The sequence below is a fragment of the Neomelitea salexigens DSM 19753 genome (assembly GCF_000422345.1).
In the GTDB taxonomy this organism is placed as follows: domain Bacteria; phylum Pseudomonadota; class Gammaproteobacteria; order Pseudomonadales; family Spongiibacteraceae; genus Spongiibacter; species Spongiibacter marinus_A.
In genome coordinates this window covers 460665-574229 of record NZ_AULP01000001.1, presented here as the reverse complement: position 1 = coordinate 574229, position 113565 = coordinate 460665, and the positions used below count along the sequence as shown (strand labels likewise).

Below are 113565 nucleotides of genomic sequence, written 5' to 3'. Positions count from 1 at the left end.
CGGTTGCGCGCCGCTGAGTCAGCCTTGAAAGAGGGGCAGTGGTTGTTTGGCTTCGGCTACGATGATTCGCTGTTGACCGAAGCGCGCCACCCCACCCGCGACGAATTAGATGCTGTGTCAACGCAGCGGCCGATCTATCTGATGCACAGCTCCGGTCACTTAGCGGTTACCAATAGCGCAGGGCTGGCATTGGCGGGGATTGGCCCTGACACACCCGACCCCGAGGGCGGCGAAATTCAACGCGATGAGAGTGGTCGCGCTACCGGCCTATTGCTAGAGCATGCAACGGATCTGGTTGCGCCGCTGGCGATGGATTTCACCTTGCTGGATTTTGTCGCCATGGCAGACGTGGCGACCCAACAATACCTGCAAGCGGGTGTCACCACGGTGCAGAGCGGCGGTGTGGATGGTCGAATGTTGCAGGGACTTTATGGTTTGTCGATGCTGAACCGCGTTCCCCAGCGTGTGATTGCCTGGCCGATGGGGCAGCAGGTGGGTGATCAGCTGTTGTCGGGTGAATTAAACCTACAGCGTTTTCAGTCAAATAAATTCGCGACACCGGCAGTTAAGTTAGTGGCGGATGGCTCTATTCAGGGCTACACCGCATATCTGGCAATGCCGTATCACCGTCATAGCGATGCCGATTTTGTTGGCTTCGCCCGTTATACCCAGCAGCAGCTCGACGACGATGTGGCTGCGTATCACTGCCGCGGTTATCAATTGGCCATCCACGGCAATGGCGATGCGGCTATCGATATGCTGTTGGACGCCTTCGAGCGTGCCCAGCAGAAATGCCCAAACGCCGACCCCAGAGCCATCGTGGTTCACGCGCAAACAGCGAGGCCCGACCAGTTAGACCGGATGAAGTCATTGGGAATGACGCCGAGTTTCTTTGTGGCGCATACCTTCTTCTGGGGCGACCGGCACCGTGATCAATTTCTTGGGCCAGCGCGCGCCGCCGCGATCAGCCCACTGAAAAACGCCTTGGATCGCGAGCTGCGATTCACCACCCACTTAGACTCCCCCGTAGTGCCAATGGATATTGGCCGCCTGTTGTGGTCAGCCGTTACACGGGAAACCCGCAGCGGCAAGGTGTTGGGTGACGATCAGCGAGTCTCCATTATGCAGGCTCTGCGCTCGGTAACGATCGATGCCGCATGGCAGAGCTTCCAAGAAGAACAACTGGGCTCATTGGAGCCCGGCAAACTGGCCGACATGGTGTTGCTTGATCGCGACCCTCTGCGAGGCCCTGAGCAATTACTCAATTTCAATGTGGACCAGTTGTGGATTGGTGGGCGCTGTTATTACCAGCGCGATCAGCAGCAGTGCCTGCGTTGAAATATCGATTTATTTAAGGAGAGAGACATGGCGGATAGACTGCACAACAAGGTGGCGATTATCACTGGCGGCGGGCAGGGCATTGGTGCCGCGACGGCGCTGCGCTTTGCCGAGGAAGGCGCGAAGGTGGTGATTTGCAGCCGCCGCCTGGAGCCGCTGGAAGTCGTTGCCCAGCAAATTCGTGAGGCCGGTGGTGAGTGCCTGCCCTTGTCGGTGGATGTGAGTGATGAAGAGGCTGTAAAGCGGTTGGTGGCAGATACACTCGCGCAGTTCGGCCGCATCGATATTGTGGTGAATAATGCGGTACTGATGGTGCCCGGTATGTTGGCAAATCACAGCACTAGGGCCTGGCATCAAAACTTTCAGGTTTCCCTGGATGGCGCGATGTTTCTGATGCGCGAGGCTTACAGCGAGCTCAAGAAACACCGCGGGGCCGTGGTCAATGTGTCGTCGGTATGCGGTTTGGCGGGCTCGGTGGCTACGGCTGGTTACAGCGCGGCCAAGGCGGGCGTTATTGCCCTGAGTAAGAGCGCATCGATTGAATGGGCGCCTGCGATCCGCGTCAACACGGTGGTACCGGGCGCGTTTCTCACACCGGCCTTGGAAACGGTGAACCCTGACGAAGAGACTCAGCGCGCCACGGGGAAAACAATTCCACTGGGCCGCATTGGCGACCCGCGTGAATGTGCCAACGCGATTTTATTTCTCGCCAGTGACGAGGCGTCCTACATAACCGGGGCCGTGTTGAATGTCGACGGCGGGCGCATGGCAGAACTGAATACCGGTAGCGCGCGCTGGGAGGACAAGGCGTGACACACTCTCTGGAACAACGTATTGACCGCCTTGAGTCGCTGGATGAGATTCGCCAGCTGGTGGCGAAGTATGCCCTATCGCTGGATATGCGCGACCTGGACGCCCATGTGAATCTATTTGCTGAGGATATTCGTGTGAGCCGCGAGCACAGCGGTCGCGCGCATTTGAAGGCGTGGGTTGATGATACCCTACGTTTGCAGTTTACCGGCACGTCTCACCATACCGGCAACCACATTATCGAGTTCAGTGACCCCGACCATGCCCACGGCGTGCTGTATTCCAAGAACGAGCACGAATGCGGCGGTGAGTGGGTAATTATGCAAATGCTCTACTGGGACGATTACGAGCGCAAAGACGGCCGCTGGTTTTTCCGTCGCCGCTTGCCGTGCTACTGGTATGCCACAGATCTGAATAAACCACCGATTGGGGATATGAAAATGCGTTGGCCCGGCCGCGAACCCTATGAAGGGGCGTTTCATGAGCTCTTTCCCAGCTGGAAGGAATTTTGGCTAAACCGCCCTGAGGGGCTGGCCGAAGTGGCCGAGCCTGCACCGGTAGATGAATTTTTAAATCGCATGCGGCGCGGCGCGCCTGCACCGAAAATTCGGGTGAGATGATGAAGTTATTAAGCGAGGTGCAACTGGGCGGCTTAACGCTCAGCAACCGTGTTGTGATGGCGCCCATGACGCGCTCGCGCGCCGATGAGAGTGGCGACATGCCCAATGACCTGATGCGCGAATACTACCGCCAACGCGCCACAGCGGGTTTGATAATCACCGAGGGTACCCACCCCAGCGCAGAGGGTAAGGGCTACTGCCGAACCCCAGGAATATACACTGACGCGCAGCAGGCCGCGTGGGCCGAGATTTGCGAGGCGGTGCACGGCGAGGGCGGTAAAATTGTTCTGCAATTAATGCACTGTGGTCGCGTGGCTCACCCGGACAATAAAGCACCGGGTGCGCGTACCATGGCGCCATCGGCCATTGCCGCAAAAGGGCAGATATATACCGAGCAAGGTATGCAAGATTTCCCCGTGCCCGAGGAGATGAGTCGCGCGGATATCCGCCGTACGATTAATGACTATGCATCGGCGACACGGCGCGCCTATGCGGCAGGTTTTGATGGTGTGGAGCTGCATTGCACCAGCGGTTATCTGCCAGCGCAGTTTCTCTCCACAGGCACCAATCAGCGTGAGGATGACTACGGTGGCACCTTGGCCAATCGTTTGCGGTTTGTATTGGAAGTACTTGAGGCGATGGCGGAGGTCGACGGGGCATCAAAGGTCGGCATGCGAATCTGTCCGGGCAACCCCTTTAACGACTTACACGACGACGATTATCAGCAGACGTTTGCGGCGCTGTTAAAAGCGGTGGACGCGATCGGTCTGGCCTACTTACATGTGATTCGGATGCCAAAGATTGGCGATCACATTGCGTTGGCCAAAGAGAATTTCTCCGGCCCATTGATCGTTAACGACAGCTATACCGCTGACGAAGCCGAGGGCGCATTGTGTGGCGATTCGCAGATCGCAGCGGTATCGTTTGGTCGGGCATTTATTGCCAACCCTGATTTACCGCGCTGTTTTGCGATGGGAGGAACGTTGGCTAATATCGACCCTAAAACGCTATACACGCCGGGGCCCGCAGGTTATATCGATTACCCAAACCGGTTAGCGGAATAAGGTTTTTGTAGGTATAAAAAAAGGGCTGCCCAAGAGCAGCCCTTTTTAGTAGCGCTAGTGCTTAGAAACGCACTGCAGCGCCGAACATAATGCCGTCGGCGTCAACGTCACCGCCTTGGTCAAAGTATGCTGCCATCAGCTCAACATTTGGCTGGGGGAAGTAGCTTACGTCGAGAGTCACTGTGTCAGTGTTGTAGTCGCCTACTTCTGTCAGATCGGCTGACAGGCCAACACCGAGGTCTTTGTTGAAGTAGTACGTCGCACCCAGCTCGATCATGTGACCGCTATCATCGTCAGTGTCGACGTAAGACAGTGCCGCGTCATAGGCCAGTGTTGCGCCCTGAGTCAGTGGGTTTACACCGTGAACGGCGACATTGAGCTGGTCGATATCTTCGCCGTCATCGTCAGTAGTTTGGTAGCTAACAACGATGTCGGTGTTGTCATTCAGGTAGGTACCCACGCCCACGCCAAAAGTGTCGGATTCGGCGTTGCCCGCTTCAGACTCTTCGTAGGCCGCTTCAATAATCAGGTTGGTATCAGTGACAACACGAACATCGAAGTCGAAGCTGTCTACGTCGTCGGCACCTGCGACATCAGGCTCCAGGCTGTTGTAGCCAAAACCAACCGATGAACTCTTGTCCAAGAAAGCCGCTTCTGCGTGAGGGCCTTTGCTAGTGTCGACAGACTCGAAGTTGTAGCGGCCCTGAACGCCCATTACATCGTAGTCAACGGCACCGCCTACTTCTCCTTGGCCATAGAAAGCACCCGCTTCCATTTGGTAGTCAGCGCTCGCAGCGGCAGCGGCAGTTGAGACGGCAATAGCCAGTAGCGTTTTTTTCATGTTTTTCCCCGTTTTGGATTTACTGTCGGCACCAAGTTGGTCCGTTACACTTCTTTTTGTGTTTATAACCATAAAACGTGAACGCCATATTACAGTGCGCATGGTGCACACTAATAGTGCGTCCGAGGCTGAGCTTACCACTGTTTTGTAGTAGTGCAACAGTCGATGCAAGGCCGGGAATAGGGCAGATTAAAAAAATAGGCGACGACTATTTCAGTCGCTGGCCATAATGAGAAAAAGCGTCCGTGACGTCGGTCATTTCTTGATCGCTCAACAACACCGGTTCACCGCTTTGCAGGCACAGCAAATAGCTTGCTGCTAAGGCCTCGACTTCTTTGGCGAGGGCAAGAGCGCGCGTGGCATCTTCAGCGATACAGATTTGGCCGTGGTTGGCCATCAGGCAGGCGTGGCGATGCTCCAGCGTTTGGCAAACCGCCGTTGATAATGCCTCGCTGCCAAACAAGGCGTAGTCACAACAAGGAATATCGTCGCCGCCAGCAACACTGACCATGTAGTGGAAGGCGGGAATCGGGCGGCGCATGCAGGCCAGCGCGGTAGCGTGTGTGGAGTGACAGTGCACGACGGCGTTGATATGTGGGTGGCTGCGATACAGGGCCTGGTGCATTTGCCATTCGCTGGACGGACGGGGTTGATCGTCCGGCCAGTCGGCAAGGCTGGTGGTTTGCCCGGGAACAAATACGAGGTCGTTGTCAGTGGCTTTACCGGCAACGGCGCCGCTGGCACTGATTATCATCCCATTGTCGATTCGCACAGAGATATTGCCCGATGCCCCTGGGCTCAGGCCAGCCGCGCCCATTTCATGGAGGGCATCTAACAAGGCGCGGCGGCCGGCAATCACTGCTAGCTACCGTTGCGAAGCGCTTCGATACGCTTCTCAAGCGGGGGGTGGGAGCTGAACAAGGCGGCAAAGTCTTTCTTAGTGCCCGTGCGTATGCCAAAAGCGGTAAGTTCATCGGGCATATCGTTGGGTAAGCCTTGTTGCGCCTGCAGGCGTTGCAGGGCCGCAATCATATCTTGCCTCCCCGCCAGGTGAGCGCCCGCCGCATCGGCGCGGAACTCGCGCCAGCGAGAGAACCACATGACAATGGTCGATGCCAGAATTCCCAACACCATTTCGGTAATGAAGGTGACCACGTAAAAGCCGATGCCGTGACCGCGCTCGGTTTTAAACACCACTCGGTCGACGGTGTGGCCAATAATCCGCGCAAAGAACATCACAAAGGTGTTTACGACCCCTTGGATCAGGCTCAGGGTGATCATGTCGCCGTTGGCAACGTGGCCGATTTCATGGGCTAGCACAGCGCGAACCTCATTGGGGCGCATTTGTCGTAGCAGGCCTTCAGAAACTGCCACCAGCGCGGCATTTTTATTCCAGCCGGTGGCGAACGCATTCGCAGCCGGAGAGGGGAATATGCCTACCTCTGGCATGTTGATGCCGGCTTTCTGGGAGAGTTCGGCAACGGTTTCCAGCAGCCAGCGCTCTTCACTATTGCGCGGTTGTGTTATTACCTGGGTGCGCGTTGAGCGCTTGGCCATCCACTTAGAGATGAGCAGTGATACCAGCGAGCCACTCATGCCGAATACCGCGCAGAAGATCAACAGTGCGCGAAGGTCGAGATCGACATTGTTCGACGCCATGTAGCTGTCGACACCGAGTAAACTCAGCGAAATACTCGCCACGGCCAAAATAGCGATGTTGGTGGCGAGAAAGAGAAAAATGCGCATCATGGTTGCGTGAACCCTCGAATTAAAAACTCTTGGTTTAGATGGGGGGGAGTGCTCTGGGTTTCAAGTATAAGGATGAATTTTCGTTTAGCTTTCACCCTCTACTATCGCGCTTTCTGGTGAGTCTACCTCTGTGTCATCGGGAATCGCTGGCCCTGGCTCAACATCCGGCTGGCGATGCTCATCAAGTGGGCATGCCAGGGCATTGGCGCGCAACCAGATATCTTTGCTGCTTAATTCAAAGACGGTGTTTATCGCCTCGTCGTGGTGCTCGGTTCGGTAAAGCAGTTTTCGGTCTCGGCCGTCCAGCCACTGCTGCTGTTTGCCCAGGTAGTGGCCGTGTTGATTTTGAATGACGAAAACGTTGGTCATGGCCTGTTCCACAGATACAAAGTCAGAGGGCCCCATTTTAGCGCGGCGGTGGGGTGACTCAAGTGCCTGTGGAGCCGCGCCCGCTCAGCCGGGTTTCATTCGTGCGTGAGTGTTTGTTTTGCCGCTACCTGCACAAACTAGCCCGCGCCGCACAATTTGGTAGCGTCTTCCTTAGCCAGTTCTTTTGTTTAGCAGGACGTCTTTTGCTGCATTCAGTTGGCTGGCGAGGTAATCATTTCCGCCTCTGTCGGGGTGCAATTTTTGCATTAGGCTGCGGTGGGCGGCGATGATGTCGTCGTCGCTAGCGCCTGCCTTCAGCCCCAAAATAGACAGGGCTTGGGACTCATCCATATCCATTTGTGGCGGCGTGGTGGCGTTTGGCTCTGCCTCACCCTGCGGTTTGTTGCTGATTTTATGGTAGATATGCTGCAGCACATACTGTCGTACGAAGGGCATGGCGCCACCAACCAGCCCGGCCAGCCAGTGGACGCGACCGGTTATGGAAAGCAATATCAAGCCGGCTGCGGCCATACTGACTAACAGGGTGATGTAGTAGGAGCGCCGTTGCTGCTGCGGTTTGCTCTGCACTAGCTTCACAAAGCGGTACAGGGCGTAGAGGATGGCGGCGGCGATGAGTAAACGAATGATCATTGTGGTTCCGTTCGCAGTGCTGGCCAGCGGGCGGGCCGTTTAAAAACAAGCTGTGGTAGAGTATAGGGCTTTCTCGGCCGCAACCCTACCGTCGCAGCTGTAAACACAATAATTATGGGATGCTATGGGCTCAGCCTCTTCCTCGGCGCAGCGTTTTATGCTGTTTCTGTCGCTGCACACAGCCAGCCAGTCAGGTGATAATAACTGGGACCAATTAATTGCCCTGCTTAGCAAGGGCGAGCAGGCTGCGCATCGCGCTCAGCTCGATGCCTTGGCGCAAAAGTTTGCCAGTGGTCAACAGGTGGTATTAGACGAGTTGCGCAGTGGCGGGCTATTCCTGGATTGGGAGCTGCGTTTTATGCAGCTGGGCTTGGCGGTCGGGAATTTGGCGAATGTATATCGACGCCTGGCCGAGCATTATCGATTGCTTACCGAGTTTCAGCAGCGCTTTCGTCGCGCGTCGCGCCTACCACTTCTATTGGTGGGAGGCTTTATTTTGCTGGTGCCCTTGCTGTTATTGGTATCGCGCCAACTGCAGCCGAGTGAGGCGCTGGCGGCAATAGTGCTTGGCTTAGTGCCGTTGGGGCTGCTGAGTGCTATCGCTGCAGGGCTTTGGCATCGCCGTGAGTCGCCGTGTGTACAGCGTTTCTGTTACCGACTGCCGGGCATCGGCCGGGCGTTAGCCGGCTATCAAAGTTATCATTATGTGAATCACTTGGGGGAATGTATTGCTGCCGGAATGCCACTGGCGCAGGCGCTTAAGCAAGCGGCGCGCCGTATGCCCGACAGCCCGGTGAGAGCGCGCTATGAGCGCATTGCCAGCGAAGTGGGTGCGGGAGAAAAACTTTCCGTCGCTCTAATGAGAAGTGGTGCCTTGGCGGGGGTGGCATTGCCCGCTGCTGGGGCAGCGGATGCTCGGCAAGTGCCGGCGCAATTAAGCTTGGCGATACATCAGAGCTGTGAAGAGCAGTTAAACTTTTGGGCGTCTAGTCTGCCCTTCCTACTATTGGGGTTGATCCCCTATTTAGTCGTTCTTAATGCCTGGTTTCTTTTGCGGTAAGGGTTTCCAGCTCATCAATATAGTGACGACGGCCGGACAACTCCTGCTCAATGGCAAATTTTTCGCTAGAATTTTGCCACTCGGCATTTTTAAGCAGCTCCCAAAGCTTGCGGCTGCATAAGTTTTTTACATCGATCTCAGAATTCTGGTTGTTCACGTCTGTTCTCCTGGCAGCGCTTATTTGCTGCATTTCTTTCCTTTCTTTGTCTTCCTGTTTCCAGCGTGACTAATCATGGCGGCTCTGCATTGCAGTGTTATGACAACCGCGCAACTTGTGTCACTTTGCGCTAGACTGCGCGTTTTTTCGCCACCTGCACTCTGGAGAGGCAATTTGCTATGTCTCAAGATTTGCTAGCGCCTGCAACTTGGCAGCGTATTCAGCGTTTTTCCTCCGATAAGCCAACGCCGTGCTTGATCTTTGACCTGCCTACCTTGCGGGAAAAGTACGCCGAACTAGAGGGCGCTTTTCCATTTGCTGATATCTACTACGCCGTCAAGGCTAACCCCGATGCTGACATTATTCGCTGCTTGGACTCGCTGGGTGCGAACTTTGACATCGCCTCTATCTATGAGTTGCAAAAACTCTGTGAGCTAAATATCGACAGTGCCCGAATCAGTTACGGCAACACCATTAAAAAAGCCGCGGATATTGCTTTTGCTTACCAGCAGGGCGTGCGCCTCTTTGCCAGCGACTGTGAATCGGACATTCGTAAGCTAGCAAAATTTGCGCCAGGCAGTCGAGTGTGTGTGCGGGTACTAACCGAGGGCTCGGAGACCGCTGATTGGCCCTTGTCGAGAAAATTTGGCTGCCAGCGTGATATGGCCATAGAACTGATCCTACTTGCGCGGGAGCTGGGCCTGGAGCCTTACGGCATTTCGTTTCATGTGGGCAGCCAGCAGCGAGATATTAGTAGCTGGGACGCAGCGATTGCAAAGGTGCATTTTATTTTCGATCAGCTACGCGAGGCGGGGATTGCGCTAAAAATGGTCAATATGGGCGGCGGTATGCCCGCGAATTACAAACAGCGCTCGCAGGACTTGCAGACCTATGGTCGAGCAATTGCGCGTTTCTTAGAGGAAGATTTTGGTGACTCGCCCCCTCAGGTGATCATTGAGCCCGGCCGTTCCTTGGTTGCAGAAGCAGGGGTGTTGGTGAGTGAAGTGGTGCAGGTGTCCTATAAATCACACGATTCACTCGACCGGTGGGTGTATCTGGATGTTGGCTTATTTGGTGGCCTTATTGAGGCCCTCGGTGAGGCGATACAGTATCCCGTGTTGTGGAAGGTGGACAGTGACGGCGAGGATGAAGTCATTCTTGCGGGGCCCACCTGCGACAGTATGGACATTCTTTACGAGGATCATCGCTATCAGCTACCCGTAAACCTTCAGGAAGGTGACCGGTTGTACTGGTTGTCTACCGGCGCTTACACCACCAGCTATAGTTCGGTGGAGTTTAACGGCATTCCGCCGCTGCGTAGCTATATTTTGGATGCGTCATAAAAAAACCACCGGCTGCTTGGCAGACGGTGGTTTTTAATAACGTTCACTACGCCCGGCGAACCGAGCGCTATCTCTATCTTAGAAGGTTAGACGAAGACGCCAGTAGAAGTCGGCTTCCAGTTCTTCGATAAAGTCATCGTTAACCACATCGTCGTAGATGGATTTGGCGGCAACCAGCTCAGAGTAAAGGAAGTCGCCGTATTCCAGCTTCAGACGCAGACCGGCATCGGCAAGCGCTTGCTCGTCACCAAAGTCGCTGCTGGTATTGTTGTACCAGCTGCCACCGTATTCGGCGAACAGCGAAGGCGTAAGTTTCAGGCCTTCAGCGGCTTTAATGGCCTTGTTCAGCGAGACCTTGAGGTGGTAACCCTCATCACCGATCAGTACGCCTGGCAGGTAAGCGCTCATGCTGTCCATGCCACCCAACACAAACTGCTGTTGCTGTGGCAGCTGCTCGTCGGCGAACTGGCCTCGGGCGGTGGTTTTCATGGTTACGCCGTCGGTAATGCGCTGTTCGTAGCTAAGCGAGGGCAGCAGGGCAATGAACTCTGCCGTGCGTGCAGGGGCTACGATGTCGGGCACGGGCTGCCCCGGATTTGCCTGCTGGTAGGCAGCGCGATATTCGTCGTAGCGGTCAAGGGTGCCGCCGTCACCAAAGCCGGCTCGCAGCTTCAACGACGCGTTCAGTCTGGCGGCGTTTTGCTCCTCGCTCTGGAAGCGATTGAGCGTGTAGCGACCACCCAGCTCGACAACTTGGTAATTTTCGTCGAGTAGCTTCTCGCTGCGACCTTCCTGATCGATGGTTGAGTCGATGAACTCAATGCGCTCAGTCAGGCTGAATTGCTGCCATGGCGTGCTGTAAAGCACCTGCTCGCCGCGCAGGCTGGCTTGCAGGATTTCTGCGTCCAGTTCGATACCCACCATTGAGCTTTGGGCGGGAGTACACCCCAGGTTGAGCAGCGGGATTAAGCACGAGCCTGCTGTGGTGACGCGCGCTTCTGGCTCACGCAGATAGTCGACATAGTTGATATCAATCCCGTAGAGGCCACTAGCAAAAGGGTGGTCAACGCTGATGCTGACTTGGTTCAGCTCTTCGCCGTCGCGCGATTCACCCAATTCGGTGAAGGCGGTTTGGTAAGAAACCGAAGCCTGGGTGCCCGACTCAAACTTGTGCTTAACGCCGGCCAAACCGAAGTAGCGGCCAAGGAAGCGGCTGCCTTTGTTGTTGGCTTCGACGATGATTTCGGTGGCATCGTGCTTTTCGATCGCTTTGCGGCTCAGTTGAATGTCGACGGCGTCGTCGCCCTGTTCAACATAGCTGATGTCATAGTCGTAACCAGCTCGGCGAGAGCGCAGGTCGGCAAGCACTTTAGCGCGATGGAACTCGGCAATGCTTAGGTCTGCATCGCCACTCAGGCCTGCGAAATACGGCTGCATTTCTTCGGCGCCGGTCACTTCATTGAGTTTTAGCTGCTTGACTATGATCGCCACGCTGTCGAGCATGCGTGCGTAGTCGACTTTCATCAACAGGTGGCCGTCTTGGTAGTAGCGCTTCGCAAGGCCAATAACGGCTTCTGCTGGGGTTTTTGCGCTGGCCAACAACTCGCGCAGATCGCTATCACTCAGGTACTCATTGCCGTAAACACGCACAGTGGTCCCGTTGACGTCAGCTTCTACTACGGTAGCCGACACGCTTTTTACCGCTTGCACTTGTGCAACGCTGGCATTGACCGGTGGCATTACGGGTGGCAGATCGATTGCCATGTGATTTTCTCCTAAACTGTATTCAGCAAATTATGGGTAGCGCGACAAACGCGCTATCAATTCAAAACCTTGAGTTCTACGCGGCGATTTTGTGCACGACCTTCTTCGCTGTCGTTGTCGCTGCTAGGTTGACTCTCACCGTAGCCTCGGGCCTGTAAGCGCTCGCTTTCAATACCGTGTTCAATGAAATACAGCTGCACAGCAGCGGCGCGGCGGTGTGACAAGTCCATGTTGTAGTCATCGCTGCCTTTACTGTCAGTGTGGCCAGCTACTTCCAGGCGCTCGGCACCTGAAGCCTGGATGACCTTGATCGCCGCATCGAGTGTTGCTACTGACTCTGGAGTCAGCACCGCCTTATCAAACTCGAAGAACACACCTTCCAGGCGCAGCGGTTGCAGGTCGTCGAGGTGGCAGCCATTTGGCAGAACAGCAGCGCCAGCTGGCGTATCGGCACATTTGTCGCGGCTGTCGCAGACACCGTCGGCATCGGCGTCAGCACACTGGCCGCCGTTCAGGCTGTCGGCACCGGCTAAACCAATTAGCGCGGGATTATTGTTGCCGTTGAGGTCGTTGCCATTGTCGATAGCGTCAACATCTCCGCCCAGGGTGTCGTTTAGCAACCCGTTGCCATCGGCGGTGTTGTCATCGTTGTTGGTCAGGGCGTCTTCCAGGCTACCACCGGTAACATCGCCAATCAGTCCGTCAACGGGGGCGGTAACAGGCTCCAGCAGGTCGGTAACCGGGTCAACTACCGGGCTCAGCGCGCCCAACAGCGGCTCGGCGACTTGGTTGTCGATAACATTGGTGAGTGGGTCGAGCAATGTGTCGACAGTTTCCAGCAACGGATCAAGGGCTTCACCCAAGCCAGCCGTGAGGGGTAGGGGTGAGGCTTCACCCGCTTCGGTGCCGCTGTTCGGATCTTCAGGGCCACCCAGCAGGTCGTTAACAACACCGTTGCCATCGCTGGTGTTGTCATCGTTGTTGGTAAGGGCGTCTTCCAGGCTGCCGCCGGTGACTTCTGCTAACAGGCCATCGACAGGGTCGGTCACCGGTGCCAGGGTATCAAGCAGCGGTTCTGTCACGGGGTTCAAGCCGTCTAGCAGCGGCTCTAACAAGGTGTCGTCGAGGGCGTCGGTCACTGGGTCGAGTGTTTTGTCCAGCGCATCAACCAGAGGCGTCAATGCTTTGCCGAGGGGGCCGGTTGCTAAGGGAAGCGGTGACGCCTCGCCTGCTTCGGTACCGCTGTTCGGATCTTGCGGGCCACCCAGCAGGTCGTTTACCACGCCATTGCCGTCGCCCGGGTTGTCGCCATTATTGGTTAACGCATCTTCGAGGCTGCCACCGGTGAGGTCGGAAACCAGGCCGTCAACGGGGCCGGTCACGGGCTCTAGTACATCCAGCAGCGGCTCTGTAACCGGGCTCAGGCCGTCCAGGACGGGTTCAAGCAACGTGTCATCCAGCGCGTCGGTGAGCGGGTCGAGAGTGCTGTCGAGTGCGTCGATCAGTGGAGTGAGCGCTTTACCCAGGGGGCCGGTGATTGCCGGTAGAGGGGAAAGTTCTCCCGCCTCAGTACCGCTATTGGGGTTCTCGTCGGCGCCGAGTAAGTCGTTGACAAGACCATCACCGTCGCCGGGGTTAAACATGTCGTCATTCGTGAGAGCGTCTCTCAGTGAACCGCCAGTGAGATCTTCAACAATACCGTCTACGGGTGCCACAATGGGGTCGAGTCCGGTGAGAAGAGGGCTGGTCAATGGGCTCAGTGCGCCCAGTAAGGGCTGTGCAAGTTGCTGGTCTATAGTGTCGGTGACAGGGTCTAGCGTTGTATCCAGCGCGTCTACTAAGGGGTTTAAGGACTCTCCGAGGGGTTCGGTAATGGGTCCGAGCAGCGCTGGCAAGTCGATAAGTACGGTTCCTTTACCGTCATTGCCAATACCGATGATGCCCAATAGCTGCGCGTTCGCTAACTGGCTGGCGCCAAGGCTGCAAACCGCGGTGGCGATCAGCAATTTGCGTAGCTTAAAACGTGATGGGGGGAACATATCCGTTGCCTCTCTGGTCATTCTGCAGCATGCGCTGCGCTTTAATGTAAAACGAAACCAATATCGACCCGCTCGCTGAGAATAAGGAGCGAGCAGTCAAAAATTTGTATTTAGCAATCGTTGCTGCCAACAAGTCTTCCTGACGGTGGTGGCACGTGGTGATTCTGGCCAGCGGCGCATTGGGGCAACTTTGTATAATAGCGCCGCGGCTTAGAGAAAGTGTTAAGTCCCTGCTTGTTTTATAAGTATTTTCCGCAGGAATTAAAAGCTTGCCTGTGAAAAATACCGACTTGCGTCGCAAATTGTGTGTCATACGCTACTGGGTATGACACATCGGCTAATGCATGGGTATTTGCGGGGATGTAATCGCGAAAAAAGCGGTAGCGCCCTGCATACGCTGTGAGTGCGATTATCGCTGCGTTTTGTGACGTAGTGAGGGCGCTGGAGGAGTAAGGGCTATCTAAGGTAATAAAGTGTGATCTTTATCACGTTTTGTCCTCGTTAATGACGACGTCGACGAAGTAATGATCTGCACCGTCAATGTTTTCTCGCACAAGCCCGTGACAATCTGTTTCAAAGCCGGGGAAGCGCGAGTTGAAGTCCCTGACAAACTGTAGGTAGCGAACAATGGTTCGGTTGAAGCGCTCGCCGGGAATCAGCAACGGAATGCCTGGTGGGTAGGGCGTTACCAGCATGGCTGTTGTGCGCCCTTCCAGTTCGTCAATGGCGACGCGCTCAATTTGGCGGTGTGCCATTTTTGCCCACGCATCAGCAGGTATCATCGCGGGTTCGATTTTAGAGGTATACATATCCGTTGTGATACGAGCCAGGTCGTACTCCTTGTATACGCTGTGAATATCGTTACATAAATCGCGTAAGCCGACCTTGTCGTATTGCGGATGTTTGCGAGCGAAAGCGGGCATCACACGCCACAGAGGAAGGTTGGCGTCGTAGTCATCCTTGAATTGCTGTAACTCTGTGACCATGGAGTTCCAGCGGCCTTTGGTAATGCCGATGGTGAACATGATGAAGAACGAGTACAGGCCGGTTTTTTCGATGATGATGCCGTGTTCCGCCAGGTACTTACTCACAATCGACGCTGGTATGCCGGTATCGTCGAAGTTGCCGTCAACATCCAATCCCGGGGTGATGATTGTCGCCTTGATCGGGTCGAGCATGTTGAAGCCCGAGTCGATATCACCGAAGCCGTGCCAGCGATCGCCGGAGTGAATCACCCAGTCGTCGCGCTCGCCGATCCCCTCTTCAGCCAGGTACTCCGGTCCCCAGACTTTAAACCACCAGTCGTCACCGTGATCGGCATCGACCTTGCGCATAGCGCGCCGAAAGTCGATGGCTTCCAGAATGGACTCCTCGACCAGCGCTTTGCCGCCGGGTGGTTCCATCATGGCGGCAGCAACATCGCAGGAGGCGATAATGGCGTACTGCGGGCTGGTGGATGAGTGCATCAAATAAGATTCATTAAAGCGGTGGGTGTCCAGCTTTCTGTGTTCGGCGTTTTGCACCAGAATTTGTGAAGCCTGCGACAAACCCGCCAATAGCTTGTGCGTTGACTGGGTGGCGAAGACCAGTGTGTCATCGGCGCGAGGGCGATCATTAGCGATGGCGTGCATGTTCTTGTAGAACGGATGGAAGGCCGCGTGAGGCAGCCAGGCCTCGTCGAAATGCAGGGTGTCGATGGTGGCGCCGAGGATGCCTTTAATTTCCTCTACGTTGTAGACAATGCCGTCATAGGTGCTCTGTGTGATGGTTAAAATGCGCGGCTTGCGGTCGGCAAAATCACGGGCGAAGGGGTGGTTTTCAATTTTTTTACGAATTTCATCCGGACAAAATTCGCTTTTTGGGATTGGCCCGATAATGCCGTAGTGGTTGCGCGTTGGCGTGAGGAATACTGGGATCGCACCCGTCATAATAATGCTGTGTAAAATCGATTTATGGCAGTTGCGGTCAACCACCACGATATCGCCAGGCGCGACTACTGAATGCCAAACGACCTTGTTCGACGTCGAGGTACCATTGGTGACAAAAAACAGATGATCGCAGCCGAATATTCGCGCGGCGTTGTGCTCACTGTCGCTCACCGGCCCGGTGTGGTCGAGTAACTGGCCGAGTTCTTCTACCGCGTTACACACATCGGCACGCAATAAATTTTCACCGAAAAACTGGTGAAACATTTGCCCAACAGGGTTCTTCAAAAAGGCAACGCCGCCCGAGTGGCCGGGGCAGTGCCAGCTGTAAGAGCTGTCGCTGGCATAATTCATCAGCGCATTGAAAAACGGTGGTGCCAGTGATTCCAGGTACTTGTTGGCCTCGCGAATGATATGCCGGGCAACAAACTCCGGCGTATCTTCAAACATATGGATGAAACCATGTAGCTCGCGCAGAATCTCATTGGGTAAATGGCGCGAGGTGCGTGTTTCGCCGTATAAAAATACCGGAATATCGGTGTTGCGATGACGAACGGCTTGCAGGAAATCTTGAATGGCGTTGAGAGCCTGACTGGCGGCCTCACCGCTAGCATCACAAAATTCTTCGTCGTCAATAGACAAAATAAAACACGAGGCTCGGCTGGCCTGCTGTGCAAAGGCGGTCAGGTCGCCGTAGCTGGTAAAGCCGACGACTTCCATGCCCTCGCGACCAATCGCATCGGCGAGGTCACGGATGCCCGAGCCGGAGATGTTCTCCGAGCGAAAATCTTCATCGATGACAACAACGGGAAAACGGAATTTCATATGCCGGTCGCTCTATATAGGTGTTAGTGCATTTCGACGCTCAGCGCTATGCCTAGACTAGTCGATTTGCGAGCAAAGTGAAGGTGAGAAGGGCGCGCGTGCTGCGCGCCGCCAAAGCGTGCTTCGGCTTATCCGTCGTGCAGTATGTCGAGAATATACTGCGGTAGTGCGAAACTGCCGTGGTGCAGGGCCGGCGTGTAGTAGCGGCTGGTGATGCCGCTGTCAGCGAAACGCTGTTGCAGCGTCTCTAGGTCAACATTGCGCAGCTGGGGGTTATCACTGGCCCAGGCGAAAGTCATTATGCCACCAACGTAGGTGGGCACAGCGGCGGCATAGAAGTGGCAGTCCGCGAATAATGGCGAGAGGCGCTGGTGGGTAGTGCGCACTTCCTCGGGTTGCATAAAGGCAACACCGTTTTGCGCAGCGAATACGCCACCGGGTTTTAAGCAGCGCTTAATCCCTTCATAAAATGGTGAGGTGAATAGCACCTCGCCAGGTCCGATGGGGTCGGTGCTGTCTGACAAAATGACATCGAACTGACGACCACAATTTTGCACGTAGTCGATGCCATCGCCAATGACGATTTCAGCGCGCGGGTTGTCGTAAGCACCATTTGAGTGGTGTGGCAGGTATTCGACGCACATATCAATGACTGCTTGGTCAATCTCAACCTGCACGGCGCGCTCGACACCAGGGTGGCGCAGCACTTCGCGAAGCAGGCCGCCGTCGCCACCGCCAATAATCAGCACGTCTTTGGCATGACCGTGGGCGAGTAGCGGCACGTGGGCGAGCATTTCATGGTAGACGAACTCGTCGCGCTCTGTGGTCTGAATAACGCCGTCCAAGGCCATCACGCGACCAAAGTCAGCCGACTCGAAAATGACCAAGTGTTGGTGCTCGGTCTTGCTTTCGAACAGTATTTCTTTAACGCGAAAGCCTTGGTGGTAGCCACTGTGCAGGGTTTCGTCGAACCATTCAGACATCGTCCATTCTCCCGCGCAGGTTTTCACCTACTTCAATACGAGATGGAGAAAAGGCTTTTTGCAAAATGCCGACTGCTAATTCAGGCTTCGCGTCGCCACACATGAAAACGTCAAAGGCGGCATAGTCGCGCTCCGGCCAGGTATGCACGCTGATGTGGGACTCCGCCAAGACGGCAACGCCCGAAACCCCGCCATTGGGGGTGAAATGGTGCATATGAATATGCAGCAGGGTTGCACCGCATTCTTTAACGCAGTCCAGGAAGGCTTTTTCCATACGGGGGATATCATCGAGGTGGGAGGCACCCCAGAGGTCGATGATCAGGTGTGTACCGGCGTAGGCTACGCCATCGCGCACGATGAAGTGATCGAGATTTTCATCCGATGCAGTGATCGGGTTAGTCGTGGCAGCGCCCGCCTCCAAAGAAGGCATAAGATCCAAGCTTTTCATCTAGCATAAATCCTCCGCAGGGTTAAAAGAGGCGGCGATTTAAACCGTTTTATTGGCAAATAGCAATAAAAAAACTGAGTGAATTTTGAGCGTTTATTTCAACGCCGGCCAATGTTGCCCGGCGCCAGGGGCGTAGCGGGTTTCAGGGCTAGTCAGGGGGGCTTGAATCAGGGCATAGTGGGGCGGACCCATCAGTGAGTAACAGGAGCATTTTCATGAGTATTTTCGACCGTTTGCGCAAACCGAGTGCGATTCCAGCGGCGAGCGACGCGTTGCCCGGTCGCAGTGATGAAATGCCTGTGCCAGAGCGGCACACCGTGTTGGGGACGTCTCTCAAGGGGCCTTTCCCCGACCATTTACAGTCAGTGGTTGTGGGACTGGGCTGTTTTTGGGGCGCGGAGCGAAAATTTTGGCAGCTACCCGGCGTGTACACCACCGCCGTGGGTTACAGCGGTGGACATACGCCGAACCCCACTTACGAAGAGGTGTGCTCGGGGATGACCGGCCACAACGAGGTGGTGTTGGTGGTATTTGATCCGGCGGTATTAAGCCTTGATGCCTTGCTGAGCTGCTTTTGGGAGAGTCATGACCCTACCCAGGGAATGCGTCAGGGCAATGATGTGGGCACGCAATACCGCTCGGGCATTTATACCTCCCATGACGCGCAGCGCGCTGCTGCCGAGCAAAGCCGGCAGACGTATCAGGAAAAGTTGACCGCAGCGGGCTATGGCGAGATCACGACCGAGATTGTGCCAGCGGGGTCGTTCTATTACGCGGAGGCGTATCACCAGCAATACCTGGATAAGAACCCCGGAGGGTATTGTGGCTTGGGCGGCACGGGCGTGTCGTGTTCGTAGTGCGCACTTTCACACTGAATCAATGCGCATAAAAAAAACGGGGCCTGAGCCCCGTTTTTTATGGTTTGTCGCTGTGGCTATTTTTTAACAATTACCGATGAGCCGTGGCCGAACAGACCTTGGTTAGCGGTGATGCCGACCTTGGCGCCTTCAACCTGGCGTTCTCCCGCCTCGCCGCGCAGCTGCCACGTCAGCTCACATACCTGTGCCAGCGCTTGAGCGGGCACAGCCTCGCCAAAGCACGCCAGGCCGCCCGAGGGGTTAACGGGCAGACGGCCGCCGAGCTTGGTGTCGCCATTGCGCACCAGTTGTGCGGCTTCACCGCGGGGGCACAGCTGCAAGTCTTCATACCAATCCATCTCCAGCGCAGAGGAGAGGTCGTAGACTTCAGCCACGTTGACGTCTTCCGGGCCGATTCCCGCCTGCTCATAGGCCTTTGCGGGTAGTGCAGCGCGGAAGCGGTGAGCTTCTACGCCCGCTGCGGCCGCTGAGTCGGTGGCGATATCGGGCATTTCCACCACTGCGCTGGCAAAGGTCGGGGTGACCGTTGATACGGCCGCCACGCGAACGGCGTCGGCTTTGCCAAGGCGCTTTGCGTAGTCCATGCTCGACACAATCATTGCCGCGCCGCCATCCGATGTGGCGCAAATTTGCAGCAAACGCAATGGGTCCGCCACCATGGCGGAGTTCATCACATCTTCCATGGTGAATTTTTTCTTGTAGCGGGCATTGGGGTTGGTAAAACCGTGTTCGCTGTTTTTAATTTTTACCCGGGCAAAGTCCTCTTCGGTATCGCCAAATAAATCTATGCGACGGCGGGCATACAGTGCAAAGTAGGTGGGGTTGGTAATTCCCAGGTAAAAACGCAGCCAATCAGGGTCTTCCGGGCGGTAGCCTTTGGCTGGCGCGAGGAAGCCCTTAGGGGTGGTGTCGGCGCCGACGACCAAGGCAACTTCGCATTCGCCGGCAAGAATTTTTGCTTGTGCGGCGGCAAGCGCCTGAGAGCCAGAGGCACAGGCGGCGTAAGACGTATTTACTTGCGCGCCCTGCCAGCCCAGTGCCTGGGCAAAGGTTGCCCCGGCAACATAACCGGGGTAGCCACAGCGCATGGTTGCTGCGCCCGAAACAAAGCCTACATCCTGCCAGGGAATGCCGGCATCTTTCAGTGCGGCGCGCGCGGCGTGCACGCCGTACTCGCTAAAGTTCTTGCCCCATTTGCCCCAGGGGTGCATGCCGACGCCCAAGATGGCGATATCGTTACTCATTGAATTCTCCCGTCATCGAGTCTGCGGCTCAGCCCAGTGGCTTCCACTTCCAAGTAATTTTTACTGACTCGTCGTCTTCGTGCAGTGGCTCTAATACCAATTCGACTTCCTGGCCGACTTTAAGGTCTTTGGGGCCGACGCCTTTGACCGTTTGCCCCAGAATGATCATCTGTTCTTTTTCCAGCTCCACTGCGGCAATGCCATAGGGAACGAAGGGCTCTTCAGCCACAAAGGGCTCGGGTGGCTTGTAGCACGCATCGGTATACGACCAAATTTTTCCGGTGCGACTGAGCTGCACCTCGCTAAATGTCTCGCCTTCGCAGTTGGGGTTGCGACAGAAGGACAAATTTTTGGGGAAGTAGTAGGTGCCACAGTCGTCGCACTTTGCGCCGATAAGGTGGGGCGTATCAGTATCGAGGGTATACCAACCTTCGATTGCCGCCTGTACAGGCTTGTCACTCATGCCGAATCTCCGCTTGAGGGTGCAACCTTGGCACCATTGAGTGAGGGGTAAACAGCCGCAAATGATCGCAAGTGTTGATGCCGCGAGCTATCGTCTGAATGGTTGAGTGGCAGCGTAAAGGCGTTATGAACGCATATGTCATGTGGGTGACGGCTTTTGCAATTGTCGCGGTGACCCGGCTGCCTATTATGGTGACAAGCGTCAACCAATACTGCCAACGACTGGCGGCGACACAGAGGAAGGCAATAATGAAAGTTGAGTTTAGCGCAGAGCAGAATGCGCTGCGCAAAGAATTACGCGCGTATTTCGAGGCATTGATGACGCCGGAGCTCAAGGCCGAGTGCGACGAGAGCATGGGAGAGGGCGGTGGCCCCCTGTGGCGCGAGGCGCTCAAGCAAATGGGGCGCGATGGTTGGATAGGTGTTGGCTGGCCAAAAGAACTCGGTGGTCGCGGCATGAGCCCCATCGAGCAGTTTATTTTCGTAGAAGAAGTCATGCGCGCGGGTTACCCCTTTCCGTTCCTGACAACCGAGTCTGTCGGGCCGCAGCTGGCCGAGCACGGCAATGAATGGCAGAAGCGAGAGATCGTACCCAAGATTCTCGCGGGTGAATGTTTGATCGCGATTGGTTACTCCGAGCCGGGCGCCGGCACTGATTTGGCGAGTTTGAAAACATCGGCGGTGCGCGACGGTGACGGCTGGCTCATCAACGGTCAAAAAATGTGGACTAGCCTGGCGCATTTTTGCGACTACGTTTGGCTCGCCTGCCGAACGGATCCCGACGCAGCGAAGCCGCACAAAGGCATTTCCATGTTCTTGGTGCCCACTAACGATCCAGGCTGGTCATGCAGTCCCGTGGTCACTTTGGGTGGCGTGCGCACCAACGCAACCTACTACGACAATATCCGCGTGAATGACGACGCGCTGGTGGGCGAAGAAAACGCGGGCTGGAAGCTGATTACTAGCCAGCTGAACCGCGAGCGTCTCAGTTTGGTGAATTTTGGGCCCACTGCAGAAATGTTCAACAACGTAGTGCGTTGGGCCCAGCAAACTGACCTGCCCGAAGGTGGGAAAATCATCGACCAAGCCTGGGTGCAGATCAACCTGGCGAAAGTCCGTGCCGGCGTCGAGGCACTGAAATTGGTGTGTTACAAGCAAGCGTGGGCGATGACCGAAGGTCAGCTGGATATGGCCGATGCCTCAGCGGCGAAAGTCTACGGGTCTGAGTTTTTCATTGAGGTGTATCGCCTGTTGGGCGAGGTCATTGGCCAGGCGTCACTGATTAATCGTCGCACGCCGGGTGCCGACCCCATCGCATCGCGAATTGAGCGCCTGTATCGCACGGCATCAATTATTACGTTTGGTGGCGGCACCAACGAAATTCAGCGTGACATCATTTCCGCCGCCGGTTTGTGGATGCCCAGAGCATCGCGCTAGATGCGTCGTGTTGACCCCGGCGAAGAGTGAACGAATAGAGAGAAAACAGTTATGGATTTCGGACTTTCAGAACAGCAGCGCGATGTGCAAAACCTTGCGCGTGAAATTCTCGGCGAACAGGTAACAGCGGAAAAGCTCGCCAAGTACGACAGCTACGCGGCGGAGCGTTTTGACCGCGAACTATGGCAGCAGGTTGCTCAGGCGGGGCTGCTGGGTGTTGCCATTGAAGAGCAATATGGCGGAATGGGTTTCGGTTTTTTTGAAGCGGCTCTGATTGCAGAAGAAGTCGGGCGAAATATTGCTCCGCTGCCATTTATTTCTCACTGTATTTCGGCGGCGATGCCAGTGCAGCAATTCGGCAGTGCCGAGCAAAAGCAGAGCTTACTGCCCGGAGTGGTGAGCGGTGAACAGTTGCTCACAGCCGCGTTGATGGAAGCGAATAATGAAGACCCCACTCAGCCGCGCCTGTGCAGTGCGCAGGCTGGTGGCGAGGCGGTGCTGGTCAGCGGTGAGAAGCTCTGCGTTCCCTTCGCTGAGCAAGCGGACTATCTGCTGCTGGCCGCGACCGACGGTGACGGCGCCGTCGTTGTGATGCTGCCTCGTAAAGCAGAGGGTGTTGTGCTTGAAGCGATGGAAGTGACGACTTACGAGCCACAATATCGGCTGACGCTCAGTAATGTGCGTGTGGGCGCAGAGAATATTCTGGCTCGTGGGGAGCAGGCGCAGCAGTTGCTCGCCTCGGTTGCCGAGCATACGGCGGCAGCATTGTGCGCGCATCAACTCGGAGCCAGTGATAAAGCGATGCGGATGACCGCGTCCTATACGGCTGAGCGTCAGCAGTTTGGCGTGCCGATCGCGACATTTCAGGCAGTAGGCCACCGCGCGGCCAATTGCTTTATCGACGTTGAGTGCCTGCGCTTAAATTGCTATCAGGCGATCAGTCGTCTCGATGATGGCGTCGATGCGAGCGTCGAAGTGGCCATTGCGAAAGTGTGGGCAGGGGATGTTGGCCATAGGGTTAGCTACGCCGCTCAGCACTTGCACGGTGGCACGGGCATCGACCGCGACTATCCGCTGTGGCGCTACTGTACTTGGTTACGTCACAACGAAATGATGCTGGGTAGCTCCGCGCGCAACCTTGCCGCGCTGGGCAGCAAAATAGCAGCGGGAGAGGCTTTTTGCGCCTAACGATAGCGGGGGAACGCAAATAGCTGGCTGTTATTCCCTTGGTCAGGTGTTAGCATTCATGCATTAACGGTATAAAAAGGAATGCGCCCATGTCTATGCGTCATAGCTTGTCTTGCGCCGGTTTATTGTTGCTGGGGGTGGCCGTTACCGCCTGCGCTCAGCCGCAGCCGTCGACACAAACGGTTTCACGACAAAGCGGTATTATTGAAAGCCAAGTGGGATTTATTGATACGGTCTCGGGTGCGCGCGTTGAGGCGGTGGAAAATGTCCCCGGCAAGACCGAGTATCGCGTATTGGTGTCGCTACCGGCCTCGGGTGATCAACCGCCAACCGAGATAGAAGAGGTGCTGGTTACTGCCCCTCGGGTTGACCCAGAAGCGCCAGCGATCAGCCCTCGCTATGAGTTCGTTCAGGACTATGCCAACGACCGCTACGGGTTTTACATCTATTTGGGCAAGCAGCGCAACGTGCCATTTCGTCTGTATTTTAAAGACCATTCGGCACAGAGCATTCAGAATACCCAACCGTAAACCCTCAGCCTTAAATAGCGGCCCAATGCGAGTCTGCCACGTGTGACAGGCTCGCCCTTTTTCTCCTGATTACGACTTTACTGACCTACGCCATTACTTCTCGAAAACGGTGGCGACTTGGCGGCTAAACATAATGGGTACACCGCTCGGTGACCAAATTGTAGCGTAGTTGCAGAAGTAACCATTACTGCCGGCTTGGCTTCGGTAATCCATAAACCACCAGTTGTCGGCTGCATCGCCCGCATTTACAGCATTGGGAAACTCCAAATACCAGCTCAACGAACTACCAACTCCAGGCGGTTTGATCATATTCAGCCCTGGCATTGGCGGTGCATCAGCCAAGGCAATCAGTGCGCTCTCGCTAAGCGCAGTGGTATCGCGAAAACGCAGCCACAGTGAGAAATCAGCGCTGTCTCCCCCGGACAATGGCAGGTGACCACTGGCAAGCGCCATATCGAAGTGTTGAGTAAACGCAGGTGTCAGGCCGTCAATGAAAGGCAGTAACATGCAGTCTTGCGGCGCGGGGATCGACTCCGGCATCACCGGTCCTTCGACAGCGACCGCAGATTGGCGATCCTTGCCATACGTCGCATTGATTGCGGTAGCCACTTCACCCTCACAGCGAAGCTCTCCTTGAATGTGGGTAACCGAGCCGCCGTCGCGTAAATGGCGAAGTACCACTTGGTGATTGCCAGCGGGGGCCGGGCCAACAAAGCTTACTGCCAGGGAGCGCAAGCGGCGGGCGGGCTCTATCTCACTGCGCATGGCTTGGGCGATCAGGGCACTGCTAAGCCCCCCAAAAGCGGTGCGGCCCTGCAGCCAGCTTTCCTCAACGTTTGCCGTGTAAACGCCGTCGCTGCCTCGCACCGCTGCCATGAGTTGGTCAAAAGCGCTCATTTGCCGATTCCCTGTGTTGAATACATAGTGCTTGCCAGTATAGGTAATGTGTTCACTGACAACAATGGCCGCGCATTGCCGCCTGCCGAGGCTCCTGTTTTTGGTATGAGCAAGGCTTGATCCCAGAGCGCTGCGCGCTTATCGTCAGCAAGCCACTTTTAAAAGTAGTGAGCGAAAACAATAATAATTTTTATGGAGTGACTATCGTGCAACACCCGCAATTTCACGCCCAGAAACAACCGCAAAAAGCCGCTTGTATCCTTGCCAATACGGGTGAGGTAATGACTTATGCTGAGTTGGATGCCCGGTCCAATCAGCTGGCCCAATTGTTTTACAACTGCGGTTTACGGGCCGGGGACCACATTGCCTATCAAATGGAAAATAGCCACTGCTTCCTTCAAATTGCGTGGGCGGCTCAGCGCAGCGGCCTAGTTTTCACGCCACTGCACAGTCATTTGCGGCCTGCCGAAGTGGCGTACATCTTGGAAAATTCAGGTGCCAAACTGTTTATCTGTTCGCCCCGTTACCTCGAAACGGCGCAGCAATTAGACAGGTCGACATTGCCGGCGGTACAGCACTGGTTTATCAGCGCGGGTGAGGCGCCCGATTTTGACTCCCTGCAAGCGGCGATGGCCGAGTGTCCGTCGGTACCGCTAGCGCAGCAATGTGCGGGGGTTCCGATGCTCTACTCTTCGGGAACGACCGGTCAGCCAAAAGGCATCAAGCCTAGCCTACCCGAGCAAACCTTTGACGAGGTGCCAGCCGTTATGCAGGGTATTGCCGCGTTCCTGGGGATTAATAGTGAGTCGACGTATCTGACGCCGGCGCCGCTGTACCACGCGGCCCCCATGCACAGCGTTATGGCGGCCATGGCCCTGGGCGGTACGGTGGTAATGATGGACGGTTTTGACCCAGAGCTGTCGCTTCAGGCGATCGAAAAATACCGTGTAGATTGCAGCCAGTGGGTACCCATTATGTTTATCCGCCTGCTGAAACTGCCTGAAGCGGTGCGCAGCAAATACGACCTCAGCTCCTTGAAGGCAGCGACGCATGCGGCGGCGCCGTGCCCGGCTGATGTGAAGCGCAAGATGATCGAATGGTGGGGGCCGATTATCAACGAATATTACGCCGCCAGTGAAGGCATTGGTATGACCGCCATTGATAGCGCCCAGTGGATTGCCCACCCTGGCTCAGTGGGCCAGTCACTGATGGGGGAGGTACACATTGTCGATGACGATGGCAATGAATTGCCCTGCGGAGAAACCGGGATGATTTACTTCTCTGGCTTTGGCGACTTTGAATACCACAATGAACCGGAGAAGACCGCAGGTGCTCACCACCGGGAGGGCTGGGCTACAGTCGGTGATATGGGCTATGTCGATGACGAGGGTTATCTCTATCTGGCCGATCGCCGCGATTTTATGATTATTTCAGGCGGGGTGAATATCTACCCTCAAGAAGTGGAGAATACTCTGATTGCTCACCCCGAGGTCGCCGATGTAGCAGTCTTTGGGCTTCCAGATGAGGAGTTTGGCGAACGAGTGGTGGCGGTGGTTCAGCCAGAGCAAGGGTGCACTGGCAACGCAGAACTGGCTGACCGGTTGCGAAGCTGGTGTCGCGAATCTGTTTCGGCATTAAAGTGCCCTAAGGAGTTTTTCTTTGAAGCGCAGTTGCCGAGGAAGGACAACGGGAAAATGTATAAGAAGCCCCTCCAAGAAAAATACCGTCAAGCCGCTGCCGTGGAGGCCTGAGTAGGTAGAAGCTGCAATGGTGCGGTTGGCGCTTTTGTCTTAGTTTGAGGAGCGGATGTAATAGTCATCCACTGAGCTAATAACAACAATGACGCGGACAATGGTTATGCGCCTTTCAATGCAAACGGGTATTGCGCTCGGCCTGGTTACATTCTCGTTGAGCGCCGCTTCGTCAACAATGCAGCTTGCGTCGTTGGAAACACTTGGCGAACTCAGTCTCGAAGACTTAATGGATATCGAAGTAGTATCCGCGTCCCGGCGGGCGGAGCCTTTGCAAGATACCGCCGCGGCAGTGTTTGTATTGGACGCAGAGGACATTCGCCGCAGCGGCGTGCGCACACTTGCCGAGGCCCTGCGGTTGGTGCCGGGGCTGCAAGTAGCAAGGGTCGATTCGCATAGCTGGGCAGTAACTGCTCGCGGCTTCAACAGCACACTTGCCGATAAGCTCGAAGTGTTAATGGATGGCCGCAGCTTATACACCCCGTTATTTTCTGGCGTGTTTTGGTATACCCAGGATACGGTGATGCGCGACATAGAGCGCATTGAGGTGATACGTGGCCCCGGCGCTGCGCTTTGGGGAGCGAACGCTGTCAATGGCGTGGTGAATATCGTTACGCGCTCAGCCAAGGACACGCTCGGTGGGTGGGTCGCCGCGGGCGGCGGCGGAAACTATCGGGGCTATGCCGAGGCGAGGTACGGCGATGAATTTGCCGGGGACGGTTTCTATCGTGTCTACGCCAAAAGTCAGTGGCACAGCGAACAGCAGGCTGCCAGTGGCGGGGATAGCGGTGATGAGTGGGTACACCGTCAAGCGGGATTTCGCAGTGATAATAAATTATCGGATGCGCTGCGCTTAACCGTTCAGGGTGATGCCTACCGCGGCCACCTCGCCGTGCCGACAGGGGGTAAGCAGGAATATCACCGTGGCGAAAACCTGATCATGCGTCTAAGTCAGCAGCACACCGACACGGCGAATTCAGAATACCAACTCGTCTATGATCGCAGCACTTTTAACAATCGATTGAATTTCTCTGAGGAGCGACGCCTGCTGGATTTTGAAGTGAAGCATAATCGCCAGATCGGGCAGCGGCAGGAGCTGGTTATCGGCGGTGGCTTTAGATTTAGTCGCGATCACATCGGCGATGTTAACCCCTTTCTCACCGACTTTAGCCCTCGCAAGCGCGATGACGAGACCTATGACTTGTTTATCCAAGATCAGATCAACTTTTTAAACAAGCGCTTGCGCCTCACTCTGGGCGCTAAACTCGAGCACAACGATTACAGTGGCGATGAGCTGCAGCCCAGCATTCGCCTGCGTTACAAAATTAATCCCGACAGCACGGTATGGGCAGCTTGGTCTCGGGCGGTTCGTATACCTAACCGCCTGGATCAAGATGTGTCGTTTTCCGGTGGCTTTTTCCTTGGTGATCGCAGTTTCCACTCCGAGGAATTGGCAGCGGTTGAGGCGGGGTATCGTCGGCAGTTGAGTGGCAGTTTGTCCGTAGACATCGCCGGCTTTTACAACGAGTACGAGGAGCTGCGGGGGCTCACTGATGACCTGACAAACCCTCAGACGCCGCCACCGATATTAATCGATAATGTTGGCAGCGCGCGCAGTCACGGTATTGAGCTGACGGCGCGGTGGCGAGCAAGAGCAAACATCGAGTTACTGACCAGCTATCGCTATTTCGACCTGGATGCTTCCACCCCCTCGGGCAGTTTGGATCAGTCTATTGCTGATGCCGATGCCAACGATCCAGGCCATCAGCTGAAAACGCGCCTGGATTGGGATATCAATGATCGCTGGTCGCTGTTCCTCGCGGCACGGTGGATTGGCCCTCTGGATGATCAAAATGTTGAAGCCTTCGCGGCGATTGATATGAATGTGATGTGGCGTATCAACGACCAGCTCGAAGCGTCTGTGCGCGTGAGTAACCTCAATGACGATGCCCATGCGGAGTTTGGTGGCGGCGTAGAAATACGGCGCAGTGTCCAAGCGCAATTGAGCTGGATGTTCTGATGATTTGGGGCATGCGGTTCTGCGTAATAGCCTTGGCGTTGAGCTTGGCAGGCAATGCACTTGGGCAAGGCCTGGAGCAACGTGTTAAGGCGGCATATTTGGTTAATTTTACGCGCTTCATCGATTGGCCCCCAGAGACTAAACGGGGCGGCGAGGAGGCCGTTGAAATATGCGTGGTCGGTAATCGCGATATTGCCATCGCGCTCTCCGCGTTAATAAAGTCGAAACCCAGCCGTGACGTCCGCATACGCAGTCGCTTGATACTTCTTCCTGAGCAGAGTGAAGGATGCGATGTGCTGTATCTCGCTGACGACAGCGGAGAGCTACAGCGCTACTGGCTGCAAAAATTACCCCAGGACCACATCTTAACAATCGCCGATAACGGCGACTTTATTGACGCGGGTGGCATGATCAGCTTTGTTATCGTGTCGGGTAAGCTGCGCTTTGATATCAATCAGGCCAATATCCACCGCTCTGGTATGTCGGTGAGTTCGCGGCTTTTGAGTTTGGCGAGAACGGTGCGCCGCTCTGCTGCGAAGGGCAGTTCCTGATGCTGAGGGATTTGCCGATACAGAGAAAAATACTGGTGTCGATCGTCGGCACGGTCACGATAGTGTTGGTGATCATCGAAACGGTTTTCGTGCTATATAACTGGTTTAGTGTACGAGAAACAGTCCATAAGAATTTACTGGCAGTTGCCGAGGTTTTTTCGCTCAATACAACGGCGGCAATGAGTTTTTCAGACTCCCAGGCCGCCGAGGAAATACTGTCATCGCTGCGTGGCATGCCGGAAATTCATCGCGCGTGTCTTTATCAAGGGGAAGCCAAACAAGCGCAGTTATTTGCCAGTTATGTGCGTGGCAGTGATGCCAAAGACTGCCCGCTAAGCCTGTTAGATGTGAAAGCCTCCAAGCTTCAGGTGCTTACAGTGAATCGCGATGTTTGGCTCGGCAGCGAGCGCTTGGGGCGCCTGGTGATTGAACGTCAGCTTTCCGACCTGTGGGCAAGCACTCGCCTTGATATTATGTTGCTGCTGCTTATGCTGCTGCTTAGTGTTGGTATTGCTTTTGTTATATCCAATGCCTTGCAGAAGCTAATTGCTGGGCCGATTCTTGCGTTGCTCGACACCACGCGAAAGGTGTCGCTGTCGGGTGACTACAGTTTGCGCGCGGACAAGCATGGCGACGATGAAGTCGGGGAATTAATCGATGGCTTTAATGTCATGCTTTCCCACATTGCCACGCGCGATACTGACTTGGCGAGAGCGAAGGAGGAACTGACACTCCGCATTCATCAGGCCGACGCGGCGAATACTGAACTTCGCAAGGCCGTTGAGGACTTGAACCGAACGCAGAAACAGTTGGTCGCCACTGAAAAAATGGCCTCACTGGGTGGCCTAGTGGCCGGTGTGGCGCATGAAGTGAATACCCCCGTTGGCGTGAGTGTCACGGCCGCGTCGACGCTGCGAGCCGAGAGTATAGAGGCAGAGCAGGCCTACAACGAGGGGAAATTGACCGGCAGCGGTCTGAAGCATTACTTCGAACACTGCATGCAATCCACCGAAATCATTCTCAATAATCTGCGCAGAGCGGCAGACTTAGTGCACAGCTTTAAACAGGTGGCGGTGGATCAAACCAGCTTTGAACGCAGGAAATTTAATCTAAAAAGCTATTTTGATGAAACGCTGCTGAGCCTGCGGCCAAACTTAAAAAATACGCAGGTAGCCGTAGAAATAGACTGCGATGCGTCACTGGAGGCCAACTCGGTACCTGGCGCGATCTCGCAGATATTTACGAATTTGTTGATGAATTCCCTCATGCATGCCTATCCAAGCGGCGAAGCCGGCCGCATACGCGTGGTGGTAGCCGAATGCGACGGCGATATTGAAATCTGCTACAGCGATGATGGCTGCGGTATGGAGGAAGAGGTCCGAGAAAAGATTTTTGAACCGTTTTTCACCACCAAGCGCGGCGCAGGGGGGAGTGGCCTAGGTATGCATATTGTTTTTAATCTTGTCAGCCAACAGTTGAAGGGGCAGGTTGAGGTTTTGTCTGCCTTAGGGGAAGGAACTGAAGTTCGCATTCGCTTCCCGTCAGGTCTTTAAACATCTACCTTGGCCTTAGAACCGATAACTCAGTGCGAGCATCGCGATGGGCAACAGGTTCAAGTCATCCAATTCATTTTCAACTTCGCGCTGTTCGGCGGCCACTTCCTCTCGACATTGCTGGTTGGTGTTGCAGCTTCCCGTCGAGCGGATCTTGACGTTGGCGTCCCCGAGATAGGCAACGCCCAAGTCGGCGCTGAAGTGAAAACCTTGCCCGGCAGCCCTGGACCAGCCAATACCTAGGTAGGGACTCACGGGTTCGAAGTCGATGTTGGTAATAACATCACCGAGTATCGCAGGCGAAAAGCGGCTGTTGCCGAACTCACAGTTTGTGGTGCCAGGTACCGGAGAGTTTTCTTCGCAGCGAGTAATGATCTTCGCGGAGCTGTTGTTAATCAATATGCCTGCACTGACCCGAAACCACTTGCCACTGGGGTGCCAGTCGGCCAGTAGATAGGCATTGCGCAGATCGACGTCGCTTTTGTAGCTGAGCTCATCGCCCTCAATACCGTTGTTGTCATCCCCTTCGAAGTCCAGTTTAAAACTGCCGTACAAGGCGCCGCCGCGAATGGCGAGTTGCGGCGAAAAGCTGTACCCAAGCTCCGCGCCACCGCCAATCGTTGAAGCCTGTAAGCGCAACGATGTGTCGGCTAGCGCAGGCGTGCTCACGGCCAGGCAGAGTAGTGCTGAGGTGGTATATCGACGTAGGTGCATGGATTCCTCGCTGTATATTTTTGCTTGGCGCCTCCACCCATTCGGGTGGTGCTGCTCGGGTCGAGCCTAGGTAGGCTTCAGGGACAAGTAATTCGAATAATTAAACAGGATAGTCAAAATGTTGCTTAGAGACAAAGTCGTCATTGTGTCGGGTATCGGTCCAGGCTTGGGGCAGGAACTGGCTCTAGAAGCCGCGCGTCAGGGGGCAAAAGTGGCGATGTGTGCCCGCACGGCCAGTAAACTGGATGACGCTGAAGCCCTGATTCGCAGTGAGGGCTTGGACAATGCGGTACTGAAGGTGGCTACCGACATTAGTGACCGCAAGCAATGTGCAGAGTTGGTTGCTAAGACAATTGCTGAATTTGGCCGCATCGACGTGTTGTTTAACAGCGCCTACAACCCCGGAAACTTTGGGCCTATCGCTGAGGCGGATTTGGACAGCTGGCGAGATGCTATGGATGTAAATTTCTTCGGCACCATGGGGCTGACGCTTGAAGTCGTGCCACAAATGAAGAAGCAGGGCGGCGGCGCGATCGTGATGATCAACACCATGGTAACCCGCAAACCCATGCCGACTCAGGGCGGCTACGGTGCCTCCAAGGCCGCGCTTGCCAGTGCAACCGCTCACCTGGCTTTAGAGCTGGGGCCCGACAATATTCGCGTTAATTCCGCCTATATGGGCTGGATGTGGGGTCCCTCGGTAGAAGGCTATTTTCAAATGAATGCCGAAGCGGGCGGCCCCAGTGTCGAAGAGCAAAAAGCCGCTGTTGCCGCCAATATTCCGCTGCGCCGTATACCTGATGACGGTGACTGCGCCAAAGCCGCTGTGTTTTTGGGCTCGGAGTACTCCCGCGCGCTGACTGGTGCTGCGCTCGATGTGAATGGTGGCGATTTCTTGCCACATTAAACCGCCGCGAGGATTTAATGCGCGATAGATGAATTCCCCGCGGTCAGCGCTTAGAATCGAGGCTATTGCATCACAATGGCCTCGATCTTCTATGTCTGAGATTTCTATCTCGCCACGTATGGATTCCCTGCTGCGTGCGCTCTACGGCGGCACCTTGGAAACGCCGCCCTGGCAGGCGTTTCTGGATCAGCTCAGGGACGCTTTGGGCGGTAACTATGCGACCTTGCTACTGCGACCGCCGAATGAGCACGACCCCGGCGTGATACTCAATGCGCTGGTGGTCTCGCCGGAAATCTATCGCGCCTACAACGAGACCTATTTTGCCTTAGACCCCTTTGTAAACCTCCCCGATGGCGATGTTGTTACCGTTGCTGAGTACATGTCGGCAGAGGAGTTCGAGGCGTCTGAGTACTATCAGAATTATATAGAGCCAGCCAATGTGCGGCATATCTTGGGTGCCGATTTATGGCACGGCGAGGAGCTGTTGGCACGGCTGCGCGTCACGCGGCCGGAGAGCCGCGAAGATTTTGGCGCGCGGGAGAAGGCCCTGTGCAAGCAACTGTTGCCGCATATTAAACAAGCGGTGCAAATCCACTCCCGGTTACGTGAAAGTGAGCGCGAGCGGGTGCTGTATGCCAATACCATCGACAGCTTGTCGGTGGGCGTGATTACTCTGGATGCCAACGGCGATAGCTTAAATAGCAACCCAGTCGCCGAGCGCCTGTTAGCACAAGGGCGCGGTGTCGCATTGCAAGGAGGACGCCTGAGTTTTGAAAATCGACGTGAGCAGCAAGACTTCAAAATGCTACTTGGCGAGGTAATACAGGCGCATCACCAGCGCGAGGCGGGCTGTGTTCGCGCCTTTCGTCTCGCAGATGCCAGCTCATTGAGTGGTTTAAGTCTGCTGATACGACCACTGCCGCACAGTGACCACGGTGGTGAGCGGCGTCCGGCCGTTGCGGTGTTCATTAGTGACCCGATGGCACCGCGTCAGGCACCCAGTGATGTGTTAATCGAACTATTCGGTCTAACACCCGCTGAGTCTAAGTTAGCGGTGCGACTGGTTAACGGGCAAAGCCTGGACGAGGCATCGCTCAGTTTAAATATTTCTCGGAATACGGCTAAGTCGCACCTGAGCTCGGTATTTTCTAAAACCGGCGTCGCGCGGCAAACGCAGTTAATTCAGTTGATTTTGAATAGTGTCGTCACGCTGGCCGGCGAGCCGGCCAGCGATCGTCACGACTAGCTGGTGGGCGCTTTTTTAGCGGCTGCCTTTTTGGCTGCGGCCTTTTTAGCTGGTGCTTTTTTTGCTGGGGCTTTTTTAGCAGCAGCTTTTTTGGCGGCCGCTTTCTTAGGCGGGTTTTTCTTATCGAAGTCGCGCGCAGCATCGCGGGCAGCCTTAGCCAGAGCCTTGGCACGCTGGTAGTCAGCCTTTAAATCCTGCATCTGTTCGCGGGCCATAATGACCAGCGCCTTGGCATCCACCTCAAGCTCGCGCGCAGAATCCACGGCCTTGTGAGCGCGCTCGACCTGACGCTGTATGCGAGCATCCATGTTTTCCTTGGCTTTCTTTTGCAGCTCGCGCAGCTTTTCCTGCTCCTGGCGAATTTTCGCTCGCGCTTTTTCAGTTTGCGCCTTGGCGCGCTCCAGTGCTTTATCCGCGTCGGATATTAAGCGGTCGCGTAGCTTTTCTACTTTATCTTCCAGAGATTCAATCTCCCGGTTGATCAGCGCTACAGGGTCTAGTTTTTGTTTAGCCATGCTTTCTGACTCCGTCATAAAGTGTGGGGGTACGTCGCGAGCAGGAAGTCTGTTCGTTGGCTTAACATAGCAAATTTCCTGATAATGAACAGAGTAATGCAGCGAATGAGTGAACAAATTATGAACAAGTCACAGAGCGATGCGATAGAAGCAGCGGTTTTTCGCCGCTTGCTCGAGCATTTAGACAGTCGAAAAGATGTGCAAAATATCGACTTAATGAACCTGGCGGGCTTTTGCCGTAACTGTTTGTCTAAGTGGTATGCAGCCGCAGCCGAGGAGCAGGGCATAGAGGTGGATTACGATGCGGCTCGCGAAAAAATCTATGGGATGCCGTATTCGCAATGGAAATCGAAATACCAAACTGAAGCCAGCCCCGAGGCGCTGGCAGCGTTTAATAAAGAGCAGAAGTGACAGCGCCTAGAGGCCCCCGTTGGGGATAAAGCGATTGCGGCTATTTGCGCGAATCCAGCGCAGGGTCTCAACAGATAGCTTTTCTCCGCGTTTGCGCAACACTTTGTTGATCCAAATGGCGGGGGATTCTGCGCCAGCTTCCCAGCCGCTAATCCGCTCTTCGGCAACAGTTAAGAAGCGAATGAGTGCCAGTAGCTCAGTGTTGTCGAAATCTGCCACAGCGAGTTGCCAGGGCTCAGCAGGGAGTCGCATGACGGCGCTATAGCGCTGCTGCTCCTCCTCAGTGAATGGCGCGGGTAGTTTTGCCAGGGACTCGTCGTCGCTCAGTGCTATGCAGCGCTCGAGAAAGTCTCGATCAATGGTAATAGAGGCTTTTTCAGAGTCCGGGGTCCAACTGCCAATACTCATTGCTACGGCATTCCTTTTTGATTAAACGTGGGTGGTTTGGCGCACAGTATACCTCACTACCATGAGTGACAAGCGCTAGCTGCTCACGTAAAGTCTGTATATTTGTACAGTATTTTGCTTAAGCGGGTTTTCTGCGCCATGGTGTCGGTGCTCAACACGAGAAAGATCATTCATTGCGACTGCGATTGTTTTTACGCTTCGGTAGAGATGCGTGATGATCCGCGTTTGCGCGGTAGACCGATTGCCATTGGTGGCAAGGCCAGCCGGCGCGGCGTGATCGCTACCTGCAACTATGAGGCGCGCGCCTATGGTGTGCACTCGGCAATGCCGACCGCAACCGCATTGCAGCGCTGCCCGCAGCTGATTTTGGTCGCGCCGAATATGGATAAGTACCGCCATGTTGCTGCGCAGATTCGTGAAATATTTAGTCGCTACAGCGAGCTGATCGAGCCGCTGTCTCTGGATGAAGCCTACCTTGATGTCAGCGACTCGCCGCACTTTCAGGGCAGTGCCAGCCGTATTGCCGAAGCGATTCGCCAAGCGGTAGCCCGCGAAGTGGGAATCACCATTTCCGCGGGCGTCGCACCGAATAAATTTTTGGCGAAGATTGCCAGCGACTGGCAAAAACCTGACGGGCTTACGGTGATACGGCCCGATCAGGTCGATGACTTTGTTCGTGCGCTGCCAGTAACCAAGATTCACGGCGTTGGCAAAGTGATGGCGACGAAGTTGGCGGCATTGGGCATTGAAAACTGCGAGCATCTGCAAGGGTGGAGTGAGCTGGCCTTAGTGGAGCGTTTTGGTCGCTTTGGACGGCAGTTATATGGCTATGCGCGCGGCGAAGATTCGCGGCCAGTAAAGGCCGAAAGGCAGCGCAAATCGCTGAGTGTTGAGCGCACGTTTGCTGAGGATCTGTCTCCCGGGGAGGCCGCGGATGCAGCGCTTGCTCAGCTCATTGACGAATTGCAGCGGCGTTTGCGGCCACATGCTGAACAGGCTATCGCGGGCGCTTTTGTTAAGTTGAAGAGCAGGGAATTTAAGGTAACTACCATCGAATTGCGCCAGGAAGGCAAGCTAGACCCCGCCTGCCTGCCACCGCTGATGATACAGGCCTGGGAGCGATTGCATTCCCCGGTTCGCTTGATTGGTGTGGGTGTTCGTTTCGCCGCGCCAGTAGAGCAACAGCAGCTCAGCCTTTTCTAGCGACGGCTGGCGCCGGCGCGGTGCTGATAAGATTGCGTTGTTCGTATTCAGGCTTCGCCAAGGCGTCTGCTGTAGGCTGAAGCGCCTGTTTGGCCATCGGCGCCATAGGTGCGCAGGGCGGGGCTGCCAAGCCCTAAAATTTGCATGGCCTGCTCGTTGTAGTCTTGCTGTCGGCTAAGCAGGCTGCCAATACGCTCATTCAGGTCGCGACAGCGGCGCAGGCTCTGAGTCACCTCCGCAGTCATTTCTCTGTCCGGCTGCTGCTGTTGGCGCAGGCGCTCGAGAGTCTCCAGTTGTTGGCAGCAATCCATTTTTTGTTCCGCAAGCTCGCGCAGGCGGTCGGCGTCGCTGTGGTCGCGCAGCACTGTAAGCTCTTCGTTTAGTAGAGATTCAAAGCGCTGGCTATGGGCCAGTAACTGTTGCTCGGTATCGGTCATCATGCGCTGGGGTCTGTAAGCCGTTCTAGGTCGACAAAGGCTTTTGCCACCTGTTCGCTGTCGACAGTGAACTCACCGTTGCGAATTGCGGTTTTAATCGCTTCCACTTTTTGGCGGTCGATGCCGTCGCTGCCGGCAATTGCGGTGCGGGCACGATCAACCAGGCTGCTATCAGCGGCTGACGCGGTTGCCGATTCTAGCGGCGAGTTGGCGCCGGTATCCGCGGCGTTGGTCGCATTAGCAGACGGATTACTGTCGAGCCTTTTGGGCTGGCCGAGTGGGCCGCCATTAATTCGATCGACCATGATAATTCCTCATTACATTGGCGTTGATGGTATGCCTTATTCCGGTTAACGGCAGCTATCGATAAAACTTTAGCCTTTTTTATTCGATTCGTACCGTATTACCGCTAATGACAATACCCTCTAACTGCTTGCCTGAACTGATATTTTCCACCCGTATTCGAGCACCCTTGGCTGCGTCCTGCAGGGCGCGGCCCTTCATGCTGACCTTAATGGCAGCACTGCGGCTAATGAGCTTGAGCTCTTGTCCTTTCTTTATCATCGCTGGGGCCTCAAGCATATTCGCGGTGATAACCGCGCCCTGGGGAATGCTGCGTCGGCTGAGCATTCCCTGCCCACCAAGGCCCTTTTGGTATCCGTATGACAGGCTGGACACATCGCGCTCTGTCCAAGTGATATCCGCTTCAGTCACTCGCTGGCCGGCAGCGATAGGGTGCTTACTTACCATGACCTTAGTGAAGGCCGCGATCGTTACCGGCAGGTACACCTTCCAGGCCTTAACACCTTCGCAGCGCACGCCTACCGTCGTGCGCCGCCGTATGCTCGCTCCGGGCGGCAAAAAGGCCTGCAGTCGCTGACTACATTTTGCCAGGCGGGTGCGGGGGTCGAGTTCGCCCACAGTGATGCGAGTGTTTTCATTTTGCCAGGGATGGCGTTTGGCAATGAACTGGCGGGCGGTGGCACTAATACGTTGCGCTGACTCCACCCCAGCGTTCGCCAGAGCGCTCGGGCAGACACTGCTCAGGAGGGCGATGGTGATTGCTACGCGCCAGATCATGACAACTTATTTCCTCACTACTAGTTTGCGGCGCCAAGTTTTTGTCAGCGCGGCGGCTTTATGACGTAAGCAGCAATTGCTATGCCAGTTTTGCAAATTAGGGAGAGTGTTAGAGAGCGCGACAAAGACTTGCCGCTTGTCAGTCAAACAGGCGGCAAGGGCTTGCCGAAAAACCGACGGTTTGTTGGCGCTGACTTCATAAGGTGTTGAAAAATATAGAAATAAAAAAGTGGCACGCGCTTTGCGTCGGACATGTCGAACGCCAAAGGCTTTGCGCCCTTATCCAGTGTATCGGCAGCGCAGCCCATAACTTTAGCGAGACAGATTTATGGCGATTAATTTTGATAAGGCACTCGGTATACACCAGCAGGCACTGCTGCTTCGCCAGCAGCGCACCGAACTGCTGGCCGCCAATATAGCCAATGCTGACACGCCCGGCTACAAGGCGCGCGATATCGACTTTAAACAGGCACTGGGCCAGGCAGCGCAGGGCCAACAGTTGACGCTCAGTCGCAGCAATGCGGCGCATATTACCGAAGCGGTTGCTCCGGCGGCGGGGCAGGCGCCGGTGATGTACCGCATGCCTCAGCAGCCTTCGGTCGACGGAAATACAGTGGAGAGCCATGTGGAGCAAGCGGCATTTGCCGATAACAGCATGCGCTATCAGGCCACTATGAGTTTTCTGAGTAGTAAGTTCTCTGGAATTAAATCGATTCTTCAGGGAGGTCAATAAACGATGGCGAACCCCCTTGATATTGCCGCTGCGGCGATGAACGCACAAATGCTGCGTTTGAATACCACCGCCAGCAATATGGCAAACGCGGATACGGTGGCCAGCAGTGAACAGGCTGCCTACCGGGCAAAGCAGCCGGTTTTTGCCACCGTGCTAGACGGCCAGCAGGGCGTCGCCGGCGTCGAGGTTGTGGGTATTAGCGAGAGTAACGCCCCTGTCCCCAAGCGCTACGAGCCGGGCCATCCGATGGCGGATGAGCAAGGTTATGTCTACGGCTCCAATGTGAACACCGTTGATGAAATGGCCAATATGCTGTCCGCCTCCCGTTCATACCAGAACAACGCGGAAGTGTTTTCCACGGTGAAGACCCTGACCTTGCGGGCATTGCAGCTCGGTAAACAGTAGGAACTGAATAATGGAATTGCGAACGCTAGAACAATTGCAGCAGCAGAGTGCGGCGAGTACGGCAAAAAAAGAAGCTTCTTCGCTGGGGCAAGACGACTTCATGAAACTGATGCTGCAGCAACTTAAGAATCAAGACCCGTTTAAACCCACCGACAACACAGAGTTTATCAGTCAGATGGCGCAGCTAACGTCGGTGAGCGGCATCAGCGAAATGAATGAAAACCTGACTGCACTGACGAGTTCGCTGTACGGCGGTCAACTGCTGGATGCGTCCTCGCTGATCGGCAAAGAGGTTCTGGTCGGCAGTGATGTTGTCGCCCTGCCATCAGAAGGTGCAGTAAACGGTCAGGTAACACTGCCGGTGAGCACGCAAGCGGTCGATGTCGAGATTTTGGCGCCATCTGGTGAGGTGTTAGGCAAGGTGGCGTTAGGGCCACAGGCCGCCGGAGCGGTGTCGTTTCGTTGGGATGGTAGCGGCCTGGACGGCGAGCGTTTGCCCGCAGGCAATTATGTAATTCGCGCGCAATACCTGAACGGCAACAGTGTAGAGGCCTTGCAGACGGATATTCGCAGCCCCGTACGCAGCGTGAGTTTGCCCAGTGGCGGCGGTAGCCCCACGGTGCAAATTGATGGTGTCGGTGCGGTCCCGATGTCGCAAATAAAGGAAATTAGCTAGGCGCTTCGGCGCATTCATTGATCAATTCGCGAGTGATCGCAGCAGGAGTATAACTATGAGCTTTCGTATTGCATTGAGTGGACTGAACGCAGCGTCATCGCACCTGGACGTCACCGCTCACAATATTGCCAACGTTAACACCACCGGCTTTAAAAGTTCCCGAACATCCTTTGCCGATGTGTATGCAACATCCAACAACGATGTGACCAAAACCACGCCCGGCGCAGGTGTTCGTTTGAATACCATTGTCCAGCAGTTCTCGCAGGGCAACATCGACTTCACCGACAACAACCTGGACCTGGCTATCAGTGGCGAAGGCTTCTTCACCATGAAGGGCTCAAGTGGCGTGACCTATACGCGCGCCGGCGCTTTCAGTGTCGACCGAGAAGGCTTTGTGGTGAACAACAATAACGACCGCTTGCAGGTCTACCCAGCAACCTCGAACGGCGATTTTGCCACCGGCTCGCTCTCAGATTTGCAGCTGCAGGTTACAGAGAATGCGCCGCAGGCCTCTAGCCGCGCTGATATAGGCGTGAACCTGCCCGGTGATGCGCCGATTCCCACTTCGACCCCATTCGACCCGACCGTGGCGTCCAGCTATAACCACGCCACGTCAATGACGGTGTATGACTCGCTGGGCACATTGCACACAGCAACGCTGTACTTTGTGAAAGACCCCGCAGCGAATACCTGGCAGCAAAATGTCTATATCGACGACAACCCGGTGAGCCTGGGCAATACCCTGTCATTTGATAATACCGGTACCTTGCAAAGCCCCGCTTCGGGCATTGTGACCGTGCCTTCCTACGACCCTAACAACGGCGCGGCAGCGATTGACCTGTCGCTGGATTTCACCTCATCAACGCAGTACGGCAATGAGTTTGGCGTGAACAGCTTGCAGCAGGACGGCTTCACCACAGGGCGATTGACCGGTATTGAAGTGGCGAGCAACGGCGTCGTGTCGGCGCGCTTTACCAACGGTCAGTCATCACAGCTGGGTAAGGTCGCACTGGCGGGCTTCTCTAACCCCAATGGCTTGCAACAGCAGGGTGACACGGCCTGGGCAGAGACGTTTTCTTCCGGTAGCCCGCGTGTTGGCGAGCCGGGTAGCTCTAACTTTGGTCTGCTGCAGGCGGGTGCATTGGAAAGCTCCAATGTCGATCTTACCGAGCAATTGGTAGAGATGATCACCGCGCAGCGTAACTTCCAGGCGAACACCCAGATGATCCAGACATCTGACGCCGTTACTCAGGCGATTATTAATATCCGCTAAGGCGGGTATTCATCGCTTTAGGAGGCAGGTATGGACCGGCTACTTTATCTAGGCATGACCGCGGCCAAACACACGGAAATGGCGCAGGCCAGCAATGCCAATAACCTGGCAAATGCCAGCACGGCGGGTTTCCGGGCGGACTTCCATGCGCTGATGTCAAAGCCGGTAGAGGGAGCGGGCCATCAAACACGCGTCAACTCGGTGGTTGAGTCGCGGCTGAGCGACTTCAGTGAAGGCACCTTGATGACCACCGGTCGCGATCTGGATGTGGCGATTCGAGGGCAGGGCTGGTTCGTTGTTCAGGACGCCCAGGGTGAGGAGGCACTGAGCCGCCGTGGAGACCTTCACCTGACGGCCGACGGCATGCTGATCAATGGCGCCGGACAACCCGTGATGGGCGATGGCGGACCGTTGGCGGTGCCTGAACACGACAGTTTGACGATCGGCAGCGACGGCACAGTGTCGATAGTGCCACTGGGTCTTGGCCCTGAGTCGTTAGTGACCGTCGACCGCATTCGTTTGGTCAGCGCCGAACCTGAACAGTTGCGCAAGGGCGAAGACGGTTTGATTCGAACGCTCGATGGCACCACGCCAGCCGCCGATGCCAGTGTTCGTGTTTCGCCGGGCACACTGGAAGGCTCGAACGTGAATACCGTTGAGGCAATGGTCAATATGATCGAACTGGCCCGGCGTTTTGAAATGCAGGTGAAGGTGATGAATACCGCAAATACGGTATCCGAAGCCGGTGCGCGCCTGATGAGAATGGAATAAGAGGATAAGTTTATGAATTCATCATTGTGGGTAGCCAAAACCGGTCTCGATGCGCAGAACACGCGCATGCAGGTGGTCAGTAACAACCTGGCGAACGCCAATACCACTGGGTTCAAGCGCGACCGCGCGTCTTTTGAAGACCTGCTCTATCAAAACTACCGTCAGGTGGGTGGGCAATCTTCCCAGCAAACTCGTCTGCCCAGCGGTATGCAGGTCGGTACGGGGGTTCGGGTGGTGTCGACTGAGAAAATTTTTAACCAAGGCACCATGACGCAAACCAATAACAACCTGGATTTAGCGGTCAATGGCAACGGCTTTTTCCAGGTGCGGATGCCAGATGGCAGCCTGTCTTACACCCGCGATGGTTCATTCCAATTGGACGATCAAGGGCAGATCGTTACCAACAGCGGCTACATCGTTGAGCCGGGTATCACGGTACCTGCCAATACGCGCAGCATTACCGTCGGCACCGATGGGGTTGTCAGCGCGATGATCGCCGGTGATTCCGCGCCGGTGCAATTGGGCAGCATACAGTTGGCCGACTTTATCAATCCGGCTGGCTTAGAAGCGCGCGGTGAAAACCTGTATCTGGAATCGGCCTCCAGCGGCGCGCCGCAAACTGGCACGCCCGGCCTGAGCGGTTTGGGCACGCTGGCGCAAGGGGCGCTGGAAGGCTCCAATGTGAATGTGGTGGAAGAGCTGGTGAATATGATCGAGACCCAGCGCGCTTATGAGATGAACTCCAAAGCGATTTCCACCAGCGACCAAATGATGCAGTACGTGAATAACAACCTGTAAGTGGGCAATGCCATGAACCTATCACGCTACTTCCGCCTCTTTCTGATCGCCGCTGTGGCTTTGCTCACGGCCTGCGCCCAAGCACCAGAGCGCGACGAACAGGTGTGGGAGTCACAGTTGCCGGAGCAGCAATACAGCAACAGCGAAAATCCCGGTTCGATCTACCAAGCAGGCTATGGCATGAGCCTGTTTTTGGATCGCCGCGCCAGGCAGGTAGGGGATGTCATCACCGTCATTTTGTCCGAGAAGACGGATGCCAGTAAGCAGTCCAACACGGCGACGGCTAAAGAGAGCAATATCTCGGTACCCACTGTGACGCTACTCGGCAGAGGGGTGACTCATAACGGCACGCCAGTGCTGTCCACCGGCGTGTCCAGTGACCAGGATTTTGCCGGGCAGGGCAGCAGCAGCCAGAGCAACAGCCTGACCGGCAGTATCACCGTTACCGTGTCACAGGTGTTGCGCAATGGCAGTCTGCGGGTGCGCGGTGAGAAGTGGGTAACCATCAATCAAGGCGATGAGTTTATCCGCATTCAGGGCATTGTTCGCCCCGAAGACATTGCCGCCGACAATTCGGTGCCTTCGTTCAAAGTTGCCGACGCACGCATTACCTACAGCGGCAAAGGAGCGCTGGCCGATGCGAATTCCATGGGCTGGCTGGGGCGTTTGTTCCAGTCAGTGCTGTCACCATTTTGAGGGTGAGAACGATGAATAACCACCGCCCGTCTCTATTTCCACGCCTGATAGCAGTCGTGCTTTTCATGCTGGCGATACCCGCATCAGCTGACCGCGTGAAAGACTTGGTCAATGTGGCCGGTGTGCGTGAAAACCAACTTGTAGGCTACGGCTTGGTAGTGGGCTTAAGCGGCACCGGAGACCAGACCAGTCAGGCGCCGTTTACCATACAAAGCATTCGCAATATGTTGACCGGCTTTGGCGTGCGCGTTCCAGACAATGTGAACCCGCAGCTGAAAAATGTCGCGGCGGTAACCATTCACGCCAATCTTCCTGCCTTTGCCAAGCCGGGGCAGACCATCGATGTGACGGTGTCGTCGATCGGCAACGCCGCCAGCCTGCGCGGGGGCAGTTTGCTGATGGCGCCGATGATGGGCGCCGACGGCCAGGTGTATGCCGTCGCCCAAGGCAGCTTGTTGGTCAGTGGGCTAGGGGTTGAAGGCAATGACGGCTCCCGCGTGACAGTGAACATCCCCAGTGCTGGGCGCATCCCTAACGGCGCGATTGTCGAACGTCCTGCGCCAAGCCAAATGGCCAGCAATGGTGAGGTCATGCTGAATTTAAAAACGCCGGACTTCACCACTGCGCGTCGTCTGTCGGAAAAAATTAATGAGTTTTTTGGCGCCGGTACGGCCAGTGCAATGGATTCGGCGACGGTCAAAGTACTCGGCCCCTCCAGTGCTGACCGCCGCGTAACATTTATCTCCATGCTTGAAGAGCTTGAGGTCGACCCCGCCGAAGCCCGCGCCCGCGTAGTGGTGAATTCCCGCACCGGTACCATCGTTATTGGTGGCAATGTACGGGTGATGCCCACGGCAGTGACGCATGGCTCGCTCACCGTGTCGGTGACCGAGCGGGTCGATATCAGTCAGCCCAATGCCTTTGCCGATGGTCAAACCGTTGCGGCCGGGCGCTCCAGTATCGATGTCGCAGAAAGTGGCTCGCGAATGTTCTTGCTCGATGCCGGCGTCACACTGGAAGAAATTGTTAAGGCGATCAATCAGGTCGGCGCGGCTCCCGGAGACTTGGTGGCGATTCTCGAAGCACTGAATCAGGCTGGCGCGCTGCGCGCCGAGTTGCTGGTGATTTAAATGGATATTTCAAAGGCGGGTAATTACCACGACTTCTCGGGCCTGGCCGCGCTGCGCAGCGAGGCGCAAGCCGACAGTGAACAGGCAATTGCGCCAGTAGCTCGCCAGTTTGAAGCCCTGTTTTTGCAAATGATGCTAAAAAGCATGCGCGACGCCGTACCCGAGGGTGGGCTCTTCGACAGTAATGGCGGTGAGCTCTACCAGGAAATGCACGACAAACAGCTTTCCGTCACGCTCTCAGAGCAGGGCGGCATTGGTTTGGCCGATGCCATTGCTCAGCAGCTTAGTGGCAGTGGTGTCGCACCTGCCGCAGCGTTAACGGAGCAGGGCGCGCAACTTCGTCAGCAGGTGTTAACGAAAGCCGCTCAAGTGTCGCCGCTAACGGTCGATAACTTGGCAGTGAAACGAGGAATTTAACATGGCAGATATGTTGGGTAATGCGCTATCTGCCCTGGTGTCATATCAGCGGGCGCTGGCGACCACGAGCCACAATATTGCCAATGCCGACACAGAGGGCTACAGCCGCCAGCGGGTAGATTTTGCGACGCGAATCCCCCAGCAATCGGGTGACCTGTCTATTGGCTCCGGTGTGAAGGTGAGCGATGTACGCCGCGTGTACGATGAGTTTGCCAACGTGCAAATGCGCAACGCCAGCGGCGCATTTAGCCAGCTCGATAACTTCTACCAACTAGCAACGCAACTGGATAACAGTCTGTCCGATCCGGAACTGGGGATCAGCGCTGCGCTATCGCGCTTTTATAATAGTGTGCAGAATCTTGCTGACGACCCTGCGTCAATTCCCTCGCGGCAATTATTGTTGTCTGAAGCTGAGAGCCTCGGTGGTCGATTCGCTGAATTTTCGGCGCAATTAGAGGGGTTGAGCAAAGAGGTCAATGCGCGTATTCAGAGCGATGTAAACGATATTAATGACCTCGCTCAGGAACTGGCCGACATCAATGGCTTGGTTGTCGAAGCGCAAGGAAAGTTTGGCGCCGCACCCAACGACCTGCTCGACCAGCGCGATTTGGCCTTACAGCGCTTGAATGATCTCGTCTCCATCAAGACGGTGCAGCAGGATGACGGCGCAACCAATGTATTTATTGGCAACGGCCAATCGTTGGTGCTCGGCGAAGAGGCTCGGTCAATGACCACCACTCGCAGCCCTTTTGGTTCAGATCGGCTAGAGCTGGCGATGGCATCGAGTCCACAGTCGCCGATCAGTGAGGTGCTTTCAGGCGGCAGTCTCGGCGCGTCGCTGAGCTTTCGGGACGGTCTGCTGGATTCAACAAAAAATGAACTGGGGCGCATTGCAACAGCGCTAACAACCTCGCTCAATCAGCAAAATAGCCAGGGCTTGGATCTGGACGGCAATCTGGGCGCGGATATCTTTAATACATTGAGTCCGTCAGCAATCGCTGCCACGGGCAATGCGAGTAGCGCCCAACTCTCGGCAACGATTGAAGATATCTCAGCCTTAGACGGCCGAAACCTGTTGGTGCAGTTTGATGGCGCAGCCTGGTCATTTCAAAATGCGGCTAATGGCCAACAAATTTCTGCCTGGAGTGGCAGCGGCACGGCAGCCGACCCCTTTCTGATTGATGGCGTGTCGCTGACCTTGGACGCCCCCGCGGCGGCGGGGGATCGCTTTTTGGTGACGCCGACCGCTGATGCCGCCGGGCAGGTGGCAGTGATAATGAGTAACCCGGCGCAGCTGGCGGCAGCGGCGCCAACGCGCAGCGGCGCTGACGGCGCCAATACCGGCGCAGCGCAAATTACCGAAACGCGTATTGTCGATGCCAGTAATCCAAACTTGTCGGCGTCCGTTGCCATTGAGTTTTTGGATGCGAATACCTACCAAATTAATGGCAGCGGCAGTTTTAGTTACAGCCCCGGCGCAGAGATTGTCGTCAACGGCAATGCCGTGGCGATTACCGGTAGCCCCATCGCGGGTGATCGTTTTTACATTGAGGCCAACAGCGGGGCGAGCGGCGACAACCGAAACATGCTTGCCATGGCCGCCGTGGAAGACAGCAAGCTGCTAGACGGCGGTGCCAGCAGTGTGCAAAACGCGGTGAGCGGCTTAGTTGGTGATATCGCGGTGGCCACGCGCAGCGCGGAGCTGAACCGCGACTCACAGGAAAATCTGCTTCGTCAGACCCGCGAAAATGTCGAAGCCATCTCCGGCGTCAACCTCGATGAGGAGGCGGCCAACTTGTTGAAATATCAGCAGGCTTATCAGGCGGCTGCTCAGGCAACGAGTATCGCCAATCAATTATTCCAGAGCCTGATTAGCTCGTTTCGCTAGTGGGGGAGTAGGGTGAGAATTTCCACAGCGCAAATTTATGCCGGCGGCTTGAGTGCGATGCTCGAACAGCAGAGCAAGCTGCTTGATACCCAAACCCAGCTCGCGACCGGGGAGAAACGCCTGTCGCCCGCCGACGACCCAGTGGGTGCCGTACGCAGCCTGGAACTCAGTCGATCGCTGGACCGTAGCGAGCAGTTTCAGCGCAATGCAGTGATCTTGGACAACCGGCTGCGCATGGAAGAGTCCACCTTGGCGGAGAGCGTTGAAATTATGCAGCGGGTGCGCACCCTGGCCCTGCAGGCGAATAACGCCAGCCAGGACAATGATTCGCGAATGGCCATTGCTCGAGAATTAGAACAACAAGTCGACAGCTTGTTGGCGTTGGCCAATACCCGCGACAGCGACGGCCGCTATATCTTTTCCGGCTATCAGCAGGACACCCAGGCGTTTAGCCGAGATGTAAACGGCTTTCGTTACAATGGCGATGACGGCCAGCGTTTACTTCAGGTTGGGGCGAACCGCCAGCTGGCAGATACCAGCCCGGGCTCGGAGCTATTCACCGGTATTGCCAATGGCAATGGCCGTTTTCAGGCTATTGCCGGGGCTTCGAATACGGGCCAAGCGGTGATCGATGCGGGTGCCGTCAGCGATCAGCAGCTGTATAACGGCGATGCCATCGATATTGTTTTTATCTCGCCAGATCAATATGAGTTGCGTGACAGCTCCGCTGCAGTTATCGCAACGGCCAGCTACCGCAGTGGCGATAGTATCGATGTTGCGGGTATGACGGTGAGTATTCAGGGTGAGCCAGCGGTGGGAGACAGCTTCTCATTGCGTGCCAGTGAGGCCGAAGATGTGTTCTCAATGGTTGCCAATTTAGCGCAAACGCTTGCCGAGCCGCGCAGTGGCAGCGCCAGTCGCGCACTGCAAACCTCGTCAATAAACGGTGCCCTGGCGAACATTGACCAAGCCCTCGACCACCTTATCGCTAAGCAGGCGGACAGCGGTGCCAGAATGCAGGCGCTGGATCGGCAGCGCGAGGTGAATGAAAGCGTGAACCTGCAGGTTCAACAAAACCTGAGTGTGATTAATGACCTGGACTACGCCGAGGCGGTATCGCGGTTTGAGCAACAGCGCCTCGGTTTGCAGGCGGCTCAGCAAGCCTTTGCGAAAGTTCAGGGATTGTCATTGTTTAACTACCTTTAAGGTCTAGCGCCCTCCTAAATTTTGGAAAAGGCCAATGGCGGTAAGCCCCGCCGTTGGCTGACTACGTAGCCCTACCTAGCTTCTCCTTCCTTTACTACGTAATTACCCGTAGAGAGCAAAAAAAACCATAAAGTTCGCCACGCCAGCGCCGTTATATAGGCTGAAAGCAACGCGCAGTCACTGCGGCTGGGCAAGATTAAAGACTAGCGTCTTTACCGAAATAAAGTGGAAGGAGAGTCATCATGGCCCTTAGCATCAATACAAATGTTGCCTCGTTGAACGCCCAGAGAAACCTGTCGCGCTCACAGGAATCACTCAGTACCTCATTGCAGCGCCTCTCGACTGGCCTGCGTATCAACAGCGCAAAAGACGATGCAGCCGGCCTGGCGATCAGCACGCGCTTCACTACGCAGATCAACGGCCTGAACCAGGCAGTGCGTAACGCTAACGACGGTATCTCACTCGCGCAAACCGGTGAGGCCGCGCTGGATGAGATCACCAACAACTTGCAGCGAATTCGTGAGCTGGCCGTTCAGGCTGCCAACTCAACTTACTCGTCTTCAGACCGCGCGGCACTGGATGCAGAAGTACAGCAGCGCTTGGCTGAGATCGACCGCATCGGTGGTCAAACTGCCTTCAATGGTCAAAAGATCCTCGACGGTAGCTTCGGCAATGCCAGCTTCCAGGTGGGTGCCAACGTAGGGGAAACTATTTCGGTGAGCCTTAACACCGGTGTGCGCTCAAACCAGATCGGCCAAATCGCAACCAGCACAACCAATGCCCAAACATTGCTGGTGGATACGTCTGCCGCCCTTACTGAAGGCGGAACCAGTATCTCAGTGGGTGGCGGTACAGCGATCTCCGTCGGCGCGAGTGAAGACCTTTCCTCTACTGGTGCTGGCCGCGAAGCCAACAGTGCCTACTCTAAAGTACAGGCTATCAACTCTGCCGGGGTTACTGGGCTGACTGCGACGGCGTCTACTTCGGTGGATTTGGACTTCACTACCATCACTGCTGCCGGTTCTGACTCGGGTTACGAGTTGAACATCAATGGCGTCAACATCTACGACGGTAGCGTGCCTACGGGTAATATCTCAGGCACCAATGTGGCCGATGCCATTAACCTCCAGGCGGATGATACGGGCGTACGCGCAAGCTTCACCGGCGGTGTGTTAACCCTGAGCGCTGACGATGGCCGCAATATCACCATCAATCAGAATACCACCGGTAACACCACTCAGCAGGGTATTACCGATGCGACAGTGGTTGCAAACGACGGTGCGAACGACACCTACGCCGCAGCGGGCGATACCACTAGTGTGATCAGCGGTAACATCACCTTGTCGGCTTCTGAAGCGATTCAGGTAACGGGCGAAACGGAGCGCTTGGGCTTGAACGCCGCGGATGCCACTTTCGACATTGCAGTGGACTCAACGACCCTGAGCTCGGTGAGTGTGACGTCGGTCGCGAACTCTGAAAACACCATCCAGCGTGTGGATGCGGCACTGACCTCGGTAAGTGATCTGCGCAGCACCTTTGGTGCAGTGCAGAACCGCTTTGAATCCACCATTACCAACCTGCAGACGATCTCTGAGAACCTGTCAGCGTCACGCGGCCGGATTCTGGATGCAGACTTCGCTGCTGAAACGGCTAACTTGACCAAGGCGCAGATCCTCCAGCAGGCCGGCACTGCGATCCTTGCTCAGGCAAACTCACTGCCCCAGGCAGCCCTGAGTCTGCTCCAGTAAGTCGCAAACCGCCCGCTCGGATGAGCGGGTAATTTGGCCCCGCACCGGGTGATGTATTTCGAATAAGGGCCGCAAGGCCCTTTATGTGCTTCGCAAAATCGGTGACGGGCTGAAAAGGTGAATGCATATGGATACCAGTCTGAATCTAGCAAGTGTTCGCAGTGTGGTTAGCCCCCTCACTGACGGGGTGGCAAAGCGCCCAGACAGCGGCAGAGGCTTACCTGCTAACGGACAAAGTTTGCCGCCCTCGGCGGTGCCGCGCGCGGTGACTTCGGCAAATCCGGATAGTAAAGAAGGCGAAGAGCTGAGCAGAATAGCGAAGGCACTCGTTGCAGAGTTTGACCCAGCAGAGCGTATCGAGCGCACCGAACAGGCCCTGGATAAGCTCAATGAGATCATGCGTGATCGCGAGCGAGACCTTGAGTTCTCTATCGATGAAGTAACCGGTAGAACCATTTTAAAGGTCATTCATGCAGAATCGGGTGAGGTGATTCGGCAGATTCCGCCGGAAGAGCTGTTAAATATCACGCGTACGTTTATTGAAGGTACTGGCAGTTTAATTAACGACGAGGCCTAGAACCTGGCTTATGGCGCGAAGCTTGCTTTGCTTTAGTAACGCGTCTCGGTGGTGTGGGGTATTGGCGCCGCCAAGGGCACAACAAACAGCGCGAGCTTCGGTGCAAATCGCCGAAGCCGCATGGCAGGAGGTGACATGGCGTCGCTCACCGTATCCGGGGCGGGCTCCGGTTTAGATATCAACAGCATTGTCTCGCAATTGGTAGAGGCAGAGCGCGCGCCGCAAGCGAATCGGCTGGCGTCAAAGGAAGCGCGTATTCAGGCGCAGCTTTCTGCTTTTGGCACACTGAAATCCTCCCTGGAAGCATTTCAAAGCAGCCTGACTAAGCTGCAGAATGTCGACACCTATAATCAGCGTTCCTCCTCACTCCCCTCGGATAGCCCCTTTAGCGTTTCCGTGGACGATACCGCTGCGGCCGGCAGCTATGAAGTAAGTGTCGAGCAACTTGCCACCAGAAATAAGATTGCTTCCGCCCCTTATGCCGACGCCCAGACCAGCGTCGGCACCGGCACGCTCAGCATCACCGTTAACGGTGAAAGCTTCAGCGTCGATGTTGAAAGCGGCAGTGACTCGCTAGAAGCCATTCGCGCGGCGATTAATGATGCCGAGGACAATGTTGGCGTATCGGCAAGTATTGTAAATGATGAAAATGGCGCGCAGTTGGTCTTAACCAGTGATAACAGTGGCGTGGAAAATGCCATTGCGGTAAGTGTGACTACCGATCTTGCTGATACCGGTGACCTCAGTCAGTTGAGCTACGACCCCAATGCCGGCAGCAACCCCATGATCGAAAAGGTTGCCGCACTGGATTCCATCATTGAGGTCGACGGGTTTACGCAAACCAGTTCAGATCTCACCGTTGCGGGCATGATTGAAGGGGTCACTTTCAATCTCAGCGAAGCGCGCCCCGGCGAAAAAATTAATGTAGACGTCAGCCTCGACACCAACGCGGTTAAGCGGGCGGTAGAGGGCTTCGTCAAAGCCTACAATAATCTAAACACCACACTGAATGACCTGACAGCCTATGACCCTGAGGCCAATACCGCCGGTCTTTTGCAAGGTGATTCGACCACGCGGGAGATCGCCACACGGCTGCGCAGTGAAATCGGCTTAAACGTTGGCAGTGTCAGCGGCGATATCAACTCTCTGGCGCAAATCGGCATTACCACGGGTGACAACTCACTGCTGGAGATTGACAGTGATGAGCTCGGCGACGTCATCAGTAGCAATTTCTCGGCGATTCAAAATCTTTTTGCCAACGACGACGGCTATGCAAATCGCTTAGATGACACTCTCGAGCGCTACACTCAGGGCGGCGGTATCTTAGATGTTCGTACAGAGGGCCTGAGTGGCCAAATTGAACGGATTAACGATCAGCGAGAAGCGCTTGATCGCCGCATTGCCTCGGTGGAGGAGCGCTACTTCAAACAGTTTACGGCGCTGGATAGCTTGCTGGGGCAATTGACCAGCACCGGAGACTTTTTAAACCAGCAGTTAGCAAACTTGCCGGGCAGCGTGAGAAAGGAAAGCTAGCATAGGTAGATTCCGAGGGCGGCTTTTAGCAAAACACCCTAAAGCGCCGTCGTGATATGCCGATAACTTAGATAGATCATCGGCAAGCAAGGCAAGAGGATAAAAAATGAGCTATTCAGCAGGTCGGGTTAGTCAAGCTTATGCCAGTGTTGGCACACACAGCCAGGTTGAGGCGGCCAGCCCTCATCGGCTTATTCAGTTACTGATGGACGGCGCGTTAGACAGACTTGCGCTGGCGCGGGGGCAAATACAGCGGGGAGAAATTTCGCTTAAGGCAAACAGCATTAGCCGAACCATGTCGATTATCGACGGCTTGCGTTTAAGTCTCGACCACAGTGTAGACAGTACATTGAGCGAAAACCTCGAGGGTCTATATGACTACATGAATCGTCGCCTGCTGTTGGCCAACGTCAAAAACGATACAGAGGCCTTGGATGAAGTCTCAGGCTTGCTCCGCGAGTTAAAAGAGGCCTGGGATGCGATTCCTGACCCCGCGCGTGACAGCAAAGACTATTCGTCAAGCGAGGCGGTAGTATAGATGGCTGTGCCTGCGGATATAGACACACTCCGCGCTGCGGATTTGTTAAGCCCTCGTCATCAGCAGCTGCGTGAGTTGCTGCTGATGACGGAGGAGATCGGGCGTTTGGCCGAGCAGGGTGAGTGGAACGATGCGCTTAGCCGGCAGCGCGATAGGCGTCGCGCGATGGAGGCCTTCTTTACTCAGGAATGTAGTGCTGAAGAAGCGCCGCTGGTCGCCCAAGTGATACAAGGTATTTTGACGATTGATGATCGCGTCAGTAGGGCGTTGGCGAGCAAGCGCAACACCCTGAGTAACAAACAGCTAGAGCAGCGCCGGCAAGCGCAAAACGTGGGTCGTTACCTTTCTAACTGCTAGCGAGGCTGGTGTTCCCTTTTATGCGTCTTCTTGTCCGTTTTAGATAGAGGCTGCGACGCTGCGTAATCAGTATTTCTACTAACCTAGAGCTAATACGTATTAACAGGCCATCAGTGGTCTCGCATCATGTCGCCTTAGCAACGCTAGACTGCACCGAGATAGTGTGGGCTAACAGGTGTAGTAAGTGGTGTTTTCGGAGATTTTCCGGCTACATCTACAATAACGAGTTCTAGTGAAGATCCTTATGGCATCACAAGCAGAACAAATCGGGGGTAGCGGGCCAGCACAGTCTCGCATTATGCGGGCGCTGGATATTCTTATTAAACAGGTCGCGGAGTTCGACACCTTAGTGTTGATTCGCGGTGAATCCGGCAGCGGTAAGGAAGTGGTTGCTCGCAAAATCCACGAGTGTTCAGATCGCGCGGGTAAGGCCTTTATTCCGGTGAACTGCGGCGCCATCCCCGCTGACTTGCTTGAGAGCGAACTCTTCGGCCATGAAAAGGGTGCCTTTACCGGCGCGGTAGCTAATCGTCAGGGCCGTTTTGAAATGGCGGAGGGCGGGACCTTATTCCTGGATGAAATTGGCGATATGAGCTTGCCGATGCAGGTGAAGCTGCTTCGCGTTTTGCAGGAGCGCTGTTACGAGCGTGTTGGTAGCAATGAAACGCGCAAGTGCAATGTACGTATTCTCGCTGCGACCCACCGCAATTTGGAGTCCATGGTCGAAGAGGGCAGCTTCCGCCAAGACTTGTTTTTCCGGCTTGATGTTTTCCCTATAGAAGTTCCCTCTTTGCGTCAGCACCCAGAAGACATTGAAATGCTGACAAAAAATTTCGCTGACCGCTTGACTGAGCGCGGTATGAAACCGCCCAGTTTTTCGGCCAGTGCATTGCGTGCCCTGCAACGTTATAACTGGCCCGGCAATGTGCGCGAATTAGAAAATTTGGTGGAGCGCTTGGCCATCACCCATGGCGGGAAACGTCTAGGCGTTAATGACCTGCCCGCCAAGTACCGCTTTGAATTGGTTGACGATGATGGCGATCAGCCAGTCAATGAGCGTGAAGATCAAGACGCGCTAATGGAGCTATTGCTTCAGCGCGAAGGCGACGATGCGCTCACCGCTAACGCTGGCACAACGCTTCCTGAGGAAGGTATTGATCTGAAGCATCATCTTCAGGAATTAGAACAGGCCTTCATTAATCAAGCGCTCGAGCGTGAGCAAGGCGTGATTACTCGCGCTGCGCAGTTATTAGGATTGCAGCGCACGACGCTGGCAGAAAAAATGAAGAAAATGGGTATTAGCCAGTAGGCGGCTCTCTCGGCAGGGCGTCTACGTTTCCCGGGCAACAGGTCATAGCTTGTCACTTCAAAGCTTAACGCTTGAAAACTCTTCTTGTTACTTCCCCATCGCACCCTCTTTACGTCAATTCAGCTGATGGTGGTATTGGAAGAATTGCGTCTAACGTTGTAGGTTGGTCGCTTTTTTTTGCGCCTGCCATACGCTTGTCGCTGCGCCTATTTTTACCCTGCCAAAATATTGTCAACTTAGTGATTTAATTCTATAACTGATTGAAATTAATAATAAAAAATTGTTGGTATGGCTGTTGCATTGTCTCCCTTGAGTTAAACGATAGGGCAGTAAAATGGCAGTAATACACACTTTTGGTTCCTCAGCTTCTCCTGCGACAGAGTCCCTCGCGATTGAGGCGTGTATGCGGGAGTTCGCGTCAACGCGTGTATTTCTGGAGCATTGCCATGCCACCTTGCCCGGCGTTGGTAGTGCTCAGCATCGTCGCATTGAACAGGGGGAAGCGAAATGAAACAGTTAATCGCCAAAGACCTCGCATCAATTGCTGTTCGTGATCTGGCGACGCGTGTTGCCAGGACCGATGCCACTGTATTGATTTGTGGGCAGAGCGGCGTCGGCAAGGAAGTTTATGCCCGCTACATACATGCGCAATCGCGCCGTGCACAGGGCCCCTTTGTTGCGGTGAACTGCGCCGCAATTCCCGAGAACATGCTCGAGGCCATGCTGTTTGGTTATGAGAAGGGCGCGTTCACCGGGGCGATAAGCAGCCACGCGGGCAAGTTTGAACAAGCCCAGGGCGGAACACTGCTGTTGGATGAAATTTCCGAAATGGATATTGGCTTGCAGGCGAAGTTATTACGCGTGCTACAGGAAAAGGAAATTGAGCGCTTGGGTAGCCGGCGCAGTATGAACCTGGACGTGCGCGTTATCGCGACGACCAACAGGGATTTGCGCGAGGCCGTATTGGCTGGCGAGTTTCGCGAAGACCTCTTTTACCGCTTGAATGTCTTCCCCCTTTGCCTGCCCGCTCTGTGTGAGCGACGGGAGGATATCCTGCCGCTGGCCGAACACTTTCTCGAACGCGATGAGTCTATCGACAGCGCGCAGTCGGTGCTCACTCACGATGCCCGCGAAAAGCTGCTTAGCTACGCGTGGCCAGGTAATGTTCGCGAGCTCGACAACGTTATTCAGCGCGCGCTGATTTTGCGCCAAGACCACCGTATTGGCGACAGAGATATCCAGTTTGAGCAGGGAATGCAGCTGTTTTCCACTGCGACGACTGGCAGTACCAGCGCGCCGCTGGACGGTTTTATGCGAGATCAAGAGCGCCAGAGAATTAGCGATGCCCTGCGCCAGGGGCGTTCAAAGAAAGAAGCGGCCGAAATCCTCGGTATTAGCCCGCGCACCTTGCGCTACAAACTGGCCAGGCTGCGCGAGCAGCAATGCCTGCCAGGTTAACGGAGCGTTGTCATGTCAGACGGAATGAAAGTTGACTCTATCCTCAACCAGATACGTGCACTGCGCGAGCAAAGCGCGATGCCAGGTGCCGCCGATGTGCGGGATCCGGGGCGCATCGATGCGGCACCGAAGGTCGATTTTTCGCAGATGTTACAACAGTCACTTCAAGGGATTAACCAAACTCAGGCAAATGCCAGCCAGTTGGCAACGGCGTTTGAGCGCGGCGACCCGAATGTCAGCATCACCGAGGTGATGGTGAATATGCAGAAAGCCCAAGTCTCGTTTAAGGCCGCGGTGGAAGTGCGTAATAAGGTCGTTGACGCCTATAAAGAAGTGATGAGGATGTCAATGTGACAACGAGTGTGCTGCGTGTAACAAAGGGTTTATACCATGGCTGATTCGCAAAGCATTTCGGTTAACAGTGTGTTGCAAAGCGCCGCCAAGAACGACGTGCTGCGCCAGCTGCTGATCCTGGTTGGCATCGCCGCCAGTGTTGCGCTGGGTGTCGCGGCGGTACTGTGGTCGCAAAGCGGTGACTATCGCGCCCTGTATTCGTCGCTGCCGCCAGAGCGCGCATCGTCGGTCGTTGATGCATTGAATGTGGCGGGAATTCCTTATCGTATTCAGGATTCGACCGGCGCAATAATGGTTCCAGCAGAACAAATTTACGATGCGAGAATCCGTCTGGCGGGACAAGGCCTGGGTAAAGACGGAAGTGGTATGGCCATGCTGGAGAAGGAGCAGGGCTTTGGCGTTAGCGAATTTATGCAGTCAAAAAAATACCACTATGCGCTGGAGCAGGAGCTTGCTAGCACGATAGAGAGCCTGCAACAGGTGCGCAGGGCAAGGGTGCATTTGGCGATCCCCAAACAGTCGGTATTTGTGCGTGACCGCAAAGCGCCGAGCGCATCGATTATGTTGGATGTGTATCCCGGCAGCGAAGTCTCTAAGCGCAATGTTTCCGCCATTATCAATTTGGTGGCGAGTAGCATCGGCGGTTTGAATGCTGAAGATGTCACCGTAGTGGATCAGTTGGGACAGCAGCTCAATGAGAGTAGCCGTGATGATGACCAACTGGAATTGAGTGACCGGCAGTTCACCTATCGCCGCCGCATTGAGCAGGCGTACGAAGAGCGGATCGCGGATTTGATTCGCCCCATCGCCGGGTCCGGCCGGGTTCGGGTAACCGTGGCCGCGGACGTGGATTTTAGTAGTGAGCAGGAGAGCCGGGAAAGCTGGAACCCCGACCGGCAGGTGGTACGCAGTGAGCAAATTAACGAACAGCTTAATGGCGGCGCAGCTCAGGGACGTGGCGTGCCAGGTGCCTTGTCGAATCAACCGCCGCCAGCGGGCGTTGAGGGTGAGGGCGGCGATCAAGCGAATGCTGACGCGGGTAATCGCTCGGTAATTCGCAACTACGAAATCGAACGGGTACTGGCCCATAGCAGTAGCCCCAGCGGTAGCTTGAAGAAACTCTCGGTAGCGGTGCTAGTGGACAATCACCGCCGCGTGAACGAGGCCGGGGAAGTCGTTGTGGAGCCCATGACGAACCCAGAATTAGAACGTATGACATTGTTGGTGAAAGACGCAGTGGGCTTTGAAGAGCAGCGCGGCGACCGGGTGACGGTGATGGCGGCGGATTTTCGTGAAACCGTAAGCTTTGATGAAGAGGTCACGGGTCCGGCGATCTGGGAACAGCCCTGGTTTGCCAATCTGGTGCGGCAAGTATTGGTAGGCATTGCCCTGCTATTTATCGTGTTTGCGGTGCTGCGGCCCAGCGTTAAAACCTTATTGCAACACAAGGCACCTGCGCCGGTGGCGTCCACGGATGAACCGGGATTAAGCGGCGAGCTGCAACAGCAGCCGGTGGCCGCTCTTGGGGCTCCGAACGCTGGGGGCTACCCCCAAGGTATTAGCTTTGAACAGCAATTAGGCGATGTTCGTGGAATGGTTGAAGAAGATCCGCGCCGCGTGGCGCAGGTCGTTAACAGATGGGTGACTGAAGACAATGGCTAATGCAAATGCCAGTGGCGCGACGGCGGCGCCAGCAATTCCCGGCTGTGAAAAGGCCGCGTTGTTATTGCTGATGATGGGCGAGAATTATGCGGCCAAGGTGCTGCAACATATCTCGCCTGATGATGTCGAGCGTATCGGCTCGGCCATGGCAAATATCAAACGTGTTGATAACCAGCGAGCGGTGGAGGTAGTTAAAAACTTTCACGAGAGTGCGGCCTCTGAAAACTCACTCGCGGTTGGCGTTCAGTCCTATGTCCGCAAGATGTTCACCAACGCCCTGGGTGAGCAAAAAGGCGGCAGTTTGGCCAAGCGCGTACTCGGCGACGAGGCTGGCACTGAAATGGATGAACTGCGCTGGGTTGAGCCTGAAGCACTGATGCAAATGCTGAAAGACGAACACCCGCAAATGATTGCCATTACCCTCGCTCATCTGGAGCAGGAGCAAGCAGGAAAAGTATTGGCGCAGTTTCCCGAGGCGGTACAAAACGACGTGGTGTATCGCGTCGCGAATATGAAAACGATTCCCGATGCGGCAATGACCCAGCTGCAAAATGTACTGAAGAAAAAGTTGTCAGTAACGGCCAAGTTAAAGAGTCGTGATGTCAACGGCGCTGCCGCGGCGGCAGGTATTATCAACGGTTTGGACAGCGACGCCGAGACACGCATTCTCGATAGTGTTGCAAAAAATAATCAGGAGTTGTCGGCAAAGATTCAAGACCTGATGTTTGTCTTTAGCAACCTGATTAACATCAGTGATAAGGGCATGCAGCAGTTACTCCGTGAAGTGTCTTCTGATTTGCTGCCTATTGCCTTAAAAGGTGCTTCAGAAGAAGTGCGCGAAAAAATTCTGCGCAATATGTCCAAGCGCGCGAGAGAGATGTTGGTTGACGATATGGAAGCGCGCGGGCCAATAAAAATTAGCGAGGTTGAGCAGGCCCAAAAAGAGATTCTCACGATTGCACGCAGCCTGGCTGATAGCGGTCAAATTGATTTGGGTCGCGGTGGTGATGACTACATTTAAGCAGCGACAGGCTGAGGCGGAACGGTGACAGCGGACTTCCAGCAATTTATTCCAAGAGACGTCGAGACGCCGGTGGCAGAGCCGCTAGTCGACCAGGCGACGCGACCGGCCAACAGTTGGCAGCTACCTGAAATGCAGGGTGGCGCCGGCAATCGCAGTAGGCCGGCCCCAGCGACTGACGCGCCAGCGGCGCTCGCCGATGAGGTCGTTGACGAGTTGGCCACGCTGCGCGAGCAAGCGCGACAGGAAGGCTTTGCCAAGGGTGAAGCCGAAGCGCGTACGCTGCTCGCTGAACAGAGCCAACAACTGCAGTTGGCAATGGCGGCGCTGCGCGAGGCGCAGACCTGGCTAGAGGGCGAGGTGCAACAAGAGGTCATATTGCTGGCCCAGGAGTTGGCGCAGGCGCTGATTGTGAAAGAGATCGACGCTAATCCCGAGATGGTAACCCTGGCGGTAGAGCGCGCCGTTGCCATGCTGCCCTCGGCAGAGGGGCATATTCAGCTGCAACTGCACCCCACCGATGCGCAGTTGCTCAGAGACCATGCGGCAGTTGCCGAGCCACTCGCACCTGCTTGGGACATTAGCGAAGATGCTGATATTCGTCGCGGCGGCTGCGTGATCAAAAGCCGAACCTCGCAGGTGGATCAGCGCACAGATAAGCGCTTGCAGGCCTTGCTGGAGCAGGTACTCATTGATGAATCTGGTCAAAACTAAAGCCGAAACGCAGCACGCTCTGGCCTCGCAACTGCGTGGCTTACGCGAGCGCTTACATCACATTGAAGACACCGAACCCGGGGCTGAAGGTCAGTTGCGGCGTATTGTTGGCACCTTGTTAGAGGCCGAGGGCTGCAAGGCGGCCATCGGCGCCTATTGTGAGGTGGAGACCCTCGACGGCCAGTGGCTGGAAACCGAAGTGGTTGGCTTTGCCAGCGACCATCTGTTGCTAATGCCCACGGGCGAACTTCGCGGGGTGATGCCCCATGCCCGGGTGAGGCCGATTCGTAAAAGCTCCAACATCGCCGTCGGTGATGGCCTGTTAGGCAGGGTTATCGACGGCGCTGGCGAACCGCTGGACGGTCGCGGCCCGCTGCGCTGCGAACAGCAGCGCCCGCTAAATTCTCCTCCAATCAATCCACTGGTCAGACGCCCCATTCACCAACCCCTGGATGTCGGTGTGCGAGCGATAAACGCCATGCTTACCGTGGGGCAGGGGCAGCGACTGGGCCTGTTTGCCGGTAGTGGTGTGGGTAAGAGTGTGCTGCTGGGAATGATGACGCGTTATACCAATGCCGATGTGGTGGTGGTTGCCTTGATCGGTGAGCGCGGGCGCGAAGTAAAGGATTTTATCGACAATATTCTCGGCGGCGATGAAATGCGCAAAGCGGTGGTGATCGCAACACCTGCCGACCACCCGCCACTGATGCGTTTGCGGGCAGCCTGGCTGGCCAGTGCGGTGGCCGAACACTTTCGCGACCAAGGTAAGCAGGTGTTATTACTGATGGATTCGCTAACGCGCTTCGCGCAAGCTCAGAGGGAAATTGCCCTGGCGACCGGAGAGCCGCCGGCAACAAAGGGCTACCCACCGTCGGTGTTTGCTCGCTTGCCTGCCCTGGTAGAACGGGCCGGTAATGGTCGAGAAGGTGGTGGTTCCATTACGGCGTTTTATACCGTGTTGGCAGAAGGGGATGATCAAAACGACCCCATTGTCGACTCCGCTAGGGCGATTTTGGATGGACACATTGTGCTGTCTCGAAGTCTGGCGGATGCGGGGCATTTTCCCGCGATTGACGTAGAGCGTTCCGTTAGTCGCGCAATGAACGACATCACCGACAAGGCTCATCAGTCGATGGTGCGTCAGCTGCGACAGCTGATTTCGCTTTACCAGCAAAATCGCGACCTGATTAGCATTGGTGCCTACCAGCGTGGTACCGACAGTCGAGTCGATCAAGCAATAGCACTGTGGTCACGCATACAGGCGTTTTTGCAGCAGGATTTTGATGAGTCGGAGAGCTTTGACCAATCCCTCGACAAACTCGCTGAAATTGTCACCTTCAATGATGACAGCAATGTGCAGGACACTATCATTCAGTAGTGCTCTGCGCCGGTAACCGGGGACGTTCGCTATGAGTCATGCCAAGAAGTCACAACGCCTCAAGCCCGTGCACGAGTTTGCCGAGCGCGAAGAGCAAGAAGTGGCGCAGCGCTATGCCGCGGTTCAACAGCAACATCAGCAACAGCGAGATAAATTGACCGAGCTGCAGCAGTATTACGATGATTACCGTCGCGCGACGGAGAGTCGTCACTGTGACCTTAAGCATCTCCAGGAAAGCCGTTTGTTTCTCTCCCGCCTGGCGCAGGCCATTCGCCAGCAGAGCGATACGGTGGCGCGCTGCGCCGCGCAGCTAGACGATATACGCAAACAATGGATGACCGCGCGCCAACACAGTATGAGCATGGAACAGCTGCTGGAGCGTTATAAGCGGGTTGAGCGTCGAGAACAAGATGCCCGCGAGCAGCGAGAGAGTGACGAGCTGTCATCGCAACGCTTCGTGTGGCGCCAGCGCCACGCGTAATCTGAACGGGCCAGTCAACCTTAATATTATCCCCCATCCTATCTCCTGCTCGGGGTTTGTTACTCACGCAAGCCAATCACTTTGCGTACCCATTGTGCGCGGTATACCCAGAGCCCGCATTGGCACATCAATTGCTGTAATCCACTCAGTGACGATAACTTGGCAGCCGCCGTTATCGCTGTGTCGACGCCGTGCGGGACGTTTCCGCGCAGGGCTATCGGACAAAATGGGATGAAACTATGAATACTGTACAGGCCATTTTTGCATCACTTACCCCATCTGCACCGGGGACATCGCCGGATCTGGAGGGCCTGCCTCTGGCCGACGGCGATGCCTCGCCGCTAGCGGCTTTCAGCGATTTACTAGCCGCGCAGCAAGCTCCTGGCGCGCCGATTACGGGGATTAGTTTCGACCATTTGTCCGCCCAGGCGTTGGCGCGATTGGCGGGTGATGAGGCCGAGCTGCCGAACCCTCAGGATGAACTAGTTCAGTCATCTGATTTACTGAAGGCAGACAGTGGCGAGGGCGGCCAGCCATTGCCGCTAATCGGCCAAGCCTTGCCGCAGAGCAGCAGCGTGCCACCGCCGCAGTTATCCTCTTTCGGCGCGGTGGCTGAAGCGATCCGCAGCCAGCGTCCTGTTACGCAAAATACAGAGGCGCAGGTGGTCGATGCAGCAAGTATCTCGCCCCGTACGCCGGTTAGCCCGTCGACCAGTGCATTGCAGGCCAAACCGCAAATACCCAGTGTTGCGATAGCCGCGGATCCGGCTGCTCAACATGCCGCAGCGTCAATGGCGTCGGCGCCTTTGGTGAATGCGCCAGTGGCGCCGCGTATCGCGAGCGCGCCGTCGGCCATTGAGATAGCGAATGTCGATGCGGGTTCCGACAGCCTGGAGTTTGCAGATCTGACGCGACAGCTAACGATTCGACCTGCGCCGCCAGCTGATCGGGCAGCGGTGCAGTTCACCATTAGTCAAAACCCCATTGACGACCCTGCATGGAGCCAAGCGGTGGCATCGCGCATACAGTGGATGGGCAGTACGGGAACGCAGACCGCACAGCTGCGCCTGAACCCGGAAGAGCTGGGAGGCATTCACGTGCAGTTGAGTATGCAGGGTGACAAGGCGTCGGTGCAGTTCCAAGCTCAGCACAGCGAAACCAGCGAGTTGATCGAACGTTTGATGCCGCGGTTAAGCCAGGCGATGGAGCAACAGGGCATGCGTCTGGAAGAGGTCAAGGTGAGCCATCAATCAGCCTGGGCCGACGCACAGCAACAGCAGCAAAGCCAGCAGTTTTCTGACCGCGCTCAGCGCGGTGTGGTGCATTTCTCCGGTGATGCGGAACCCGCTAGTGAGCCAGAGGCCAGCCGAGAAGACAGCGCGCCTAAAAGGGCTCCACGAGGGGATTCGGCGGTAGATGACTATGCGTAGCTAATACCGGCATCGCTAATACCGGTATAGTTAATCCCGCCTTAGCTCACCCCGGCGTAGTGAATGCTAGCGCTGGCTAATCTTCTCACTCCTGTCGCCACCACTCAGGTGTAGACATGCGTCGATCTCTTTGAACGCCTTCTCTTCACTTGCTGCCAATGGGCGGCCGTTGGCCTGCCAAATTCTTGGCGCGAGGGCCTGAATTGTTCTTAACCTTCTGAAATAAAAGTAAAAAAATATCTGGCATAGCCTTTGCAATTTCTCTCTACGCGACATGAGTTCGTTGGTTTTTTGGCACCTCACCGGGTGAGAGAGAAGGGCAAAACGCAATGTTTAAAAACAAATTCGTATTGATTGGCTTGGTCGTTGTGCTGCTGGCGGCAACCGCAGGGGGAACGTGGTTTGTGGTGCGCGGCAGTAATGAACCTGCTGCGGAGGCCGGAGCTGCCGCGCCGGCCGTCAAGGCGCCGATCATTCACAGCTTGTCACCCTCATTTGTGGTCAATCTCTTTAATGAGCGGTCTACGCGCTTTCTGCAAGTAGACGTTGAGGTCATGAGCCGCGATGAAGAAGTGATCTCTAAACTGGAGGACTACGAAGTTCGCATTCGCCACGAACTCATCATGATGTTCAGCAGTTTGACGAAGGAAATGATTAACAGCCTCGAAGGCCGCAAGGAAATACAGGCTAAGACGGTGGCGACCATCAACAGTGTGCTCGAAGCGGAAACCGGCAAGGGCGGCATTGAAGATGTGTATTTCACCAAATTTGTGATGCAGTGAGGGCGCTGCCATGAGCGGTGTACTGGACCCGGAAGAACTCGAAGCGCTGATGGACGAAGAGCCAAAGGCGAGCGACGACGGTAAATACAACCTCGCGCGACAGGATTACGCCGTTCAGCGCTTGATCCCGACCTTGTCGCTTATTCAATCCCAATTTGGCAACGCTGCGGTTGAGCGTGTGCGCGAGTTTGTGAGCAGCGTTGAGAGTATTCGCACCGATCGCATAACGGTGATGAAATTCGACGAGCTGCAAAACACGCTACCAGCGCCCTGCAGCATTTCCTTAATCTCGGGTATGCCGCTCAGCAGCGACTTGTTGATTGCCTTTGAATCGGAGCTGGTCTTTAACCTGGTGGATCGCTATTTCGGCGGTCATGGCGGCGAAGCCGATGCCGCGCGGGAGCAGTTTTCCACATCCGAAATAAGCTTTATGGAAATTCTGGTCGGCGCATTGCTGCCGGATATCGCGATGGCGTGGAAGTCGGTGATGACGTCTGCGCCCGCCGTATCCAGCCAGTGTACCGACCCACGCTTGCTTGAAGGCTTTAACGAAGCGGACTCACTGGTCGCGACGCGATTTGAGGTCGCCATTGGCGAATTTACCGGCGGGTTGTGGTCGGTGGTGCCCTGGAGCGCCATTGATGCCGTGCGCGACAGCCTGGCAGACAGCGGCGCATCCACAGGCAAGAAGCCCGCCAGTGAAGAGTGGCGCAGCCGTCTCTCGCAGCGGGTGGAGGAGGCGCCGGTTGAGCTGGTTGCCCAGCTTCCCAAAACGCAGCTGAGCCTCCAGCGTGTTGCAAACCTTAAGAAAGGCGATGTGATCCCGTTGGTCAGTGCGGAGGATGTGTTGCTCTGTGTGGCCGGGCAGGCGCTATTGAAAGGGCATTTTGGCAGTCACCAAGGTCAACTGGCCGTGCAGATTACAGGTTCTGCCAGCGCCAAAAAACCGATGCAGGAAGGGTAGGAAAGGACTATGGCAAACGATTTGAATCTGGACAAAATCCTCGACGTCAATGTGGATGTATCGGTGGAAGTTGGCCGAACGCGCATGAGCATTCGGGATATCAAAGCGCTCAATCAAGGCGCGATTATCGAACTGGATCGGGCCGCTGGTACACCCTTGGACGTGCTGGTAAATGGCACTCTGGTGGCGCGTGGTGAGATCGTCGTCGTCAAAGAGAAATTTGGCATCATGCTGACTGAGGTGCTCGGGCAGGATGATGAGGAGGAGGCTGCGTCATGATCCGCGCCCTCCTGCTTCCCGTCGCGCTCGCAACGCCGGTTTGGGCTGAGGAGGCCCAGGCGCCTGCCGCGGTAAATTTGCCCATTGCCGGCGGTGAAGACGTGATTGGGTTGCTGGGCAGCCTGATGTTGATGGCGGCCTTGCTAATAGCAGGGATGTGGTTTTTGCGCCGTTTGCGCGCCGCACAGGCGCCCAAGCTAAGTGGTATTGCTGTAGTGTCGCAAATCCCCCTTGGGGTGAAGGAAAAGCTGTTGGTTGTGCAGGTTGGCGATCAGAGTTTGCTGGTGGGATGTACGCCCTCCTCAATGCAAACCTTGCACAGCTGGCCGACGGCGGAGCTGCCGGATGCGGAGAAAAGCAAGGACTTCGCCGCGCTGCTCAAAGAAAAAGCGGGCCACCTGCGCGAGGGTTTCAGCCATGCGCCTTAAGCCTCTGTTATTCCTCTTTGCTCTGACAATCCCCTCGCTGTCCATGGCGTCAGACCCCCTGTCTCTGTCGGCGGTGAATAGCACGCCCAATGCTGCAGGCGGGCAGGAGTACAGCGTGTCGCTGCAGTTGCTGGCGATAATGACGGCGCTGACCATGCTGCCGGCGCTATTACTGGGAATGACGGCGTTTACTCGCATCATGATCGTGTTGTCGATTTTGCGTCAGGCGCTGGGCACCGGACAAACGCCGTCTAACCAAGTGCTGCTTAGTCTCGCGCTGTTTCTTACCCTGTTCATCATGTATCCAGTGGGCGAAGTCGCCTATACCCAGGCGATTGGCCCTTATATCGCTGAAGAAATGCCCTTTCAGGAAGCGGTCACACAGGGCTTTGCGCCATTTCGCGAATTCATGCTCAGCCAGACGCGTGAAGATGACATCGCACGCTTTGCTGCGATTGCCGGCCATGAGGCGTATCAGCAGCCCGAGGATGTGCCCTTCACCGTGTTGATGGCCGCGTTCTTAACCAGCGAGCTAAAAACGGCGTTTCAAATTGGCTTCCTCGTGTTCATTCCCTTCGTGGTTATCGACCTGGTGGTGGCCAGCGTGCTGATGTCGATGGGGATGATGATGTTGTCGCCGATGATGATTTCGCTGCCTTTCAAAATCATGTTGTTTGTCTTGGTAGATGGCTGGAGCCTGATTATGGGTTCGCTGGCAGCCAGTTTCTTCCGGTGAGGTGCCTATGAACCCCGATACGGTTATTGAATTGGGCCGCCAGAGCATGAATATCACCGTGCTGTTGGCGGCGCCATTGTTGCTGGCAGCTCTGGCGGCCGGCCTGTTGATCGGTATGTTTCAGGCGGCGACACAAATTCAGGATATGACTCTGAGCTTTATCCCAAAGCTGGTGGTGCTGGTGGCGGTGTTGGGGATAACCGGCCCGTGGATGCTGCGGCACTTGCTTGATTACACCCGCCAGCTGTTTGAAATGATTCCGGTCCTGGTGGGATAAACGCGCAATGATTGCGGTCAGCGAGGCGCAAATACTATCGTGGATGGCCAGCCTGTGGCTGCCTTTTGCGCGGGTGAGTGGTTTGATGCTCACAGCGCCACTGTTCAGCGCTTCGTACATTCCCAATCGCGCCAAAGCGCTGTTCTGTGTGGTGTTATGCATGTTGCTGCTGCCGGTGTTGCCGCCGATGCCAGCGATTAATATTCTCAGTATTGAGGGCATGCTGATACTGAGCAACGAATTGCTGATTGGCCTGTGCATTGGCTTTATTGTGCAGCTGGTTTTCGATGGCATTATTCTGGCTGGGCAATTGATTGCCAATGGCATGGGTCTCGGCTTTGCGATGATGGTCGATCCACAGCGCGGTATCCAGGTGCCGGTGCTTTCCCAGTATTTGCTCATTATCTGCATGCTATTGTTTGTTGCGCTGGAAGGTCACTTGGACCTGATCAGCTTGCTGGCGCGCAGCTTTGAAATCTGGCCCGCAGGTGGTCGCCTGGTCTCGCCGGAGTCGCTAAGCGTTGTCTATCAGTGGGGCAGCGAGTTGTTTTCAGCGGCGGTGCGGGTGTCTATCCCTGCTGTTATCGCCCTGCTGGTTGTGCAGGTTGCCGTCGGTGTTATTAGCCGTGCAGCACCGACCCTCAACTTGTTTGCGGTGGGCTTCCCGCTGGCCATGCTCATGGGCTACCTGATTGTCGATCAATTAATTCCGAATTTACTGCCGGTTCTCAGCCAACTGCTCGATCGCGCGCTGGCCCAGCTGTCACTGTTTTTAGGGGGCTGACATGGCAGAGAATCAGGACGGACAAGAACGCACAGAAGAGGCCTCTGCCAAGAAACTGGCCGATGCCCGCAAGAAGGGCCAGGTGGCTCGCTCCAAGGAATTAGCCACGATGATGGTCACCATGGCCGGTGCGCTAATGCTGATTGCCACAGGAGGGCAGCTGGCGCAGGCCATGCAAAGCATTATGCGCGGTAGTTTCTCGCCGTCGTTTTTGCTCAGCCCCACGGAAAGCCTTCCCAGCCAACTCTACGGGTTGTTGGTGCATGGGCTGCTGTCGATCTGGCCGCTGATGTTGGCGACCCTGCTGGCGGCCATAATTGCCAATGTGGTGCTGGGCGGCTGGACCTTCAACCTGAGTTTCAAGTTCGATCGCCTCGACCCGATCAAGGGCTTGGGCAAGCTGTTTTCAGTGCGCAGCCTGGGTGAACTGGTGAAGTCCATTGCAAAAATGGCCTTTATCGGTCTGGCCGCCTTCTTAGTGCTGCAATTCATGGCCGAGGATATTCTCGGCCTGGGTTTGCAAGACCCCCAGCAGAGTATTGCCAACAGTGCGGCCTTGCTGGACTGGTTCTTTCTTATTGTCAGTTTGCCCCTGGTGGTTATCGCCGCGATCGATGTGCCCTGGCAGCTATGGAATTACAAGAAAGAGCTGCGCATGACGCGCCAGGAAGTTCGCGATGAGCACAAAGAGTCAGATGGCCGCCCGGAAGTGAAAGCCAAGCTGCGGGAGATGCAACAGGCTGCAGCCCGCCAGCGCATGATGGAGAAGGTGCCAACGGCTGACGTGGTCATTACCAACCCCACCCACTTTGCCGTGGCATTGCGCTATGACGAAGCCCGGTCTTCCGCACCGGTGTTGGTGGCCAAAGGTGCCGATCAGGTCGCCGCGCGAATCCGCGAATTAGCCAAGGACAATGCAGTAACCATCGTGGAATCGCCGCGTTTAGCCCGGGCGGTATTTGCCAGTACGGAGCTGGATGCAGAAATCCCGGCCGGGCTGTACTTGGCGGTCGCGCAAATATTGACCTACGTCTATCAACTGCGCAGCTGGCAGACCATGGGTGGTGAATACCCCGTGGCGCCCGAGCCTGAGATAGATGATGTGTATTTAAAGGATCTGCTCTAGGGCAGTGATCAACCGATAATCGAGAGTATGTGATGGCGACTCAACAAGTGACCATGCCCAACTGGGCACAGGGCATCGCAAGTAGCGGAATCGGCGTGTTGGCACTGATGATGGCCTGCCTGGCCATGTTGGTCATTCCCATGCCGCCGTTTCTGCTCGACCTGCTGTTTACCTTCAATATTGCCTTGTCACTGGTGATTATTCTGGCGGTAATTTATATCGAGCGGCCGATTGATTTCTCGGTTTTCCCCACGGTGTTGCTGTTGGCAACGCTACTGAGGCTGGCGCTCAACGTCGCGTCCACCCGTGTGGTGTTGCTCGAGGGGCACACCGGGCCTGGGGCCGCTGGCAAAGTGATTGAGTCTTTTGGCGAGTTCGTTATCGGCGGCAATTACGTTGTTGGGATGGTGGTTTTTGTCATCTTGGTGGTGATCAACTTTGTCGTCGTGACCAAAGGCGCCGGCCGGGTGTCTGAAGTGACGGCGCGCTTTACCCTCGATGCCATGCCGGGAAAACAAATGGCCATCGATTCCGATTTGAACGCGGGTATTCTCAGTCAAGAAGAGGCCAGCATTCGCCGCGAGGAAGTGCGAACGGAAGCTGACTTTTACGGTTCGATGGATGGTGCGAGCAAGTTCGTTCGTGGCGATGCGGTCGCCGGGATCCTTATTCTATTTATCAACGTTCTCGGCGGCTTAGGGGTGGGCGTTGGCCAGCACGACTTGAGCTTTTCGCAGGCGATGCATAACTACACCCTGCTGACCATCGGTGACGGCCTGGTCGCACAGTTACCTTCGCTGCTGCTGTCGACCGCCGTGGCCATCATCGTGACGCGTATTTCCCGGCCGCAAAATATGGGTGAGCAAATGGTCGGGCAAATGGCTGCCAAACCAGAAGTACTCTACCTGTCGGCGGCCGTGCTGGGCATGATTGGCATTATTCCTGGCATGCCCAATGTGGTGTTTTTACTGTTGGCCGGTACCTGCGCTGGCGCGGGCTGGTTGATTGCCCAGCGCGCCAAAAAACCGGCGGTGGTGGAGGAGCTTCCCGATACTGAGCCTGCGCCTGAGGCACAGGAGCCCAGCGAGCTGAACTGGGATGAAGTGACGCAGATGGATGTGGTGAGCCTGGAAGTCGGCTATCGCCTCATACCGTTGGTCGACCGAAACCAAGGGGGCGAGCTGATCACCCGCATTACCGGGGTGCGCAAAAAGCTATCCAAGGACTTGGGCTTTTTGGTTCAGCCGGTTCATATTCGCGACAACTTGGAGCTATCGCCGGGCAGCTATCGCGTGCAATTGCTCGGTGACAGCGTCGCCCAGGGCGAAATACAAGTGGGTAAGGAGTTGGCGATTAACCCCGGTGGCGCCCAGCCCGGTTTAACCGGCATGCCAACCAAAGACCCCGCCTTTGGCATGGATGCAATATGGATTGACCCCAGCCAGCGCGATCAGGCGCAGACCCTCGGCTATACCGTTGTTGACCCCTGTACCGTGGTGGCGACGCACCTGAGCCAGGTGGTGAAACAACACGCTCATGAGCTGCTGGGGCACGAGGAAGTTCAACAACTGCTAGACCGTCTGGCGAGCAGCGATCCTAAATTGGTTGAATCGCTGGTTCCCCAGCAACTGCCACTCAGTGTGGTTGTGAAGGTGTTGCAAAACCTCCTGAAAGAGAACGTTTCGATTCGCAGTATTCGCCTGATCGCCGAATCTTTGGCGGAGCAAGCGCCGCGTAGCAAAAATCCTGACGAATTATTGGAGGGGGTTCGGGTCTCGCTTGGACGGATGATTGTTCAAGAAATCAATGGCTTAGAGCAAGAGTTGCCCGTTGTGGCGCTGGACGCAGATCTGGAACAGATGTTGCAGGATATGGTGAGAGGTGGCGCTGGCGCCATTGGTTTGGAACCCGGCATTGCGGAGCGAATTCAACGCGAGTTGGCGGAATTCAGCAATCGTCAGGAACTGGCGGGTCAGCCCTCGGTGGTACTGGTATCACCCTCGATTCGGGCATGGTTGTCGCGCTTTACGCGACGCAGTGTACCGGCACTTCACGTGCTGTCGTACAACGAGGTGCCAGACAGTAAAGAGGTTCACCTGCTATCGACGATCGGGCAGCAGGCGAGACTGACCTAAAAGGTGTTAGCTCAGCGGGAGCGGTAGATGAACGTTAAAAAATATCGGGCAGCAGACAGTGAACAGGCGATGCGGATGATTCGCGCGGCGCATGGCCCCGATGCGGTAATCCTCGACTGCCAGTCTGTGGCCGGTGGCGTGGAGTTGGTTGTGAGCTGGGAGGGTGAACCCTCGCTGCCGACCGCGACTGAAGCCGACAAAGAACGCACCGCGTTAGAGGCATTGCGCTCGCGTCGCGAACAGGGCGAGAGCCCGGCACCCGCCACTAGGCTGGAGGGGGTGAGTGCTGCTCCCGGGCCGCAATTGGCGTGGTCGCAAAACGATGAGCTGCACGACTTGAAACAAGAGCTGGCAGCCATGAAGTCGATGTTGATGAGCCAGTTAAAGGACAACAATTGGCAGCAGCTTACCGCCAAACAGCCCGCGCAGAAGTCCAGCCACCAAATGCTGTCGGCCATGGATATCGACCCCAGCATTGCTGAAAGCCTGCAGCGTGAATTGCCCAGTGGAGAAAGCGAGGCGGTGCAGCGAGAAATGCTAAAAATGCTGCTGGTGCGCCAGCTGCCGATTAGTGCGCCGCCGCGCACTGGCGCCATTTGCCTGCTGGGCCCTCAAGGCGCGGGTAAAACCACCACAATTGCGAAGCTGGCGGCTCAGCACGTGATGCAGCACGGCCGTGATGATATCGCTATTTTAACCACCGACAGCGGTCGCGTAGGCGCTCAGGAGCAGCTGCGAGCCTACGGTCGAATCTTACAGATTCCGGTTCACAGTGCAGACAGCCCGCAAGAAGCGGCGCGAACATTTCGGGTTTTACAGAAAAAGTCGCTGATATTGATAGATACCGCAGGTCTGTCCTTCCGCGACCACGAGGGCCTGGATGAACTCGAAAAATTACTTGCTGGGCTCGGTGGTGCCCATTGTTACTTGACGCTGCCTGCCGATGTCGAAGCCTATGTTCAAAGTGAAATTATCGATGCCTACAGTCGCTTCAATCTAGCAGGGGTAGTGATTAGCCGTATCGATGAGGCGATGCGGCTAGGAGGATTACTGTCGAATCTGATTCAGCACCGCCTGCCGGCGGTGTGGTGTACCAATGGCCCGAAAGTGCCGCAAAACCTCTGCGTTGCCGATGCGGGCAAGCTGGTGAATATGGCCATGAAAATGGCAATGAGTTTTACCCCGCCGCCGCGCCGTCAGGCCGCTGATAGCGGCCGCGCTCAGCATATTGGTGTGCAGGCATGACTCGGGTAAATACCGATGTTCAAGCTATCGTTGCTAGGGCAGGCTGTGGACATTGCCTCAGTGCTGCCTAGGTCTCAGTGACACAATAAGGACAAAACATGAACCCAGTAAAAGTAATTGCAGTAAGTAGCGGAAAGGGCGGTGTGGGGAAAACCAATGTTTCCGTTAACCTGGCTTGCCAGCTGGCCCGGCGCAACCGCCGCGTGTTACTGATGGATGCCGACCTAGGCCTGGCGAATGTAGACATCATGCTCGGCTTGCGCCCGAAGTGGAATCTTTCCCATGTGCTGGAAGGCCAGTGCGATATTCAAGATATTTTGATGCCGGGACCCAGTGGCATATCCATTATTCCTGCGGCCTCCGGCATTAAAAAAATGGCTGAGCTGGGCAGCGACCAGCACGGCGCCATTGTTCGTGCGCTCAGCGGCTTGAACGATGACTACGATGTGTTGGTTGTTGATACCGCGGCGGGCATTTCCGACAGTGTGATTACCTTTAGCCAGGCCAGCCAGTATGTGCTGGTTGTAGTGACTGACGAGCTCACGTCGATGGCCGATGCTTATGCATTGATTAAAGTGATGAGCCGCGATGCCGGCATCAAGCGTTTCAAAGTGCTGCGTAACATGGTGGATAGCCACGATCAGGCACGCGACGGTTTCGAGCGCCTCAACGAAGTGGCGCAACGCTTTTTGGATGTCACACTGGAATACGCAGGCTTTATCCCCCGAGACCGTTTTCTGGTGAAGGCGGATGCCAAGCAGCAGGCAGTGAGTGAGCTCTACCCGGGGGCCGATGCCTCGCTGGCCTTTCGCAAACTTGCGGAAACCGTCGATAAATGGCCCATTCCAACTGGCCCCAGTGGCAACCTAGAATTCTTCGTCGATAGAATGATGCAGCCCGAGGCCCTGAGAGGAGTTGCCGTGTGAGTGGCCACGCTGCTTACCTCGATGTGCAGGTGGGCAATCGCGACGAGTTAGCGACGCGTCATGCGCCGTTGGTAAAGCGCATCGCCTATCACCTTGTTAGCCGTCTGCCAGCCAGTGTGGAGGTCGATGACCTTATTCAGGCGGGGATGATCGGCTTGCTTGAAGCAGCCAGCCACTTTCAAGCCGGGCAGGGGGCGAGTTTCGAAACCTACGCGAGTATTCGTATTCGCGGCGCCATGATTGACCAAATGCGCCAGGGCGCCTGGGCGCCGCGCTCGGTGAGCCGCCAATTGCGCGAACTGTCAGCGGCGGTGACCCGCGCCGAAGCCAAATTGGGGCGCGAAGCCCAAGCCGCCGATATTGCCGCAGAGATGGGCATTGATATTAACGAATACCACGGGCTGCTGCGCGATACGTCTGGCGTGCGCTTATTTAGCCTGGAGCAAGCCGGGGAGGGCGGTCAGGAATTCAGTGCCGATGCTGAGTTGGATGATAACCCGCTGCGCGACCTTGAGGATGAAGGCTTACAGCGCGCCTTGGCTTCTCAGATTGACGCCCTGCCAGAGCGAGAGAAGCTGGTTATGGCGCTGTATTACGACAAGGGCCTTAACTTGAAAGAAATTGGTGAGGTCTTGGAAGTGAGCGAGTCGCGTGTCTGCCAAATTCATAGTCAGGCGGTCGTGCGATTAAAAAGCCGCCTTGGCGATTGGCTGGCAGCATAGGACGCGGAGGTCGCAATGCAAGAAGCTCCACAAGCAATGTTGGTCGCCTGGTTTAGTCAGTTGGATGACCTGACGGTGTTAGGCATTTTAATGAGCGTGGCCGGTGCGGCCATTCTGCTTTACCTATGGCAGGGGCGGCGCTCTAAGGCTGAACAAATCGAGCTGGCCTTGCGTGAGGAGATCGGCGGTCTGCAACGTAAAATCGATGACCAGGCCAGTGCGCTGTCGGTTCTCGGTGAGCGGGTATTGGCGCTCGAAGAATACTTAGAGTTGGTGGGGCATCGCCAGCAGCAGATCGAAAGTGAAAAGCGCGATCCGCGCTTTTACCAACAGGCGATTCGCATGGCCGACCAGGGACTCGATGTCCAGGCATTGGTCGAGCGTTGCGGCGTTAGTCGCTCCGAAGCGGAGTTAATTGCAGCCATGCGCAGTTCGCGCTAAGGCTCGCGTTCGCTGTCGTTCTCTGCCTGATAGACTGCCCCGCTGTCGTGACGGTAGTAGTAATCCTTAGGCACTTGCCCCTTCAGGCGGTAGGCAAAGGCGATGATTTCCGCCACGGCCACGTACATGAAAGGCGGCACTTCGCTATCTAGATCCACTCTGCTAAGCAGCTGCAAGAGCTGTGTATCTTGGTAGATGGGAACATCATTTTCCTCGGCTAACGCAAGAATCTTCGCCGCGACGCTGCCTTCGCCTTTGGCGCTGACAGTGGGGGCATTACTGCCGTCGTAATGGAGGGAGACGGCGATACTGCCGTGGTTATCCTGTGCGCTCATGCGTGGTCATCCAGTAGAGAAGACGCGAATGAACGGCTGCCTGACGCGCTGGGGTTTCCGCACTGGCAAACGATATCGGCAATGGGCACTTCCTGATTTTGTAATTGTTCCCGGAGTGCATGCTGATGCCGTTTTAACAGCGCCAGGGTTTCGGCGTTGCTGGCGGTGAAACGTATCTCGAGTTGTTGGTTTACTTCTGCGAGCGTCACTTTCATCGCGCCGAGGCCGGGAAGGTCAAAGCACAAATTCAGGGCCCAACCGCGTTGTTGATTGTCATCTCCGGGAGCATGCGGGTGCTGGGGTGTTTCGCCTGCGTCTCGCTGCCTGGGCGGCTGAAACTGAAATTGCCAAATATCGATGCCGTCGTGGTCCTTGATCGGCAGTTCGATCACTCCGGTTGCCTCTCGGCCGGTTTGCAGTTGCACCAGTTGCTGCACATCCAGCCGGGCCAGAGCGCCGCGAACGTCGCGAAGCAGCCCCTGCTGAGTTATGTCTTGCTGCTTACCGGTGGTCGGTGGGGTTCGTGGCTGGGGGGAAAGCTGCCCGGGGAGGTCGGCCGTTTTGCTCGCGCTCAATGTGCCTTGGTAGGCGCGGTTGCCCTCATTGCGTGGTAGGGGCGCGCTAGGCGGTGAAAGTGGGGGCGGCGCTGCTTTGGTGGCGATGTTGGCTCCGGGCTGCGGGCTTGAAGCATCTCCGGTCGCTTTTCCTGCTATCGCTGCTGTTGGTGGGGGGTAGCTTTTGGCGAGTGGCGCTTTCGGTGGTGCGGCGGCTTGTTGGTCGAGTTGCGCGGCTAGCTTCAAGAGTGCCGCTTTGAAATCGAGGTTTCTTGGCGCATTTTTTAGCAGCTTTGCCTCAAAAAACTGGCCGCTATTTTGCAGCGCTGTTTTAACGCGCTCACCGTCGCCGAGTTGTTTGCGGTGGGGAATGCTAGCCAATACGGGCGCCAGCAACTTTTGCACAGACGGTGATAGCTGCTGGCTGAGCTGGCTGAGGGTGGCCATTAACTGGTTCAAGCCCTGTTGCTGCGGCAGGCGGTCGCGAAGAATGGGTGCGATATTCACGTCGCCGCGCTGCATAATTCGCAGCTCCGGGCGCTGTTGCGCGTCTCGGCCGACGACTTGAAGCTGGAGTTGTTCGCCTTTTCTCAGTGGCGTCTGACTTTCGGCCATCATCCGCAAGCTACCCGACGCAAGCTCGTATAAATGCTGAGCGCGCTCCCCCAGTACCACCGCGTTCATCACTCGGTCCGGTGCGAGCACGGGGGCAGGGCCTGCGGGGCGCAGAAGGGCGGCGGGCTGGGTGTTGTGGGTAGGATTGATGATCACCATACCGGGACCTGGTTGCGTTAAGGGATTATAGGCGGCCGACAGTCATGTTAACGGCGCGTCATCGCGGAACTTTAATTTTGCTGGCAAAATATGTCGCGCGCGATATAATCGTGATGTTGTTTGATTTTTAGGCTATGTATAAGCGTAGCCCCTTATGCGAGGAAAGTAAGATTATGAGTAGTCTTTATGATTTCACAATTAATAGCCTGCAGGGCAAAGAAATGAACCTGGCCGGTTACGCGGGCAAGGTTGTACTGGTGGTGAATACCGCCAGTAAGTGCGGCTTAACCCCGCAATATGAAGGCTTGCAGGCACTCTATGATAAATATGCAGATAAGGGGCTGGTGATTATTGGTTCGCCTTGTAACCAATTTGCCAACCAGGAGCCGGGTGATTCTGAGGCAATTCAGGGCAACTGCCTCATCAATTACGGCGTGAGTTTTCCCATTACCGAGAAAATTGAGGTCAATGGTAAGGGCGCGCACCCATTATTCGCTTATTTGAAAAAGGCGGCTCCTGGCACTTTGACGAATGCAGTAAAATGGAACTTTACTAAGTTCTTAGTGGGTAAAGATGGGCAGCCCATTAAGCGTTATTCCCCAACAACAAAGCCCGAGCAGCTAGAGGCCGATATTGAAGCTGCGCTACAGGCCTAACGAGGTAGAAGATGTCCGACGACGCCGGCTTTCAGGAAAGTATGCCCGAGGAGCTAAAGCTCGACAATCAGTTGTGCTTCCCGCTGTATGCGGCATCGCGCTTAGTGACGCGCTTGTATAAAGACCGCCTGGAGCCGCTGGGTATTACCTACCCCCAGTACATCGTATTGATGATCCTGTGGGAAGAGGCACCATGCCCCGTCAAAACGATCAGCCGCAGGGCAATACTCAATACCAATACCTTGACGCCATTGCTTAAGCGTTTGGAACAGCAGGGGTATATTAGCCGTCAGCGCGATGGTCAGGACGAGCGACAGGTGATGGTGCACCTCACCCTGGCGGGAAAGGCATTGCGAGACCGCTGCGCCTGTGTGCCGTGGGAGCTGTTGCAGTCGTCAGGGGTATCTCTGGAAAAGTTAGTTGCGCTGCGCGAAATGCTCAATGAGGTTCTGCCAGATCTAAAACAAACGCTAGAGGGCAATTAGCGTTAATAGGCGCTAGTTCGCGATTATTGCGCTGGTGGTAATGAGGGTAAAAAAAAGGGCGACTGCTAAGCAGTCGCCCTTTTTTCATTGCCTCAGAACTTAGCTGAACGCTTTGATGATATTGCTTAGCATTTCCTTGGCGTCGCCGAACAACATCCGCGTGTTCTCTTTGAAGAACAGTGGGTTGTCGATGCCGGCAAAACCGGAAGCCATAGAACGCTTCATAACGAATACGTTGCGCGCCATGTCGACGTTGATAACAGGCATGCCGTAAATCGGGCTACCTTCCATCTCGCGGGCGGCGGGGTTAACCACGTCATTAGCACCGATAACGATGGCAACATCGAAAGTTTCCATGCGTGGGTTCACGGCGTCCATTTCCAGCAGCAAGTCGTAAGAGACATCCGCTTCGGCCAGCAGCACGTTCATGTGGCCAGGCATACGGCCGGCAACCGGGTGAATGGCGTAAACCACTTCCGCGCCGTTCTTTTCCAAGATTTCTTGAAGCTCTTTAACCACGTGCTGTGCCTGGGCAACGGCCATACCGTAACCGGGAACAATCACCACGCTAGAAGCGGCTTCCAGAACGTAGTAGGCATCGTCTGCTGACATGGCCTTGGCTTCGCCTTCAATTTTGGCAGCGCCACCACCACCTGCAACAGCACTGAAGCCGCTGAACAATACATTGCTCAGTGAACGGTTCATGGCTTTACACATGATTTGAGTCAGGATGATACCACTTGCGCCAACCAGCGAACCGGCGACGATCAGGATGATGTTGTTGATCGCGAAACCCGCGGCACAGGCTGCAAGGCCTGAGTAGCTGTTAAGCAGGGAGATAACCACTGGCATATCGGCACCGCCGATGGGGATTACCAGCATGACACCCAGCAAACACGACAGGCCGATTACCAAGTAGAGGTAAAGGCTTACGTCGGGATTCATAGCAAACAATACTGAGCAAGCAATGATGGCAATAATCAGCGCGATGTTGAAAAAGCGCTGGCCAGCAAATACCAGTGGACGCCCAGGCATTCTCTCGCTCAGCTTGCCGTAGGCAATCAAAGAGCCAGTGAAAGTGATGCCACCGATCAGGATCGACAGAACGATCGTGACCATTTGGAAGGTGCTAGCGTCCATGCCGTACAGAGCGGCCCAGCCAACCAGCAAACTGGCGATACCGCCAAAGCCGTTAAACAGAGCAACCATCTCAGGCATTGACGTCATGGCGACAGAGCGCGCAACAACGGCGCCGATAATACCGCCAACCGCGATACCCACCGCGATCCACTTGTAATCGATAATGCTTTGGTCGAGCAAGGTGACGACCACAGCGATAAACATACCTACCGCTGATACAAAGTTACCTTTACGTGCTGTGGCGGGTGAGCCCAGCATTTTAAGGCCAAAAATAAACAGTACGGCCGCTGCCACATAGGACAGATTGACCAGCAATTCAGTACCCATGGTTTATGCGTCCTCTTTTTTCTTAAACATGGCCAGCATACGGTCGGTAACCATATAGCCGCCGATAACGTTGATGGTGGCAAACGCGACAGCGGCAGTACCAAGAACGGTTGCCAGCTGGGTGTGCTCGGCACCTGCCGAGGTCAGTGCACCGACCAGGGTGATCCCAGAAATAGCGTTTGAGCCCGACATCAGCGGAGTGTGCAGCGTTGCGGGTACTTTGTTGATCAGCTCGAAGCCGAGAAATATCGACAGCATCAAGATGAAAGCAAGAAATACAATTTCCATCTTTGTCTCCTACTTAATCAGGTTTTTGATGGTGTCGTTAACGATTTCGCCGCTATGAGTGATTACACAGCCTTGCAGAATGTCGTTTTCGAAGTCGATAACCATCGCTTGTTTTTCTTTATCCCAGCCTTCGTCAACCAAGTTGAAAAGGTTGGATGAGTACATTTGGCTGGCGTCGCGGCTAACGTAGTTAGCCCAGTTGCCGTTACCAATGATTGTTACGCCGTCCACTTCAACGGTTTCGCCGGCTACAGAGCCTTCGACGTTACCGCCGGTTTCCGCGGCCATATCGACAATCACGCTGCCGGGCTTCATGCCAGCAACCATGTCTTTGGTGACCAGTACAGGCGGCTTGCGACCGAATACCTGGGCAGTGGTAATAACGATGTCGGACTCGGCAATCTGTTTCTTCTGACCTTCGAGCTGCAGTTGACGCTGCTCTTCGGTGAGCTCGACAGCATAACCATCTTTGGTTTGCCCGGTTTCACCGAGGTCGATTTCGAGGAACTTGCCGCCCAGCGAACGAACCTGCTCAGCAACGACGTCGCGGGTATCAAAGGCAACGACTTTGGCGCCCAGGCGTTTTGCAGTGGCAATAGCTTGCAGACCGGCAACACCGGCACCGATGATGAATACGGTAGCGGGCTTCAATGTACCGGCTGGCGTCATCATCATTGGCAGGATACGTGGCAGTTTAGTGGTTGCCAGCAGCACCATCACATAACCAGCCAGGCTGGCCTGCGAGCTGAGCGCGTCCATTTTTTGTGAGCGCGTGCTGCGTGGAATCATCTCCATGCTGATCGCCGTCACTTGCTGGTCGCGGAAGGCCTTAATCAGCTCGTGCTCGTTGAAAGGGTCCAGGTAGCTGACGTGAATGCAGCCGGCTTTGAGTTGCTTGATTTCTTCAATAGAGGGCTTGCTAATGCGCAAGACGACGTCTGCTGAAGAGAGTACCGCATTGCGGTCTGCGACAACGGTTGCGCCGGCATCGACGTATTCCTGATCGCTAAAACCGCTGCCCAAGCCGAGCCCCGCTTCAATCTGAACTGCGGCTCCCGCGCGGACCAATTTCTTGGCATCGCTCGGAATGATCGCAACTCGATTCTCCCCAGAGGCGAGTTCTTTTGGAATTCCTAAGAGCATCTTTAAAGATCCATTGTTGATTTTGGTTTGGTGTTGCGTTTTGTAAAAGCGGCATAGCATATTACATTGAGCGCCAAGAAGCGATAAAACCGCGGTGCGCTAATTTAAGCTAATTACTTCAATTTGTTATAAATTTTCGTTATGGCCTAATTCATTTGGCTGATGGCATCGATCCTCGATGTCGATACTCCCGAGGGCGTCTTAGGCGAATTTACCTATTAGTTCGCCGGGGGCTTTTCTCTAGACTACTGTTGAACTAACGGTTTGTGGTGGGCGATAGCTCGGTGACAGCGGTATTGTCGAGTGCGCGGTAGAAGGAAGGTTAATCATGCGTCTGAGCGCTCAACGTGCAGACATCTAATGCAGATATCTAAAGCGTCGCTGCAAGTCTTCGTGCTCACGGCGCTCAGCTATTTTCTAGTTGGGCGTTTGGCATTGTTGCTGGCGATCCCCCCTGGGTATGCCACGGCGATTTGGCCCTCGGCGGGTATTGCGCTGGCGGTGATACTCCTGCACGGCTACCGGTTTTGGCCTGCCATCGCGCTGGGTTCTTTTGCGGTTAATAGCTACGGAGCTTTGACCTGGGGGGAGGGGGTAGTGGCGTGGGCAGCGTCCGCCCAGCTGCCTTTTATTATCGCGTTGGGTGCCGCCTTGCAGGCGGTGGTGTCGGTGTATTTGTTGCGGCGCTTCATTGGCTACCCCATCACCTTGGATACCAGTGGCGATGTGCTGAAGTTTATTGTGCTGGTGTGCGGCGGTGGCAGTATGCTCAACGCCAGTGTGGGGACTGCTGCGCTGTGGCAGGCTGGCGCGCTGGCGGCAGGAAACATCCCTTACAATTGGTTCACCTGGTGGGTGGGGGATGGTCTTGGGGTGATGTTGGTCGCCCCGTTGATTTTTGTCTACCGAGCTCAACCCAGGGGAATTTGGCAGAGTCGAAACCGCGTATTGCCATGGGTCCTGTTGCTCGCATCTGTTGTCATTGTTCTTCTATACGTGTTCGCTAGCCGTTGGGAATTGTCTCGCCAGGAGATGGCCTTTGAGCGCCACGCGGGGCAGTTGTATCAGCGCAGCGATGCCGTACTGAATAGTTACTTTGAGAGCCTTTACGCGGCGCAGGCGTTCTTTGCGTCATCATCTGAGGTGTCGCCGGAGGACTTTAGGCGTTTTGTTCAGGGAGCCTTGCAGCGCAATCCCGGCTTCCAGGGCATCGCCTGGAATCGTGTAATAGCCCATGCGGAGCGAGGTGAGCTAGAGCGCATAATGAGCCAGGAGTTGGGCGAACCTGTGGTGTTTACAGAGGTCGATCGCAACGGTACACGGATGCGGGCGTCGAACCGCGAAAGTTACGTGGTGATCCGCTATATACAACCACTAAGCAATAATCGCCGTGCCTATGGCTACGATATCAGTTCTAACCCGGTTGCTCGCAATGCATTAATGAAGGCGGCTACCAGTGGTGAGGCCTCAGCGACAGCGCCAATGCGCTTGATACAAGAGCGGGGGCAACAACTGGGCGAGGTTGTTTACTTCCCCGTGATAAAAGGCGGGGCGTTGGAGGGCTATGTTGCCGGTGTGTTTCGCCTGGGGGATCTGATGTCTGCGGCTCTCCAGGGCGAGAGCTTGCAGGGTATTTCCCTGCGTTTATTAAGTGATGAGAGCGAGCCCCAGCTTCTTTTTGCCGCAGATGGCCGCGAGAGTGATGGCAAAGGTGAGATATTTCGGCGTGTGTGGGAGCTGGGGTTTGCCGATCAAACCTGGCGTCTAGAGATCAGTGGGAATCAGCAATTCTTGGTCGATAGTCGTTCGGTGATGCCCTGGGGGGTATTGGCCACCGGATTGTTGTTTGTCGGATTGTTGGGGATGTCGCTGCTGGTATTGACCGGGGCAAAGTATCACTCCGATGAATCCGGGCGCGAGTTGGCTGAAACCGTCAAACAATTGCGCGATGCGCAAGGGCAGTTGGTCGAGGCAGAAAAACTGGCCGCGCTGGGCGGAATGGTTGCCGGTTTTGCCCATGAATTGAATACCCCTATCGGTATTGCCATTACCGCGCAGTCCACGTTTAAGGCCGACCTGGAGCGACTTGAGGCCTTTACAGAACTGGTGCCTGACGAAGCGGACAAGCAGCGCCGCAATGCAATTCTGCTGCGTATGAATGAAGCGGCAACCATGGTGCTGGATAATCTACAGCGCGCCGGAAATTTGATAGGCAGTTTTAAGCAAGTGTCTGTGGATCAATCCTCTGAGGATCGCCGGCAAATTAACCCGCATGACTACCTTCACGATGTGTTGCTGCACCTCTCTCCGAGTTATCGTCGTGCAGGACACGACGTGAAATTCGAGTGCCCCCGCGACATCTATATCGAAACGGCCCCGGGCGGGTTGACCCAGGTTATCGTCAACTTAATGAACAATGCGCTGAGTCACGCGTTTGTTGCGGGGCAGCAGGGCAGAATTACCCTATCGGTGGTGCGCGCGGAAAAAACCGTTGTATTGCGATTCAGTGATGATGGTCAGGGGATGGCGGATGCCGTGCGAGAGCGTATCTTTGAACCGTTCTTTACTACCCGTCGCGGCTCCAATGCGGCGAGTGCTGGCCTCGGTTTGCATTTGGTTTACAGTATTGTTCGCCAACAACTCGGCGGTGAAATCACCGTTTCTTCCACCCCGGGTGAGGGCAGTGTTTTCACGATCAGCTTGCCAGTGAGTTTGGAGGCTGCGGTGCCCTCTGAGAACGCATAACAGGCCTCGGCGCGGCACATTTAAGCGTCGGCTCTCAGTCCTTCGAACAGCAGCTTGATCGACAAGCGAATATCCTCGAGTCCATTGGGGTAAAGCTCTGATGAGGACAGGTGTTGATGATAGATGCCCATAATGTGCGCGCGAATATAAAGTGCCAATTGGCGGGCGCTGCGATCCTTGCGCACAAGCTCGTGCTGCTGCGCGTAACTGATAATTTGCGTTAGCCGGGCGATATTTTGGTCCCGATTTCGAGTGAGCTGAGCGCTGACAACCGGCGATTCATTGCAGAGACTGTAGCGCATGGCGAAGCGGGTGATTTTTTCTGCTGCCGGCACTTCCAGTAAGCGTTGGTAAGAAAACACAAGGGTCTCTGCCAGTGCCTCTAGGGTCATTGTGCCCGAGGCCGCCTCTTTGAGCAGTGCTTGCATCGCCGTTTCAAGTGGGGTGCTCAGGCGATCGATGATTGCGCTAATCAATTCATCCTTATTTTTGAAGTGCCAGTAAATGGCCCCCCGTGTCACACCAACCGCCTTTGCCACATCGCTGAGTCGTGTGTTGTGAATGCCCTGTTCAGCAAACATCTGTTCGGCGGCGCCTAACAGGCTCTCTCGGGTGGCTTCCGCGTCTTCTTTAGAGCGTCTCATAGGTTCTGCATGCCATTGAAAATAACAGTTTTATAATTGCCGGGTACTTTACATACGTGCATGCATGTATGTAAAGTACCCGGCCTGATTGATTGGCTCGGAAGTCCCCTCTATGAACGCTCATGCGCCGCTGCTCGGCATCGGAAATTCACGCCATTTTCGCCACGTGCTGGTTGCCGTAGCAATGCTGTTGCTCGTTGTTGGGTGCGATCAAGCGCCGCCGCCAGCGCCAGAGGAGCGCGCGCAGCCAGTGAAGACGGTCGTTTTGAAAGCCGAGGATGTCCCTGTTGGGGGGCAATACCCGGGCAGTATGGAAAGCTCGAAAGAGGTTCAGGTTCGCGCGCGAGTGGAGGGTATCTTATTGCACCGGCGCTATACCGAGGGCGCGCGGGTCGAGGCGGGCCAATTACTGTACGAAATTGATGCGGCACCTTTTGAAGTTGCCCTGAGCCGTAGCCGTGCTCAGCTGGCGAACGCGCGAGCCAGTTTGTCGTCGGCCGAGCGCCGTTGGCGGCGTGCCAGCGAGCTGATTCAAAGCAACGCCATTAGTCAGCGCGATAGGGACGATGCCGAGTCCGGGCTGGAGCAGGCCCGGGCAGCAGTGCAGCTGGCAGAGGCCGAAGTGCGCGCTGCGCAGATCAATTTAGACTATTGCAAGGTGAGGGCACCAATATCAGGCATGACCAGTCGTGAGCGGGTTTCCGAGGGCTCGCTGGTCGGCCCGAATAATAGCCTGCTCACTACCATTACCCAGTTAGACCCGCTGTGGGTAAACATTTCCCTGCCAGATGAAATGGTGCTGCTACTGCGGCGTATGCTCAAGGATGGTGAGTTGAGCTACGACGAGAGCCAGCGCGCCGTGCTGATAGAGACGGCCGGTAACCAACAGCACCCACACCTGGGGCATATCGATTTTAGCGACAGCACCATTGATCGGCGTACGGGTACTGTGCAGTTTCGCGCGACCGTGGCCAACCCTGACGGCAGCTTGCTGCCTGGACAATTTGTAAGGGTGCGATTGCAGGGTTTGTACAGCCGTAATGCCTTGGTGCTGCCTGAACGGGCCGTGCTGCAAAACGCGAAGGGCAGCTTCGTTTATGTAGTGGATGCGCAGCAACGCGCCGAGGTAAGGCAGGTGCGACTCGGTTTGGAAGTGGATGGCGGGCGTATTATCGATGCCGGCTTAAAGGTGGGGGAGGAAGTGGTGGTAGAGGGCTTGGTGCGTGTGCGACCGTCATCGTTACTGGCGCCGCAGCGAATAGCGTTAACGCACAATTACGGCCCCAAGCCCAACTTTGCAGACCAACCCGTCCGCTTGAAAGTGGGGGCACTGTCTCAGCCAGCCAGTGAGGTCGTGCAATGAGTGCGCGTTTTTTTATCGAACGGCCGGTATTGTCGATTGTTCTGTCACTGCTAATTTTGATCGCAGGTGCCACCGCGGTCGGTCAGTTGCCGATCTCGCTATACCCACAAATCCTGCCACCACAGATCGTTGTTACCGCCGCCTATCCCGGGGCGAATGCGGAAACCCTGGCTGAGACCGTTGCGGCCCCGTTGGAGCAAGAGCTGAACGGGGTGGAAGGGATGTTGTACATGAATACCCAAGCCTCCGCGGCGGGGCGGGTCAGTATCAATATCACCTTCGCGACGGGCACCGACCCAGACCAGGCCGCTATTGATGTGAGCAATCGTGTGGCGGTCGCAGAAAACCGCCTTCCCGAGGCCGTAAAGCGTTTGGGGATCACGGTAGATAAACGCTCGACCGATATCCTGATGATTTTTTCGCTGTCGTCGGAATTGCCCCAGTACGATGCCATCTATTTAAGCAACTATGCGCTACTCAATGTTATCGATGAGCTGCGCCGCCTGCCGGGTATTGGCAGCGCGCGGTTGATGGGCGCGCGCGACTATTCCATGCGTATTTGGCTTCAGCCTGACCGACTGGCTGAGTTGGGCCTGACACCGGCAGACGTCGCCAGAGCTATTCGCGAGCAAAATGCCAATTTTGCGGCGGGCAGTTTTGGCGCAGAGCCAGTGTCCAGCGATCAACCCTTTACCTATGCCGTGAGCACGCAAGGACGGCTGGCGACGGTAGAAGAGTTTGAAAACATCATTATTCGCGCCGAGCCGAATTCTGCCAGTCTGCATTTGGGGGACATTGCCAGGGTTGAGCTAGGCGCGAAAGATTACTCGTTTCGCGGCAGTTTTAACGGCGAACCGGCGGTCCCCGTGGCGATGTATCTACGCCCGGGTGCCAATGCCCTGGAAACCGCCAAAGCCGCTCAGCAAGTGATGGCCAAGGTTAAAGAAAACGCACCAGATGGTGTGGATATAGAACTGGCTTTTGACGCGACGGTATTTGTAGAGCATTCGATCAAGGAAGTGGTTGCCACGTTTTTCGAGGCATTGCTGCTGGTGATCCTGGTGATGTTTTTGTTCCTGCAAAATGTGCGCGCCACTTTCATTCCACTGTTGGCGATTCCCGTATCGATCGTGGGAACCTTCGCCGGGCTGTATATTCTTGGCTACTCGATCAACCTGCTAACGCTGTTCGGCTTGATCCTGGCCATCGGTATTGTTGTTGACGACGCGATCATCGTGATTGAAAACGTCGAGCGTATTATGGCCGAGCAAAAATGCTCAGCCATGGACGCCGTGCGCCAAGCGATGGAAGAGGTCAGCGGCCCTCTGGTGGCCATCGTGTTAGTGCTATCTGCGGTGTTCCTGCCGGTGATTTTTGTCGACGGTTTAACGGGGGAAATGTACCGGCAGTTTGCCGTGGCGATCACGGTGTCGGTGGTGCTCTCCGGGATTGTGGCGCTCACCCTGACCCCGGCACTTTGCGCGCTAATGTTAAAGCAACACGTTCATAGCGAAGAGCCACGTCACGGTTTCCTTGCCGGCTTTGAGCGCGCCTTTGACTGGCTGCGCGAGCTATATATTCGTATTACCGCCAGTTTTCTGCGCCATCGCTGGCGGGCGTCTGGCCTGTTTGTCCTGCTTGTGGCGGTCACGTTGTTGGTCTTCTCACGTATGCCAGCGGGCTTGGTGCCCGCCGAAGATCAGGGCTATGTCATGATGGCCTACAGCACACCTCCGGCGGCTTCTCTGTCGCGTACCAGTGCAGTGGCAGACGCGATGGCTACGCGCGTTCTGGATCAGCCGGGGGTCAAGTCCATCATGACCTTCTCCGGCTTCGATATTCTCGCCTCCACCTTGAAGACGAATGCCGCAGCGTCTTTCATTATGTTTGACGACTGGTCCGAGCGAGAGCAGCCGGGCCAGGACGCTATTTCCCAAGCCCGCGCCATACCGGCTTTAGGTGCTGACCTGCTCGATGGGCGAATGATGGCATTCAATCCGCCGCCCATAATCGGCTTGAGCAGCACCGGCGGCTTTGAGTTTTACCTGCAAAATCGGGGCGACGGCAGCCTGCAAGACTTAAATACCGCCGTTTGGCGCTTGGTGGCGGCGGCGAACCAGCAGCCGGAGTTGAGCCGCGTATACAGCACATTCCAAATGGATACGCCGCAGTACAAGCTCACGCTGGACCGGGAAAAAGCTATGAGTCTGGGCGTTCCTGTTGCCGATGTATTCAGCACGATGCAGGCGACCTTTGGCAGTTTGTACGTGAATGACTTCACGCTATTCGGGCGCAGCTTTCAGGTGAATTTGCAGTCTGAAGAAGAATTTCGGCAGTCCCCGGACGACTTGGGGAAGGTCTTTGTGCGCTCGCAGGAAGGCAGCTTGATTCCATTGGGCTCGCTATTAACCGTAGAGCGGGTAGTGGGCCCCGATGCGGTCACCCGTTTCAACGGCTTTAATGCGGCCAAGGTACTGGGGTCGGCGGCGCCTGGTTACAGCTCTGGTGAGGCCATTGCGGCGCTAGAGCGCGTTGCTGCAGAGGCGCTCGGCCGAGACTTCAACATCGGCTGGGTAGGCAGCGCCTACCAAGAAAAGTCGTCGAGCGGTAATTCCAGCAAGGCCTTCATCCTGGCGATTGTGATCGTCTTTCTCATTTTGGCGGCGCAGTACGAACGCTGGTTGATGCCGACCGCGGTGGTGATGTCGGTGCCCTTTGCCTTGCTTGGGGCGGTACTTGCGGCATGGCTGCGCGGCCTGGATAACGATATTTACTTCCAGATCGGCATGGTGTGTTTGATTGGCTTGGCGAGTAAGAACGCCATCTTGATTGTTGAGTTTGCCATGCAGCAGCGCGACAAAGGTATGGCTATTGTGGATGCCGCAATGGAAGCGGTTCGCCTGCGTTTTCGTCCCATTGTTATGACCTCACTGGCCTTTACTCTGGGCTGCTTGCCGCTGGCACTGTCCAGTGGTGCCGGCGCTGCTAGTCGTATTGCGCTGGGGACTAGTGTGATTGGCGGTATGCTGATGGCCACTTTTGTGGCTACGGTCTTTGTGCCGTTGTTCTATGTGTTGATGGCCAGCTTGGGCGAGCGTTTGAAGCGCGGTGGTGAGTAATCGCACTTCGCGAGTTAGTCTGTCATGCGCGCGCTGAAATCCCAGCTGGAGAACGTTTTGGGGTGCAGACAGATAGCCACCTCATCTGCCTTGCGGCTGAGCAGCCAGTTGGCCAGGTCGTGGTTGCTATCGCCGAGATAGCGCTCGATTAGTGATGACAATACCTCGCCCTGGCTGTCGCTGGTCAGTTCGGCGACGGCCTTGCCCCTTACGCCGCGATAGGGAATGGAGTTCACCGCGACTTCAAAGCCGCAGTTAGGGTTGGCTTCCAGCAGCCGAATAATTTTTGACGAACGGTGGCTGGCGCAGTAGAAGCAGCCATTGCGATAGTAAAACCACAGCGAGCAAACCACCGGAAAACCATCGCTATCGATGGCGCTCAGGCGCAGGGGGATGGTGGCGGTCTCGACAAAGCTGGTGTCCTGCATGGGAAGTGTACCCTCTATACAATCGCGATTTATTCACCCTTGTTAAGGGTGATTCCGCGGTCGCTGATAATAATTTTTCGTTCTTTATATAGCCGGCTTAGGCCTTGCTTGAAGGCTTTTTTACTGACACCGAAAATACGCTTGATCGCCTCGGGTGGGCTTTTGTCACCGAGCGCGAGGAAGCCGTCATTGGCGTCTAGTTGCCGCAATATGAGTTCGGCGATATCCGGCGCGCGTTCCCGGGCTGGCTTGTTCAGCGTCAAATCCAGGCGCTGGTCCGGGCGGACGCGTTGTATCCATCCCGATAAACGTTCGCCGCGACGCAGTGGCTTATTCAGTTCACTGTCGTACAGAAGACCCCAGGCGCAATGGTTTACGACACATTTATAGCCTAACTCGGTTTTGCTCGCGACGTGAATGCTAACGCGGTCGCCGCTGCGTAGGCGCTGTTTAGCGTTATCGGGGAGATCGTGCAGACTGTCGGCAATATGTCTGTCCAGTCGCATTGTGGCGACCAGTCTGCCGCGCAGATCGGTGTATACCATTACCAGTACCGCCTGGCCCTCTCGCACGGTGCCAAGCTGTTCGCTGTGGGGGAGCAACAGCTCTTTATTCAGCCCCCAGTCCAGGAAGGCGCCCACCGTGGTGGTCGCGCTAACCCGCAGCAGCCCCACTTCATTGCACAACAGCTCGGGGCGTTGTTGAGAGGCGATCAAGCTGCCATCGTTGTCGTGCAGGACGAAAACCTCCAATACGTCGCCAACGCTACAATTCTGCGGGCTTTGGCGGGCATTGAGAAAAATATCGCCGAGTTGGCCGCCATCCAGATAGGTGCCGGCACTGGTAATGCGGCTGACGGTGAGTGTGTTCATGCGTCCAATAGCGGGCATGGTATTTCCTCGGCGGTTCAATGGATCGCGATTATGACGCTTGATAGAGGGCGTCGCCAGTGTTGTTCTGCTCTGTGTTGATGAGTGTTCAGTTGCCGCTATCGATGGCGAAGAGTTTGCGTCGCACGCTGCGGCGAAACTGCCCGGGCGTCATGGAATAGTACTGCCTGAATAGTTTGCCAAAGTAGCTGACGTCGCTATAGCCGCATAGTGGGCTGATATCCTCGATAGCCAAGTTGGTATTCTTGAGTAATTCTCGCGCGGCATCCAGCCTAAGCCGCTGTAAGTACTGCAGTGGTGACTGACCACAAGCGTGGTGAAAGCGGCGCTGAAAACTGCGCTGACTTAGCCCGCTGCGCTCAGCCAATTCTTTCATGTTGATCGTGTCGGCGAGGTGTCGATGCATCCAGCTTTGGGCCAGGGCGATAACTTCGTCGCCGTGTCGGGCGCTGTGCTCGCCCCGGTAGGCCTGGTTGGCGAAGGGCTGGCGGCTTTCTGGGGAAAATTGCTGTGTTGCCCGCTGCGCAATCTCCGGCCCCCAGTGTCGATCGATGAGGTGGATAATAAGGTCGGCGGCGCTATTCACGCTGCCGGTGCAGTACAGCGAGCCAGCCTGGGTGATTAAGTGGTCGCGCTGCATTTGAACATTGGGATAGCGTTGCTCGAAGTCGTCGAAATAGTGCCAGTGTGTGGTGGCCGGCCGGTTGTCGAGCAAACCGGCCTCGGCGAGAAAGTAGCTGGCGTTACCAACGGCGCAAATTTCGCAGCCGCGCAAGGCTAGCTGGCGGAGCCATTGCTGTACATCCCGGCGCTGGGGGCCACCGCGAAGCGGGTGGCGCCAGCGACTGGCAATAATCAAAATATCGGGCTGAGGCCAGTCGTTTAGCGGGCGCTTATCGCTCAATACCTCATCGACGTCCAGCTGAAATCCCCCGGAAACCCTGATAGGGGAGGGCTCCAGGCTAATCGTCGATAGTTTGGCAGGGGCGCTCTGCCGCCGGCTGCGAAATATATGGTTGCAGGACTGCAGGAGCTCCATCGGCAAGCAGAGACTGGTGGCTAGGGCGTGGTTAAAGCCGAGTAGGCTTATCTGTCGTTGGCTCTGCATAATGTTGACACTGTTGTCGTAAATACCATATTTAATGGCTAATATATCACTATGTCCATGGCATTGCCTGCGTACACTGCTGGCTAGGAAATTCGAGCAGTGTTGTTGAGGTGGTGTGTCAGTGAGTCATTTACCCGTGGTTGTCGGTTTTGGCGGCGTTAATCCTGCAGGGCGCAGTTCTTTTCATCACGGCTATCGCCGCCTGGTGCTTGACGCGCTGCCGCTGGCGGCGCAGCAGCGAACCCTGCAAAGCCTTGCTGCCTTGATGGGCGTGGATGACTGCATGCCAGAGGCGGAGCGCCGCCAGCATATACTGGCGCATACCCTGATTCGCAAAATCGAGTCCGCGGCTTTTGATGTCGAGCAGGTGGCCTGGAACAAGCGACTGCACCTAGAAGGGGGAGCGGGGCAGTTTGAGTTTGTGACATCCGCCAAGCAATTGCCCGAGCGCGTGCCTGAGGGTTGGGCGCTGCGTGATATCGGTGGCGGTAAGGTGGCGGTTACCCTCGACGGTGGACTGGATATGCTGTTGCCGACGCATCGCAAAATGGATGTTTCCAGTGCGGGGCAACTGCCAACGGGCTTTGACCCCAGCAATTACTATAATGCCCGCAACCATCCGCGGGGCTTGCAGTTATCAGTATTCGGGGCGTCCGATGCCCTGCAGTCGATTGGGATCGATTGGGATACGGTGCGTGCCAGTGTCCACCCTGACCAAATATCTGTGTACGCCAGCTCGGCAATGGCGCAGCTCGATGATGCGGGCTTTGGTGGCCTGCTGGCCGCGCGCGCAAACGGTGGCCGCGTTAGTTCGAAGCAGCTGGCACTGGGCTTAGCCGATATGCCCGCCGATTTTGTCAGCGCCTATGTGTTGGGGAATGTCGGCGGCACTGGGCCCAGCTTGGGAGCTTGTGCGACGTTTTTCTACAACCTGCGTCAGGCCGTGCAAGACATCCGCAGTGGTGCCGTGCGCGTTGCGGTGGTGGGGGCAGCAGAAGCGGGAATAGATCCGCGCGTGATGGACGGTTACGCCACCATGGGGGCCTTGGCCACGGATGCTGACTTGCTTAAGTTGGATGCCGGTTCAGCGCGTAGCGAAGCGGATTATCGCAGGGCAAGTCGACCGTTCAGCAGCAACTGCGGATTTACCATTGCTGAGGCGAGTCAGTTCGTCGTGTTGTTTGACGACGCGCTGGCCCTTGAGTTGGGTGCACAGGTGCATGCCGCGGTGCCCGAGGTCTTTGTAAATGCCGATGGCTATAAAAAGTCCATTTCATCGCCGGGCGTGGGGAATTACCTCACTGTTGCCAAGGCAACCTCAGCGGCGGGGGCGATTATTGGCGAGCACGCGCTGAAGACGCGCTCATTCGTTCAGGCGCATGGCACCAGCACGCCGCAAAACCGTGTGAGTGAATCGCATATCCTTAACGAAACCGCCAAGGCCTTCGGGATTGAGCGCTGGCCTGTTGCCGCTATTAAAGCCTACCTGGGTCATAGTATCGGCGCGGCCTCCGGCGATCAGTTAGTCTCCAGCCTGGGGATATGGCGCGACAATATCCTGCCGGGTATCACCACCATTGACCATATTGCCGACGACGTGCAGCGCAGCAACCTGCACTTGCCCATGTCGCATCTCGAACTTGAAAAAGACAGCATGGATGCGGCAATTCTAAATGCCAAAGGCTTTGGTGGTAACAACGCCAGTGTGTGCCTGTTGTCGCCGCAATTCACTGAACGCTTATTGCGGGGGCGTCACGGCAGCCGCGCTTGGAAAGGCTACTGCGAGCGCCGAGAAGAGTCTGTCGCTCAAGCGAATGCCTATGATGAAGCGGCCCTTCGGGGTGAGCTGTCGGTGCGGTACCAGTTTGGTGAGGGGGTGCTTGAATCTGATGACCTGGATATACAGGCCGATAGTATCGGCATTGCCGGTTGGCTGAAGCGCGTGGAACTGCCCAATACATCGCCCTACACATCCTGGCTGGCCAGTGAGGATGCGCAGTAAGAATCGTTACCCCTCGGATATCGGCTAAATACCCTCCGGCAACTACGGATGCTGTTTTGCGTTTTTTTCTGGCCAACTGACGGTGTAGAAATCGTCAGATAAAGGGGGAGCATGATGCGAGAGTATTTACGCCACCCAAGTAATATTCCGGTTGATGTCGAAGTTGTCGAAGAGCCGGGCGTTTGTCTTGCTCAAGCTTGCGATGTCAGTGTTGCGGGCCTGTGTTGCCAGGTGGAAACGCCGGTAAAGCCTGGTTGTGATATTCGATTTCGCGTGCCGTCGCTATCGTTCGACTATATCGGCTTGGGCCGTGTGGTGTGGTGTCGCCGTCGTGGTCAACAGTACCAATTGGGTATTGAATTCTGCTCCGGGCGCGACGCCTACCGGGCTCGCATGGTGGAGCAGGTCTGTCAAATAGAGGCCTATCGCCAACAGGTCGCCGAAAATGAAGGACGCGTGCTTACTGGCGAAGAGGCTGCTGCTGAGTGGATAGAGCGTTTTGCGGCCGATTTCGATAAGCGCTTTGCCATGGGCTGAGAGCGTCCTCGCACCCTTTCCCTAAAAAACCCTCCTATCGCTAGATGTCGGCACATTTGTGTCGAGCAAGACAGAACGCGGGATTCATGATTGAATACTCGTCCCGTCAGGGGTGCGAGAATAGAGGACGAGAATACATGAATCACGAAGCGAGCTCTCGGGTGTTGATTAAACTGCCCAGAGATCGAGCCTGGGCGTTGCTGCAAGATCTGACGTTGGCCCATCACTATGTTCCCGGTGTGCTGCGCTGTGAGCTCCATGGTGAACAGCGGCACGGCGTCGGCGCTAGCCGTCGGGTATACCAAAAAATGGGCCGTTGGATGGATGAAACCGTTACCGAGTGGAGTGAAGGTAGCGGCTTTGTTATCCGTTTGCACCGCGAGCATAAAGGGCCTGCAGCGCCCTTTAAAAAAGCCCAGTTTCGCTATCGCCTGGAAGACGCCGGGCACGGCCAAACCGCGCTGACGACCAGTCTCATGTTTGATATGCGGTGGGGAGGCTTTGGGCGACTCCTATATCGTCGGCTGATGGCTGGCGCCTTTCGTGGAATCATCCGCACCATTAGTCTCAATATGAAAGCCTATTACGAATCCCAGGCTGACGAGCCGGCTAAACACGCTGATACTCAGGCAGTCGGAGAGGGGCAGTGATGGACGCGTTACAGTTGTTGCAACAGCGAAACTCTGCCAGCAAATTAGTTGAGCCAGCGCCGAGTGAAAATGAAATGGCCGACGTGTTTGCCGCGGCGGCCCGTGCCCCGGATCACGCCCGCCTGCGGCCATGGCGCTTCAGAGTGATTGAGGGTGATGCGCGCGCACGGCTTGGCGAGCTTTACGCCGATGCCGCCAAACGCCGAAACCCGGCACTTGGCGAAGCGGATTTGCAGCGCTTTCGCCGTCAACCGCTGCGTGCGCCAATGATTCTGGTGGTGTCAGCGCTTGTGCAAGCGCACCCAAAGGTGCCAAAAATTGAGCAATTACTTTCCGCTGGCTGCGCGGCACATGCGAGCTTGTTGGCGCTTGAGGCGCTGGGCTACGCGGCTATTTGGCGCACTGGCGATCACGCTTTCGACCCGCAGGTCATGGCTGGGCTGGGTATGCGAGAAAACGAAGAAGTTATTGGATTTTTATACGTCGGCAGTCGCGATGGCGCAGTCAAACCCTTGCCTGAATTGGCGCCGGACGAATTTGTTGAGAAGTGGACTGGACTATGAATATTGTTGAACCCCCCGTATATGAAACCCTGGCGCTGCGTATGGAGCAGCATGTGGCGTGGGTTGCGCTAAACCGCCCCGACAAAGCCAATGCGATGAATGAGGCTATGTGGAGTGAGCTTCAAGAATGCTTTGAGTGGTGTGATGGCGAGAGCAGCGTACGGGCTGTTGTATTGTGCGGCGAGGGCAAGAATTTCTGTGCGGGTATCGACCTGGGAATGTTTGCCGGTTTGGCTGAGGTCATGGCGAAGCAACCCGAGTTGGGTCGTCGCATCGAATGGTTTCGGCGCCATATCAAGTCGCTACAGGCCAATTTAACGGCCATTGAGCTGTGTCGAAAGCCGGTAATTGCGGCGATTCAGGGGAACTGTGTCGGCGGCGGTATCGATATGATCAGCGCCTGTGATATGCGCTTCTGTGCCGATAATGCACAGTTCTCTATCAAGGAAATCGATATTGGCATCGTCGCTGACGTAGGCACCTTGCAGCGTCTTCCCAAGCTCATTTCCCCGGGCCGTGTTAGCGAGTTGGCGCTGAGCGGTCGTAACGTGGGTGCGGCGGAAGCGGAGCGCATCGGACTGGTCAATACCGCCTACAACTCCTACGAGGAAATGATAGAGGCGGTATCAGAGCTGGCGCAGAGCATTGCTCGCAAGTCACCGTTGGCCGTGCGGGGCACCAAGGAAATGATCCGTTACAGCCGTGACCACAGTGTTGAAGATGCCTTGAACTATGTCGCCACATGGAATGCGGGAATGCTCAGCCAAGAGGATGCAATGCTGGCAATCTCAGCGGCAAACGGCGAGTCGCCTGATTTTAAAGACTAGTCAGCCAAGATTACTATTCGTTTAGGAAAGGGGGATTTTGCTCGACCGAGCTTGTTCCCCTTTCTTCTATTGGTAAACTACCTGTAACCTGCAGCGCCTTAGATGCTGCCTCGGTGATAATAATCAATGCAAAAAAATACGATTTTCAAGAGTGCGCTCATCCGCTTTTTCCTCCGGCCGTTTTTCAAGCTCACCACGCGTCTGTTGGGGTGGAAAATATTGGGTGAAAAGCCAGAGCACAAAAAATGCGTACTGATCGCGGTGCCACATACCAGTAATTGGGACTTTCCAACCATGATGGTAATTGCCTTCGTTCTGGGGCTGGATGTCCACTGGATGGGAAAACATACCCTGTTTCCCCGCGGCCCCCTCGGCGCCACTATGAAGTGGTTTGGTGGTATCGCCGTCGACCGTCGCAAAAAACACAACATGGTCGAGCAGATGGCTGAGGAATTCAGTCAGCGCGACGAGCTGATGTTGATTATTACCCCTGAGGGTACGCGCAGCGCGGTGAACCGCTGGAAAGGCGGCTTTTACCATATCGCTCAAGCCGCCGGTGTACCGGTGATCCTGGGTTATGTGGATAGCAACACAAAAACAATGGGCCTGGGCCCGGCGTTTTTCCCTACCGGGGATTACGATGCTGACTTGGCAGAAATTGCCAATTTTTATAAGGGAATGCGCGGGCTGAAAAAGCAGTAGACGCGAGCTTCACGGCCCCATTCTCGACATAAATCAATAATAAACGACAGTCACTGGGGCTCACTATGACAGATCGATATCGCTGGGCAGCGTTACTGCTGACCCTCGTTAGTATGGTAGTTGGTAGCTCGGCATTTGCCCTTACCGCCAAAGAGGTGGGTACCGCCGAGATCGCCAGCAATCCTCATGAAAACTGGCTCAGCTACGGCAAGGACTACCGAGAGCAGCGCTATAGCGAACTTGCGCAGATTAACCACGACAATGTCACCGATCTTGGGCTCGCTTGGTCTTTTGACACGGAATACAACCGGGGTTTGGAAGCAACGCCCATCATTGTTGATGGCGTGATGTACGTAACAGGCAACTGGAGTGTGGTCTACGCACTCGATGCGCGCAGTGGCGAGCTGCTGTGGAAGTACGACCCGAAAGTGCCTCGCGAGTGGGCAAAAATGGCCTGCTGCGATGTTGTTAACCGAGGTGTTGCCGTTTACGAAGGTAAAGTCTTCGTAGGCAGTCTCGATGCGCGCTTGATCGCCTTAGACGCTGCCAGAGGCGAGGTGATTTGGGAGGTGCAAAGCGCCGATATCAAGGCCTACCCCTACACCATTACCGGAGCGCCTCGCGTTGCGAAAGGCTTGGTATTTATTGGTAACGGCGGGGCTGAATATGGCGTGCGGGGATTTGTCAGCGCGTTTGATGCCGACACCGGTGAGTTGCGCTGGCGCTTTTATACCGTTCCCGGCAACCCCGCCGATGGCTTTGAAAACGATGCAATGCGCAAAGCTGCCGAGAGCTGGACGGGCAAGTGGTGGGAGTACGGCGGTGGTGGCACCGTGTGGGACAGCATTGTCTACGACGATGAGTTAGATCAGCTGTACATTGGTGTGGGTAACGGCTCCCCTTGGAATCACCGCGTTCGCAGCCCTGAAGGGGGTGACAACCTTTACCTCTCGTCCATAGTTGCCCTGGATCCCGACACTGGTGAATACCTCTGGCATTACCAAGAGACGCCTGCTGAAACATGGGACTACACGGCGACTCAGCACATCATGCTCGCCGATATGGAGGTGGATGGCGCCACGCGTAAAGTGATCTGGCACGCGCCGAAAAATGGCTTCTTCTTCGTGATTGATCGTGAGAATGGCCAATTACTCTCTGCTGAGCCCTATGCCGATGTGAATTGGGCAACGCATTACGATATGGCGACAGGGCGCCCAGTAGAAACCGACATTGCCCGCTACCCCGACGGCCCTGAATTGATCCGTCCCTCATCAATGGGGGCGCACAACTGGCAGCCAATGGCCTACAGCCCCGAGACGGGTTATGTGTATATCCCTGCGATCAGCAGCTTGTTCCAGTACGAGGACGTGCAGGACTACTTGCATCGCTGGGGTCAGTGGAATCTCGGTATCCCCTTGCAACAGCCGCCGCTGCCGGACCCAATTTTGGCGCAGTTAATGACCACCAAAATGACGCGTGGCTCGCTGCTGGCGTGGGATCCGGGAACCCAAACTGCGGCGTGGGAGCTGCCTCATAAGTTGACGTGGAACGGCGGATTATTGGCGACCGCAGGCGGGCTTGTCTTCCAGGGCACTGCCGAGGGCGAGGTGATTGCCGTCGATGCTAAAACCGGTGACAAACTGTGGACCTTCGATGCGAAAACCGGCGTTATGGCGCCGCCGGTCAGCTACCAACTAGACGGTGAGCAGTACGTAAGTATTTTGGTCGGATGGGGCGGTGCCTTCGGCTTGATTGCCGGTCTGGAAAGAGAACATGCGCCGCCGCCGAGCCGGGTGCTTACGTTCAAGCTCGGCGCCTCGGGTGTATTGCCCGACAATCCTGAAAAGCAACTTCACGAGCCGCCACCGAGACTGACCCACGACGAGGCAGTTTTAAACGAAGGCCGTGAACTCTATTACGCCTATTGCAGCGCGTGCCACGGCACAGAAGTTATTTCGAATGGCGCAATTCCTGATCTTCGTCACTTGCCCCGAGCATTTCATGACAATTTCAATGCCATAGTGCTTGATGGGGTAATGAGTAAGCTCGGGATGGTCGGCTTTGGCGATGTACTCAACGAGGAGCAGGCCTACGCCGTTCACGCGTATATTCTTGAACAGGCAAATATCAATAAAGAACTGCGCGAGCAACCACAGTGGTGGCGCGATATTAAGGCCTGGTTCTTTTCTGGTTTGGCCTGGTTGGTTGGCTTACTGACCTAGCGTCGTATAGCAAGCCCTTATGAAGAGGCCGAATGGCCTCTTTTTAGTTTGAGTGACAGCACAGGAGAAAAGGCATGTATCGGCGAGTGGAATTAACAGCTTTTGGCGGCCCGGAGAAACTGGCCATCAAAAGGGAGGCTGCATTACCCGAGCCCGGCGTAGGCGAATTGCGTGTGAAAGTGCTGGCTGCTGGCACCGGCTTTACAGACACCATTATTCGCCAAGGGCAGTACGTTGGCGTGAAAGAGAAGCCGCCCTTTACACCGGGTTACGACTGGTTCGGTGTTGTTGATGCCGTTGGTGAAGGGGTTAGCGACTTTTCGGTCGGCGATGCGGTGGCGGATATGCCTGTGATTGGCGGCTACACCGAGTATCTCTGTGTGCCTGCAAGCCAAGTCGTGCCCGCGCCGCCTAATTTAGATGCGGCGTCGGCGGTGTGTATGATCCTGTCATATACCACGGCCTACCAAATGCTGACCCGCGAGGCCAATATGCGCGAGGGGCAGAGCTGCCTTATTCACGCTGCCGGTGGTGCTGTGGGCACGGCATTATTGGAGCTGGGGCGCCATATGGGGCTAAAAATGTACGGCACCGGCTCTGCGTCTAAAAAAGAGGTGATTGAGCGTTTTGGAGCAACCCATATTGATTATCGCAGCAGTGACTTTGAGGCCGAGATAAAGCGTTTAACCGGTGGCGAAGGCGTCGATGCGGTCTTTGACACCATTGGCGGCAAAAACTGGTCGCGTTCATATCGCTGTCTTAAGTCGGGGGGATGCCTGGTGGGCTTTGGCGCCCTGCAACTGACAACGGGGGAGGAGAGCGTGCCTAGTGTGATATTTGGCTTTGCCAAATTGTTAGGCCTGTGGAAGTTGCTGCCCGATGGCAAGAAAACCCGGTTCTACAATATCCAAACGCGTCGTGAGAAGCAGCCAGAGGATTTTATTGCCGATGTAAAAGCCTTGTTTGCCATGTTGGCTGCGGGAGAGCTACAACCTGTTATTGCTGAGCGCGCACGCTTAGATGACATTATTGAGATTCATCAGCGTCTTGACCGGGGCGAAATTGCCGGAAAAGTCGTGCTCGAAATGGCTTGATCTTACCTATATCTCCGCCGAGGCCCCTGCCGCCTCGGCTTATCCGTATTTATCCTTACTTGCGCCGCCCATATAACAAATTTGTTGAATAAATTTGAGGCGCGCGATTGTGTCTAACGTATTCCCTATGGTAACGCTTGAAGTTTTGCACTGAGGTTACCAGTTTTCCACATAATCTGTGGATAAGTTGGTGGGTAAGTTGTCAGTTTGTGGCGCTAAGTACGATGGAATCGGCCTTGTAACAAATTGTTCAAAATTTAGCCATTATTACAAAAGTCAATTAAAACAGTAGGTTGTGGCGTTTTCGTGATTTTTTGTATGACTTTTGAGCGCTAAGCATGCCACATTTGCTATCGCAGCCCTAACTGTGAATAAGTGTTACGTCAATAGTTGATTTATGTAACGTGTTACCAAACGCCACCATGTTGCAGTGTGGCGCACGGTAATGCTCATCGGTGGTGCGTTTCAGTGCGCGGTGGGCCCTGCATAACTGCAGCCGCTGGTGCAGGTTTCACGCATTTCGACCCGAAGTAGCGCAGGTAATTGCGGCTTGAGCTTCTGCCAAATCCAGATCGCCAAGTTTTCACTTGTCGGATTCTCTAGGCCGGGGATGTCGTTGAGATAGTAGTGATCCAATTGGTCGATAATCGGCTTAACGGCAGCTTTGATATCACCGAAGTCCATAATCCACCCGGTGTGGCTATCAGGTTCCCCGCCGACCACTATGCGTAATAGAAAGCTGTGCCCATGCAGTCGTGCACATTTGTGCCCCTCGGGAACGTTGGGCAGGCGGTGAGCGGCTTCAAAAGTAAATTCTTTGAAAATTTCCACAGATTAATCTCTGGCTGAACGAGTGGGGCGGCTATGGTAATCAGCTGTGTATAAGCTGTACAGCATGCCGCTAAATCCAATTGTTCATTTGCTGTGCAGAATGAACAATTAATGAGCTTCCTTTTGTACGAAAAATAAGCGAAATCAGTTGGATAGCGTTTTTTTCATAAAATTTTAAAAAAACTTATCGGAGAGGTTTGACAAGAAAAGCGATTACTGTAGAATGCGCCTCACTCGATTGAGAGGGGTGATTAGCTCAGCTGGGAGAGCATCTGCCTTACAAGCAGAGGGTCGGCGGTTCGATCCCGTCATCACCCACCAAATCGAGGTTGTTTAAAGTATGCGGACCGGTAGTTCAGTTGGTTAGAATGCCGGCCTGTCACGCCGGAGGTCGCGGGTTCGAGTCCCGTCCGGTCCGCCAACTTTAACACGCTAAAGCTTCTCTTTAGCGCCATGTAAAAGACCTCCTTTCTTCTATACCTATCTTCTTTTTCAAGTTGTAAACTCCGCAATCTGTTGTGTCACAATTCTATGTCGTGTGCCCTTTGTGTCGCCGATTTAGCGCTATATTACTGCTAGTGAAGATTTGTTGTGGAGAGTTCTGTGTCGGCACTTACCGAAGCCATTATGTTTATTCGCGACGGCGAGGTTGTGAAGGAGATGTTCTTCGCCGAGTTCGAAGCGGTGCTGGACGACGTTGTCGGTGTGCCGGATTTTGCAGGCCAGCAATTGCAGGCGGTGTTTGTACAAATCAACACAGAAATGAAAATTACCGGAGCGGTTTTTTTTGTCATCAGCTTTGACAAGCGCGGCCGTATCACCGGAAATTGGAATATCCCGCTTCGCCACTTACTTGATCATGCCAGTTTCGGCCCCGACCTGGGTGGGGGTGTAACGAAAGTTGCTTGTCACAGCGCTTGCCCGGTGTCTTGGTATCGCAATCAACTCTGGGATCCAGTAATGGAAGGGCACCAGACCTTTTCGGCTCTGGTCGCCGCGGTGCAGCGCAACCGCTTGGGTATTGTCAGCGATGCCCTGAACACCGGGCCCGAGCAAACAACGGTATCGGATTTCTTTCGCCGCCATGTACCCCCGCAGGGGGGGGATGCGGAGCCGTCGGTTTCCGCGACGGCTGACTCGGCTACCCCCATTTTCCATCGTCGCTACCGGGAGCGGCTCAAGGCCTTAAAGAGCGCGGAGCAGTTGCGCCTGGCAACAGTGCAGCAAAAGCATCAGTCACGTTTTGAGACCGCTGAAGAGGAGTTCAGTCGCCAACTAACGGAAAAAAATGACGAGCTTGCGGCGTTAAAAGAGATGCTGGCGGGCGAGGTGGCGCAGCGGCGTCAACTTGAGGCCAGCCTAAATAAGCAGCAACAGCTGCTCGATGAGCAAAAAACCGAATATGAAGGTTTACTGGAGTCGGCAGGCAGCCAGGGTGCTTATTCCGAAGAATTAGAAAAATTGCGCAAGAGCTATGAGAAGGAACTAAAGCTTAATCTGCAGCAGCAGGCGGTAGAATTTGAAGAGCGCTTGAATCGCCGTGAAAATGAGCTCTATCAGCGCTCCACGGAGATTGTGGAGTTGCGCAGTGAGCTGAGCCGACTGCGAGAGCAGAACCGAGAGCTGTTGCTCAATGACGACAGCAAAATGCTGCAAGATATGGCAGAGAAAGGCGTCGTGTTTGTTGCCTATCACCCGGGTATTGAGCACCTGGTGATCGACCGAGAAGAAATGCCGTCTTATTTGCGCGACCCGCAGTCATTTGCTGCCCACCGCTGCGAGGTGAGTGTGGAACGCTATCAGCGTTGGTTGCAGCATTACCGGCTGCCGATTTGTCGGCACCAAAATCCCGCCGGCGAATACTGTGGGCAACCGCTGATCAAAGTTATGCGCCCCAAGTTATTCCGCGAAGGGGAGAGCGACCGCTGCAAAGATCATCGCGGTGGCTGAGTCCCTGATTCAACCGCTTGACGCTTATCACTCTCCCAAAGTGGATATGCTGCGTCTTGATCGCTTTGATGCGCTGGCCCCTGGTAATAAGTGGTTCAAGCTGCGCGAAAATATTGCCGTAGCCCGTAAGCAGGGCGCGCGGTGTTTGGTGAGCCTGGGGGGCGCGTATTCCAATCACTTGCATGCCCTGGCAGCATGGGGGCACCACAATCGCTGGCCGACGGCGGCATTTATTCGCGCGGATGACGATCAATTGACGCCCTGCATGGCAGACCTTCAGCGCTGGGGCATGCGCCTGGTTCATCTGAGTCGCAGTGACTACCGCCGACGGCACGATCCTGAATATATTGCCAGCCTTATGCGCGGCTTTGATCGCCCGTATTTTATTCCCGAGGGCGGCGCCAATGCGCTCGGCGCGTCGGGTTGTGCGGATATTGCGTCGCTGCTGCCAGGCGGTGGTGCTGGCTACTCATTGATTGTTGCGGCCTGTGGCACGGGCGCAACGCTTGCGGGATTGGCGTCGGCGGTCGCGGGCTCGACACGTGTACTGGGTATACCTGTTCTCAAGGCAGAGGCCTTTATGGCGCGCGATATCGCGCAAATACTCGACGACTTAGGTTCGCCGCGGCAAAACTGGCAGCTAGATCATCGTTTTGCGGGTAAGGGCTTTGGCCGTGTCAATGATGAGCTGAGCAAGTTTATTCTGCGCTTTGAGGCACAGCAGCGCGTGCCGCTTGACCCCGTTTATACCGCAAAGCTTTGCTTTGCCGTCGACGCAATGCATAAGCGCGGCGAGTTAGCGGGGGAGTCCCGGGTGCTGGTTATTCACTCCGGTGGCTTGCAGGGGAGAAGTGGCTACCCAGCACTTTTTAATCAATCTGTGTTGGGGCTTAGCGGCCAATGCTCGGGGACAACAAAGCAGCGCTCTAACTTTTGATTTATCAACATTTGCGGGCGCTCGGCGGCCAGCGCGAGCGCTTTCTCGATATCCTGGGTTTGCTGGTAGTCTGCCGATAGCCAGTGAGGTTTTTCTAATAGACGCCATGTTGCCTGCTCTTTTTTGGTTTTCTGCGCGGTGAATTGCTGAACCGAAAACCACGTTCCCTTAGGGTGGTCGTTATTGAGGCAGGTGCTTGTTGCGCGATTCCCTTGTGGATAAAACAGGAAGCCCGCCACCCTCAGTTGCGCTTTGCAGTGCTCGATACCGACATTTGACATGGCTAAAGCCCCCTCCGGGCTGTTAGCTAGCGGTAGCTGGTGTGTTTCCAGTCTCTCGAGCTTGCGGTCGAGGCGATCTGCGCTATTGGGCCCCAGCCACGCCGATAGTGGAATGTCACCCGGGCGCGTGGCGAGAAAGAACTTAACCGCCAGCTCCAGGTGGAAGCTCTGCTGCAGGGTGTGGTCGTGATAGAGGATATCGAACTCGCCCAGGGTTCGGCCGCGGGCATTTCTGACGGGTAAGTTGTGAGCGATCAGTTCGGTGCTGCGATCCTGTTCGAGAAAAAAGTGCCACAAGGACTCGAAGACCAGCCCTAAGCGTGGGCTTTTGCAGCGCTCTTGTAGGTGTTTTCGCAGTGGTTGGTCGTTGTTGTCCAGCGACTGAAGCCATGCCATTCGCTCTGGGGTGAGCGCAAGCGCCGGATGGTCGCCGATGTTCACCAGCGGCGCTGAAAAACAAGCCCATGCCAGGGCGCGTGTATAGGCTGAGGCGAAGTGCTGTAGGTCTAATGGCTTGATAGATTGGTATCCTGGTTTGCTCAGACGCACACAAGGTTTGCATTGTATTCACGTGGGCTGGTTATAATGGCGGCCCCGCGCATGGCAGCAGTAATTATGGAACAGTTCCGCAATATAGGGGTCATCGGCCGAGAAGGCAACGGTGTCGCCGTCACGCTTAAACGCCTGTTGGACTATCTCCAGCAGAGAGAGCTCAGCGCCGTACTTGACGAGCAAATCGCCGGTTTAATGTCTGGTCATGGCCTCCGGGTTTGCAGTCGCCGGATGATCGGTGAAATTTGCGACTTGATCATTGTGGTGGGCGGCGACGGTAGCCTGTTGGGCGCCGCGCGGACCTTGGCGCGACACAATGCCCCTGTGCTTGGCGTGAACCGCGGCCGCTTGGGGTTTCTCACCGACATTTCACCCGATGAAATAGAGAGCCAAGTCGGTGCGGTATTGGATGGCCATTACCGCCTGGAAAAGCGCTTCCTGTTGGACGTGGAACTGATGCGCGGTGGTGAGCGCGTAGGTAAAGGCGACGCCCTCAACGATGTGGTGCTCAACTCGGGCACCAGCGGCCATATGATGGAGTTCGAGCTATTTGTCGACGGCGAGTTTGTCTACCGCCAGCGCTCCGATGGTTTAATTATCTCAACACCCACAGGGTCTACCGCGTACTCGCTGTCTGCCGGTGGCCCCATTATGCACCCGCGTTTGGATGCAATCGTCATCGTACCAATGTTCCCGCACACCCTGAGCAGTCGCCCTATCGTTATTGATGGCAAAAGCGAGATAAGCATGGTGGTGTGCGACTGCAACACCGCGCAGCCACCGGTGACGTGCGACGGCCAGTTGCGCATGACCAGCCAGCCGGGCGATGTGATTACGGTGCGTAAAAAGCCGCACCGTATGAAGCTCATCCACCCGCTTGATCACAGCTTTTATGCCAGCTGTCGCGATAAATTGGGCTGGGGCGCGCATCTGCCAGCCGGGGATGACGATGACTGAATACTACATCGCGCTACGCCTTCCTCTCGATGAGAATTTAGCCGATTTTTCCGCTTTGCTGTGGCAACAGGGTGTTGCCCACCACATTGCTGAAGAGGGGGGGAGTCAAATTCTTCGCGTTGGTGATGAGGAGCAGGTTGCCGTGGTGGCAGAGCTCTACCAAAAGTTGCGCAGTGGCGAGCTGCATATTACTCGCCACTCAGTGGCAGAGCCTCAGCCAGTGCAGTCGCGCTCGCTTCGCCAGCGGCCGGCGGTGGCGGTGTTGTTGTTACTCAGTATTCTGGGGGCGCTGTTACCGGTTGTGGACAGCAGCTTTCGAGCGGTGTCTTCGCTGAGCTTTTACCCCTTGGATCTCGGCGCGGGTAAGATTGTCGCCGACTGGCCAGTTGGGCAGTGGTGGCGGCTGTTAACCCCGATGTTTCTTCATTTCGGTCTGCTGCATATCGCCTTTAATGGCCTGTGGTTATGGGAATTGGGCGGGATGATCGAGCAGCGGCAGGGCAGTGTGACGCTGATAGCGATGGTTGTACTTATTGCAGCGGCCTCAAACATGGCGCAGGCGATGATGTCGGTGTCGCTATTTGGCGGTATGTCGGGCGTTATCTATGGCTTGCTTGGCTATATCATTGTTTGGAACCGACTGCGGCCAGCCGAGTCACTGCCACTGGTGAAGGGCGTTGCCGTGGTCATGCTGGTGTGGCTTGTGGTGTGTATGGCAGGCTTTACCCGCTTACTCGGGCTGGGGGAGATCGCCAACACTGCCCACCTTTCTGGTTTGATTATGGGCTTTTTGCTCGGCATTGGCGCATCGTTTTTGCGGCGCAAAAGCGTATAAGCCAGCACTACTCACTCTGTTATAATTCTCGTCTTTCACGAGCGGCCTGTGGAGGGCGCTATGGATTTTGAAAAACTGATCGATAATTTGGATCCGGCAATTTATGCCTCGCTTAAGCGCGCGCTGGAAATTGGCAAATGGCCCGATGGCCGCGTGTTAACCGACGAGCAGCGAGCACATTGTATGGACGCGGTTATCGCCTACGACCACCGCCGTAAGCCCGAAGAACAGCGGGTGGGGTACATTGATAAAGGCAGTAAATCCGAGGGGGATAGCTGCGACGGCCACGGCGATAACGGCGCTGAAAAGCCGATAAAGTGGGCCGACTCCTGATGGCTTTATCGAATGTAGCCGGGGCCGCATCGAAAATGCGCACCGCTCTGGAAGATAACGAAGCCCAGTACACGCTGACGCTGGGGCAGCAGTCGGTGCCAATGAACCCGCTGATTGGCAGTCGTGTGACGCTGGCCTACCAACAGCAAATTCACTGTGTGCACTGCGGCCGCTTGTCTAAGAAAAGTTTCAGTCAAGGGTACTGCTATCCCTGCTTTCAGCGCCTGGCACAGTGCGACAGCTGTATTGTCAGCCCCGAAAAGTGCCACTATTTTGAAGGCAGTTGCCGAGAACCTGAGTGGGGAGAGGCGCACTGCATGATCGACCACATCGTGTACTTGGCGAACTCGTCTGGGGTGAAGGTGGGAATCACCCGTGGCACTCAGCTTCCGACGCGCTGGATCGATCAAGGTGCGGTAGCCGCGCTGCCGATTTTTCGGGTGAGCAATCGATTGCAGTCCGGCTTGGTCGAAAGCGCTTACAAGGCGCATGTGGCCGATAAAACCAGCTGGCAGGCGATGCTGAAGGGCACCCCTCCTGAGCAGGATTTATACGCGCGCCGCGACCAGCTGGCGGACGTCTGTAGCGACGAGATCGACGCACTGCAGAAGCGCTTCGGTCTGCAGGCTATCCAAACCATCGATGATGCGGACGTTCAGCATATTCGCTATCCCGTGGTGGAGTACCCCACCAAGGTGAAGTCATTTAATCTGGATAAAGTCCCCCTTGCAGAAGGCACCTTAATGGGAATTAAAGGTCAGTATCTGATCTTTGACACCGGTGTGATTAATATTCGTAAATACGGCGGTTACCAGCTGGAGTTGAGCAGCCCAGCGCTGTAGATCATCCGCCTTTGAGGAGAGCAGTATGCGCGACGCGCAGCCCAGTACGATTTACCTGAAAGACTATCGCGTTCCCGACTATCTGATCGACAAAACTTCCCTCAGTTTTCATCTGGGTGAACGCTCCACCGAGGTAACATCTCGCCTGACAATGCGGCGCAACCCCGCCGCAGAGACGGCCTCGCAGAGCCTGGAGCTGCACGGTGCTGAGCTGGAGTTGTTGTCACTGGCGATTAATGGGGATGTTTTACCTGAGGGCGGCTGGGAGCAGCAGGGCGAGCTGCTTTGTATCCATCGTGTGCCCGAGGCCTTTGAGCTGGAGTGCAAAACGCGAATATACCCCCAAAAAAATACCTCGCTGGAGGGGCTGTATAAATCCAGCGGTATGTTTTGCACGCAGTGCGAGGCAGAGGGCTTTCGCAAAATTACCTACTATCTGGATCGACCCGATGTGATGTCGGTGTTCGATGTAGAAATTATTGCTGATGCGGATGCCTACCCCGTGTTGTTGTCCAACGGCAACTGCACCGCTACCGAAACACTGGACAACGGCCTTCAGCGCAGTGTGTGGCACGACCCGTTTCCGAAACCCGCCTATTTATTTGCCCTGGTGGCTGGAAAGCTGTCGCGTATCAGCGACAGTTTTACCACCATGAGTGGTCGTGATGTTGCCCTGCACATATATGTAGAAGAGAAAGACCTCGATAAGTGCGATCACGCCATGCAGTCGCTGAAAAATGCGATGCGTTGGGACGAGGAGGTTTACGGTCGGGAGTACGATCTTGAGCTGTTTAATATCGTTGCCGTCGATGACTTCAATATGGGCGCGATGGAAAACAAAAGCCTGAATATCTTCAATACCTCCTGCGTGTTGGCAAAGCCGGAAACGACGACCGACGCAGGCTTTCAGCGTGTGGAAGGGGTTGTTGCCCACGAGTATTTCCACAATTGGTCTGGGAATCGTGTGACGTGCCGGGATTGGTTTCAGCTTAGTTTGAAGGAAGGCTTCACCGTTTTCCGGGATGCGGAATTTTCCGCTGACATGGGATCGCCGACCGTAAAACGCGTCGAAGACGTTACGCTGCTGCGTACCGCCCAGTTTGCTGAGGATGCGGGCCCGATGGCCCACCCCGTGCGCCCCGATTCCTTTATTGAGATCTCCAACTTCTACACGGTCACCGTCTACGAGAAGGGCGCCGAAGTCGTGCGCATGATTCACACTTTGCTGGGGCCTGAGCGCTTCCGCGCGGGTAGTGATTTGTATTTCGCGCGCCATGACGGCCAGGCGGTTACTTGCGAAGACTTTGTTAAGGCAATGGAAGATGCCAGTGGCGTGGACTTAGGCCAATTCCGTCTTTGGTATTCCCAGGCGGGCACTCCTCAGCTTTCGGTGCAGGGCGAATATGATGCACAGGCTCAACGCTACACGCTCAGCATCTCGCAGTCCTGCCCTGCCACGCCGGGGCAGGCGGAAAAGGCGCCTTTTCATATCCCTCTTAAAGTGGCCTTACTCGGCGAAGCGGGGCAGCTTCCTCTGCAGCTTAAGGGGCAGCCACAAGATACGGAGACGGCGGACAACACTGAGATGGTGCTCGATGTCACCGAGGTCAAGCAGCAGTTTGTCTTTGAGAATGTCATTGAGCCGCCGGTTCCCAGTTTATTGCGCGGTTTCTCAGCGCCAGTGAAGTTAAGCATGAATTATCAGCGTGCTGACCTGTTGCGCATCATGCAGAGCGATAGCGATGGTTTTTGTCGTTGGGACGCCAGCCAGCAGCTCGGTTTGGCAGAAATTCGCCATGCCCTTGCGGCGCAAGCTGCAGGAAAGGCCGCTGAGGTTGCGCAAGATTACCTGGATGCCTGCCGGCAACTTTTAGAAGACGCGCAGCTCGATCCCGCAATGGTGGCGTTGATGTTGCAATTGCCCTCGGAAGCGTACTTGGCAGAGTTGATTTCGCCGGTCGATGTGCATGCTATTCACCATGCCCGTGAAGCCTTGCGCAAGGGTATTGCTACCGCGCTTGTTGAACCTCTGCAGGCGGCCTATCGCCGTTGCGCAAGCGATGAGGACTACCGGCCGAGTGCTGAGCAAATTGCTCGCCGAAGCCTGAAAAATGTGGCGCTGTCCTATTTGATGTACACCTCGCATGGGCCAGAAGTGGCGCGCGAGCAATTTGAAACCAGTCGCAATATGACCGATCGAAGTGCGGCATTAAATGCGATTGTAAATAGTGATATGCCCTACAAGTCAGAAGCCTTGCAGCGCTTCTATCAAGACTGGCAGCACGAGCCCTTGGTGATTAATCAGTGGTTCCAGGTACAGGCGATGTGCCGCCTGCCCGGCACCCTTGAGCGGGTAGTTGAGTTGATGTCACACCCCGCCTACGATGCTGCCAATCCCAATAAAGTGCGGGCATTGGTGGGGGCGTTCTGTGGTCAAAATGTGGTGAATTTCCACAGCGAAGACGGCGCAGGCTATGCCTTTCTCGCCGACAGAGTCATCGAGCTCAATCAACGTAACCCACAGATCGCCTCGCGGTTATTGGGGCCACTGAGCAAATGGCGGAAATATACGCCCGACGTGCAACAGCGTATGAGGGGCCAGCTTGAGCGCATTCTGGCGGAGCCGGAGCTGAGCAGCGATGTCTATGAGGTTGTGTCTAAAAGCCTGAAAGACTAGTGCGCTATAAAAATCGAATTTGTTATAACAATATTCTCGTTTGTTATAACTAGCTGATTTTTATAGGTTTTTATTGTTTTCCTGCAATCATGTGGTAAAGTTGCCGACCGTAATATTGGCAGTGAAGACGATCATGGACATTGATATAGACACATTGAATGCAGAGCTGCGTGACCGGCCCGCGGAAGAGATTATCCGCTGGGCGGTATCGCTGGGGCAGCCGGCGATGTCGTCTACGAGCTTCTCGCAGAATGCCGCTGTGATGCTGAAGCTGATCACCGATGTGGATCCGAGCATGCCGATTGTCTGGGCTGACAGTGGCTACAACGTGCCGGATACCTACCGCGTGGCGGAAAAATTGATCAAGCTGCTAAAGCCCAACCTGAAGGTGTACATCCCTGAAATGACGGCAGAGCGCCGCAACGCCTTGATGGGGGGGATTCCACACCCGGACGATAACCCCGAGCTACATCGCGAATTTACGCGACAGGTGAAGCTTGAACCGTTTAATCGTGCTTTCGAAGAGATTAAGCCGAAAATTTGGCTAACCGGAATTCGAAAAGAAGAAACGGCCTTTCGTCAAAGCCTGGACGTTTTGTCGTGGGACGGGCGGGGCATCTTGAAAGTGGCGCCAATTTTTTATTGGACAGAAGACGACGTTCAGGCCTACATGGCCGCGCACCAGCTGCCCAGCTGCAAGCATTATTTTGATCCCACCAAGGTCGCGGAAAACCGCGAGTGTGGTTTGCATACCTCGGCGTGATCGAGGCTCGGGCTTTTTCCCGGCGCCGCATTTCGCTATGCTGGCGCCAAATTTTATAAGGGCCCATACATGTATTCGTTGATTCGCCCCCTGTTGTTCCGCATGTCAGCGGAGACTGCCCACAATTTCTCATTGAAGTCGTTAGACCTCGCCCACCGCTTGGGCTTAACAAGGCTGCTCAGAGCTAAGCCGGCGCCGTGCCCGGTTGAAGTGATGGGGATTCGTTTTCCCAACCCGGTTGGCCTTGCGGCAGGTCTCGATAAAAATGCACGCCATATCGATGCACTGGCGGCACTGGGCTTCGGTTTTATTGAAGTGGGCACGGTCACCCCGCGCGCTCAGCCCGGTAACCCCTTGCCGAGGTTATTTCGTTTGCCCGCCGCCCAGGCCATTATCAATCGTATGGGCTTTAATAACGACGGTGTCGATGCGCTGGTTAGCGCCGTCGAGGCAAGCCGTTACGACGGTGTGCTCGGTATTAATATCGGTAAGAATAAAGATACGCCCGCGGAGCAAGCGGTAGATGACTATTTACATTGCCTTCGCAAAGTCTATCCATTGGCCAGTTATGTAACGGTGAACTTGTCGTCCCCGAATACGCCTGGGCTGCGAGACCTTCAATTTGGTGAGCCCTTGCGCCAGCTGTTGAAAGCGCTAAAGAACTCGCAAGCTGAGCTTGCTAAGCAGCATGGCCGCTATGTGCCCATCGCGGTGAAGATCGCACCGGATATGGCCGAGGGCGATGTCAGAGATGTTGCTAAGGCGTTTGTTGAAGCGGGAATCGATGCGGTGATTGCCACAAACACGACGATCGCCCGTGAACGGGTGGCTGGGCTGCCCCATGGTGATGAGGCCGGTGGATTGAGCGGCGCACCCGTGCGTGAGGCATCCACCGCGGTGGTGAAAATATTAAGTGACGAGTTGGCCGGACGTCTGCCCATCATCGGGGTAGGCGGTATTAGTGACGATGCGTCGGCGGCCGAAAAAGTGGCGGCGGGTGCGTCCCTGCTGCAAGTGTATACCGGGTTTATCTACCGCGGCCCCGCATTGATTCGTGATGCGGTGAGCGGCGCCAAGCGAGCGATCACTCGTGCCTAGCGGTGTGTTAGAAGCATTCAGTGTTGCGTTTACCACCTTTTTCGCAACGATCGGCCCCATTGATGTCGCGGCGATGTTCGCCATTTTCTCTGGGGACCTGGATGCGAAAGAACGCCGCCTGACGGCCATGCGAGGCGTGTTAGTGGCCTCGGTCATTTTGTTTCTTTTTGCGCTGCTCGGCGAGTGGATTCTGAGTATTCTCGGTATATCGCTTGCTGCGCTGCGGGCTGCCGGTGGTGTGCTATTACTGCTGATTGGTATCGATATGGTGGCGGCAAATGGCAGCGGCGCCACCACAGCAACGCGAGAAGAGCGGAAAGAGGCGGAAGCGAAGGCAGATATTGCCGTGTTCCCCCTGGCAACGCCATTAATTGCCGGACCGGGAGCGATTGGCGCGGTGATTCTGCTAATGGCCCACGCCGAGGGAGATTATCTCCAGCAGGGGGCGGTGGCGCTCGCGCTACTATTGGTGTTACTGGTGACGCTGGCGGCGTTATTGCTGGCGAGCCGTTTGCAAACATTGCTTGGCGTCACCGGTATGCACATGGTGAGCCGTGTGTTTGGGGTTCTGTTGTGTGCCTTGGCAATGCAGTTTCTATTTGACGGCATTGCCCAGAGTGGCCTGTTGGGCGCCGTGTCAGCGCCCCAGCAGATTAGCGGCTAAAAGGCTGGCCGATCGCCACCGCCTCGGGGCCCTCAAAGCGAAGTTTGGCGCGTGCCATCGACACACTGCACAGCGGTTTTTTCGGTAAGCCCAGTGCGCGTAAAGTCTTCGCCAATGGGTGCTCCTCGCCAATTCTAGGCGGGTTTCCCCCCATGCTGAATCGCAGGCCTTCGCCTTCGGTAATGCCCACGGTCTTCCAGGCTTTGCCGTTGCGCACGGCTAGCGATGGCGCTTCTTGTGCCGGCGCTTTGCTCTTTCCACCGGCTTTTGCACTGATTTCGAAGACCAGTTGATCGTCGTCTTTAAAGCGGGCGCGTGCCTCGTGCTCATTAAAGTGCACATCAACATCGGTAACCCATTTGGGAAAGCCCCAAATATAGCGCCCGGCATGGGTGGTAAAGCCTTGGTTTACCGGCATTCGATAGACGTAGTTAGCGAGTTTGCCGCGCATAACGCGCCACATTGCGCCGAAAACCGGCAGTGGTTGTGACTCGCCTGGTGTTAGCACGGGGAAGACAATGGCCGCCTCGTTGTAGTCCCCCAGGTCATTTTCCCGATAATCCACGGCAAGAAGCTGCATGAGTGCTTTGCCGGGCCAGAGCTCCACCACTTTGAAACCGGTATCTGCAATCAATGCCTGCGCTTTCTGGCTGTCTACGGTATAGATATTCATCAACATAGCGGCGTCGTTAACATGCACCGGCAGGTCGACCTGCTTACCGTCAATGTCGTAGCAGCCGTCGCTAATGTGCTTGCATACATCGTCGGTGTGTTTGCCCTCAACCTCTTGTTCGGTTGCGTGGATAGCGGTGTCTTGCATGGCTGAGCCCAGATTATTGTTATTTCGATGGCTAGATTGTAGCCAGTCGATGAGTGTTACGACATTACAGTGCTGTAATGGCGCATTGTCTGGGGCTGTTCGCTATGCCGCAGCAGTGCAATAGGCGATAATAGCCAACAGACCCCTGTGCTTACGCAGGTAGAGAGGACGCACTGATGGCTACAATTCCCCGCTTTAAACCACTGATTCCCGAGCTTTCCGCTGGCCGCAATATCGGTATCGCGGAATTGGGGCTTCGCGGATCACTGCGGTTTGCGCAAACGGTCGCCACCGTGTGCCCTCAGGCCATGAAATGGTTGCTTCAGTGGCGCCAGCCGAAACCCGCGGAGTTGCGCGAGTTGTTCGAAGCGCTGGGCGCTACGTACATAAAGTTTGGTCAGTTCATTGCGAGCTCACCGTCCATTTTCCCGAAAGATTATGTCGATGAGTTCCAGGCCTGCCTGGATCAAACCCCGGCGATCGCATTCACGAAGATCAGGCAGATCGTTGAACAGGAGCTGGGTCGCCCTCTAGAGGAGATTTATCAGCGTTTTGATGAAACAGCGCTGGCGTCTGCGTCCATTGCGCAGGTCCACGCGGCAACCCTGAAAACGGGCGAAGATGTCGTTGTTAAAGTGCAAAAGCCGGGCGTTCGGGCTGTACTGACGACTGACATGAATACGGTATATGTGCTTACGCGGGTACTGGAACTTATTGTTCCCAATACAGACCGCGATGCGGTGGCGGGGCTGGTTGCTGAAATGTACCAGTCGATGATCGATGAGTGCGATTTCGTCAAAGAAGCGGATAACCTCAACGTTTTTCGGCGTTTTCTTGTAGATACAGGCAATGATCGGGTGACTGCGCCCAAGCCCTATCCAAAGGCATCTTCTGCGCGTGTGCTGACTATGGAAAGGCTTTATGGTTGTGCGCTAACCGATCAGGGCCTTCTGGGCGGGAGAGACCCCAGTGAGGGGCTGTTTAATGCCCTGAATACCTGGTTTGCGAGTTTGACTCAGTGTTCCTTCTTCCACGCCGATTTGCACAGTGGCAATTTACTGTTGCTTGATGATGGTCGTGTCGGCTTCATTGATTTTGGTATGGTGGGCCGTATCCAGCCGGAGGCATGGCAGGCGATGTTTGCGCTATTTAATGGCGTAAGTTCGCAGAACTACCGAATGATGGCCGAGGCAATGGTGGCCGTTGGTATCACACGCGAGGAGGTGGATGTAGAGGCGCTTACAGAGGATATTACCGCGCTATTTACCAACCTGAATGCGCTGGACCCAGTGCGTGTATTGGAGAATAACACCGGCGATGGTGTGAACGCGCTGTTGAGTGACCTGGGTGGTATCGCCAGAAACTATGGTATTCGTTTTCCGCGTTCATTCACGATGCTATTAAAGCAATTTCTGTATTTCGATCGATATATGGAGCTACTGGCACCTGGTGTCGATTTATTTCGCGACGAGCGCGTGGATATGATGTTTAGCGTTTGAGGCTGCTAGATATTCGTATGATTGTCAGTAGATAGGTAGTACACACGATATTTTTTGTGCCGCTGCCGCTGTTAACTACGTTACATAAATGGCTCGAGATACTTAGGGCGGCGGGCTTTCACAGTAGCTAACGGAAGGGAGGATGTGGATTGAGTCGCGGCTATCCAATCCTCACGTTGAGAGCGTCGGCGTTAATCGCTCTGCTCGTCACCGTCGCAGTGCTATCGACTTTGTTCGTGTTAGCAAAACTGCGCGTCGATCTAATACAAATCACCGTTTTTTCCCTTCTTTCTTTGGCTCTCGGCTACGCCACTTTTTACGTTTTGAGTCGCCCCTATTTCTCTGTTTTGATGCGTTTGGCCAATACCTTGCGAAATGCTGAGCAGGCTAATGGCGTGGCGCCTAGCTTGGAGATCCCTAGGGGCGAGTTAAAGGGGTTGGGGGAGGGACTGAGTGCAATGCTTGCCGCGATGGCCTCCAGAGAAGCAAAATTTGTCGCTGCGCAGCGCGAGCTCGAATTGAAGGTGAGCGAGGTTGCGGTAAGCAATGCCGAACTGGCAGCGACGCTGCGTCGTTTAAAAACGGCGCAGGAGCAGCTGGTAACGACTGAGAAAATGGCGTCCTTGGGCGGACTGGTTGCAGGCGTTGCGCATGAGATCAATACGCCGGTAGGTGTCGGTGTCACGGCAGTTTCTAGCATGAGTAGCCGAATCATCGACGTGCGCAGAAAATACCAGGCTGGCGAGCTAGGACATCGGGAACTCAATGACTTTTTCGACAATACTGAGCAGCACTGTGAATTGCTGCTCAGTAATCTCAGCCGCGCGGCGGAACTTGTCAGCAGTTTTAAACAGGTCGCTGTTGATCAGAGTGCGGATGGTCTGCGTGAATTTGATTTGGGCGTTTATTTGTCAGAGGTTTGGCGCAGTCTAAGCCCCCAGCTTAAGGGAACTTCGCTACGCTACGACATGACGGTTAATGATGATATCCGTGTGTTTAATTATCCGGGCGCCTTGTCTCAGGTACTGACTAACTTAGTGATGAACTCAATTACCCATGGCTATGAAAGAGGGGAGGAGGGTCGCCTGCAGCTGGATGTTCGCCAAGATGGCGG

The 113565-nt window shown here is 55.5% G+C and carries 113 protein-coding genes, 2 tRNA genes and 1 pseudogene (2 of these 116 running past the window's edge); 84 read left to right on the top strand and 32 right to left on the bottom strand.

The genetic code is table 11. The features are described from left to right. The 4 genes in view from H573_RS0102755 to H573_RS0102740 are tightly spaced (at most 27 nt apart) and all read left to right on the top strand, a layout consistent with a single transcriptional unit that may run on beyond the window. Nucleotides 1–1338, top strand: the 3' portion of a protein-coding gene (locus H573_RS0102755) for an amidohydrolase (protein ID WP_027872924.1). It extends 390 nt beyond the left edge of the window; only the last 1338 of its 1728 coding nucleotides appear in the window; its start codon lies beyond the left edge, outside the window; the stop codon is at nt 1336–1338. 27 nt (nt 1339–1365) lie between these two features. Beyond that, nucleotides 1366–2151, top strand: coding sequence for an SDR family NAD(P)-dependent oxidoreductase (locus tag H573_RS0102750; RefSeq protein WP_027872923.1), 786 nt, complete (start codon nt 1366–1368; stop codon nt 2149–2151). Then, on the top strand, nt 2148–2768 hold the full coding sequence (locus H573_RS0102745; RefSeq protein WP_027872922.1) for a nuclear transport factor 2 family protein: 621 nt from the start codon (nt 2148–2150) through the stop codon (nt 2766–2768). Before H573_RS0102750 ends, H573_RS0102745 begins: the two co-directional genes overlap by 4 nt. Beyond that, complete coding sequence (locus tag H573_RS0102740) at nt 2768–3832, top strand: alkene reductase (protein ID WP_084497883.1); 1065 nt, start codon at nt 2768–2770, stop codon at nt 3830–3832. The genes H573_RS0102745 and H573_RS0102740 overlap by 1 nt, the downstream gene beginning before the upstream one ends. 61 nt (nt 3833–3893) lie before the next feature. Here H573_RS0102740 and H573_RS0102735 read toward each other — a convergent pair whose 3' ends face one another. The 5 genes from H573_RS0102735 to H573_RS19645 form a co-directional block, all read right to left on the bottom strand. Continuing rightward, the gene (locus H573_RS0102735; protein WP_161624232.1) at nt 3894–4673 is read right to left on the bottom strand and encodes a putative porin; all 780 of its coding nucleotides are present in this window, start codon (nt 4671–4673) and stop codon (nt 3894–3896) included. A 208-nt stretch (nt 4674–4881) separates the two neighbouring features. Next, nucleotides 4882–5532 carry a class II aldolase/adducin family protein gene (locus tag H573_RS0102730; protein ID WP_027872919.1) on the bottom strand — a complete coding sequence of 217 codons (651 nt, stop codon included), beginning with the start codon at nt 5530–5532 and terminating at the stop codon, nt 4882–4884. A gap of 2 nt (nt 5533–5534) precedes the next feature. Further along, a complete protein-coding gene (gene htpX / locus H573_RS0102725; protein WP_027872918.1) occupies nt 5535–6422 on the bottom strand; it encodes a protease HtpX in 888 nt (295 codons plus the stop codon). Nucleotides 6423–6506: 84 nt separating this feature from the next. Then, on the bottom strand, nt 6507–6791 hold the full coding sequence (locus H573_RS16810) for a hypothetical protein (protein WP_154653821.1): 285 nt from the start codon (nt 6789–6791) through the stop codon (nt 6507–6509). A gap of 171 nt (nt 6792–6962) precedes the next feature. Further along, nucleotides 6963–7442: a DnaJ domain-containing protein gene (locus tag H573_RS19645; protein WP_051170912.1), complete on the bottom strand. Its 480-nt coding sequence runs from the start codon at nt 7440–7442 to the stop codon at nt 6963–6965. Between the two features lie 124 nt (nt 7443–7566). On the opposite strand from H573_RS19645, the gene H573_RS0102710 reads away from it, so the two are divergent. Further along, nucleotides 7567–8502, top strand: coding sequence for a type II secretion system F family protein (locus H573_RS0102710; protein ID WP_027872917.1), 936 nt, complete (start codon nt 7567–7569; stop codon nt 8500–8502). Here the strand turns inward: H573_RS0102710 and H573_RS0102705 are convergent. After that, nucleotides 8477–8659 carry a hypothetical protein gene (locus H573_RS0102705; RefSeq protein ID WP_027872916.1) on the bottom strand — a complete coding sequence of 61 codons (183 nt, stop codon included), beginning with the start codon at nt 8657–8659 and terminating at the stop codon, nt 8477–8479. The genes H573_RS0102710 and H573_RS0102705 overlap by 26 nt on opposite strands. A 179-nt stretch (nt 8660–8838) precedes the next feature. Between H573_RS0102705 and H573_RS0102700 the strand changes: the two genes are divergently transcribed. Continuing rightward, the gene (locus tag H573_RS0102700; protein ID WP_027872915.1) at nt 8839–10002 is read left to right on the top strand and encodes a type III PLP-dependent enzyme; all 1164 of its coding nucleotides are present in this window, start codon (nt 8839–8841) and stop codon (nt 10000–10002) included. Nucleotides 10003–10080: 78 nt separating this feature from the next. On the opposite strand, the gene H573_RS0102695 is transcribed toward H573_RS0102700, so the two are convergent. From H573_RS0102695 to speD, 5 genes are all read right to left on the bottom strand, one after another. Next, a complete protein-coding gene (locus H573_RS0102695) occupies nt 10081–11766 on the bottom strand; it encodes a ShlB/FhaC/HecB family hemolysin secretion/activation protein (protein WP_027872914.1) in 1686 nt (561 codons plus the stop codon). Nucleotides 11767–11822: 56 nt separating this feature from the next. After that, a complete protein-coding gene (locus tag H573_RS18780) occupies nt 11823–13805 on the bottom strand; it encodes an OmpA family protein (RefSeq protein WP_051170910.1) in 1983 nt (660 codons plus the stop codon). 485 nt (nt 13806–14290) lie between these two features. Then, complete coding sequence (locus tag H573_RS0102685; protein ID WP_027872913.1) at nt 14291–16555, bottom strand: Orn/Lys/Arg family decarboxylase; 2265 nt, start codon at nt 16553–16555, stop codon at nt 14291–14293. Nucleotides 16556–16683: 128 nt separating this feature from the next. Then, nucleotides 16684–17538, bottom strand: coding sequence for a polyamine aminopropyltransferase (gene speE / locus H573_RS0102680; protein ID WP_027872912.1), 855 nt, complete (start codon nt 17536–17538; stop codon nt 16684–16686). Beyond that, nucleotides 17531–17986, bottom strand: coding sequence for an adenosylmethionine decarboxylase (speD, locus tag H573_RS0102675; protein WP_027872911.1), 456 nt, complete (start codon nt 17984–17986; stop codon nt 17531–17533). The genes speE and speD overlap by 8 nt, the downstream gene beginning before the upstream one ends. Nucleotides 17987–18201: 215 nt before the next feature. Here speD and msrA point away from each other — a divergent pair, with 215 nt between their 5' ends. Next, nucleotides 18202–18843, top strand: coding sequence for a peptide-methionine (S)-S-oxide reductase MsrA (gene msrA / locus H573_RS0102670; protein ID WP_027872910.1), 642 nt, complete (start codon nt 18202–18204; stop codon nt 18841–18843). Nucleotides 18844–18920: 77 nt separating this feature from the next. On the opposite strand, the gene H573_RS0102665 is transcribed toward msrA, so the two are convergent. Both H573_RS0102665 and H573_RS0102660 read right to left on the bottom strand, forming a co-directional pair. Further along, entirely contained in the window at nt 18921–20108 is a 1188-nt protein-coding gene (locus H573_RS0102665) for a lipid-transfer protein (RefSeq protein ID WP_027872909.1), read from the bottom strand. 28 nt (nt 20109–20136) lie between these two features. Then, entirely contained in the window at nt 20137–20571 is a 435-nt protein-coding gene (locus H573_RS0102660; protein WP_027872908.1) for a Zn-ribbon domain-containing OB-fold protein, read from the bottom strand. Nucleotides 20572–20819: 248 nt separating this feature from the next. Between H573_RS0102660 and H573_RS0102655 the strand changes: the two genes are divergently transcribed. The 3 genes from H573_RS0102655 (at nt 20820) to H573_RS0102645 (ending at nt 23725) form a co-directional block, all read left to right on the top strand. Next, nucleotides 20820–22007 (top strand): acyl-CoA dehydrogenase family protein, encoded by a 1188-nt coding sequence (locus H573_RS0102655; protein WP_027872907.1) that lies wholly within the window; start codon nt 20820–20822, stop codon nt 22005–22007. 51 nt (nt 22008–22058) lie between these two features. Then, nucleotides 22059–23195 carry an acyl-CoA dehydrogenase family protein gene (locus H573_RS0102650; protein WP_027872906.1) on the top strand — a complete coding sequence of 379 codons (1137 nt, stop codon included), beginning with the start codon at nt 22059–22061 and terminating at the stop codon, nt 23193–23195. Between the two features lie 89 nt (nt 23196–23284). Continuing rightward, the gene (locus H573_RS0102645; RefSeq protein ID WP_027872905.1) at nt 23285–23725 is read left to right on the top strand and encodes a hypothetical protein; all 441 of its coding nucleotides are present in this window, start codon (nt 23285–23287) and stop codon (nt 23723–23725) included. Between the two features lie 93 nt (nt 23726–23818). Here H573_RS0102645 and H573_RS0102640 read toward each other — a convergent pair whose 3' ends face one another. Beyond that, a complete protein-coding gene (locus tag H573_RS0102640; protein WP_027872904.1) occupies nt 23819–24622 on the bottom strand; it encodes an acyl-CoA thioesterase in 804 nt (267 codons plus the stop codon). A 206-nt stretch (nt 24623–24828) separates the two neighbouring features. Here H573_RS0102640 and H573_RS0102635 point away from each other — a divergent pair, with 206 nt between their 5' ends. The 4 genes from H573_RS0102635 (at nt 24829) to H573_RS16790 (ending at nt 30497) form a co-directional block, all read left to right on the top strand. Then, the gene (locus tag H573_RS0102635; RefSeq protein WP_027872903.1) at nt 24829–26373 is read left to right on the top strand and encodes an acyl-CoA synthetase; all 1545 of its coding nucleotides are present in this window, start codon (nt 24829–24831) and stop codon (nt 26371–26373) included. A 106-nt stretch (nt 26374–26479) separates the two neighbouring features. Next, complete coding sequence (locus H573_RS16795; RefSeq protein WP_161624231.1) at nt 26480–28393, top strand: TonB-dependent receptor plug domain-containing protein; 1914 nt, start codon at nt 26480–26482, stop codon at nt 28391–28393. Nucleotides 28394–28404: 11 nt separating this feature from the next. After that, complete coding sequence (locus H573_RS0102625) at nt 28405–28944, top strand: YfiR family protein (RefSeq protein ID WP_161624230.1); 540 nt, start codon at nt 28405–28407, stop codon at nt 28942–28944. After that, nucleotides 28944–30497: an ATP-binding protein gene (locus H573_RS16790; RefSeq protein ID WP_051170906.1), complete on the top strand. Its 1554-nt coding sequence runs from the start codon at nt 28944–28946 to the stop codon at nt 30495–30497. Before H573_RS0102625 ends, H573_RS16790 begins: the two co-directional genes overlap by 1 nt. Before the next feature lie 15 nt (nt 30498–30512). Here the strand turns inward: H573_RS16790 and H573_RS0102615 are convergent, their stop codons facing one another. Further along, the gene (locus H573_RS0102615) at nt 30513–31211 is read right to left on the bottom strand and encodes a hypothetical protein (protein WP_027872901.1); all 699 of its coding nucleotides are present in this window, start codon (nt 31209–31211) and stop codon (nt 30513–30515) included. Between the two features lie 118 nt (nt 31212–31329). On the opposite strand from H573_RS0102615, the gene H573_RS0102610 reads away from it, so the two are divergent. Both H573_RS0102610 and H573_RS0102605 read left to right on the top strand, forming a co-directional pair. Then, nucleotides 31330–32118, top strand: coding sequence for an SDR family oxidoreductase (locus H573_RS0102610; RefSeq protein WP_027872900.1), 789 nt, complete (start codon nt 31330–31332; stop codon nt 32116–32118). A 91-nt stretch (nt 32119–32209) separates the two neighbouring features. Then, nucleotides 32210–33364: a helix-turn-helix transcriptional regulator gene (locus H573_RS0102605; protein WP_161624229.1), complete on the top strand. Its 1155-nt coding sequence runs from the start codon at nt 32210–32212 to the stop codon at nt 33362–33364. Here the strand turns inward: H573_RS0102605 and H573_RS19640 are convergent. Then, nucleotides 33361–33879: a hypothetical protein gene (locus H573_RS19640; protein ID WP_154653819.1), complete on the bottom strand. Its 519-nt coding sequence runs from the start codon at nt 33877–33879 to the stop codon at nt 33361–33363. The two genes, H573_RS0102605 and H573_RS19640, sit on opposite strands and share 4 nt — an antisense overlap. A 105-nt stretch (nt 33880–33984) precedes the next feature. Between H573_RS19640 and H573_RS0102595 the strand changes: the two genes are divergently transcribed. Then, nucleotides 33985–34290: a DUF1244 domain-containing protein gene (locus H573_RS0102595; protein ID WP_420853751.1), complete on the top strand. Its 306-nt coding sequence runs from the start codon at nt 33985–33987 to the stop codon at nt 34288–34290. A gap of 6 nt (nt 34291–34296) precedes the next feature. Here H573_RS0102595 and H573_RS0102590 read toward each other — a convergent pair whose 3' ends face one another. Further along, complete coding sequence (locus H573_RS0102590; RefSeq protein WP_027872897.1) at nt 34297–34698, bottom strand: hypothetical protein; 402 nt, start codon at nt 34696–34698, stop codon at nt 34297–34299. Nucleotides 34699–34800: 102 nt separating this feature from the next. Between H573_RS0102590 and dinB the strand changes: the two genes are divergently transcribed. Beyond that, entirely contained in the window at nt 34801–35901 is a 1101-nt protein-coding gene (dinB, locus tag H573_RS0102585; protein WP_234701823.1) for a DNA polymerase IV, read from the top strand. Between the two features lie 47 nt (nt 35902–35948). Here dinB and H573_RS0102580 read toward each other — a convergent pair whose 3' ends face one another. The 3 genes from H573_RS0102580 to flgA form a co-directional block, all read right to left on the bottom strand. Beyond that, a complete protein-coding gene (locus H573_RS0102580; RefSeq protein WP_027872895.1) occupies nt 35949–36341 on the bottom strand; it encodes a flagella synthesis protein FlgN in 393 nt (130 codons plus the stop codon). Then, entirely contained in the window at nt 36338–36643 is a 306-nt protein-coding gene (gene flgM, locus H573_RS16780) for a flagellar biosynthesis anti-sigma factor FlgM (protein WP_036255477.1), read from the bottom strand. Before flgM ends, H573_RS0102580 begins: the two co-directional genes overlap by 4 nt. A gap of 79 nt (nt 36644–36722) precedes the next feature. Next, nucleotides 36723–37418: a flagellar basal body P-ring formation chaperone FlgA gene (flgA, locus tag H573_RS16775; protein WP_051170903.1), complete on the bottom strand. Its 696-nt coding sequence runs from the start codon at nt 37416–37418 to the stop codon at nt 36723–36725. A gap of 328 nt (nt 37419–37746) precedes the next feature. Between flgA and flgB the strand changes: the two genes are divergently transcribed. The 39 genes and pseudogenes from flgB to H573_RS0102375 all read left to right on the top strand — a co-directional run bounded on the left by flgB (nt 37747) and on the right by H573_RS0102375 (nt 72816). Further along, a complete protein-coding gene (gene flgB, locus H573_RS0102560; RefSeq protein WP_027872894.1) occupies nt 37747–38151 on the top strand; it encodes a flagellar basal body rod protein FlgB in 405 nt (134 codons plus the stop codon). Nucleotides 38152–38154: 3 nt separating this feature from the next. Beyond that, nucleotides 38155–38556 carry a flagellar basal body rod protein FlgC gene (flgC, locus tag H573_RS0102555; protein ID WP_027872893.1) on the top strand — a complete coding sequence of 134 codons (402 nt, stop codon included), beginning with the start codon at nt 38155–38157 and terminating at the stop codon, nt 38554–38556. A 10-nt stretch (nt 38557–38566) separates the two neighbouring features. Next, nucleotides 38567–39232 carry a flagellar hook assembly protein FlgD gene (locus H573_RS0102550; protein ID WP_051170901.1) on the top strand — a complete coding sequence of 222 codons (666 nt, stop codon included), beginning with the start codon at nt 38567–38569 and terminating at the stop codon, nt 39230–39232. Nucleotides 39233–39287: 55 nt separating this feature from the next. Next, nucleotides 39288–40505 carry a flagellar hook protein FlgE gene (flgE, locus tag H573_RS0102545; RefSeq protein WP_027872891.1) on the top strand — a complete coding sequence of 406 codons (1218 nt, stop codon included), beginning with the start codon at nt 39288–39290 and terminating at the stop codon, nt 40503–40505. 30 nt (nt 40506–40535) lie between these two features. Beyond that, entirely contained in the window at nt 40536–41276 is a 741-nt protein-coding gene (locus tag H573_RS0102540; RefSeq protein WP_027872890.1) for a flagellar basal body rod protein FlgF, read from the top strand. 12 nt (nt 41277–41288) lie between these two features. Further along, nucleotides 41289–42074, top strand: a complete 786-nt coding sequence (gene flgG, locus H573_RS0102535) for a flagellar basal-body rod protein FlgG (protein WP_027872889.1) — start codon at nt 41289–41291, stop codon at nt 42072–42074. Nucleotides 42075–42086: 12 nt separating this feature from the next. After that, the gene (gene flgH, locus H573_RS0102530; protein WP_036255647.1) at nt 42087–42770 is read left to right on the top strand and encodes a flagellar basal body L-ring protein FlgH; all 684 of its coding nucleotides are present in this window, start codon (nt 42087–42089) and stop codon (nt 42768–42770) included. An 11-nt stretch (nt 42771–42781) separates the two neighbouring features. Then, nucleotides 42782–43900, top strand: a complete 1119-nt coding sequence (locus tag H573_RS0102525) for a flagellar basal body P-ring protein FlgI (RefSeq protein WP_027872887.1) — start codon at nt 42782–42784, stop codon at nt 43898–43900. Next, nucleotides 43901–44317 carry a rod-binding protein gene (locus H573_RS16770; RefSeq protein ID WP_051170900.1) on the top strand — a complete coding sequence of 139 codons (417 nt, stop codon included), beginning with the start codon at nt 43901–43903 and terminating at the stop codon, nt 44315–44317. A gap of 1 nt (nt 44318) precedes the next feature. Further along, nucleotides 44319–46205: a flagellar hook-associated protein FlgK gene (flgK, locus tag H573_RS0102515; protein WP_027872886.1), complete on the top strand. Its 1887-nt coding sequence runs from the start codon at nt 44319–44321 to the stop codon at nt 46203–46205. A gap of 12 nt (nt 46206–46217) precedes the next feature. Continuing rightward, nucleotides 46218–47411, top strand: a complete 1194-nt coding sequence (gene flgL, locus H573_RS0102510) for a flagellar hook-associated protein FlgL (protein ID WP_027872885.1) — start codon at nt 46218–46220, stop codon at nt 47409–47411. 242 nt (nt 47412–47653) lie between these two features. After that, entirely contained in the window at nt 47654–49159 is a 1506-nt protein-coding gene (locus tag H573_RS0102505) for a flagellin N-terminal helical domain-containing protein (RefSeq protein WP_027872884.1), read from the top strand. Nucleotides 49160–49286: 127 nt separating this feature from the next. Beyond that, nucleotides 49287–49736, top strand: a complete 450-nt coding sequence (locus tag H573_RS0102500) for a flagellar protein FlaG (RefSeq protein ID WP_051170898.1) — start codon at nt 49287–49289, stop codon at nt 49734–49736. A 135-nt stretch (nt 49737–49871) separates the two neighbouring features. Beyond that, the gene (fliD, locus tag H573_RS0102495; RefSeq protein WP_036255643.1) at nt 49872–51269 is read left to right on the top strand and encodes a flagellar filament capping protein FliD; all 1398 of its coding nucleotides are present in this window, start codon (nt 49872–49874) and stop codon (nt 51267–51269) included. A 106-nt stretch (nt 51270–51375) separates the two neighbouring features. Beyond that, the gene (fliS, locus tag H573_RS0102490; RefSeq protein WP_027872881.1) at nt 51376–51807 is read left to right on the top strand and encodes a flagellar export chaperone FliS; all 432 of its coding nucleotides are present in this window, start codon (nt 51376–51378) and stop codon (nt 51805–51807) included. Then, complete coding sequence (fliT, locus tag H573_RS0102485; protein ID WP_027872880.1) at nt 51808–52164, top strand: flagellar protein FliT; 357 nt, start codon at nt 51808–51810, stop codon at nt 52162–52164. It abuts the gene before it with no gap. A gap of 244 nt (nt 52165–52408) precedes the next feature. Next, complete coding sequence (locus H573_RS16765) at nt 52409–53473, top strand: sigma-54 interaction domain-containing protein (RefSeq protein ID WP_051170896.1); 1065 nt, start codon at nt 52409–52411, stop codon at nt 53471–53473. 334 nt (nt 53474–53807) lie between these two features. Next, on the top strand, nt 53808–53984 hold the full coding sequence (locus H573_RS19470) for a hypothetical protein (protein ID WP_154653818.1): 177 nt from the start codon (nt 53808–53810) through the stop codon (nt 53982–53984). 8 nt (nt 53985–53992) lie between these two features. Next, nucleotides 53993–54931: pseudogene (locus tag H573_RS16760) on the top strand (sigma-54 interaction domain-containing protein); the annotation flags it as partial. Nucleotides 54932–54943: 12 nt separating this feature from the next. Next, a complete protein-coding gene (fliE, locus tag H573_RS0102470; RefSeq protein ID WP_027872879.1) occupies nt 54944–55285 on the top strand; it encodes a flagellar hook-basal body complex protein FliE in 342 nt (113 codons plus the stop codon). Nucleotides 55286–55321: 36 nt separating this feature from the next. After that, nucleotides 55322–56947 (top strand): flagellar basal-body MS-ring/collar protein FliF, encoded by a 1626-nt coding sequence (gene fliF / locus H573_RS0102465; protein ID WP_027872878.1) that lies wholly within the window; start codon nt 55322–55324, stop codon nt 56945–56947. After that, on the top strand, nt 56940–57968 hold the full coding sequence (gene fliG, locus H573_RS0102460; RefSeq protein WP_051170892.1) for a flagellar motor switch protein FliG: 1029 nt from the start codon (nt 56940–56942) through the stop codon (nt 57966–57968). The genes fliF and fliG overlap by 8 nt, the downstream gene beginning before the upstream one ends. Nucleotides 57969–57992: 24 nt before the next feature. Further along, nucleotides 57993–58682 carry a FliH/SctL family protein gene (locus H573_RS0102455; RefSeq protein WP_027872876.1) on the top strand — a complete coding sequence of 230 codons (690 nt, stop codon included), beginning with the start codon at nt 57993–57995 and terminating at the stop codon, nt 58680–58682. Beyond that, nucleotides 58663–60060 carry a flagellar protein export ATPase FliI gene (fliI, locus tag H573_RS0102450; protein ID WP_084497875.1) on the top strand — a complete coding sequence of 466 codons (1398 nt, stop codon included), beginning with the start codon at nt 58663–58665 and terminating at the stop codon, nt 60058–60060. The genes H573_RS0102455 and fliI overlap by 20 nt, the downstream gene beginning before the upstream one ends. Nucleotides 60061–60091: 31 nt before the next feature. Then, nucleotides 60092–60541 carry a flagellar export protein FliJ gene (gene fliJ, locus H573_RS0102445; RefSeq protein WP_027872874.1) on the top strand — a complete coding sequence of 150 codons (450 nt, stop codon included), beginning with the start codon at nt 60092–60094 and terminating at the stop codon, nt 60539–60541. A 239-nt stretch (nt 60542–60780) separates the two neighbouring features. Beyond that, nucleotides 60781–61971: a flagellar hook-length control protein FliK gene (locus H573_RS0102440; protein ID WP_027872873.1), complete on the top strand. Its 1191-nt coding sequence runs from the start codon at nt 60781–60783 to the stop codon at nt 61969–61971. A 329-nt stretch (nt 61972–62300) separates the two neighbouring features. After that, entirely contained in the window at nt 62301–62753 is a 453-nt protein-coding gene (locus H573_RS16755) for a flagellar basal body-associated FliL family protein (RefSeq protein ID WP_051170891.1), read from the top strand. Between the two features lie 10 nt (nt 62754–62763). Then, complete coding sequence (locus H573_RS0102430) at nt 62764–63717, top strand: flagellar motor switch protein FliM (protein WP_027872872.1); 954 nt, start codon at nt 62764–62766, stop codon at nt 63715–63717. A gap of 9 nt (nt 63718–63726) precedes the next feature. Then, nucleotides 63727–63996: a flagellar motor switch protein FliN gene (gene fliN / locus H573_RS16750; protein ID WP_051170889.1), complete on the top strand. Its 270-nt coding sequence runs from the start codon at nt 63727–63729 to the stop codon at nt 63994–63996. Continuing rightward, a complete protein-coding gene (gene fliO / locus H573_RS18775) occupies nt 63993–64424 on the top strand; it encodes a flagellar biosynthetic protein FliO (RefSeq protein ID WP_051170886.1) in 432 nt (143 codons plus the stop codon). Before fliN ends, fliO begins: the two co-directional genes overlap by 4 nt. Next, a complete protein-coding gene (fliP, locus tag H573_RS0102415) occupies nt 64414–65160 on the top strand; it encodes a flagellar type III secretion system pore protein FliP (RefSeq protein ID WP_036255473.1) in 747 nt (248 codons plus the stop codon). The genes fliO and fliP overlap by 11 nt, the downstream gene beginning before the upstream one ends. Nucleotides 65161–65167: 7 nt before the next feature. Continuing rightward, nucleotides 65168–65437, top strand: coding sequence for a flagellar biosynthesis protein FliQ (fliQ, locus tag H573_RS0102410; protein WP_027872870.1), 270 nt, complete (start codon nt 65168–65170; stop codon nt 65435–65437). A 7-nt stretch (nt 65438–65444) separates the two neighbouring features. Further along, nucleotides 65445–66221, top strand: coding sequence for a flagellar biosynthetic protein FliR (gene fliR / locus H573_RS0102405; RefSeq protein ID WP_027872869.1), 777 nt, complete (start codon nt 65445–65447; stop codon nt 66219–66221). Between the two features lies 1 nt (nt 66222). Then, the gene (flhB, locus tag H573_RS0102400) at nt 66223–67347 is read left to right on the top strand and encodes a flagellar biosynthesis protein FlhB (RefSeq protein WP_027872868.1); all 1125 of its coding nucleotides are present in this window, start codon (nt 66223–66225) and stop codon (nt 67345–67347) included. 32 nt (nt 67348–67379) lie between these two features. Next, complete coding sequence (gene flhA / locus H573_RS0102395) at nt 67380–69482, top strand: flagellar biosynthesis protein FlhA (protein WP_205618883.1); 2103 nt, start codon at nt 67380–67382, stop codon at nt 69480–69482. 27 nt (nt 69483–69509) lie between these two features. Beyond that, the gene (gene flhF, locus H573_RS0102390) at nt 69510–70727 is read left to right on the top strand and encodes a flagellar biosynthesis GTPase FlhF (protein ID WP_027872866.1); all 1218 of its coding nucleotides are present in this window, start codon (nt 69510–69512) and stop codon (nt 70725–70727) included. A 98-nt stretch (nt 70728–70825) separates the two neighbouring features. Beyond that, nucleotides 70826–71653: a MinD/ParA family protein gene (locus tag H573_RS0102385; RefSeq protein WP_027872865.1), complete on the top strand. Its 828-nt coding sequence runs from the start codon at nt 70826–70828 to the stop codon at nt 71651–71653. After that, nucleotides 71650–72375, top strand: a complete 726-nt coding sequence (locus H573_RS0102380) for an RNA polymerase sigma factor FliA (RefSeq protein WP_084497873.1) — start codon at nt 71650–71652, stop codon at nt 72373–72375. Before H573_RS0102385 ends, H573_RS0102380 begins: the two co-directional genes overlap by 4 nt. 15 nt (nt 72376–72390) lie before the next feature. Beyond that, nucleotides 72391–72816 (top strand): DUF2802 domain-containing protein, encoded by a 426-nt coding sequence (locus H573_RS0102375; RefSeq protein ID WP_027872863.1) that lies wholly within the window; start codon nt 72391–72393, stop codon nt 72814–72816. On the opposite strand, the gene H573_RS16740 is transcribed toward H573_RS0102375, so the two are convergent. Both H573_RS16740 and fliK read right to left on the bottom strand, forming a co-directional pair. Next, nucleotides 72813–73151 (bottom strand): EscU/YscU/HrcU family type III secretion system export apparatus switch protein, encoded by a 339-nt coding sequence (locus H573_RS16740; RefSeq protein ID WP_036255471.1) that lies wholly within the window; start codon nt 73149–73151, stop codon nt 72813–72815. The genes H573_RS0102375 and H573_RS16740 overlap by 4 nt on opposite strands. Further along, on the bottom strand, nt 73148–74479 hold the full coding sequence (gene fliK, locus H573_RS0102365; RefSeq protein ID WP_027872862.1) for a flagellar hook-length control protein FliK: 1332 nt from the start codon (nt 74477–74479) through the stop codon (nt 73148–73150). The genes H573_RS16740 and fliK overlap by 4 nt, the downstream gene beginning before the upstream one ends. A gap of 173 nt (nt 74480–74652) precedes the next feature. Between fliK and H573_RS0102355 the strand changes: the two genes are divergently transcribed. Both H573_RS0102355 and H573_RS0102350 read left to right on the top strand, forming a co-directional pair. Next, entirely contained in the window at nt 74653–75135 is a 483-nt protein-coding gene (locus H573_RS0102355; protein ID WP_027872861.1) for a glutathione peroxidase, read from the top strand. Between the two features lie 11 nt (nt 75136–75146). Further along, nucleotides 75147–75620: a MarR family winged helix-turn-helix transcriptional regulator gene (locus tag H573_RS0102350; protein ID WP_205618882.1), complete on the top strand. Its 474-nt coding sequence runs from the start codon at nt 75147–75149 to the stop codon at nt 75618–75620. A 99-nt stretch (nt 75621–75719) separates the two neighbouring features. Here H573_RS0102350 and H573_RS0102345 read toward each other — a convergent pair whose 3' ends face one another. Genes H573_RS0102345 through H573_RS0102335 form a run of 3 tightly spaced genes read right to left on the bottom strand, consistent with a single transcriptional unit; the run spans nt 75720 to nt 78518 of the window. Next, nucleotides 75720–77087, bottom strand: a complete 1368-nt coding sequence (locus tag H573_RS0102345; RefSeq protein ID WP_027872859.1) for an NAD(P)(+) transhydrogenase (Re/Si-specific) subunit beta — start codon at nt 77085–77087, stop codon at nt 75720–75722. A gap of 3 nt (nt 77088–77090) precedes the next feature. Next, nucleotides 77091–77375 (bottom strand): NAD(P) transhydrogenase subunit alpha part 2, encoded by a 285-nt coding sequence (locus H573_RS0102340; protein ID WP_027872858.1) that lies wholly within the window; start codon nt 77373–77375, stop codon nt 77091–77093. Nucleotides 77376–77384: 9 nt separating this feature from the next. Further along, nucleotides 77385–78518, bottom strand: a complete 1134-nt coding sequence (locus H573_RS0102335; RefSeq protein WP_027872857.1) for an NAD(P) transhydrogenase subunit alpha — start codon at nt 78516–78518, stop codon at nt 77385–77387. Nucleotides 78519–78878: 360 nt separating this feature from the next. On the opposite strand from H573_RS0102335, the gene H573_RS18770 reads away from it, so the two are divergent. Then, on the top strand, nt 78879–81263 hold the full coding sequence (locus tag H573_RS18770) for a CHASE domain-containing protein (RefSeq protein ID WP_027872856.1): 2385 nt from the start codon (nt 78879–78881) through the stop codon (nt 81261–81263). Nucleotides 81264–81283: 20 nt separating this feature from the next. On the opposite strand, the gene H573_RS18765 is transcribed toward H573_RS18770, so the two are convergent. Continuing rightward, a complete protein-coding gene (locus tag H573_RS18765) occupies nt 81284–81907 on the bottom strand; it encodes a TetR family transcriptional regulator (RefSeq protein WP_051170885.1) in 624 nt (207 codons plus the stop codon). A gap of 112 nt (nt 81908–82019) precedes the next feature. On the opposite strand from H573_RS18765, the gene H573_RS16725 reads away from it, so the two are divergent. Both H573_RS16725 and H573_RS0102315 read left to right on the top strand, forming a co-directional pair. Next, entirely contained in the window at nt 82020–83270 is a 1251-nt protein-coding gene (locus H573_RS16725; RefSeq protein ID WP_051170883.1) for an efflux RND transporter periplasmic adaptor subunit, read from the top strand. Next, nucleotides 83267–86389 carry an efflux RND transporter permease subunit gene (locus H573_RS0102315; protein WP_027872855.1) on the top strand — a complete coding sequence of 1041 codons (3123 nt, stop codon included), beginning with the start codon at nt 83267–83269 and terminating at the stop codon, nt 86387–86389. Before H573_RS16725 ends, H573_RS0102315 begins: the two co-directional genes overlap by 4 nt. 14 nt (nt 86390–86403) lie before the next feature. Here the strand turns inward: H573_RS0102315 and H573_RS0102310 are convergent, their stop codons facing one another. The 3 genes from H573_RS0102310 to H573_RS16720 form a co-directional block, all read right to left on the bottom strand. Continuing rightward, nucleotides 86404–86817: a pyridoxamine 5'-phosphate oxidase family protein gene (locus tag H573_RS0102310; protein ID WP_027872854.1), complete on the bottom strand. Its 414-nt coding sequence runs from the start codon at nt 86815–86817 to the stop codon at nt 86404–86406. A gap of 29 nt (nt 86818–86846) precedes the next feature. Then, nucleotides 86847–87707 carry a CvfB family protein gene (locus H573_RS0102305; protein WP_027872853.1) on the bottom strand — a complete coding sequence of 287 codons (861 nt, stop codon included), beginning with the start codon at nt 87705–87707 and terminating at the stop codon, nt 86847–86849. 88 nt (nt 87708–87795) lie between these two features. Further along, nucleotides 87796–88815, bottom strand: a complete 1020-nt coding sequence (locus H573_RS16720) for a GlxA family transcriptional regulator (RefSeq protein WP_036255468.1) — start codon at nt 88813–88815, stop codon at nt 87796–87798. Nucleotides 88816–88936: 121 nt separating this feature from the next. On the opposite strand from H573_RS16720, the gene H573_RS0102295 reads away from it, so the two are divergent. The 8 genes from H573_RS0102295 (at nt 88937) to H573_RS0102260 (ending at nt 97412) form a co-directional block, all read left to right on the top strand. Next, nucleotides 88937–90817, top strand: coding sequence for a beta-ketoacyl synthase (locus tag H573_RS0102295; protein ID WP_027872852.1), 1881 nt, complete (start codon nt 88937–88939; stop codon nt 90815–90817). A 114-nt stretch (nt 90818–90931) separates the two neighbouring features. Then, nucleotides 90932–91354, top strand: coding sequence for a PilZ domain-containing protein (locus H573_RS0102290; RefSeq protein ID WP_027872851.1), 423 nt, complete (start codon nt 90932–90934; stop codon nt 91352–91354). A 137-nt stretch (nt 91355–91491) separates the two neighbouring features. Continuing rightward, nucleotides 91492–92004: an SRPBCC family protein gene (locus H573_RS16715; RefSeq protein ID WP_051170878.1), complete on the top strand. Its 513-nt coding sequence runs from the start codon at nt 91492–91494 to the stop codon at nt 92002–92004. Continuing rightward, nucleotides 92004–92567, top strand: a complete 564-nt coding sequence (locus tag H573_RS0102280) for a nitroreductase family protein (protein ID WP_027872850.1) — start codon at nt 92004–92006, stop codon at nt 92565–92567. Before H573_RS16715 ends, H573_RS0102280 begins: the two co-directional genes overlap by 1 nt. Beyond that, nucleotides 92564–93394, top strand: a complete 831-nt coding sequence (locus tag H573_RS0102275; protein WP_051170877.1) for a crotonase/enoyl-CoA hydratase family protein — start codon at nt 92564–92566, stop codon at nt 93392–93394. The genes H573_RS0102280 and H573_RS0102275 overlap by 4 nt, the downstream gene beginning before the upstream one ends. A gap of 126 nt (nt 93395–93520) precedes the next feature. After that, nucleotides 93521–94096, top strand: a complete 576-nt coding sequence (locus H573_RS0102270) for a lysophospholipid acyltransferase family protein (RefSeq protein ID WP_027872848.1) — start codon at nt 93521–93523, stop codon at nt 94094–94096. Between the two features lie 65 nt (nt 94097–94161). After that, nucleotides 94162–96318, top strand: coding sequence for a PQQ-dependent dehydrogenase, methanol/ethanol family (locus H573_RS0102265; protein ID WP_027872847.1), 2157 nt, complete (start codon nt 94162–94164; stop codon nt 96316–96318). A gap of 74 nt (nt 96319–96392) precedes the next feature. Continuing rightward, complete coding sequence (locus tag H573_RS0102260) at nt 96393–97412, top strand: medium chain dehydrogenase/reductase family protein (RefSeq protein ID WP_027872846.1); 1020 nt, start codon at nt 96393–96395, stop codon at nt 97410–97412. Nucleotides 97413–97877: 465 nt separating this feature from the next. On the opposite strand, the gene queD is transcribed toward H573_RS0102260, so the two are convergent. Beyond that, a complete protein-coding gene (gene queD / locus H573_RS0102255) occupies nt 97878–98243 on the bottom strand; it encodes a 6-carboxytetrahydropterin synthase QueD (protein WP_027872845.1) in 366 nt (121 codons plus the stop codon). 245 nt (nt 98244–98488) lie between these two features. Here queD and H573_RS0102250 point away from each other — a divergent pair. From H573_RS0102250 to H573_RS16710, 4 genes are all read left to right on the top strand, one after another. After that, nucleotides 98489–98564, top strand: a tRNA-Val gene (locus H573_RS0102250). 23 nt (nt 98565–98587) lie between these two features. Then, nucleotides 98588–98664 (top strand) — tRNA-Asp (locus H573_RS0102245). Nucleotides 98665–98846: 182 nt separating this feature from the next. Continuing rightward, nucleotides 98847–100193: a hypothetical protein gene (locus tag H573_RS0102240; RefSeq protein WP_027872844.1), complete on the top strand. Its 1347-nt coding sequence runs from the start codon at nt 98847–98849 to the stop codon at nt 100191–100193. Beyond that, nucleotides 100186–101130 (top strand): 1-aminocyclopropane-1-carboxylate deaminase/D-cysteine desulfhydrase, encoded by a 945-nt coding sequence (locus H573_RS16710; protein ID WP_051170875.1) that lies wholly within the window; start codon nt 100186–100188, stop codon nt 101128–101130. Before H573_RS0102240 ends, H573_RS16710 begins: the two co-directional genes overlap by 8 nt. On the opposite strand, the gene H573_RS18760 is transcribed toward H573_RS16710, so the two are convergent. Then, nucleotides 101067–101960 carry a DUF1853 family protein gene (locus H573_RS18760; RefSeq protein ID WP_161624228.1) on the bottom strand — a complete coding sequence of 298 codons (894 nt, stop codon included), beginning with the start codon at nt 101958–101960 and terminating at the stop codon, nt 101067–101069. The genes H573_RS16710 and H573_RS18760 overlap by 64 nt on opposite strands. 66 nt (nt 101961–102026) lie before the next feature. Between H573_RS18760 and H573_RS0102225 the strand changes: the two genes are divergently transcribed. From H573_RS0102225 to H573_RS0102190, 8 genes are all read left to right on the top strand, one after another. Then, entirely contained in the window at nt 102027–102920 is an 894-nt protein-coding gene (locus H573_RS0102225; protein WP_027872843.1) for an NAD(+) kinase, read from the top strand. Beyond that, the gene (locus tag H573_RS0102220) at nt 102913–103755 is read left to right on the top strand and encodes a rhomboid family intramembrane serine protease (RefSeq protein WP_027872842.1); all 843 of its coding nucleotides are present in this window, start codon (nt 102913–102915) and stop codon (nt 103753–103755) included. Before H573_RS0102225 ends, H573_RS0102220 begins: the two co-directional genes overlap by 8 nt. Nucleotides 103756–103815: 60 nt before the next feature. Then, nucleotides 103816–104088 carry a YeaC family protein gene (locus tag H573_RS0102215; RefSeq protein WP_027872841.1) on the top strand — a complete coding sequence of 91 codons (273 nt, stop codon included), beginning with the start codon at nt 103816–103818 and terminating at the stop codon, nt 104086–104088. Continuing rightward, nucleotides 104088–104930 carry a DUF2797 domain-containing protein gene (locus tag H573_RS0102210; RefSeq protein WP_036255463.1) on the top strand — a complete coding sequence of 281 codons (843 nt, stop codon included), beginning with the start codon at nt 104088–104090 and terminating at the stop codon, nt 104928–104930. The genes H573_RS0102215 and H573_RS0102210 overlap by 1 nt, the downstream gene beginning before the upstream one ends. A gap of 25 nt (nt 104931–104955) precedes the next feature. Continuing rightward, entirely contained in the window at nt 104956–107607 is a 2652-nt protein-coding gene (gene pepN, locus H573_RS0102205; protein WP_027872839.1) for an aminopeptidase N, read from the top strand. A gap of 133 nt (nt 107608–107740) precedes the next feature. Beyond that, nucleotides 107741–108370, top strand: coding sequence for a phosphoadenosine phosphosulfate reductase domain-containing protein (locus H573_RS0102200; RefSeq protein ID WP_027872838.1), 630 nt, complete (start codon nt 107741–107743; stop codon nt 108368–108370). A gap of 69 nt (nt 108371–108439) precedes the next feature. Then, a complete protein-coding gene (locus H573_RS0102195) occupies nt 108440–109468 on the top strand; it encodes a quinone-dependent dihydroorotate dehydrogenase (RefSeq protein ID WP_027872837.1) in 1029 nt (342 codons plus the stop codon). A gap of 4 nt (nt 109469–109472) precedes the next feature. Then, nucleotides 109473–110132: a MarC family protein gene (locus tag H573_RS0102190; RefSeq protein ID WP_027872836.1), complete on the top strand. Its 660-nt coding sequence runs from the start codon at nt 109473–109475 to the stop codon at nt 110130–110132. Here the strand turns inward: H573_RS0102190 and H573_RS0102185 are convergent. Then, on the bottom strand, nt 110122–110952 hold the full coding sequence (locus H573_RS0102185; protein ID WP_027872835.1) for an acetoacetate decarboxylase family protein: 831 nt from the start codon (nt 110950–110952) through the stop codon (nt 110122–110124). The genes H573_RS0102190 and H573_RS0102185 overlap by 11 nt on opposite strands. 176 nt (nt 110953–111128) lie before the next feature. Between H573_RS0102185 and H573_RS0102180 the strand changes: the two genes are divergently transcribed. Both H573_RS0102180 and H573_RS16700 read left to right on the top strand, forming a co-directional pair. Continuing rightward, nucleotides 111129–112451 carry an ABC1 kinase family protein gene (locus H573_RS0102180; protein ID WP_051170871.1) on the top strand — a complete coding sequence of 441 codons (1323 nt, stop codon included), beginning with the start codon at nt 111129–111131 and terminating at the stop codon, nt 112449–112451. A 149-nt stretch (nt 112452–112600) separates the two neighbouring features. Further along, nucleotides 112601–113565, top strand: partial view of a sensor histidine kinase gene (locus tag H573_RS16700; RefSeq protein WP_154653817.1) — the 5' portion only. It continues 253 nt past the right edge of the window; only the first 965 of its 1218 coding nucleotides appear in the window; it begins with the start codon at nt 112601–112603; its stop codon lies off the right edge, out of view.

Excerpts from the sequence above, each read along its gene's own strand:
- H573_RS0102340 (WP_027872858.1), bottom strand. The coding sequence starts at position 77,375 with ATGGAAATTGTATTTCTTGCTTTCATCTTGATGCTGTCGATATTTCTC.
- H573_RS0102195 (WP_027872837.1), top strand. The coding sequence starts at position 108,440 with ATGTATTCGTTGATTCGCCCCCTGTTGTTCCGCATGTCAGCGGAGACT.
- fliI (WP_084497875.1), top strand. The coding sequence starts at position 58,663 with ATGAATCTGGTCAAAACTAAAGCCGAAACGCAGCACGCTCTGGCCTCG.
- H573_RS0102215 (WP_027872841.1), top strand. The coding sequence starts at position 103,816 with ATGGATTTTGAAAAACTGATCGATAATTTGGATCCGGCAATTTATGCC.
- H573_RS0102710 (WP_027872917.1), top strand. The coding sequence starts at position 7,567 with ATGGGCTCAGCCTCTTCCTCGGCGCAGCGTTTTATGCTGTTTCTGTCG.
- H573_RS0102335 (WP_027872857.1), bottom strand. The coding sequence starts at position 78,518 with ATGCTCTTAGGAATTCCAAAAGAACTCGCCTCTGGGGAGAATCGAGTT.
- H573_RS16770 (WP_051170900.1), top strand. The coding sequence starts at position 43,901 with ATGGATATTTCAAAGGCGGGTAATTACCACGACTTCTCGGGCCTGGCC.
- H573_RS0102655 (WP_027872907.1), top strand. The coding sequence starts at position 20,820 with ATGAAAGTTGAGTTTAGCGCAGAGCAGAATGCGCTGCGCAAAGAATTA.
- H573_RS0102695 (WP_027872914.1), bottom strand. The coding sequence starts at position 11,766 with ATGGCAATCGATCTGCCACCCGTAATGCCACCGGTCAATGCCAGCGTT.
- flgM (WP_036255477.1), bottom strand. The coding sequence starts at position 36,643 with ATGGTCGATCGAATTAATGGCGGCCCACTCGGCCAGCCCAAAAGGCTC.
- H573_RS0102375 (WP_027872863.1), top strand. The coding sequence starts at position 72,391 with ATGCAAGAAGCTCCACAAGCAATGTTGGTCGCCTGGTTTAGTCAGTTG.
- speE (WP_027872912.1), bottom strand. The coding sequence starts at position 17,538 with ATGTCTGAATGGTTCGACGAAACCCTGCACAGTGGCTACCACCAAGGC.
- H573_RS0102505 (WP_027872884.1), top strand. The coding sequence starts at position 47,654 with ATGGCCCTTAGCATCAATACAAATGTTGCCTCGTTGAACGCCCAGAGA.
- H573_RS18765 (WP_051170885.1), bottom strand. The coding sequence starts at position 81,907 with ATGAGACGCTCTAAAGAAGACGCGGAAGCCACCCGAGAGAGCCTGTTA.
- flhB (WP_027872868.1), top strand. The coding sequence starts at position 66,223 with ATGGCAGAGAATCAGGACGGACAAGAACGCACAGAAGAGGCCTCTGCC.
- H573_RS0102275 (WP_051170877.1), top strand. The coding sequence starts at position 92,564 with ATGAATATTGTTGAACCCCCCGTATATGAAACCCTGGCGCTGCGTATG.
- H573_RS0102650 (WP_027872906.1), top strand. The coding sequence starts at position 22,059 with ATGGATTTCGGACTTTCAGAACAGCAGCGCGATGTGCAAAACCTTGCG.
- H573_RS0102355 (WP_027872861.1), top strand. The coding sequence starts at position 74,653 with ATGAGTAGTCTTTATGATTTCACAATTAATAGCCTGCAGGGCAAAGAA.
- fliS (WP_027872881.1), top strand. The coding sequence starts at position 51,376 with ATGAGCTATTCAGCAGGTCGGGTTAGTCAAGCTTATGCCAGTGTTGGC.
- H573_RS0102270 (WP_027872848.1), top strand. The coding sequence starts at position 93,521 with ATGCAAAAAAATACGATTTTCAAGAGTGCGCTCATCCGCTTTTTCCTC.
- H573_RS0102625 (WP_161624230.1), top strand. The coding sequence starts at position 28,405 with ATGCGGTTCTGCGTAATAGCCTTGGCGTTGAGCTTGGCAGGCAATGCA.
- fliK (WP_027872862.1), bottom strand. The coding sequence starts at position 74,479 with ATGGTGATCATCAATCCTACCCACAACACCCAGCCCGCCGCCCTTCTG.
- H573_RS0102260 (WP_027872846.1), top strand. The coding sequence starts at position 96,393 with ATGTATCGGCGAGTGGAATTAACAGCTTTTGGCGGCCCGGAGAAACTG.
- H573_RS16720 (WP_036255468.1), bottom strand. The coding sequence starts at position 88,815 with ATGCAGAGCCAACGACAGATAAGCCTACTCGGCTTTAACCACGCCCTA.
- H573_RS16740 (WP_036255471.1), bottom strand. The coding sequence starts at position 73,151 with ATGAGCGCACAGGATAACCACGGCAGTATCGCCGTCTCCCTCCATTAC.
- H573_RS0102210 (WP_036255463.1), top strand. The coding sequence starts at position 104,088 with ATGGCTTTATCGAATGTAGCCGGGGCCGCATCGAAAATGCGCACCGCT.
- H573_RS0102280 (WP_027872850.1), top strand. The coding sequence starts at position 92,004 with ATGGACGCGTTACAGTTGTTGCAACAGCGAAACTCTGCCAGCAAATTA.
- H573_RS16755 (WP_051170891.1), top strand. The coding sequence starts at position 62,301 with ATGTTTAAAAACAAATTCGTATTGATTGGCTTGGTCGTTGTGCTGCTG.
- fliO (WP_051170886.1), top strand. The coding sequence starts at position 63,993 with ATGATCCGCGCCCTCCTGCTTCCCGTCGCGCTCGCAACGCCGGTTTGG.
- fliE (WP_027872879.1), top strand. The coding sequence starts at position 54,944 with ATGTCAGACGGAATGAAAGTTGACTCTATCCTCAACCAGATACGTGCA.
- H573_RS0102185 (WP_027872835.1), bottom strand. The coding sequence starts at position 110,952 with ATGCAAGACACCGCTATCCACGCAACCGAACAAGAGGTTGAGGGCAAA.
- H573_RS0102615 (WP_027872901.1), bottom strand. The coding sequence starts at position 31,211 with ATGCACCTACGTCGATATACCACCTCAGCACTACTCTGCCTGGCCGTG.
- H573_RS0102265 (WP_027872847.1), top strand. The coding sequence starts at position 94,162 with ATGACAGATCGATATCGCTGGGCAGCGTTACTGCTGACCCTCGTTAGT.
- fliF (WP_027872878.1), top strand. The coding sequence starts at position 55,322 with ATGGCTGATTCGCAAAGCATTTCGGTTAACAGTGTGTTGCAAAGCGCC.
- fliQ (WP_027872870.1), top strand. The coding sequence starts at position 65,168 with ATGAACCCCGATACGGTTATTGAATTGGGCCGCCAGAGCATGAATATC.
- htpX (WP_027872918.1), bottom strand. The coding sequence starts at position 6,422 with ATGATGCGCATTTTTCTCTTTCTCGCCACCAACATCGCTATTTTGGCC.
- flhF (WP_027872866.1), top strand. The coding sequence starts at position 69,510 with ATGAACGTTAAAAAATATCGGGCAGCAGACAGTGAACAGGCGATGCGG.
- H573_RS0102305 (WP_027872853.1), bottom strand. The coding sequence starts at position 87,707 with ATGCCCGCTATTGGACGCATGAACACACTCACCGTCAGCCGCATTACC.
- H573_RS0102750 (WP_027872923.1), top strand. The coding sequence starts at position 1,366 with ATGGCGGATAGACTGCACAACAAGGTGGCGATTATCACTGGCGGCGGG.
- H573_RS18770 (WP_027872856.1), top strand. The coding sequence starts at position 78,879 with ATGCAGATATCTAAAGCGTCGCTGCAAGTCTTCGTGCTCACGGCGCTC.
- H573_RS0102345 (WP_027872859.1), bottom strand. The coding sequence starts at position 77,087 with ATGGGTACTGAATTGCTGGTCAATCTGTCCTATGTGGCAGCGGCCGTA.
- H573_RS0102220 (WP_027872842.1), top strand. The coding sequence starts at position 102,913 with ATGACTGAATACTACATCGCGCTACGCCTTCCTCTCGATGAGAATTTA.
- H573_RS0102685 (WP_027872913.1), bottom strand. The coding sequence starts at position 16,555 with ATGAAATTCCGTTTTCCCGTTGTTGTCATCGATGAAGATTTTCGCTCG.
- flgK (WP_027872886.1), top strand. The coding sequence starts at position 44,319 with ATGGCAGATATGTTGGGTAATGCGCTATCTGCCCTGGTGTCATATCAG.
- H573_RS0102180 (WP_051170871.1), top strand. The coding sequence starts at position 111,129 with ATGGCTACAATTCCCCGCTTTAAACCACTGATTCCCGAGCTTTCCGCT.
- fliR (WP_027872869.1), top strand. The coding sequence starts at position 65,445 with ATGATTGCGGTCAGCGAGGCGCAAATACTATCGTGGATGGCCAGCCTG.
- H573_RS0102640 (WP_027872904.1), bottom strand. The coding sequence starts at position 24,622 with ATGAGCGCTTTTGACCAACTCATGGCAGCGGTGCGAGGCAGCGACGGC.
- fliP (WP_036255473.1), top strand. The coding sequence starts at position 64,414 with ATGCGCCTTAAGCCTCTGTTATTCCTCTTTGCTCTGACAATCCCCTCG.
- fliD (WP_036255643.1), top strand. The coding sequence starts at position 49,872 with ATGGCGTCGCTCACCGTATCCGGGGCGGGCTCCGGTTTAGATATCAAC.
- fliN (WP_051170889.1), top strand. The coding sequence starts at position 63,727 with ATGGCAAACGATTTGAATCTGGACAAAATCCTCGACGTCAATGTGGAT.
- flhA (WP_205618883.1), top strand. The coding sequence starts at position 67,380 with ATGGCGACTCAACAAGTGACCATGCCCAACTGGGCACAGGGCATCGCA.
- H573_RS0102290 (WP_027872851.1), top strand. The coding sequence starts at position 90,932 with ATGCGAGAGTATTTACGCCACCCAAGTAATATTCCGGTTGATGTCGAA.
- H573_RS0102440 (WP_027872873.1), top strand. The coding sequence starts at position 60,781 with ATGAATACTGTACAGGCCATTTTTGCATCACTTACCCCATCTGCACCG.
- H573_RS16795 (WP_161624231.1), top strand. The coding sequence starts at position 26,480 with ATGCGCCTTTCAATGCAAACGGGTATTGCGCTCGGCCTGGTTACATTC.
- H573_RS0102315 (WP_027872855.1), top strand. The coding sequence starts at position 83,267 with ATGAGTGCGCGTTTTTTTATCGAACGGCCGGTATTGTCGATTGTTCTG.
- H573_RS0102590 (WP_027872897.1), bottom strand. The coding sequence starts at position 34,698 with ATGAGTATTGGCAGTTGGACCCCGGACTCTGAAAAAGCCTCTATTACC.
- H573_RS0102310 (WP_027872854.1), bottom strand. The coding sequence starts at position 86,817 with ATGCAGGACACCAGCTTTGTCGAGACCGCCACCATCCCCCTGCGCCTG.
- H573_RS0102200 (WP_027872838.1), top strand. The coding sequence starts at position 107,741 with ATGGACATTGATATAGACACATTGAATGCAGAGCTGCGTGACCGGCCC.
- H573_RS0102645 (WP_027872905.1), top strand. The coding sequence starts at position 23,285 with ATGTCTATGCGTCATAGCTTGTCTTGCGCCGGTTTATTGTTGCTGGGG.
- fliT (WP_027872880.1), top strand. The coding sequence starts at position 51,808 with ATGGCTGTGCCTGCGGATATAGACACACTCCGCGCTGCGGATTTGTTA.
- H573_RS0102500 (WP_051170898.1), top strand. The coding sequence starts at position 49,287 with ATGGATACCAGTCTGAATCTAGCAAGTGTTCGCAGTGTGGTTAGCCCC.
- H573_RS0102740 (WP_084497883.1), top strand. The coding sequence starts at position 2,768 with ATGAAGTTATTAAGCGAGGTGCAACTGGGCGGCTTAACGCTCAGCAAC.
- H573_RS18780 (WP_051170910.1), bottom strand. The coding sequence starts at position 13,805 with ATGTTCCCCCCATCACGTTTTAAGCTACGCAAATTGCTGATCGCCACC.
- H573_RS0102385 (WP_027872865.1), top strand. The coding sequence starts at position 70,826 with ATGAACCCAGTAAAAGTAATTGCAGTAAGTAGCGGAAAGGGCGGTGTG.
- flgC (WP_027872893.1), top strand. The coding sequence starts at position 38,155 with ATGGCGAACCCCCTTGATATTGCCGCTGCGGCGATGAACGCACAAATG.
- H573_RS0102430 (WP_027872872.1), top strand. The coding sequence starts at position 62,764 with ATGAGCGGTGTACTGGACCCGGAAGAACTCGAAGCGCTGATGGACGAA.
- H573_RS0102540 (WP_027872890.1), top strand. The coding sequence starts at position 40,536 with ATGGACCGGCTACTTTATCTAGGCATGACCGCGGCCAAACACACGGAA.
- H573_RS16790 (WP_051170906.1), top strand. The coding sequence starts at position 28,944 with ATGCTGAGGGATTTGCCGATACAGAGAAAAATACTGGTGTCGATCGTC.
- H573_RS0102735 (WP_161624232.1), bottom strand. The coding sequence starts at position 4,673 with ATGAAAAAAACGCTACTGGCTATTGCCGTCTCAACTGCCGCTGCCGCT.
- flgG (WP_027872889.1), top strand. The coding sequence starts at position 41,289 with ATGAATTCATCATTGTGGGTAGCCAAAACCGGTCTCGATGCGCAGAAC.
- H573_RS19640 (WP_154653819.1), bottom strand. The coding sequence starts at position 33,879 with ATGGCTAAACAAAAACTAGACCCTGTAGCGCTGATCAACCGGGAGATT.
- H573_RS19645 (WP_051170912.1), bottom strand. The coding sequence starts at position 7,442 with ATGATCATTCGTTTACTCATCGCCGCCGCCATCCTCTACGCCCTGTAC.
- H573_RS16765 (WP_051170896.1), top strand. The coding sequence starts at position 52,409 with ATGGCATCACAAGCAGAACAAATCGGGGGTAGCGGGCCAGCACAGTCT.
- H573_RS16725 (WP_051170883.1), top strand. The coding sequence starts at position 82,020 with ATGAACGCTCATGCGCCGCTGCTCGGCATCGGAAATTCACGCCATTTT.
- fliJ (WP_027872874.1), top strand. The coding sequence starts at position 60,092 with ATGAGTCATGCCAAGAAGTCACAACGCCTCAAGCCCGTGCACGAGTTT.
- flgE (WP_027872891.1), top strand. The coding sequence starts at position 39,288 with ATGAGCTTTCGTATTGCATTGAGTGGACTGAACGCAGCGTCATCGCAC.
- H573_RS0102700 (WP_027872915.1), top strand. The coding sequence starts at position 8,839 with ATGTCTCAAGATTTGCTAGCGCCTGCAACTTGGCAGCGTATTCAGCGT.
- H573_RS0102660 (WP_027872908.1), bottom strand. The coding sequence starts at position 20,571 with ATGAGTGACAAGCCTGTACAGGCGGCAATCGAAGGTTGGTATACCCTC.
- flgB (WP_027872894.1), top strand. The coding sequence starts at position 37,747 with ATGGCGATTAATTTTGATAAGGCACTCGGTATACACCAGCAGGCACTG.
- H573_RS16715 (WP_051170878.1), top strand. The coding sequence starts at position 91,492 with ATGAATCACGAAGCGAGCTCTCGGGTGTTGATTAAACTGCCCAGAGAT.
- flgH (WP_036255647.1), top strand. The coding sequence starts at position 42,087 with ATGAACCTATCACGCTACTTCCGCCTCTTTCTGATCGCCGCTGTGGCT.
- H573_RS0102665 (WP_027872909.1), bottom strand. The coding sequence starts at position 20,108 with ATGAGTAACGATATCGCCATCTTGGGCGTCGGCATGCACCCCTGGGGC.
- flgA (WP_051170903.1), bottom strand. The coding sequence starts at position 37,418 with ATGATCTGGCGCGTAGCAATCACCATCGCCCTCCTGAGCAGTGTCTGC.
- fliG (WP_051170892.1), top strand. The coding sequence starts at position 56,940 with ATGGCTAATGCAAATGCCAGTGGCGCGACGGCGGCGCCAGCAATTCCC.
- H573_RS19470 (WP_154653818.1), top strand. The coding sequence starts at position 53,808 with ATGGCAGTAATACACACTTTTGGTTCCTCAGCTTCTCCTGCGACAGAG.
- H573_RS0102525 (WP_027872887.1), top strand. The coding sequence starts at position 42,782 with ATGAATAACCACCGCCCGTCTCTATTTCCACGCCTGATAGCAGTCGTG.
- H573_RS0102595 (WP_420853751.1), top strand. The coding sequence starts at position 33,985 with ATGAGTGAACAAATTATGAACAAGTCACAGAGCGATGCGATAGAAGCA.
- H573_RS0102610 (WP_027872900.1), top strand. The coding sequence starts at position 31,330 with ATGTTGCTTAGAGACAAAGTCGTCATTGTGTCGGGTATCGGTCCAGGC.
- msrA (WP_027872910.1), top strand. The coding sequence starts at position 18,202 with ATGAGTATTTTCGACCGTTTGCGCAAACCGAGTGCGATTCCAGCGGCG.
- H573_RS0102605 (WP_161624229.1), top strand. The coding sequence starts at position 32,210 with ATGTCTGAGATTTCTATCTCGCCACGTATGGATTCCCTGCTGCGTGCG.
- speD (WP_027872911.1), bottom strand. The coding sequence starts at position 17,986 with ATGAAAAGCTTGGATCTTATGCCTTCTTTGGAGGCGGGCGCTGCCACG.
- H573_RS0102580 (WP_027872895.1), bottom strand. The coding sequence starts at position 36,341 with ATGATGACCGATACCGAGCAACAGTTACTGGCCCATAGCCAGCGCTTT.
- H573_RS16810 (WP_154653821.1), bottom strand. The coding sequence starts at position 6,791 with ATGACCAACGTTTTCGTCATTCAAAATCAACACGGCCACTACCTGGGC.
- H573_RS0102550 (WP_051170901.1), top strand. The coding sequence starts at position 38,567 with ATGGAATTGCGAACGCTAGAACAATTGCAGCAGCAGAGTGCGGCGAGT.
- H573_RS0102225 (WP_027872843.1), top strand. The coding sequence starts at position 102,027 with ATGGAACAGTTCCGCAATATAGGGGTCATCGGCCGAGAAGGCAACGGT.
- H573_RS0102350 (WP_205618882.1), top strand. The coding sequence starts at position 75,147 with ATGTCCGACGACGCCGGCTTTCAGGAAAGTATGCCCGAGGAGCTAAAG.
- pepN (WP_027872839.1), top strand. The coding sequence starts at position 104,956 with ATGCGCGACGCGCAGCCCAGTACGATTTACCTGAAAGACTATCGCGTT.